Origin of the sequence: Bdellovibrio sp. ZAP7, assembly GCF_006874645.1 — a bacterium.
Taxonomy (GTDB): domain Bacteria; phylum Bdellovibrionota; class Bdellovibrionia; order Bdellovibrionales; family Bdellovibrionaceae; genus Bdellovibrio.
Genome location: NZ_CP030082.1, coordinates 3,170,777 through 3,286,119 on the forward strand (window position 1 = coordinate 3,170,777; position 115,343 = coordinate 3,286,119).

Annotated in this window: 98 protein-coding genes, 2 tRNA genes and 3 rRNA genes (2 of these 103 running past the window's edge); 40 read left to right on the top strand and 63 right to left on the bottom strand. The window is 45.3% G+C overall.

Annotated elements, in window-relative coordinates; all coding sequences use genetic code 11:
* From DOM22_RS15260 to DOM22_RS15270, 3 genes are all read right to left on the bottom strand, one after another.
* Positions 1-949, bottom strand: the 5' portion of a protein-coding gene (locus DOM22_RS15260; RefSeq protein ID WP_142701206.1) for a hypothetical protein. Its footprint begins 134 nt before the window's first position; only the first 949 of its 1,083 coding nucleotides appear in the window; its start codon is at positions 947-949; its stop codon lies beyond the left edge, outside the window.
* Positions 950-960: 11 nt separating this feature from the next.
* A complete protein-coding gene (locus DOM22_RS15265) occupies positions 961-2,409 on the bottom strand; it encodes a hypothetical protein (RefSeq protein WP_142701207.1) in 1,449 nt (482 codons plus the stop codon).
* Positions 2,410-2,501: 92 nt separating this feature from the next.
* The gene (locus DOM22_RS15270; protein ID WP_142701208.1) at positions 2,502-3,344 is read right to left on the bottom strand and encodes a TIGR02147 family protein; all 843 of its coding nucleotides are present in this window, start codon (positions 3,342-3,344) and stop codon (positions 2,502-2,504) included.
* Positions 3,345-3,556: 212 nt separating this feature from the next.
* On the opposite strand from DOM22_RS15270, the gene DOM22_RS15275 reads away from it, so the two are divergent.
* Entirely contained in the window at positions 3,557-3,916 is a 360-nt protein-coding gene (locus DOM22_RS15275) for a hypothetical protein (protein WP_142701209.1), read from the top strand.
* A 143-nt stretch (positions 3,917-4,059) separates the two neighbouring features.
* Positions 4,060-5,250 (top strand): hypothetical protein, encoded by a 1,191-nt coding sequence (locus DOM22_RS15280; RefSeq protein WP_142701210.1) that lies wholly within the window; start codon positions 4,060-4,062, stop codon positions 5,248-5,250.
* A 61-nt stretch (positions 5,251-5,311) separates the two neighbouring features.
* On the opposite strand, the gene DOM22_RS15285 is transcribed toward DOM22_RS15280, so the two are convergent.
* The 7 genes from DOM22_RS15285 to topA all read right to left on the bottom strand — a co-directional run bounded on the left by DOM22_RS15285 (position 5,312) and on the right by topA (position 13,990).
* On the bottom strand, positions 5,312-7,333 hold the full coding sequence (locus DOM22_RS15285; RefSeq protein ID WP_142701211.1) for a S41 family peptidase: 2,022 nt from the start codon (positions 7,331-7,333) through the stop codon (positions 5,312-5,314).
* 116 nt (positions 7,334-7,449) lie between these two features.
* A complete protein-coding gene (locus DOM22_RS15290; protein WP_142701212.1) occupies positions 7,450-8,352 on the bottom strand; it encodes a hypothetical protein in 903 nt (300 codons plus the stop codon).
* A gap of 152 nt (positions 8,353-8,504) precedes the next feature.
* A complete protein-coding gene (locus DOM22_RS15295; protein WP_142701213.1) occupies positions 8,505-8,912 on the bottom strand; it encodes a hypothetical protein in 408 nt (135 codons plus the stop codon).
* A 31-nt stretch (positions 8,913-8,943) separates the two neighbouring features.
* Positions 8,944-9,711 (bottom strand): thioredoxin domain-containing protein, encoded by a 768-nt coding sequence (locus DOM22_RS15300; RefSeq protein WP_246845680.1) that lies wholly within the window; start codon positions 9,709-9,711, stop codon positions 8,944-8,946.
* A gap of 20 nt (positions 9,712-9,731) precedes the next feature.
* The gene (locus DOM22_RS15305) at positions 9,732-10,724 is read right to left on the bottom strand and encodes a M56 family metallopeptidase (RefSeq protein WP_142701214.1); all 993 of its coding nucleotides are present in this window, start codon (positions 10,722-10,724) and stop codon (positions 9,732-9,734) included.
* Positions 10,721-11,116, bottom strand: coding sequence for a BlaI/MecI/CopY family transcriptional regulator (locus DOM22_RS15310; RefSeq protein WP_142701215.1), 396 nt, complete (start codon positions 11,114-11,116; stop codon positions 10,721-10,723). Before DOM22_RS15310 ends, DOM22_RS15305 begins: the two co-directional genes overlap by 4 nt.
* Positions 11,117-11,245: 129 nt before the next feature.
* On the bottom strand, positions 11,246-13,990 hold the full coding sequence (gene topA, locus DOM22_RS15315) for a type I DNA topoisomerase (protein WP_142701216.1): 2,745 nt from the start codon (positions 13,988-13,990) through the stop codon (positions 11,246-11,248).
* 123 nt (positions 13,991-14,113) lie between these two features.
* Between topA and DOM22_RS15320 the strand changes: the two genes are divergently transcribed.
* Both DOM22_RS15320 and DOM22_RS15325 read left to right on the top strand, forming a co-directional pair.
* Positions 14,114-14,890, top strand: a complete 777-nt coding sequence (locus tag DOM22_RS15320) for an HAD family hydrolase (protein ID WP_142701217.1) — start codon at positions 14,114-14,116, stop codon at positions 14,888-14,890.
* 139 nt (positions 14,891-15,029) lie between these two features.
* Entirely contained in the window at positions 15,030-15,389 is a 360-nt protein-coding gene (locus DOM22_RS15325; RefSeq protein WP_142701218.1) for a hypothetical protein, read from the top strand.
* A gap of 19 nt (positions 15,390-15,408) precedes the next feature.
* On the opposite strand, the gene DOM22_RS15330 is transcribed toward DOM22_RS15325, so the two are convergent.
* Entirely contained in the window at positions 15,409-16,752 is a 1,344-nt protein-coding gene (locus DOM22_RS15330) for a TldD/PmbA family protein (protein WP_142701219.1), read from the bottom strand.
* A complete protein-coding gene (locus DOM22_RS15335) occupies positions 16,752-18,140 on the bottom strand; it encodes a TldD/PmbA family protein (protein ID WP_142701220.1) in 1,389 nt (462 codons plus the stop codon). The genes DOM22_RS15330 and DOM22_RS15335 overlap by 1 nt, the downstream gene beginning before the upstream one ends.
* Before the next feature lie 296 nt (positions 18,141-18,436).
* Between DOM22_RS15335 and DOM22_RS15340 the strand changes: the two genes are divergently transcribed.
* From DOM22_RS15340 to DOM22_RS15355, 4 genes are all read left to right on the top strand, one after another.
* Positions 18,437-19,309 (top strand): hypothetical protein, encoded by an 873-nt coding sequence (locus DOM22_RS15340; protein ID WP_142701221.1) that lies wholly within the window; start codon positions 18,437-18,439, stop codon positions 19,307-19,309.
* 42 nt (positions 19,310-19,351) lie between these two features.
* Positions 19,352-22,783, top strand: coding sequence for a zinc-dependent metalloprotease (locus tag DOM22_RS15345; RefSeq protein WP_142701222.1), 3,432 nt, complete (start codon positions 19,352-19,354; stop codon positions 22,781-22,783).
* 25 nt (positions 22,784-22,808) lie between these two features.
* Positions 22,809-24,149, top strand: a complete 1,341-nt coding sequence (locus DOM22_RS15350) for a hypothetical protein (RefSeq protein WP_142701223.1) — start codon at positions 22,809-22,811, stop codon at positions 24,147-24,149.
* Between the two features lie 93 nt (positions 24,150-24,242).
* A complete protein-coding gene (locus DOM22_RS15355; RefSeq protein ID WP_142701224.1) occupies positions 24,243-24,848 on the top strand; it encodes a type 1 glutamine amidotransferase domain-containing protein in 606 nt (201 codons plus the stop codon).
* Between the two features lie 94 nt (positions 24,849-24,942).
* Here the strand turns inward: DOM22_RS15355 and DOM22_RS15360 are convergent, their stop codons facing one another.
* Together DOM22_RS15360 and DOM22_RS15365 are read right to left on the bottom strand one after the other, a co-directional pair.
* Entirely contained in the window at positions 24,943-26,028 is a 1,086-nt protein-coding gene (locus tag DOM22_RS15360; protein WP_142701225.1) for a DUF748 domain-containing protein, read from the bottom strand.
* The gene (locus DOM22_RS15365; RefSeq protein WP_142701226.1) at positions 26,000-26,872 is read right to left on the bottom strand and encodes a YihY/virulence factor BrkB family protein; all 873 of its coding nucleotides are present in this window, start codon (positions 26,870-26,872) and stop codon (positions 26,000-26,002) included. The genes DOM22_RS15360 and DOM22_RS15365 overlap by 29 nt, the downstream gene beginning before the upstream one ends.
* A 236-nt stretch (positions 26,873-27,108) precedes the next feature.
* Between DOM22_RS15365 and DOM22_RS15370 the strand changes: the two genes are divergently transcribed.
* A complete protein-coding gene (locus DOM22_RS15370) occupies positions 27,109-29,079 on the top strand; it encodes a hypothetical protein (protein ID WP_142701227.1) in 1,971 nt (656 codons plus the stop codon).
* 178 nt (positions 29,080-29,257) lie between these two features.
* Here the strand turns inward: DOM22_RS15370 and DOM22_RS15375 are convergent, their stop codons facing one another.
* The 3 genes from DOM22_RS15375 to DOM22_RS15385 form a co-directional block, all read right to left on the bottom strand.
* Positions 29,258-31,615 (bottom strand): helix-hairpin-helix domain-containing protein, encoded by a 2,358-nt coding sequence (locus DOM22_RS15375; protein ID WP_142701228.1) that lies wholly within the window; start codon positions 31,613-31,615, stop codon positions 29,258-29,260.
* A 44-nt stretch (positions 31,616-31,659) separates the two neighbouring features.
* Entirely contained in the window at positions 31,660-31,878 is a 219-nt protein-coding gene (gene infA, locus DOM22_RS15380) for a translation initiation factor IF-1 (protein WP_142701229.1), read from the bottom strand.
* 109 nt (positions 31,879-31,987) lie between these two features.
* Complete coding sequence (locus DOM22_RS15385; protein ID WP_142701230.1) at positions 31,988-32,560, bottom strand: hypothetical protein; 573 nt, start codon at positions 32,558-32,560, stop codon at positions 31,988-31,990.
* A 126-nt stretch (positions 32,561-32,686) separates the two neighbouring features.
* Between DOM22_RS15385 and lpxD the strand changes: the two genes are divergently transcribed.
* Both lpxD and DOM22_RS15395 read left to right on the top strand, forming a co-directional pair.
* A complete protein-coding gene (gene lpxD / locus DOM22_RS15390; protein ID WP_142701231.1) occupies positions 32,687-33,733 on the top strand; it encodes a UDP-3-O-(3-hydroxymyristoyl)glucosamine N-acyltransferase in 1,047 nt (348 codons plus the stop codon).
* Positions 33,734-33,735: 2 nt separating this feature from the next.
* A complete protein-coding gene (locus DOM22_RS15395) occupies positions 33,736-34,101 on the top strand; it encodes a hypothetical protein (RefSeq protein ID WP_142701232.1) in 366 nt (121 codons plus the stop codon).
* A 26-nt stretch (positions 34,102-34,127) separates the two neighbouring features.
* On the opposite strand, the gene DOM22_RS15400 is transcribed toward DOM22_RS15395, so the two are convergent.
* Positions 34,128-35,903, bottom strand: a complete 1,776-nt coding sequence (locus tag DOM22_RS15400) for a methyl-accepting chemotaxis protein (protein ID WP_168196676.1) — start codon at positions 35,901-35,903, stop codon at positions 34,128-34,130.
* Positions 35,904-36,061: 158 nt separating this feature from the next.
* Here DOM22_RS15400 and DOM22_RS15405 point away from each other — a divergent pair, with 158 nt between their 5' ends.
* Entirely contained in the window at positions 36,062-36,733 is a 672-nt protein-coding gene (locus DOM22_RS15405; protein ID WP_142701233.1) for a Crp/Fnr family transcriptional regulator, read from the top strand.
* 64 nt (positions 36,734-36,797) lie between these two features.
* On the opposite strand, the gene DOM22_RS15410 is transcribed toward DOM22_RS15405, so the two are convergent.
* From DOM22_RS15410 to rpmB, 9 genes are all read right to left on the bottom strand, one after another.
* Complete coding sequence (locus DOM22_RS15410) at positions 36,798-39,365, bottom strand: PAS domain S-box protein (RefSeq protein ID WP_142701234.1); 2,568 nt, start codon at positions 39,363-39,365, stop codon at positions 36,798-36,800.
* A 227-nt stretch (positions 39,366-39,592) separates the two neighbouring features.
* Positions 39,593-39,976, bottom strand: coding sequence for a hypothetical protein (locus tag DOM22_RS15415; protein ID WP_142701235.1), 384 nt, complete (start codon positions 39,974-39,976; stop codon positions 39,593-39,595).
* 82 nt (positions 39,977-40,058) lie between these two features.
* Entirely contained in the window at positions 40,059-41,183 is a 1,125-nt protein-coding gene (locus DOM22_RS15420) for a class I SAM-dependent RNA methyltransferase (RefSeq protein ID WP_142701236.1), read from the bottom strand.
* 85 nt (positions 41,184-41,268) lie between these two features.
* Positions 41,269-43,002: an electron transfer flavoprotein-ubiquinone oxidoreductase gene (locus tag DOM22_RS15425; RefSeq protein WP_142701237.1), complete on the bottom strand. Its 1,734-nt coding sequence runs from the start codon at positions 43,000-43,002 to the stop codon at positions 41,269-41,271.
* Between the two features lie 35 nt (positions 43,003-43,037).
* Positions 43,038-43,289, bottom strand: a complete 252-nt coding sequence (locus tag DOM22_RS15430) for a hypothetical protein (RefSeq protein WP_142701238.1) — start codon at positions 43,287-43,289, stop codon at positions 43,038-43,040.
* 90 nt (positions 43,290-43,379) lie between these two features.
* Positions 43,380-44,210 (bottom strand): carbon-nitrogen hydrolase family protein, encoded by an 831-nt coding sequence (locus DOM22_RS15435; protein WP_142701239.1) that lies wholly within the window; start codon positions 44,208-44,210, stop codon positions 43,380-43,382.
* Positions 44,211-44,250: 40 nt separating this feature from the next.
* Entirely contained in the window at positions 44,251-44,598 is a 348-nt protein-coding gene (locus tag DOM22_RS15440) for a hypothetical protein (RefSeq protein WP_246845681.1), read from the bottom strand.
* Positions 44,599-44,739: 141 nt separating this feature from the next.
* The gene (locus DOM22_RS15445; RefSeq protein ID WP_142701240.1) at positions 44,740-44,997 is read right to left on the bottom strand and encodes a KOW motif domain-containing protein; all 258 of its coding nucleotides are present in this window, start codon (positions 44,995-44,997) and stop codon (positions 44,740-44,742) included.
* A 13-nt stretch (positions 44,998-45,010) separates the two neighbouring features.
* Positions 45,011-45,298, bottom strand: a complete 288-nt coding sequence (rpmB, locus tag DOM22_RS15450) for a 50S ribosomal protein L28 (protein WP_142701241.1) — start codon at positions 45,296-45,298, stop codon at positions 45,011-45,013.
* Between the two features lie 186 nt (positions 45,299-45,484).
* Between rpmB and rpsR the strand changes: the two genes are divergently transcribed.
* Positions 45,485-45,754 carry a 30S ribosomal protein S18 gene (gene rpsR, locus DOM22_RS15455; RefSeq protein ID WP_142701242.1) on the top strand — a complete coding sequence of 90 codons (270 nt, stop codon included), beginning with the start codon at positions 45,485-45,487 and terminating at the stop codon, positions 45,752-45,754.
* Positions 45,755-45,882: 128 nt separating this feature from the next.
* On the opposite strand, the gene DOM22_RS15460 is transcribed toward rpsR, so the two are convergent.
* Positions 45,883-46,248: a hypothetical protein gene (locus tag DOM22_RS15460; protein ID WP_246845682.1), complete on the bottom strand. Its 366-nt coding sequence runs from the start codon at positions 46,246-46,248 to the stop codon at positions 45,883-45,885.
* Positions 46,249-46,432: 184 nt separating this feature from the next.
* Between DOM22_RS15460 and DOM22_RS15465 the strand changes: the two genes are divergently transcribed.
* On the top strand, positions 46,433-46,639 hold the full coding sequence (locus DOM22_RS15465; protein ID WP_142701244.1) for a hypothetical protein: 207 nt from the start codon (positions 46,433-46,435) through the stop codon (positions 46,637-46,639).
* On the opposite strand, the gene DOM22_RS15470 is transcribed toward DOM22_RS15465, so the two are convergent.
* Complete coding sequence (locus tag DOM22_RS15470) at positions 46,636-47,301, bottom strand: hypothetical protein (RefSeq protein ID WP_142701245.1); 666 nt, start codon at positions 47,299-47,301, stop codon at positions 46,636-46,638. The two genes, DOM22_RS15465 and DOM22_RS15470, sit on opposite strands and share 4 nt — an antisense overlap.
* Positions 47,302-47,383: 82 nt before the next feature.
* Here DOM22_RS15470 and DOM22_RS15475 point away from each other — a divergent pair.
* The 3 genes from DOM22_RS15475 to DOM22_RS15485 all read left to right on the top strand — a co-directional run bounded on the left by DOM22_RS15475 (position 47,384) and on the right by DOM22_RS15485 (position 48,514).
* A tRNA-Pro gene (locus tag DOM22_RS15475) sits at positions 47,384-47,460 on the top strand.
* A gap of 174 nt (positions 47,461-47,634) precedes the next feature.
* On the top strand, positions 47,635-47,829 hold the full coding sequence (locus DOM22_RS15480; RefSeq protein WP_142701246.1) for a hypothetical protein: 195 nt from the start codon (positions 47,635-47,637) through the stop codon (positions 47,827-47,829).
* A 124-nt stretch (positions 47,830-47,953) separates the two neighbouring features.
* Positions 47,954-48,514 (top strand): GbsR/MarR family transcriptional regulator, encoded by a 561-nt coding sequence (locus DOM22_RS15485; RefSeq protein WP_142701247.1) that lies wholly within the window; start codon positions 47,954-47,956, stop codon positions 48,512-48,514.
* A 65-nt stretch (positions 48,515-48,579) separates the two neighbouring features.
* On the opposite strand, the gene DOM22_RS15490 is transcribed toward DOM22_RS15485, so the two are convergent.
* The 4 genes from DOM22_RS15490 to DOM22_RS15505 all read right to left on the bottom strand — a co-directional run bounded on the left by DOM22_RS15490 (position 48,580) and on the right by DOM22_RS15505 (position 50,540).
* Complete coding sequence (locus tag DOM22_RS15490; RefSeq protein WP_210415640.1) at positions 48,580-49,182, bottom strand: 2-oxo acid dehydrogenase subunit E2; 603 nt, start codon at positions 49,180-49,182, stop codon at positions 48,580-48,582.
* Between the two features lie 175 nt (positions 49,183-49,357).
* Positions 49,358-49,789, bottom strand: coding sequence for a hypothetical protein (locus DOM22_RS15495; protein ID WP_142701249.1), 432 nt, complete (start codon positions 49,787-49,789; stop codon positions 49,358-49,360).
* Between the two features lie 11 nt (positions 49,790-49,800).
* Entirely contained in the window at positions 49,801-50,106 is a 306-nt protein-coding gene (locus DOM22_RS15500; RefSeq protein WP_142701250.1) for a TIGR03643 family protein, read from the bottom strand.
* An 11-nt stretch (positions 50,107-50,117) separates the two neighbouring features.
* The gene (locus DOM22_RS15505; protein WP_142701251.1) at positions 50,118-50,540 is read right to left on the bottom strand and encodes a thiol-disulfide oxidoreductase DCC family protein; all 423 of its coding nucleotides are present in this window, start codon (positions 50,538-50,540) and stop codon (positions 50,118-50,120) included.
* Between the two features lie 133 nt (positions 50,541-50,673).
* On the opposite strand from DOM22_RS15505, the gene DOM22_RS15510 reads away from it, so the two are divergent.
* From DOM22_RS15510 to DOM22_RS15520, 3 genes are read left to right on the top strand one after another with little or no spacing between them, the layout of a single operon-like run.
* Positions 50,674-51,918 (top strand): AarF/ABC1/UbiB kinase family protein, encoded by a 1,245-nt coding sequence (locus tag DOM22_RS15510; RefSeq protein ID WP_168196677.1) that lies wholly within the window; start codon positions 50,674-50,676, stop codon positions 51,916-51,918.
* On the top strand, positions 51,915-53,267 hold the full coding sequence (locus tag DOM22_RS15515; RefSeq protein WP_142701253.1) for a TIGR01777 family oxidoreductase: 1,353 nt from the start codon (positions 51,915-51,917) through the stop codon (positions 53,265-53,267). Before DOM22_RS15510 ends, DOM22_RS15515 begins: the two co-directional genes overlap by 4 nt.
* Before the next feature lie 45 nt (positions 53,268-53,312).
* Positions 53,313-54,359, top strand: a complete 1,047-nt coding sequence (locus tag DOM22_RS15520) for a cytochrome-c peroxidase (RefSeq protein WP_142701254.1) — start codon at positions 53,313-53,315, stop codon at positions 54,357-54,359.
* A gap of 11 nt (positions 54,360-54,370) precedes the next feature.
* Here DOM22_RS15520 and DOM22_RS15525 read toward each other — a convergent pair whose 3' ends face one another.
* Together DOM22_RS15525 and DOM22_RS15530 are read right to left on the bottom strand one after the other, a co-directional pair.
* Positions 54,371-55,099, bottom strand: coding sequence for a hypothetical protein (locus DOM22_RS15525; RefSeq protein ID WP_142701255.1), 729 nt, complete (start codon positions 55,097-55,099; stop codon positions 54,371-54,373).
* A 157-nt stretch (positions 55,100-55,256) separates the two neighbouring features.
* Complete coding sequence (locus DOM22_RS15530; protein ID WP_142701256.1) at positions 55,257-56,039, bottom strand: trypsin-like serine protease; 783 nt, start codon at positions 56,037-56,039, stop codon at positions 55,257-55,259.
* 702 nt (positions 56,040-56,741) lie between these two features.
* Between DOM22_RS15530 and aspT the strand changes: the two genes are divergently transcribed.
* From aspT to DOM22_RS15555, 5 genes are read left to right on the top strand one after another with little or no spacing between them, the layout of a single operon-like run.
* The gene (gene aspT / locus DOM22_RS15535; RefSeq protein WP_142701257.1) at positions 56,742-58,439 is read left to right on the top strand and encodes an aspartate-alanine antiporter; all 1,698 of its coding nucleotides are present in this window, start codon (positions 56,742-56,744) and stop codon (positions 58,437-58,439) included.
* Positions 58,440-58,466: 27 nt separating this feature from the next.
* Positions 58,467-60,140 carry a bifunctional aspartate transaminase/aspartate 4-decarboxylase gene (locus tag DOM22_RS15540; RefSeq protein ID WP_142701258.1) on the top strand — a complete coding sequence of 558 codons (1,674 nt, stop codon included), beginning with the start codon at positions 58,467-58,469 and terminating at the stop codon, positions 60,138-60,140.
* A 21-nt stretch (positions 60,141-60,161) separates the two neighbouring features.
* The gene (locus tag DOM22_RS15545) at positions 60,162-61,298 is read left to right on the top strand and encodes an efflux RND transporter periplasmic adaptor subunit (protein ID WP_142701259.1); all 1,137 of its coding nucleotides are present in this window, start codon (positions 60,162-60,164) and stop codon (positions 61,296-61,298) included.
* Between the two features lie 12 nt (positions 61,299-61,310).
* Positions 61,311-64,475: an efflux RND transporter permease subunit gene (locus DOM22_RS15550; RefSeq protein WP_142701260.1), complete on the top strand. Its 3,165-nt coding sequence runs from the start codon at positions 61,311-61,313 to the stop codon at positions 64,473-64,475.
* The gene (locus tag DOM22_RS15555; RefSeq protein ID WP_142701261.1) at positions 64,472-65,899 is read left to right on the top strand and encodes an efflux transporter outer membrane subunit; all 1,428 of its coding nucleotides are present in this window, start codon (positions 64,472-64,474) and stop codon (positions 65,897-65,899) included. The genes DOM22_RS15550 and DOM22_RS15555 overlap by 4 nt, the downstream gene beginning before the upstream one ends.
* 24 nt (positions 65,900-65,923) lie before the next feature.
* Here DOM22_RS15555 and DOM22_RS15560 read toward each other — a convergent pair whose 3' ends face one another.
* The 3 genes from DOM22_RS15560 to DOM22_RS15570 all read right to left on the bottom strand — a co-directional run bounded on the left by DOM22_RS15560 (position 65,924) and on the right by DOM22_RS15570 (position 70,473).
* Positions 65,924-66,982, bottom strand: a complete 1,059-nt coding sequence (locus DOM22_RS15560) for a type II asparaginase (RefSeq protein ID WP_142701262.1) — start codon at positions 66,980-66,982, stop codon at positions 65,924-65,926.
* 25 nt (positions 66,983-67,007) lie between these two features.
* Positions 67,008-68,186 (bottom strand): DcaP family trimeric outer membrane transporter, encoded by a 1,179-nt coding sequence (locus DOM22_RS15565; RefSeq protein ID WP_210415641.1) that lies wholly within the window; start codon positions 68,184-68,186, stop codon positions 67,008-67,010.
* Positions 68,187-68,298: 112 nt separating this feature from the next.
* Positions 68,299-70,473, bottom strand: a complete 2,175-nt coding sequence (locus DOM22_RS15570; RefSeq protein WP_142701263.1) for a patatin-like phospholipase family protein — start codon at positions 70,471-70,473, stop codon at positions 68,299-68,301.
* A gap of 89 nt (positions 70,474-70,562) precedes the next feature.
* On the opposite strand from DOM22_RS15570, the gene DOM22_RS15575 reads away from it, so the two are divergent.
* The 3 genes from DOM22_RS15575 (at position 70,563) to DOM22_RS15585 (ending at position 73,468) form a co-directional block, all read left to right on the top strand.
* Positions 70,563-72,029: a YiiX/YebB-like N1pC/P60 family cysteine hydrolase gene (locus tag DOM22_RS15575; RefSeq protein ID WP_142701264.1), complete on the top strand. Its 1,467-nt coding sequence runs from the start codon at positions 70,563-70,565 to the stop codon at positions 72,027-72,029.
* Positions 72,030-72,132: 103 nt separating this feature from the next.
* Positions 72,133-72,558: a DUF2141 domain-containing protein gene (locus tag DOM22_RS15580; RefSeq protein WP_142701265.1), complete on the top strand. Its 426-nt coding sequence runs from the start codon at positions 72,133-72,135 to the stop codon at positions 72,556-72,558.
* Positions 72,559-72,670: 112 nt separating this feature from the next.
* Positions 72,671-73,468, top strand: coding sequence for an alpha/beta fold hydrolase (locus DOM22_RS15585; protein ID WP_142701266.1), 798 nt, complete (start codon positions 72,671-72,673; stop codon positions 73,466-73,468).
* 54 nt (positions 73,469-73,522) lie between these two features.
* On the opposite strand, the gene DOM22_RS15590 is transcribed toward DOM22_RS15585, so the two are convergent.
* Together DOM22_RS15590 and DOM22_RS15595 are read right to left on the bottom strand one after the other, a co-directional pair.
* Positions 73,523-74,596, bottom strand: coding sequence for a hypothetical protein (locus tag DOM22_RS15590; protein ID WP_142701267.1), 1,074 nt, complete (start codon positions 74,594-74,596; stop codon positions 73,523-73,525).
* A gap of 45 nt (positions 74,597-74,641) precedes the next feature.
* The gene (locus DOM22_RS15595; RefSeq protein ID WP_142701268.1) at positions 74,642-75,634 is read right to left on the bottom strand and encodes a hypothetical protein; all 993 of its coding nucleotides are present in this window, start codon (positions 75,632-75,634) and stop codon (positions 74,642-74,644) included.
* A gap of 203 nt (positions 75,635-75,837) precedes the next feature.
* Between DOM22_RS15595 and DOM22_RS15600 the strand changes: the two genes are divergently transcribed.
* Positions 75,838-77,910 (top strand): peroxidase family protein, encoded by a 2,073-nt coding sequence (locus DOM22_RS15600; RefSeq protein ID WP_142701269.1) that lies wholly within the window; start codon positions 75,838-75,840, stop codon positions 77,908-77,910.
* Between the two features lie 75 nt (positions 77,911-77,985).
* Here the strand turns inward: DOM22_RS15600 and DOM22_RS15605 are convergent, their stop codons facing one another.
* Together DOM22_RS15605 and DOM22_RS15610 are read right to left on the bottom strand one after the other, a co-directional pair.
* Positions 77,986-78,756, bottom strand: a complete 771-nt coding sequence (locus DOM22_RS15605; RefSeq protein ID WP_142701270.1) for an MBL fold metallo-hydrolase — start codon at positions 78,754-78,756, stop codon at positions 77,986-77,988.
* Between the two features lie 119 nt (positions 78,757-78,875).
* Positions 78,876-79,796, bottom strand: coding sequence for an alpha/beta fold hydrolase (locus DOM22_RS15610; RefSeq protein ID WP_142701271.1), 921 nt, complete (start codon positions 79,794-79,796; stop codon positions 78,876-78,878).
* Positions 79,797-79,920: 124 nt separating this feature from the next.
* Between DOM22_RS15610 and DOM22_RS15615 the strand changes: the two genes are divergently transcribed.
* Positions 79,921-80,823: a LysR family transcriptional regulator gene (locus tag DOM22_RS15615; RefSeq protein ID WP_142701272.1), complete on the top strand. Its 903-nt coding sequence runs from the start codon at positions 79,921-79,923 to the stop codon at positions 80,821-80,823.
* A gap of 2 nt (positions 80,824-80,825) precedes the next feature.
* Here the strand turns inward: DOM22_RS15615 and DOM22_RS15620 are convergent, their stop codons facing one another.
* Positions 80,826-81,503 carry a YkgJ family cysteine cluster protein gene (locus DOM22_RS15620; RefSeq protein ID WP_142701273.1) on the bottom strand — a complete coding sequence of 226 codons (678 nt, stop codon included), beginning with the start codon at positions 81,501-81,503 and terminating at the stop codon, positions 80,826-80,828.
* A gap of 450 nt (positions 81,504-81,953) precedes the next feature.
* On the opposite strand from DOM22_RS15620, the gene DOM22_RS15625 reads away from it, so the two are divergent.
* Positions 81,954-83,669 carry an ABC transporter ATP-binding protein gene (locus DOM22_RS15625; protein ID WP_142701274.1) on the top strand — a complete coding sequence of 572 codons (1,716 nt, stop codon included), beginning with the start codon at positions 81,954-81,956 and terminating at the stop codon, positions 83,667-83,669.
* Positions 83,670-83,714: 45 nt separating this feature from the next.
* On the opposite strand, the gene DOM22_RS15630 is transcribed toward DOM22_RS15625, so the two are convergent.
* The 3 genes from DOM22_RS15630 to DOM22_RS15640 all read right to left on the bottom strand — a co-directional run bounded on the left by DOM22_RS15630 (position 83,715) and on the right by DOM22_RS15640 (position 86,897).
* Complete coding sequence (locus tag DOM22_RS15630; RefSeq protein WP_246845683.1) at positions 83,715-84,782, bottom strand: linear amide C-N hydrolase; 1,068 nt, start codon at positions 84,780-84,782, stop codon at positions 83,715-83,717.
* A 286-nt stretch (positions 84,783-85,068) separates the two neighbouring features.
* Entirely contained in the window at positions 85,069-85,545 is a 477-nt protein-coding gene (locus tag DOM22_RS15635; RefSeq protein WP_142701275.1) for a hypothetical protein, read from the bottom strand.
* Positions 85,546-85,736: 191 nt separating this feature from the next.
* Positions 85,737-86,897: a hypothetical protein gene (locus DOM22_RS15640; protein ID WP_142701276.1), complete on the bottom strand. Its 1,161-nt coding sequence runs from the start codon at positions 86,895-86,897 to the stop codon at positions 85,737-85,739.
* Positions 86,898-87,248: 351 nt separating this feature from the next.
* On the opposite strand from DOM22_RS15640, the gene DOM22_RS15645 reads away from it, so the two are divergent.
* Positions 87,249-87,770: an outer membrane protein gene (locus DOM22_RS15645; protein ID WP_142701277.1), complete on the top strand. Its 522-nt coding sequence runs from the start codon at positions 87,249-87,251 to the stop codon at positions 87,768-87,770.
* 76 nt (positions 87,771-87,846) lie between these two features.
* Here DOM22_RS15645 and DOM22_RS15650 read toward each other — a convergent pair whose 3' ends face one another.
* On the bottom strand, positions 87,847-88,578 hold the full coding sequence (locus DOM22_RS15650) for a response regulator transcription factor (protein WP_142701278.1): 732 nt from the start codon (positions 88,576-88,578) through the stop codon (positions 87,847-87,849).
* 319 nt (positions 88,579-88,897) lie between these two features.
* On the opposite strand from DOM22_RS15650, the gene DOM22_RS15655 reads away from it, so the two are divergent.
* On the top strand, positions 88,898-90,889 hold the full coding sequence (locus tag DOM22_RS15655) for an ATP-binding protein (protein WP_246845684.1): 1,992 nt from the start codon (positions 88,898-88,900) through the stop codon (positions 90,887-90,889).
* Between the two features lie 11 nt (positions 90,890-90,900).
* Here the strand turns inward: DOM22_RS15655 and DOM22_RS15660 are convergent, their stop codons facing one another.
* Positions 90,901-91,791: a 2-oxo acid dehydrogenase subunit E2 gene (locus DOM22_RS15660; RefSeq protein WP_142701280.1), complete on the bottom strand. Its 891-nt coding sequence runs from the start codon at positions 91,789-91,791 to the stop codon at positions 90,901-90,903.
* Between the two features lie 86 nt (positions 91,792-91,877).
* Positions 91,878-92,348, bottom strand: coding sequence for a hypothetical protein (locus DOM22_RS15665; RefSeq protein ID WP_142701281.1), 471 nt, complete (start codon positions 92,346-92,348; stop codon positions 91,878-91,880).
* Between the two features lie 219 nt (positions 92,349-92,567).
* On the opposite strand from DOM22_RS15665, the gene DOM22_RS15670 reads away from it, so the two are divergent.
* A complete protein-coding gene (locus tag DOM22_RS15670; protein ID WP_142701282.1) occupies positions 92,568-94,142 on the top strand; it encodes an FAD-dependent oxidoreductase in 1,575 nt (524 codons plus the stop codon).
* Here the strand turns inward: DOM22_RS15670 and DOM22_RS19955 are convergent.
* Positions 94,139-94,312, bottom strand: coding sequence for a hypothetical protein (locus DOM22_RS19955; protein ID WP_168196679.1), 174 nt, complete (start codon positions 94,310-94,312; stop codon positions 94,139-94,141). The genes DOM22_RS15670 and DOM22_RS19955 overlap by 4 nt on opposite strands.
* Before the next feature lie 55 nt (positions 94,313-94,367).
* Here DOM22_RS19955 and DOM22_RS15675 point away from each other — a divergent pair, with 55 nt between their 5' ends.
* Positions 94,368-95,261 carry a DUF72 domain-containing protein gene (locus DOM22_RS15675; protein WP_142701283.1) on the top strand — a complete coding sequence of 298 codons (894 nt, stop codon included), beginning with the start codon at positions 94,368-94,370 and terminating at the stop codon, positions 95,259-95,261.
* A 4-nt stretch (positions 95,262-95,265) separates the two neighbouring features.
* Here DOM22_RS15675 and DOM22_RS15680 read toward each other — a convergent pair whose 3' ends face one another.
* Entirely contained in the window at positions 95,266-95,616 is a 351-nt protein-coding gene (locus DOM22_RS15680) for a 4a-hydroxytetrahydrobiopterin dehydratase (protein ID WP_142701284.1), read from the bottom strand.
* A gap of 128 nt (positions 95,617-95,744) precedes the next feature.
* Between DOM22_RS15680 and DOM22_RS15685 the strand changes: the two genes are divergently transcribed.
* Positions 95,745-96,179: an MAPEG family protein gene (locus DOM22_RS15685; RefSeq protein WP_142701285.1), complete on the top strand. Its 435-nt coding sequence runs from the start codon at positions 95,745-95,747 to the stop codon at positions 96,177-96,179.
* On the opposite strand, the gene DOM22_RS15690 is transcribed toward DOM22_RS15685, so the two are convergent.
* From DOM22_RS15690 to DOM22_RS15710, 5 genes are all read right to left on the bottom strand, one after another.
* Positions 96,176-97,009, bottom strand: coding sequence for a flagellin (locus DOM22_RS15690; protein ID WP_142701286.1), 834 nt, complete (start codon positions 97,007-97,009; stop codon positions 96,176-96,178). The two genes, DOM22_RS15685 and DOM22_RS15690, sit on opposite strands and share 4 nt — an antisense overlap.
* Before the next feature lie 121 nt (positions 97,010-97,130).
* A complete protein-coding gene (locus DOM22_RS15695; protein ID WP_142701287.1) occupies positions 97,131-97,859 on the bottom strand; it encodes an ABC transporter ATP-binding protein in 729 nt (242 codons plus the stop codon).
* Positions 97,852-99,684, bottom strand: coding sequence for an ATP-binding cassette domain-containing protein (locus DOM22_RS15700; RefSeq protein WP_168196680.1), 1,833 nt, complete (start codon positions 99,682-99,684; stop codon positions 97,852-97,854). The genes DOM22_RS15695 and DOM22_RS15700 overlap by 8 nt, the downstream gene beginning before the upstream one ends.
* Before the next feature lie 9 nt (positions 99,685-99,693).
* On the bottom strand, positions 99,694-100,578 hold the full coding sequence (locus DOM22_RS15705; protein ID WP_142702261.1) for a branched-chain amino acid ABC transporter permease: 885 nt from the start codon (positions 100,576-100,578) through the stop codon (positions 99,694-99,696).
* A gap of 18 nt (positions 100,579-100,596) precedes the next feature.
* Positions 100,597-101,760 (bottom strand): ABC transporter substrate-binding protein, encoded by a 1,164-nt coding sequence (locus DOM22_RS15710; RefSeq protein ID WP_142701289.1) that lies wholly within the window; start codon positions 101,758-101,760, stop codon positions 100,597-100,599.
* Between the two features lie 253 nt (positions 101,761-102,013).
* On the opposite strand from DOM22_RS15710, the gene DOM22_RS15715 reads away from it, so the two are divergent.
* From DOM22_RS15715 to DOM22_RS15725, 3 genes are all read left to right on the top strand, one after another.
* The gene (locus tag DOM22_RS15715) at positions 102,014-102,646 is read left to right on the top strand and encodes a YceI family protein (protein ID WP_142701290.1); all 633 of its coding nucleotides are present in this window, start codon (positions 102,014-102,016) and stop codon (positions 102,644-102,646) included.
* Positions 102,647-102,758: 112 nt separating this feature from the next.
* The gene (locus DOM22_RS15720) at positions 102,759-103,679 is read left to right on the top strand and encodes a hypothetical protein (RefSeq protein WP_142701291.1); all 921 of its coding nucleotides are present in this window, start codon (positions 102,759-102,761) and stop codon (positions 103,677-103,679) included.
* Positions 103,680-103,817: 138 nt separating this feature from the next.
* Positions 103,818-104,918, top strand: coding sequence for an OmpA family protein (locus tag DOM22_RS15725; protein ID WP_142701292.1), 1,101 nt, complete (start codon positions 103,818-103,820; stop codon positions 104,916-104,918).
* A gap of 58 nt (positions 104,919-104,976) precedes the next feature.
* Here the strand turns inward: DOM22_RS15725 and DOM22_RS15730 are convergent, their stop codons facing one another.
* The 3 genes from DOM22_RS15730 to DOM22_RS15740 all read right to left on the bottom strand — a co-directional run bounded on the left by DOM22_RS15730 (position 104,977) and on the right by DOM22_RS15740 (position 109,314).
* The gene (locus tag DOM22_RS15730; protein WP_142701293.1) at positions 104,977-106,701 is read right to left on the bottom strand and encodes a S9 family peptidase; all 1,725 of its coding nucleotides are present in this window, start codon (positions 106,699-106,701) and stop codon (positions 104,977-104,979) included.
* A gap of 141 nt (positions 106,702-106,842) precedes the next feature.
* Positions 106,843-107,538, bottom strand: coding sequence for a FliG C-terminal domain-containing protein (locus tag DOM22_RS15735; RefSeq protein WP_246845685.1), 696 nt, complete (start codon positions 107,536-107,538; stop codon positions 106,843-106,845).
* Positions 107,539-108,168: 630 nt separating this feature from the next.
* Positions 108,169-109,314, bottom strand: coding sequence for a hypothetical protein (locus DOM22_RS15740; protein ID WP_246845686.1), 1,146 nt, complete (start codon positions 109,312-109,314; stop codon positions 108,169-108,171).
* Positions 109,315-109,626: 312 nt separating this feature from the next.
* Here DOM22_RS15740 and DOM22_RS15745 point away from each other — a divergent pair, with 312 nt between their 5' ends.
* A complete protein-coding gene (locus tag DOM22_RS15745) occupies positions 109,627-110,214 on the top strand; it encodes a hypothetical protein (protein WP_142701296.1) in 588 nt (195 codons plus the stop codon).
* A 139-nt stretch (positions 110,215-110,353) separates the two neighbouring features.
* Here the strand turns inward: DOM22_RS15745 and rrf are convergent.
* The 4 genes from rrf to DOM22_RS15765 all read right to left on the bottom strand — a co-directional run.
* Positions 110,354-110,470: ribosomal RNA gene (rrf, locus tag DOM22_RS15750) — 5S ribosomal RNA — on the bottom strand.
* Between the two features lie 252 nt (positions 110,471-110,722).
* Positions 110,723-113,663 (bottom strand): 23S ribosomal RNA (locus DOM22_RS15755).
* 123 nt (positions 113,664-113,786) lie between these two features.
* A tRNA-Ile gene (locus DOM22_RS15760) sits at positions 113,787-113,863 on the bottom strand.
* A gap of 152 nt (positions 113,864-114,015) precedes the next feature.
* Positions 114,016-115,343: ribosomal RNA gene (locus DOM22_RS15765) — 16S ribosomal RNA — on the bottom strand; it runs 186 nt beyond the window's last position.
* Together the 16S, 23S and 5S rRNA genes with 1 tRNA gene alongside form the textbook arrangement of a ribosomal RNA operon.

Sequence of the window (115,343 nt, forward strand, 5' to 3'; positions counted from 1 at the left end):
CCGCCGCAAACACCGCTTCCATCATGACCGTGGCTTTTTCTTTACGATACGTCGGACTTGCCAGATAAGAATCCCAGATGTCATCACGAGAGATTGAAAAGAAATTATGACCTTCCATATCCACGTCGTGATCGCGGTGATTTTCAAAGTCACGTTGCTGTGCAGATTGTTTCATGAATTTCTTATTCCGTGTATTTTGCAGATCGGTGGCGAAGGCCACAGCCTTGGATACGGAATCAGATTTACCTGTATACATAACAGCAACGACATCTGCGAAGAATTCATTATAAGCGGTATTATTATCCCAAACCTGATAGAACTTGGTCATTAGTTCCTGGTCTTTTTGCTGCAACTCCTGAATTTCGCGAGCGACCGCAACCATACGATCTGTGATTTCGGCTGGCACTGGTTCATTCTTAATTTTGAACGAGTTGGCTTTATCTGAAAGCTGGTTATTCTCATTTTGCAAGCTAGCACGTTTCGCACGCAGGATCTTCACCTCTTGATAACTCTCAATAGCTTCCGTCCAACGAGGTTCCACCCGCCCATAGTTTTCCATGAAAATTAAATGGCCATATTCGTGGGCAAGAATAGGAACAGAAAAATTCGGAGTCTTCAAATACTCCTTATTGTTATGTGTGCGCTTATAGTGAACGCCGGCCACTACCGTCTTCTGAAACGGATTAGCCGCAGGACTTGAGTGCTTCTTATAAACTAATATTTCTGCGTTTTGTGGGGTAATCAGGCTCCCCAGGTGGGAATTTAAATCATCGACAACTTTCCGAAAGACATCAACTTCTTTAGCAGTAACTCCGTCTTCTTTGATAGTAAAGCGCACTTGCGAAGAAAAGATCTGACTGCATTGTGGCCCTTCAGCCCAGGCTGATAAGGACGTCAATAGAATCAGTGTACTTCCTAAAATCTTAACAGTTTTTCTCGCATGCTTCATACGGATATTCCTTAGTTAAAAACTTTCGAACACATCAAAATATTATTTTTAGTTTCCAATTGGCGCTTGAAGGCCTCGCCACCAGCTTTTTGGAATCGGTCCTCTGCCATGCTGCCGCTCTGCTCAGTCAGAGTGATTCCGGTTTTCGCTTTCACTTCTTCGACAACAGCTTCAATAACTGCCGCACTGTCTTGATAGCTAACGACCTCTTTATAAGAGACCACTTCATCTGGGAAAATAATCAACGGCGCCAGATATTCTATCTCCCCAGCCAGCCCCGAGCTCATATTCGGGAACAAGCGACGACTGTCCATGCGAACAGCAAGTATTCCGCCACCCGCTTCGATTTTATTTTTACGATATTTAGGCGCACCCACAAAGCCAGCAACAACCTGAGGATCCAAGCTAAATGAAATAAAGCTGGAAGCGCGTGGATCTGCCGAATGATTCCAATACTGATTCGTCAGCAATTTCGTCGGAGCCGCATCATCAGCGTCAGCCTGTTGACGATTCGTCGTCAAAGAACGAAGACGACGAGTATAGCTACCTTGATTCTTGGTTAAGACGGTAGAAAAGAATCCCAATCTCTCTGAACCATTAGGCAAAGTCAGGCGTTGAACCTTGTCGGTCTCGTAATCAACACCACGAACGGCGACAACGGTGTTTGTCAGATCCGGTGAACGTATGGCTTGAAGCCAGGACTTCCAAACGTTAGCCTCAAAGGGTTCCATCACACTCCAAGGCAGGTAAGCCTCAAGCATGTTTGCAACTCCCGCACGATCATTCTTAAGAACCAAGTCATTTAATTTCAATTCCTGGGCTTCCAGGGTATCCAGAATTCGCGACTCGGCACGATCCTTCAAAAGCTTGCGATCCTTAGCCCGCACTTCTTTAAATGCCTGATCGACAAGTTTCTTAGTAAATTCTTTCTCAGCTTCATAGTTCCCCATGACAGCTTCAACCTTGGCATCAAGATTATCCGTTGCATCCGCAAGGAATGACTTCGCATATTTCACAGAATTCACAGAAAAAGAAAAACGAACTTCCTGATACTGCTTATCCGCCAGCGCCGCCCGACTGCCATGTTCCGCATTATAAAAAAGCTCCATGCGCCCATAGCTAGCAGAAAGATTCATATAAACTGTCTGAATAAAAGCCATCGAGCGAACCAAATGCTCAGGCTGAGCCAACGCCACGTCATCATAGCGAAGCACATAAGTAGGCCGAGAATTCTCCATAGCCATGACAACGTCAGAGTGTTTCCCCCCAGAAAGCGAAGAAACCTTCTCAAGCCTCATAACCTTGGAATACTTATTAATATGCCCAACAAACTTCTCCAGCCCCGCCAAAGCCTCAGAAGGCCCCGCATTCGCCACAGCCCCCACAAATAGCAAGCACCCCATGACAACAACTGTCACGACCCTGCCAAAAGCTTTTGCAGAGATCCCAAGCCAATTCATTCCTGGAGCCTTTCGATCATAGTTCCAATTCAAAGAACTACAAAAGCAAAGGCCGTACCGAAAAGTGTCTCAAAGTAAGACACTTTCTTTAGCTAATCTAATTTTCCGATTCTAAAGAAATCCACAGCAAAACAAACCAATTCTTCTGCGGGCTCGGATTCGCGAATTTTCAATCGGGCATCACGAATCATATGGCTAATCGTATCGCGTATATTTTGATAGTCCTCATTCGCCAACGATACGACCGAAGAATAATGGAGATCTTCCAACTTAATTCCCTTATCAACACTGTTCATAGTCAGCATGCGATAATTAGAATGATTACGAACCTGCAGCGGCGAGTTCCAATCAAGATGCAAGCGACTGTTGCCGAAAGTCAGATGGCCATCTTTGTCTTTTCTAACCAGATCTTTCGCCAATAAAAACTCCAAAACATTTTCCACCAAAGAAACTGAAAGCCCCAACTTGTGCGCGATCGCCTTTGCATTTCTCAATGACGGCAGCGTCGCGGCAATGTGAATCACAGAGTAATACCAGGCACTGTAATAGATCTGTTGATCTTGCTCAGATAGCACATAGGTGATGTCGGATTTTACTCGCTCTTTCATTCCCAATTCTTTAGCTGTCTCAACTTGCTTCTTAAGTCGTGCGCGAAGACTTGCCGAGCCTGCGCGAGCATAGGCGACCATCAATAATAGATAGTCTGTTTCTGATTCCGAAAGTTTTAAATAGGCAGCCAGATCCAGCGCCTGCTCACTACTAAAATTCAACTCTCCGGAAATCACCTGCGATAAAAACGAAGTTTGTGTGCGCAAGGATTTTGCCATCGCTGACAAAATCCCCCTCCCTTTCATAGGATGGACCTCAATCCACTTTTGCAGATATTTTTTGTAGTCTTTAAATGAGTAGATACTGGGTAAGGATGTTTCGGTCATACCCTGTTTTCGGCAGAAATCTGGCGAAAATGAAGCCCCGGACTCAATTTCCCTGGACCAAATTTACCTTTAATTATCAATAACTTAAACATCAACTGGCGAGTAGCTTAAACATTCACCGACAACTTTCAAAAACTCCACCTGGATGCATCGCGTTGAATTGAACTAAAACCTGCTCAACGAAAACACAAACAAACCTTAAGGAGGTTTCTATGAAAAAGGCTCTATTGATCGCAGCAACTCTTCTAACTACCCACATGGCTCAAGCTAGCAATTCAGCGCCACTCTATAAGTGCAATCTTATGGTACGCGGAGAAAAATACAAACTTACGTACACGGCTGATCTTGCTGATAAATCTATTCCTGGCGGGACATTCTATAATATCACTCCAAATACTCCCCTTGATCTGGGCGAAATCATGATCTCTGAAATTGGATCTAGCTGGGGTGTCGACATTCAAAGACTAGATGGAAAAAAAGGCCCTGGTTCAATGACTAACGGTTCAGAATTACTATTGTCTGCTGGTGGGTCGGACATGGTTCTTGTTTCTTGCAAAAAACTATCTAAATAACCCGCAACTGACTTGTGAAACCGGCGATCTACCCAAGTTTGACTGCCGGTTTCTGTCTTCGTCCCATTTTGAGACGGCCTACTGACTCCAGATTTGAACCAAGCGGGCATTAGATTTGCTCATATTATTTCTTAGGAGTGCCGATGCAAATATTAAAATCTCTAGCAGCGATTCTAGTGGTTTCACTCATCACCTTCAATGCGTGGGCGGCAAGCCTTGTCTCTCCAACCAAAAATCCCCCGAAGGTCACCTTCTCCAAAAATGATAAAAATTCGATCGAATCACAGGTGACCAATAAAGATCCTTCAGAAAAAGAATACGAGGAAATGGTTCGCAAAGAAGCCGTTAAGCCTTCGGCATCTCTGGTTCAGGGAGGAGACTCTGGAGGTGGTGGAGGGATGGTTGTCGTCTCCGATGGCATGGTAAAACTTGTAGATCTGATCAATCCCAAGGAAAGATTCTTAGATCGACTTAAAAGAATGTCTCCGGTGGAATACAATGAATTCATCAACAACATCGTTTATCGAGATCCAGCCCCTTTGCGGTCTTTAGGACACATTGGACTCTTCAGTGAAGCGTTTAAAGATTCCTTGGTTGCTTTGGAAGAAAGCTACCAAGATTTTCCGTTATTCGCTTCGTTGGCCTATAATCGCTGCTGGTCCTTAACTACGACGACATTCTTCATTGAACCAAGAATTAAACTTGGCGCCAAAGCCACTGAAAAAAATTTCTATTCCCCAAGGCTTCCGCGCCATATTCAGGAGCCGGCTGCCTATTTCCTTGGAAATACAATTATACTTTCCGCTCGCCTTTTAGACCTTATGGATGCACGCAATTTGAAGGCACTGGGTATTCATGAATGCCTCAGAAACCTGAACGGACAGGCACTTGATATCGGACTTAATACATCCGAGATCGAAGCCGTTACTCGACACTATATGAAGGTCACTCTGCCGGGAGACGAGGCATTAGTTGCCGCGGCAAAAGCCAAAACTCAAAAACCTAAAAATGTTCCTTGGATTCGAAATGCCCTGCTTATGGGAGCCGCGAGATATGAATTTGCTTCGCTGATGAAACGTCTCCAAGGAGGCGATGCCAACGTAACTGATAGCGAGATCGAGCAGTTTGGCTCCCGGTACAAACTGGCAAAAAAATTGGTACAAGCTGATATGATTCACCAAATAACCGTCGAACAAGACTGCTATTTCAGACTCTTTGCTTCCATGGAAGACAATCGTTTGCGATGGAACAAGAACCTACGGGAACTCAATCTCATGTCCATCAACGACATTATCCAAGCGCACACGGTGCTTTTGCCGAAGTTCTGCAAATAAAAAAAGCCCGGCTTGAGACCGGGCTTTCAACAACAACTAACATGTCAAATCTAGCAACAAACTATTTAGCGTTCGCTTGTTTCGGCGCCGGCGGTAAAGCCTTGCCATCTTCAAGCTGAATCAGATCTAGAAGTACATTCGTCGCCTCTTGGATATCTGCGCGCTTCAAGTACTCTTCGTTCTTTTTCGCTTTGCTTGCTACTTTTTTGGCTTTCTCTTTTTTCTCTTTTTCGTTTTTATCTTTTAGCACTTCGCTCACACGGATCACTTTGCCGCGGGCTTTTGCTTTGTTCAATTCATCCACGATCTTTTTGAAATCATCGGATTTCGCCACACGTTCAGAAGATCTTTCAGACAATGATTTCAACCAGTCTGCTTTCACTTCTTTCCATGCGCCAGGGCCTTCTTTTACGTATGCATCTGGAGAAATGAAGGATTCAATCGTTTTTGGTGGCAAAGAGTAATCCATGTACTTCTCGCCGATATCATCAGTCGAGAAAGGACCTGGAAGTACGATGTCGGCATCAACACCACGATGCTGAGTCGATTTGCCAGATGGAACAAAGAACATACCCACTGTTACTTTGATTGCGCCCAAATTGTTCGGGATCGGCAATACGGATTGAACAGAACCTTTACCGTAAGTGTGGTCACCACCAACGATCACGGCCCGTTTATAGTCCTGCAAAGTACCAGAGACGATCTCTGAAGCAGATGCAGAGATACGGCTGGTTAGAACAACCAATGGGCCATTCCAGTCAACAGTCGCATCTGTATCACGAAGAGCGGCTTCCGCACGGCCTTCATTTTTAGAGGATTGTTTTACTACGTTACCTGTTTGGAAGAACAAACCAGCAATTTTAACGGCGTCTTCAAGAGAACCACCACCGTTGTTAGAAAGATCCAGCACTAGGCCGTCCGCTTTCTTTTCAACCGCTTCTTTGATCAATTTCTTCATATCAGCTGCAGAGGATCTGCCACCGCGACGAGAATCAGCATAGAAGCTTGGGAAGTTCAGGATACCGATTTTTTTCTTTTTACCCTCAACTTCTTTTTCGATGAAGGTCAAAGAAGCTGCTTCGTCCTCAAGATTTACTTTTTCACGAGTCAAAGTAACATCGAAGCGTTTTTTACCCTCACCTGCTTTACGCAAGATCGTCAAACGAACTTTAGTTCCTTTGTCACCGCGGATTTTCTTAACAACATCCTTCAAATCTTGATCGATGACGTTTTCCATTTGGCCTTTTTCCTGACCAACCGCGATGATTTTATCTTGCGGTTCGATCAAGCCAGATTTCGCTGCTGCACCACCTGGAACCAGGGCTTCAACTACTGTGAAACCGTCTTGGGAAGAAAGCGTCGCTCCGATACCTTCCAAGGAAAGACGCATTTGGATTTCGAAATCCTCAAGAACGTCTTTAGAGAAGAAGCTAGAGTGTGGATCCAAACCTCTGGCGAAAGAATCCAAGTAACCTGACAAAAGGTCATCTTGAGAAGTTTCTTGCGTACGTTTTACCGCGCGCTCGTAGTTTTTCTCTACGTTCTTTTTCGCTTCTTCTAACTTCATGTCCGTTGCAAGGTAGTTTCCAATTTGGAATTGGATGTACTTTTTCAAATACTCATTGGCTTCATCGGAATTTTTAGGCCATGGCTTTTTATCTGGATCGAAAGCGAACTCAGTCTTTTCATCGAATTTAAAATCTTTGCCCAAGTATTTCTTAGCAAAGTTTGCGCGGTCTTGAACTCTTTCAAGAACCAACTTTTGAGCTTTGTCCAAGAATGTACAATCTCTGTTTTTGGTTTTTTCAAAAACATTAGACATGTCTTTTTTGATGCTATCAACATCAGCTTGAGTTAGATAAATTTTGGAAGGATCCAAGCGCTTCAAGTATTGCTCAGTCACTCGTGTTGCAAGATCTGCATTGCGATCCGAATATTTCACGTGATTTGCCAGGAAACCCTGCTCGATGACGGAGATATAACGACATTCCAAACCGTCTTTTAATTGTGCAGTGGCAACTGACGTTATTGCGAGTGAACCGGCAATAACTAAACCCTTTAATCCCTTAGAGATTGAACTCATGATGGTCCTTCCTTGGCTCTCGGGCGAGAGCGTCCTAATCACTTAAGATTAGCAGGATTTTTTTCTAGAGCATTCAATTTGTGTGGGAGTTCAAAAATTTAGGACTGTAAGATTGTTTAAGACTTACGTCGGTCTTCTTCAAAAAAGGACAGTTGGGAGAGATCCTCCACTTTTTGACCTTGGAGTCCGCCGACTTTGACTTCATGTTTGATGAAGTTGCCATGCTGAGTTTCGATCATAAAGAACGACATCTCCGGGAACCTCGCCTTAAGTCGAGTCATCTCCTCGACGATTAATTCGATGTTCTTAGGATCGTCATCAGACATCCCGAAACGATGATGAGCGTTATACCCATAGATCTCGATGGCTTTTTCAACACTTGCTCTGATCGCACGCTGTTTCAACTCAGCTGTGCCTTCGGTGAAGTTAATGTCACCCAACAACGTCCGAGTCGGTTTATGACTAACCGGATACAGGCTTAGATAGTTTGGCTCAAGCGGCAAAAGCTTATTTTTTACGAACACCTTAATACCCTCTTTCAAGGTATCAGGGTGATGGCCGCGAGCCGTGATCACGGACAGCGGACGTTGATTGAAAGTCGCGTGATAAAAACATTCCCAGGAAGGCCCCTTCCACTGGAAGTCGGGGTACCCCAAAGCCGCTGCCACGTCTTGAACAAAGACCTGGCTTTTACCCGCAAGTTTCTCCACATCAGAAATATTATGATCACGGAAATTGCGGAAGGTACCTGTCACGTCACAGAAGTCGATTTCAAATTCACCATAAACACCGCTTTTACCAATCGTCGCATTGTGCTGGGCAAAATCTCCACTGGAGATATGCTGTTCAGCGCGGGTGTCTTTATGGAACAAAATCAGTGGAGTGGTTAAGAAGGCAATGTTGTCGTCAAAGTCGAAGAAATAAAAACTGCGGCCGCCCAGATGAAAGTTTCTATCTTTCTCTGGCGTACGATTTATTCCTAAATCGAGTTGGCCTTTTCGTTTTTGATCTTCACTCATGGAACACATTCCTCTTACGGGCTTCAAAATTTACCAAATAAATCGATGCCACGAAAGAGCCCTGCACAAATTTCTTTTTTACCAGGACTGTGACTACTTGTTAGACAGAGCAAAGGGCCCTTGTCCAGTCAGAGTTTGGTTACGGGAGGGACTTAAAGCTCTTCAAAGGCCCCATCAGCTTTTTTAGGGTCTTTTGGGGACGGATCTTGGGATTTCTCAGCTCCCGGGGCCATCTGATCGACAGGGACACTCGCAGGTTCTTTGGTCGCAGCGGCCGTCGGCTTTACGGGCTCCTTAGGAGTGACATCCTTACCGGTTGTCCCCCACTCACCACGGCACTTTTTCAAGGCATCGTCCATCGACGACAACGACGTCTGCTTTGCCGTGACCGCGCAGTTCACCACTTCAGGATAATCCCCGGAACAAAGCTTTTCAGCATCCGCCGATGAAATCGAAAGGGAGCGGGCCCGAATCGTCGTCACGCATTGCTGCTGCGACTGCACCTGAGCCCAAGAAAATTCTGCCGCCGTCATAACCAGGAACAAAACCAGTATTTTCATATTTCCCTCTACAGATACTTTATCACGGGCCTTATTTAGGTTCCACTGTCGTTAGCGCAATGATCTTGTCGATTTCTTCTTTAGGCTGAGCTCCGTGCAAAGCGACGCCATTTACCAGAATAACCGGTGTTCCAGTAAACCCCATCTTCTCAAATTCAGACATGTCGTTTTTAACGATCATTTGAACTTCCGTAGATGTGATGTCTTTCGCCACTTTAGCCATATCAGCACCTGATTTTTTAGCCATCTGACGGATGAAATCTACGTTTTTAAGACTTTTTTGATTTTCAAAAAGCAGATCATAGAATTTCAACGCTTTCGCACGGTCTTGCTTAAAGATCGCTTCAAAATAATAAGCCGCTGGTTCAGCCATGGGATGGAAACTTAAAGGCATGTGTTTATAGTACAGCTGAACATTGCCTGCATTTTCCTTCATCACTTCTTTAATAACGGGATGAGACATGGCACAAGCAGGACATTGGAAGTCGGCGTATTCAACAATCGTGATTTTCGCTTTCGCCGTTCCTGACAGGCGACGAGCATTTGACAACGCCGGCTTCAACGGATTGATGATCTGTTGTTCCTGTTGCTTTTTCATTTCCGACATTTGCTTTTGCTGTTGGTTTTGTTGGGCTTTGCGAGCCGCTTTATTCACAACTTCAATGAACTGCTCTGGATTGTCTTCAATCACGTCAAAAACAGCCTTAGGATTTTTCTTAAGATAGTCAGCAATCTGCTTATCGCTCGTTGCACAGGCACCCAATACCGATACCATTCCCAAAAGGATCACTTTTTTCATACCGTAACTCCCCTACTTATTTATTCGCACTTATTTGATTCAGGTTGAACTTGTAATAACTTTTCAATAACCAACTCGTGTTGGATTTGCATGCACACCATTTCAGATGGATCCAAAGGCTTTTGAATCTGTAGCGAGGCCCAGGATTGATTCACTCCCAAAAGCCACAAAAGTAGCATCGAAAGGCTTAAGACCCATTTTCTTTTGGCCGGAGGGGTGCTGACAGTTTCGCCGATATTTTTTAAGCGCGCCTGCATTTGCAAATACTCTGCAGAGGCACCGGAAACAAATCCTGGCAGAACTACCGAAGGTTGTTGCATCAAGGCCAGCAAACACTCCGCATAGTTCTTGGGATTCAAATTATATCTTTCAATGGCGAGCTCATCCGTCGCCATTTCCGTATACAGCTGATACTGACGATGAAAAACCTGCATTAAAGGATTGAACCAACACAAACGCAGGCAAATAGTCTCAAGCAAGTTCCAAAATCCATCGCGACTTTGCACATGAGTGAATTCGTGGGCAAGGACGTGCTTCAAATGCTCTGGGTTCTGGGCAACATTCACGGGAATGGAGACCCGACCCACCGTTACACCATAACTTAACGGCACCACTTGGTTCGACGTCAGAGTGAATTCACCACATTCTTCTAAAGTTTCATTTTTTAAAGCGTCCATAAACTGACGGTGGCGATAAAGATCAAGTCCAAACCACGCAACAAAGCCCACACTCCAAAGCAGTCCCAACATTCTGGTCACACCCATCGAGCCCTGGGACTTTACAAACTGACTAAAACAGCCCAGCTCCAACCCCTGATCGAAAGACATTAAAATCAATGCGAACGAAACCATCGCCAGCAAAAATGCGGCAATTGTGATTTGCGACCACTGTCTTAGAAACTTTCCGCGCAGCCCCTTAAAGGCCATCGCACAGAAGGAAAAAGAACCAAAAAAGAAAATGGAGCTAAGACTTAGAACCACCAAAAGCTTCCACAAAAAATCCAACGTACTCATGATCTACCGCCTTTGTTGGATTTATCAAAATCTGCGACGATCGCACGCAGCTTATCAATTTCCTCGGCACTGAGTTTTTTCTGACCGGCAAAGTAATTAATCAAAGGAGAAACCGACCCACCCAGGGTGCGCTCAACGAATTCGGTCACTTTGCCCTTCATGACCGTTTGTGCTTCGATTTTCTCTGAATATTTAAAGATTCCATCGACTTTACTGCGAGTCAGGAACCCCTTAGTGCGCAGACGCTCCATCACAGTCAGGATAGTCGTTCGCGCCAAGCCCTTTTGCTTTTCAAAATGGTCGGCCACCTCACGCACCGAGAGTTCCCCGTGAGTGGATATGTACCGAAGAATTTCGATTTCTTGCTCACCTAAACTTGGCAGTTTCTTCATCGAGACCTCGCTGACTACAACCGTAGTCTATCGAAACTACAGCTGTAGTCAACTAGCTCGATAGTCCAGTTTCATCTTGATACAAAAGACATAAAAAAAGCCGCTGTTTCGCAGCGGCTTTTAAATTAATTACTTTTTAGCTTTTCTGGTAACGACCTTTTTAACTCCCAGAGCTTGAGCTTTGTCTTTCGCAGACTCAGCACTCTTCAGGGATTTCTTAGGTGCGGCTGGAGCTTCCTTAGCGGCTTTCGTCGCAGCCTTAGCAGCCTTCGCTGCTTTCGGAGCAGACTTGGCCTTGCCTTTACCTTTAGAACCCTTCGCAGGCCCCTTCTCGTTGATCAAGCCTACTGCTTGTTCCAAAGTGACTGTTTCAACAGTCGTACCCTCTGGCAACGACGCGTTGACCTTACCACTTTTAATGTAAGGACCATAAGGACCGTTGAAAACTTGAATCGCATCACCCGTCTCGGGATGAGCACCCAAATCACGAAGCGCCGCTGCTTTACCGCGGCCTTTCTTAGGTTGCGCCAACATTTCCATCGCGCGTTCGAAAGTAATCGTCAAAACACTTTCGCCCTTAGGGATCGAACGATAGTCACCATCATGAACGATGAAAGGACCGAAACGACCCAAACCTGCCTTGATGTCCTTACCCGTACCCGGGTGATCGCCCAGGCTGCGAGGCAAGGACAACAGATCAAGAGCCGTTTGCAGATCCACTTGCTCTGGCTGCATGTTCGGTGGAAGTGACGCACGTTTTGGTTTGTCGTTTTCAGGCGATACATCACCCAATTGAACGTAGGGACCATAACGACCACTCAATACGTAAATCGGCTCGCCTGTTTTTGGATCTTTACCCAAAGCATCGGCACCATTGATTTTTTGATCAATCAGTTTTTCCGCGATCTCTGGAGTAATATCCGCTGGCGATTCGTTGTCTGGAACCGAAGCACTGACGTCTTCACCATCACGTTGAGTTGTCAGGTACGCACCATAGCGGCCGACATGGAATTTATATTTATCCATGCCTTCCAAGGACATTGTACGAGCTTCATCGGGATTGATTTTTTCTTCTTGATTATCAACCATGGCACGCAAACCTTTAGGGCCTTTGTACACGGAGGCAAGATAGCTTTCCCAATCCAATTCACCGTCTGCAATATTATCCAGGCTTTGTTCCATTTCAGAAGTAAAGCCCAAGTCCACATACTGAGTCAGATAGCTGCTTAGTAGTTTGGAAACGATCATCGCCGTGAATGTCGGAATCAATGCTGTACCACCCTTACGAACATATCCGCGATCGATGATAGTACCGATAACAGATGCGTACGTTGACGGACGACCGATGCCTTCTTTCTCCATCGTTTGCACGAGGCTTGCCTCGGTATAACGAGCTGGAGGTTTTGTTTCATGAGAAGTTGGATCAAGTTTAGTGCACTTTACAGAGTCTTTGACCTTAAGCGCCGGCAATCGCACTTCGCGTTCCGCCAAATCGGCTTCAGGATCGTCAGAGCCCTCAACATACGCACGCAAGAAACCTGGGAACTCGATCGTCATACCAGAGGCACCAAAGATCGCATCACCCACAGTGATTTTTGCACTGACTTGTTTTTGACGGGCATCAACCATTTGCGATGCAATCGTACGTTTCCAAATCAAATCGTAAAGTTTGAACTGATGACCTGTCAGACCCGTTTCGTCTGGGTCTTGGAATTGAGTACCCGCGGGACGAATCGCCTCATGGGCTTCCTGCGCACCTTTAACTTTTTTAGCAGCGTAAGTACGCGGCTGTGGAGTTAAGTACTCTTTGCCATATTTTGAAGTGATGCAATCACGAGACGCGCTGACTGCTTCATTAGACAAGAATGTCGAGTCCGTACGCATATAGGTGATGAAACCTTGCTCGTACAGTTTTTGTGCAACCTGCATCGTCTCACGAGCAGATAAGCCCAGCTTACGATTCGATTCCTGTTGTAAACTTGAAGTGATGAATGGTGCTGCCGGTTTTCTAAATGTTGGTTTTTCCTCAACATCAGAAACTGTCCATGGACCTGATTTCAAATCAGCAGACAACTTCGCAGCGTCTTTCTCGCCCAGAACCAAAACATCTTTACCCGCTGTCAACTGACCTGTCAGACCATCAAAGTCTTTACCGGTTGCCACACGTTGCTGTTTGAATTGCTGCAAACGAGATTCGAAGTTCACGCCATCTTTTGATAGCTCAGCCAATACACCCCAGTAAGCAGACTTTTTAAAGCGGATGCGTTCTTGCTCACGCTCAACGATCAAACGTACCGCCACAGACTGCACGCGACCCGCCGACAAACCGTACGCCACTTTCTTCCAAAGAAGCGGAGAGATTGTGTAACCCACCAGTCGGTCGAGCACACGGCGCGCCTCTTGAGCACGGACCAGGTTGAAGTCGATCTCACGCGTGTCTTTCAACGCTTTTTGGATCGCATCTTTAGTGATCTCGTGGAACACCATTCGTTTGGTCGGAACTTTTGGTTTTAGAACTTCAAGCAAATGCCAGCTGATAGACTCCCCTTCGCGGTCTTCATCGGTCGCGAGATAGAGCTCTGAGGCTTCGTCGAGTTTATCTTTAAGGTTCTTTACAACTTTAGTTTTGTCTTTGGGGATGCAGTAAAGAGGTTCAAAGTTTTTATCAACGTTGACCCCGAGCTGCGCCCATTTTTCTTTTTTCACTTTTTCAGGGATGTCTTTTGCGGATTGTGGCAAATCGCGGATATGTCCCATGCATGACTCAACAACGTAGTCTCTTCCCAGAAACTTACGAATTGTTTTTGCCTTTGTCGGGGACTCCACGATGACGAGTTTGATTCCGTCGGATGCCGCGTCAGTTTTTTTGGCCATGTACCCAGCCCTTCATCCGGCTTGTAACCGGGATATAATATATAGACAAAACATGAATGCTGAACCCCCATTAGGCAAGTCTGAATTTTGACAACCAGTACCAAAAGCAGATACCTTGTGAGGATGAAACCAATTTCAGCATTCTCCTCATCCCTCAAATATCTGCTTACCGATATCGATGACACTCTGACTGATGAAGGTCTTTTGGGAGCCGAAGCCTATGAGGCGATGTGGGCATTGCACGATGCTGGAATAAAAGTCATCCCTGTCACGGGTCGCCCCGCCGGCTGGTGCGAAATGATCGCCCGCGTGTGGCCTGTCAGTGGCATCATCGGTGAAAACGGCGGATTCTATTTCCGTTATCATGGTAAAAAAATGCATCGCCATTTTTTCTTTGATGAGGAAACACAGAAAAACAACCGCGCAAAATTGGATTTGCTTGAAAAAGAAATCCTGCAAAAAGTGCCGGGTAGCGATTTGGCGAGCGATCAATTCTGTCGTTTGATGGATCTAGCCATTGATTTTTGTGAAGACGTTCCGGCACTCCCTAAAAACGAAGTACAAAAAATCGTGGAGATTTTTAAGTCCCACGGTGCACAGGCGAAAGTCAGCTCCATCCACGTCAATGGGTGGTTTGGTTCTTACGACAAGCTTTCTATGTCGCTTAAATTTCTACAGCAAGAGTTCGGTGTCTCTGCCGAAGATTCTAAAAAAGTCTGCGGCTTTAGCGGCGACTCCCCAAATGACGAACCCATGTTTCAATATTTCCCAAACAGTTTTGCCGTCGCAAACATTCAAAACTTTGTTGATCAAATCAAATTTCATCCCACATATGTGGCTCAGAAACGTGGTGGTTTGGGGTTCACAGAAATCGCCCGTGCCATTCTGAAATATAAATAATTATTGCGCCTAACTAAGCGCCGTTGGGTGTGCACCCTCGTGCACACTTAAATCTGAAAATCTATCAAGTACTGGCCTTTCGTCTAAAGCTCCGGAATTCTTGAACCGATAAGACTTCCATTGGAGAAAGGAGTTTTCCATGGTCAGCACACAGGCACGTCAGTACATCGCTAACAAATTGGAAGAACAAGCCAAACAGAATTGGCTCTTTAATCATCTTAAATTCGAAGGTGAAGTTTCAAAACAAGGACCGAACCGTGTTTACGGATTCGCCGATGTTCATATCACACTGAACTCAAAGGGTGAGTTGTGGGTGGAAAGTCCGAAATATCGCAACTTTATTTCAGCTGACAGCTACAACACCGCCAAAGAGGCTGTGGATCTGCTGTACAATCAGCTGCGATACATCGATGACAATTATGATCGCTTGCAAAGCAGTCCTGAAATTTGGGTCAAGAAAGGCTTCTTTTCCCGTATCAAGAATCGCTTTGTTTCGTAAGCCTTTGCTGGCACGACACTTAGCCGCCAGCAAAGCTCATTGATTTGATCAATACATCCGGAGCGATCAAACTGCGACCCGGGCGATCATAACTGTCTCCTAGCTCCACAATGTCACGCAAAACATCCAGCACATTTCCCGAGACCACAAACTGATCGACAGGTCCCATGCATTTGCCATTCTCATATAAGAAGCCTTCCGCCGGCATCGACAGATCCCCTGTGGAATCCTTAAAGCCCGCGTGCAAGCCACCCGTGAATTTCGTGATGTGAACTGTTTGACCAGGATTCAATGAAAGCAGTTGATCTAAAGTCTTAGTGCCTTTTGCCACCACCAGGTTCGTAGGCCCAATATCCATGGGTGAACTCGGTCCCCGAGATGCATTTGCCGTGTGAGGCAAATTCATACGTTTTGAATACTCTAAGTTCGTCAGATAGTTTTTTAAAACACCGTTTTCAAAAAGAACCGTTTTCTGAGAAGGCGCTCCTTCAGAGTCAAAAGGTCTTACCGAGGTCCCATTCATCTCAAACGGATCATCCACCAGATTAAATTTATCGCTGGCCACTTTTTGACCCATACGACCTTTCAATAAGGATTTGTTCTCGTAAACTTCTTTAGCAGACAAATAGGACAGAAGCATTGCCAGCACCGTTGGGAAAACCTTGCGATCCAAGACCACAGGGTAATTTCCCGTTTTAAGTTTGGTAGCGCCCAAATACTTAACAGCATTATTCACACTGGTGCGAGCCACTTCATCCGTGTTGATTTTATCAAATGAACGAACAAAGAATCCATCACCACCCATTTTTGACATCTCGCCCTCTTTCGCCAAGGGAGCAGTTCTGCCAACGTAATAGTTCTGTTTGAATTCTTGATCCACACCTTCGGTATTCAGAATGCGCATAAAGCTGGAACCCTGAGAAAATCCCGAATAAGGAACGGCTTGCACACGAGAATCCAAAGCCAGACACTTTTGTTCTAAATCTTTCGCCACTTCCATCTTCTTTTCCATCTCGATTTCTTCGGGATTAAAAAGGTTCAGGGCTTGATAAGCCGCAGGCCTCATCATCGGAATTTCGAACGTGTCTTCGCTTTGCACGGTCTTAGCATTGTTTAACGCTTCTTTATAAGTGCGCAACAAAGCATCTGCCGACAGGTTTTCAGTGTAGGCATATCCTTGACTGGCACCCATCAAAACACGAAGACCCGCCGTCTGCGTTTGTGTGGATTCAAACGTGTTCAATTTCTTTTTCTGAAAACCCAAATCAAGACTTTCACCACCGGAAATAAGCATTTCAACTTTGACACCGTCTTGTTTGGCTTGAGCCGCAATTGCCTGGAAGCTTTGTTTAATAGTGTCCATTAGCCTGCTCTCCCACCAACCATAAGACTTGAAACCAGGATCTGCGGCTGACCCACCGCTGCCGGGATAGAACCGCTCACAGAGCCGCACATGCCCGTCGCCAATTTCAATTCATTGGAAACTTTTGTGATTTTACCCAATGTATCGATACCACGTCCGATCAGACAGGCACCTTTCACCATTTCTTCGATGCGGCCTTTTCTGATAATATAGGCTTCACGAACTTGGAAATTGTAGTCGCCGGTTCCTGGATTCACGGAACCTCCGCCCATGTTTTTCGCGTAAAGACCGTAATCCACGTCGCGGATCATTTCTTCAAAAGAATCCTTACCCGCATCAATAAACGTGTTTCTCATTCGAGAAGCCGGCGCGTATTTGTAAGACTGGCGACGACCGCTGCCCGTCACCTCATAACCTGTTTGACGCGAACCCATTTCATCCACGATGTAAGATTTCAAAACGCCGTTTTCAATCAAGGTCGTGCGCTTCGTTTTGTTACCTTCGTCATCGATATTCAGCGAACCCCAACCATTTTTGATCGTTCCATCATCGATAGCTGTGACACATTCATTGGCAATCTTCTGCCCCATCTTACCGCAGAACACCGAAGAATCTTTTGCGACCGACGTTGTTTCAAGACCGTGTCCACAAGCTTCGTGGAATAAAACTCCACCAAAAGAATTATCAATCACAACAGGCATCTCGCCCGCGGGTGCAAACTTCGCTGTCGTCAGCCCCATGGCACGGTCGACGTTATCATGGGCAAAGCTTTGAATATTCCAACCGTCATACAGTTCAGACGTTCCCATGTGCCCATAACGTTCGCTGGAACTTTCCTTCACTCCCATGTGCTCAACGAAAACTTCCATATTCAAACGACTGTATGCCCGTTCATCATAAGCCATCAAACCGCGAGAATTAGCGATTTGGACTTTCTGGAATTTTTCATTCAAAGCAGCCTCAACTTGAGTGACAGCAGAATTGCGATTGCGCGCGTGTTGATCCACAGAATTCAACCATGCGAATTTGCGATCACGATTCATCTCCCAAGGCTTTTCACCAAAAGTATGAACCGTATCAAACGGCACCTGCATCAACGGCATTGATTTCTTACCTTTGCCAGTGCCACGGCTTTTCGCTGCATTCAGCGCCGCCTTTACCAATCCCTGCTCCGTCAGATCATTCGTTGTTACGTACACGATTTCATGACCAAAGAACAAACGAATGCCGGCACCGTAAAGCTGACCCACGATGGCTTGGTCTGCTTTCGAACTCAAAATAGAAAGGTTAGAAGAGTAAGTATCTTCGACAAAGATATCTGCGAAATCCGCTCCTGTGGAAAGTGCGGCGTCCAGTGCTTTGGTCAGAATTTGAGGTTGAACGATCATGAAATCCCCCTATGAGCAGAAAGCATATCCCAGAGGGAAAACAGCCCCAACTGAAAAACCTGCGGCACTCTGCAATAGGTCCGAAGGTACTGCATCACGGTGCTTGTCTCTTTTTGAGACACCGGAAGTGACCTGACCAGATTATCAACAGCTCGCTGCGTGGAATGTCACGAAAGGCACGGCCACCCCTGTAATCCAATTAAACGGTTCCTCAACTCATTTTTAATGGCCCACCCCTTGCTCATATAGAACTTAGAGATGGGTTCTAATTTCAGAAACCCGTCGTGGAGACTATTGTGAGCAGCATTAAAGGCTTTAAATATATGAGAAACGCAATCCAAGGGTTAACAATCCTGGCGGCGCTTTCTTTTACTGCTCCGACGCTTGCCGCTCAATCTCCAACGACTTCCAATACGATCAAGGCGAAGCGTCCGCTAACGACTCCAGAAGAAAAATCCTGGTCCGTGGACTTAGGCTTAGAAACATATAGCAATCTAATGAAAGAAGAAGCTTACGAACGCGATTCCGCAACTTCTATGGAAGTTTCCGCGGGATATCGCTTTAATAAGATCACTTCTATGCGCCTGACTGGAACCCTGGTTAAAGAAAACTCGGGTGCTCAGAATACATATTTCGATAATACAATCGCTTCGTTGAGCTTTAAAACTCCGCTTACGACGGACACAGCTTGGATTAATACACTTGCCGGCGTTCTGCCAACAAACCGTCAATTGCAAGATGAAACGTCTTATCAGGGCGCAGTTCGTATCGGGACTAAGCTAGCCTTTAACAACCTATTCTGGGGCAGCTCTGCAACAACGGCTTTGCAAGCAACTCGCAATTTTCACGAATACAATGTGACGGCAGATGGGGGCTTTAACATCCGCAACAACCTTCAAGGCGTACTTACTTATAATCTTCCTTTGTTCTCCAAACTGTCTTTGCAAACTCTTTTCGTTTACACGACAGGCTGGACTTACCTGGAAGACACTCGCCAAAAATTCAGTGTCGGCGCGGACCTGGCTTGGGAATTTACTCCAGCATTTTCTGCTTACATCGGGACTTCCAACGAAGGAAATGCCCTTAAAGCAAACGGAATTGATTCAAACATCGAGTTTTTTAACGACACAAGTTCGATCGTTAAAGCGGGTTTGAGCTACAGCATTTAATTTTAAGTTTTTGTTTTTTGAGTTTTTTCAAGAGGAGAGAGTATGAACAGCAACATTAAACGCAAAATTCCCCTAACAGGTGCTTTGCTGCTGGCCATTTCAACAGTCATGATTTCTTGTACGAAAGAAGTTCCGTACAAGCAGGTCTTTAAAGAAAACGTTGAAACGAAATCAACTCTGTCACCAGATGACGAATACCTTTTCGTAGCGTCATCGGATTTGTCGAACAACGACGACGCTGGGGTTTCTTCCGCCCTGCCTTTCTGGCAGGGAACTGAAAAAATCGTAAAATTCCGCTTTACTGAAAACACTCTGCAAGTTGTGGAAGCTGGCGATGATGCCCGCGTCACTAAGGACAACACATTGAACAACCGTGTTTTGTTGGAAATCCCAATCAAACACGTTCAATACCGCTGCGCTGAAGACCGTTACGGCAAATGTACAAACAAAGAAGAAGAAAACAGCGAAATCAACTGGACTAAAAAAGCCAACTTCATCCCTGACTTTAACGGCATGAAAACGACGGGTATGTCAGTACTACCAGTTGAGATGCAACAGCTTTACGGATTCTCTTGCTTTAACGAGACATCTTCGCGCTTTTTGAACTATGAACTCAAAGATGGTTCGTTGAATATTCAAATTGAAAAAGTATTCCGTGGAACGCCAGCGTGCCTGGGTACACAAATGTACTCAATCAGCAGCGTTGATGAATTGCAAAGCCAAATCATCTATCACTATTCATTTAATAAATTGAGCAAAGTGACGTCTCCGAACTATAAAAAAATCGACTACCCAAGAGCTGACAAAGACACTTTCGGATTCTTTACCAGCGAAAACCGCAAGTACGATGTTGATTTGAGCCGCACTCAAGCAAATCAAAAAGAGTGGATGAACCGTTGGAATCCAGACAGAAAAGAAATCGTTTATTACATGTCTGACAATTTCAATAAACCTCAATATCAGTCTATCAAAGAGGCGACTCGCACAGCTTTTGACCGCGTAAACGCAGGTCTTAAAGCGGCAGGCCTTGAAATGCGCCTGGTTCTTAAAGATCCAGACCATAAGCAACCAGGTGACACACGTAACAGTATGATCGTTATGGTGGAAGACCCAGTTTCTGGTGGCCCATTGGGTTACGGCCCGACTGTAGCGAATCCTCGCACGGGTGAAATCATCAGCGGTCGCGTAGCGATGTACTATGGTAACTTCGTACAAGGTGTTCGTTACACTTACGATGAAGTTGTTAAAGAGCTTCAAAATTCTGGTGATATCGAATTGACTAAATCTTATGCGAAAGCAAAACCTGGTGCCGCTACTGAAGCAGCCCAAGCAGCTATCTCTGATGCGATGAAAGCTAAGTTGACTGCCGACACTTACGCTAAATATGTACACGCAGATACAGTTGGCTACAAAGTTGGAAATTCGTATACGGCTTTAAAAAAAGGTGCCGCAGACACGATTCAAACAGGTTCTTTGGTCTCTAAAGCCAACCTTAAACAAAACTCTGCGGCTCTACGCCAGCAGGTTCACGCTCAACTTAAAAACATGACGAAAGTATCTGCACGCTACAATGCGCGCACAAGCTTGAAAGCCGCTGCTGATGCTGATGAAGGCATCCAGCAAAACGCTGCAGTACAGACAATCGACACGCTGTCGGCTCAATCTAAATACTGTAACTACCCGTCTGAACTTTTCCCATTCAGCGAATACATCAAGAAAGCTTTGATCGGCAAACTTGGTAAAAACATGAAATTGTGGAACGACTTGAGTGATTCTGAAAAAGAACAAGTAATCGCGATCATCATGCCTGAAGTTTGGGTACCAACTTTGGTTCATGAACTGGGTCATAACTTGGGCCTACGTCATAACTTCCAAGGCTCTGAAGACAGAATGAACTTCTACACAGAGGGCGAGCTTGCGAAAATGGGCGTGAAACACGAAATTCCATACAGCTCTGTGATGGACTATGGTTACAGCGAATTGAACCTGCTTCCAACTTTGGGTAAATACGACATCGCAGCATTGCGCTTCGGTTACAGCCGTAAGGTCATGACTGAAACAGGCGCAACGGTTGATGTTCCAGAAACTTTGACGAAACTCCAAGCTGAAAAGAAAGACTTGGTACTTCGTGACTTTAAATATTGCTCTGATGAAAGTGTTGAACTGTCTGCGAATTGCAAACGCTTTGACAAAGGGACGACATTTGTTGAAATCGTAAATCACCTGATTGAAAGCTATCAGCAACGTTACTTGGTAAGAAACTTCCGTAATGGTCGTGAAAGCTTTTCTAAGGTTCAAGAAGGCGGATACTATAGCGGTCGTTTGGATAACTTCCAATACATCCGTAACTTCATGGAAATCTACTCTTCCATCAAGAACCAATTCGCCCTTGACGATGACTCTATTGATTGGACTTTTGATCCCGATATGAAGGATTTAAAACAAGCGGCATTGATCTCCGGCCGTTTCTTCTTGGATGTGATGAAAACCCCAGAAGTGCTGTGCGCGGTTGCCAAGAAAGATAATTTGCACCTGGTAACAGATATCGGCGCCCTTAAGTCAATCGATCCAAGCGCAAACAGCTGCTGGGAGCTTGAATTGGCGGATCCGAATCTAGTGATCGTAGCTCAAGGTGGTAAAAACTTTAACGACGTTCGCTTCCGTTCGAATCCTTCGTCCTATGCTGACCAGATCGATATCCGTGGTATCGGTCCGGACAAATTGGCGGCGGCTGAAGCCTTGTTCGTACGCATGACAAGTGAAGTTCGCCAACATGAAGACAATTACATGGATATCAAAGATTTGGCTCCAGAGATCTCAGCCACTGTAGCGTCCTTGTTGTTTGACCAGGTCAATACCAACGTAGAATTCCGCGACCAAGCTGGAAATCTCTACCTGAATACAAAATGGAAGTTCGATGTGTTCTCTGCTCCAGGAAGCGTGAACAAAGGCAAAGACACTCACTGGTTCGATGTTCCGATGGTTGAATCGGCTCAACGTCGCATGGGTCTGCCTAATCACAAAGTCAGCTTCCAGGAAAAACTATTGAATGTAATTTCAAAACGCATGGGCAGCTCTCAATCCCACTATGCGGAAGACAAAGCTTTCTTGGATCAGTTCCGTGTGAACCGCATCGCGAAAACATCTGTGATGAACTCGGAAAGTGCCGTCAGCTCCCGTGACGTGGGCTCGTTCAAAGCGGTGGCTTTGGCGAACAACGCGATCGCCTTGGATGCAATGTCTTCGATCACTAAAACGGACTTGTTAACGAGCATGAAAGATAAAGAACTGGAAGACCTGCGTATCGCAAGAACAGCCGTGCGCCGCGCTTCGACTCCAGCTCCGGCGACGGATGCGAAATACAAAGATGTCACTGTAAACGACATCAATATGTTCAAAGCTGGAGCTTTGCCCGCGAAAGACAAGCTTGAGTATCTTTTAACAATCCTGCCTGGTGCAGAAGAAGCTAAGTAATTTTCTGAAGAGAGAGGAAATGATTATGAAAAAACTGATTCTAGCGAGCGCTCTTCTGATGATCACTGCGGGTTGTACTCAAGGTACTAAGTCCCGCAATTCCTCGCAAGCGCAGGGAGCTCAGGAACAAACTCAAACAGGTCCTACGCAAGATATGAGTGCAGCGGATGCGGCTAAGCAGGCGCAGGCCTCTGTTGACGATGGCCTCATCGACTCGACTTCCCGTCAAGACGCTTTAAAAAACCTAACATTGAAGCTTTACGAATCCACGTTCCGTTTGCAAATGGATGTGATGTCTGAAAAGCTTCAAGATGACAATTCAAAATTGTTACGCGAGTTCATCACGAAAAAATTCTCTCCTAAAGGGGAATCTCTTTTGCAAGCGTTGAGCTCTGGCGACATCAAATCCACGATCACTTTGAAAGACCTGCAAATCGCAGCATCTGATAAAGACATGCAGTTCCAAGCGTTACTTATGGGCTTTAAAAAGATCGCGGCCGATGGGGGCTTCACTAAGGAACAACAGACTGGCATTGAGAAAGCATTAATCGAACGTCAAAGCTTGATCACGCCATCTGCACAAGAGCAAAACAGAATTATCGCAGTTTCTGAGCATATTTCTAAGAAGGCGAAAACCTTGATCCAAGTTATGCATGATGGTGCTCAAGACGAGACAGTTTGCCAAGGTTACGGTTATTTCTTGGCGAACTTCAATGCTCTTCTAACGGACAGCAAAACGTTCCGCTTGCCTCAGACGATCGCAGATCTTTCTGAACCATTGCAGCCTCTTTTGCCAACGTTAGATGCCTGCCCGGCGGATATTCCAGGCACTCGCAAGCTTCTGGGTAAGGAATTGCTGGGTTTGATTGCAAGAATGGATAAAATGCAGGCACAAATCGCAACTTTCTTGAATCCATCGATCAAAGACACAGATCCTTTGTTCTTGGATATCGCAGACAGATGGGCTCTTGTGGAAACCAAAGAGATTTTGGAAAACTACAAATTGCCAACAACTGGTGATGTCGATGCGGACGCAGTGGTTTGTAATGTTGACGGCACTGATTACGATGCTGTTGTTACTTCACAAACTAATACTGAAACAGCAGCTCAAATTAAATACGAAAGAGATGGCGAAAAACCATTCACAATTCGTAAAGTGACTGGTCAACGTGGCGTAACGATCGCTTACATTTCTTCCAAGCATTCAATCGCATCCAGCGAGAACTCTAACTCGGTGAATGCGGGTGACGGATTCGTAGGCGCGGTCTTCAGTATCGTTCCTGGCGATTCCGAGGCCATGAAACTGAAAATCCGTAAAGATGAAGGCAAAGACGAGACCATCACTGTCACTTGCCATGCTAAATAAGAGATTCACTGTTATTAGACACGATCATCTTCTGTAAATTGCTTCCTCCTTGGTCAGGCTTAATCATTAAAGCTCACTCAAGGAGGAAGAATCATGAGTAAAGAGCTAGAAGGCAAGAACGTTGCTATCCTCGCTGCTGACGGTTTCGAACAATCCGAACTACTACTACCTAAAAAGGCCCTGGAAGATGCTGGCGCCAAAGTCGAAATCGTTTCTATCAATTCTGGTGAAATCAAAGGCTGGGAGAAAGGAAACTGGGCCAAACCATTAAAAGTGGACACGGCCATCAATGTCGCAGGCGCTGATGACTATGACGCTTTGATGCTTCCAGGCGGAGTGATAAACCCCGATAAACTTCGTGAAGAAGAGGGCGTGGTTCAATTCGTTCAAGGGTTTGTCGACACCGGAAAACCCATCGCAGCCATCTGTCACGGCCCACAAACTCTGATTGAAACAGGAATTTTAAGAGGCAAAAAAGTGACCAGCTACCCTTCGATTCGCACCGATATTATCAATGCCGGTGGCGAGTGGGAAGACAATGAAGTCGTCGTGGATAATGGCCTGGTTACAAGCCGCAAACCCGCTGACATCCCGGCTTTCTGCCGCAAAATGATCGAAGAATTTGCGAAAGGCCCACAAGACATGTCCGTTTTAGGATTAGGTGAACAACGCCGCGAGCATCCAAAGCACGCTCACTAAACGGTACGGCCTTACTTGAAAATGTACTTACTTACCTAAAAATAAAAAAGGCAGGAGATGATCCTGCCTTTTTTATTTTCACTAAATCCAATCCTTAATCTTTTTTGGGAACGTCTTTGATAGAAATGGTGTTGTCCAATTTTTTAGCCAAGGCCTCGATAAATCCGTTACGCAGGGAACCCCAGAATGCATCCCAGGTTTTAACATCCGGCCCCTTGGCAGCACCTTCAAAGTCCACTCGGGTTGCCACAGTCTTGGTCTCTGAATTTCTAAGGATCAAGTTACTCATGGCGATTCCCACTTCAAAAAAGAACCGCTTAGGAGAATCAAACTTTTCTTGTGAGCTGATCACATCCAGATTTTCAAAGAACGGCTTCACGTAACCCTTGATGCGCCCGTCGCGCGTGCTTACCTCTCCGTAAAGGCTAAAGCTCCCCGACGTAAATGTGAAAGGCCCATAACCTTTAAAAAAGTCATTCAGCTTTGTCACATCAAGCTTATCAATTGCCATCTTAGATTCAAATGCCGGGACCTTTGACAACAAATTTACTTTCGCTCCCGCTGTGACGTGCCCACTTTTTTGCAATCGCGCCGAAGCCTCCACCGTACTTGGCAGCAGTTCTTTGGATTTGTCGGTGTTCTTAATATTTGTGGCCGAAATCATAATTCGATCCAAGACCACATCGACTGGAACTTTGAAATCATTGTTGTACAAATGAACTTCACTGTTCGTCAGACGGAAAGATTCCAGCTCTATGGGAATCAATTTCCCCACGACCGTTTTCCAATCTTGATCGGCCCCCATCTGCTTTTTCTTTTTATCGGCACTATCGACCAAATCTAATTTCATCCCGTCGACTTTAAGATCTCCCAGTAGTTTCCCAGCGAAAATACCTCGCCACGCCAGGGACAGATCAATTTCGTGGATGCTCACTAAAGGATGCTTGGGACTTTTCACCTTTTCCCAAATTTTCAGATCCTGAATCTGATAGGCGCCACGATACAAAGCCAAATCAAAGTCTTCAATGTGGCCCTTATAGTTTTCCATTTTATTGCCCATGTACCAATTGATCCCATACTTGATACCGGCAGGCAAAAATATGCGTACGACTACCAAGAATACGACAATGGCGATCAGGGTTATTTGAACTTTACTGAGGGACCTGAACAGTTTCTTCATACTTTTCCTCCTTATTAATTTCATTGGCAACTTCCGCACTGAGAAAAATCACGGCGGAGGAATAATAAACCCATAACAACAAAACAATAAACGATCCGGCAGCTCCATACAGGGAGGCGACAGCACTTTGTCCCATGTACAAACCAATCAAGCCCTTACCGATTGAAAACATAAACGCAGTGATAAAACCCGATGTAAAGGCAACTTTGGGGCGCACCTGCACCTGGGGCAGAAAATAGTAAATCGCACTGAACAGCAGTCCAAAAATCAAAAGAGAAATAACAAAGTTGATGACTTGCCCTAACAACGCTTCTGCACCTTTTAAATACATCGACAAAATCGATGATACCACCAATGAAACGATCGAAATAAATACAAAGGTTAAAACCATCCCCATATTGAAAAGTTTGGTTTTCATGAAGGTCCAAATTGATTGAAAAAATGTTTCTGATTCCAGTTTTTTATAATCTATCTTCACTTCAAAAATTTTATTTAAAGACATGCGCATTTCGCCAAAGATCGCACCGGCGGAAAAAATCAATGTGATCAAACCCAGAATCCCCGCCATATCCCGGACCTCGGGCTGCTTTTCCACATTCTTTGCGATCTCTCGTAAAATATCGGACGACTGTGTTCCGAACAGGTATTGAATCTGTTTTAGTATTTCTTCGCGCAAACTATCGTTGATTAAAGCAACGAAGGTCAGCATCAACACCAACAACGGTGCCAGCGACAGAGCTGTGTAAAACGACAAGGACGCTGACATCTCAAAAATATCGTCACGTCCCATCTTGTTGAAGAAATTTTTCCCAGTGATTTGTTTTAACGCCTTTATCAACTTCATCGAAAAAAGATAACATGCTTAGCCGCTCTCGCCTTCGCCTCACCTTATGGTCTTTGACAAGAAACATATCGAAAAGACTCCAATAGGGCCCATGGGTCGATGCATTTTAGGTCCACGCCCAAGGCTTAAACATCGCCATGCTGAAAATGTCACATACGCAATATTCGGGGCTTAAAACGAATTAAACAGGGTCTTAGGTCACAAATCTGGGCCGCGGTATTGCAGATTCTGAAGGGATGCTAAAGATCGGTATTTTGTTGACCTTACTATCAACACTGTTGGGACACCTGGCTCTTGCTGGCTCCTCTGATATTCAATATCAGAGCGCTTTTCTTTCCCCGGCGACGGCGCTTTCAAGCCCCTATAGAAAGATCGATTTAATTAAGCTCATCGACAAGGCCTCTTCACTGCCCACCGATCCCGAACTGCGCATTCAAACAGTTTTGGTCGCACAGGCGCGCTTTCAAGTTCCACGCAACATTAATGAACTTAAATCGAGCGCTCTTAACAACATCCGCACTCTGCCAAATATTTCTAATTCGCTGAAGCTTTGGGCCTGTATTGAAAATACCTGCCAAGGCGAAATGAATATGGCCTTGGCCTCGGTGCAATTCGTGATGAGTTACTCCATGCTGGATCTGCAACAATCACAAAAGGTCGCATGGGCAACGGCAAAACTTCCTGCGGAGTTGTTGCAGGGGACTCAGTTGATCACAATTCAAGAAGTCAGGGACTGGTCTCACCTATTTACGGATTCATTCAGTATTAATATTTTCCAAGCCGTTGATGCTACTAGCACAGTGATCACCAACTTCCAGATTCACTTAGTGAAAGCCTCGGCTTATCAAAAAGCCAAGTATATTCCCTTTTTTAATCTAGAAAAAAACCTGAACTCCCATATTCAACAACAGCTGCGGGAAATTCAGCAAGCGTTGAGCGCGGGTAAGCGCGCCCCCTCTTCGGCAAACAACGAACCGAATCTTTACCGACAAAGCAGCTATAAGTTAATTGATCCCGAAGGTGACAGAGCCTTGATCGAACGCGCGAACAGCGTTCCGAAACATATTCTTGAAAGCCTCCTCAATAAAGAAGGCCCGCAAGATAAAAACTGGCTTCCGGATCCACGTGATTGGGAAGATCCCTTGGCTGATCTGATCCCTCTGCCACAACCCACGCAAGGCGTCTCCATTCAGGGCCGAGAAAATCCGCTTTATCTGGAGAGTTTCAAAAAAACTCTGACCCAAGTCATTCAAGAGGAATCCCGCAGAGGCCTTCCACCCCTGTTCGGTATTGCTCACGAATGGAGTGCCGCTTACAAAAACAAACACGTGATGTCTCAGGGATCTAAATTGCTCGTGGCCCTAGCGTTGGGTTTCACGGATCGCTTCATGATCACGGGCAAAGAAGAAAATCTTCGCCAATGGATCTTAAGTGAAAACTATGAATCCATCACTTTGCCGGAATTGTTTCGCGCCAGTTATCGCATAAATCACGGTGACGTCTATCTGACGTTACTGACTATTGAAAATGTTCTTGCGAACAATTGGCGCTTTGTTGGTCGCGAATCACTTCCCATCACCAAACGCCTAAGACCGATTTCAAGTGGCCACAATTACAAGGGCGATCGCTATGGTACTTGGTACCATTTCTTTGGAATGATTTTATATGGATATGTTCACGGTGGCACTCAAGCTCAAGCCATCGGTAAGATAGAAGCCCTGGGCAGCAACATGCTCTCTCCGAATTTGGATCAAACGCAAAAGCAGTGGTTCAATATTTTGGGTGGCTACGTGGGAGCTCACTTAAAGGACGTCATCCGCAAAAAAAGCTATAAAACCTTCGTGGGCAGCAAAACGTTTTTGCAAGAAAGCTATTACCTGAATCGCCGCGAAGATTTCCGTGATCGTCTGCCGCAGGAACTTTCGACCGATATTCAAGCGGGCCTATTCAGACCCCGTGACAACAGCGGCCTATTGACTTCGATTCAGATTGTAAATCACACCCCACGTTCTTGTCAGGTGGATTTGATTTTTGATAAGGGCAAGGGCTTTGACAGCCGTTACAAAGCTATTCAAATGGAAGTAGACTTTTCAAGTCTGCGTCCCACATTTATCGGAGCTTCCGCGCCATTCGCGCGCGCAGTTCGTGGCTTCATCCACAATTGCGAGAACACCACTCAAGAGTGGATTTTTGAAGCGGCTCTTTAAACCACACACGCCAGAAAATAAAAAACCCCGAGAGTTCCCGGGGTTTTAGTTATTAGAACTTGGTCCGATTACTTACGGATCTTTGCTCTGTACATACGCTTTTTAGTCAAAATGCGTTTTTTTCTGTGACGGATACCTTTTTTAGATTTGCCTTTAGCTGCCATTGTAATCCCCTTTGTTATTTCTTAGTTGGAGTGTTCATCAAAGCCGCGAACGGATTGTTGAACGGGTTGCCTGGTTTTGCCGGAGTGCTGTTCATAGGACGAGAAACACCCTGACCCACTTGTGACTTACCAGAACCCTTTGTCGCCGAAGCGCCACGTTGTTGTGGTGGAGCTCTTTCACCACGAGGAGCTGAAGATGCTTCCACAGCATCGTCCATTTTCATCGTCAATGAAATCTGGTTTTTCACAGTGTCGACTTTCAAAACTTTCACAGACACATGGTCACCTGGATTTACCACTTTACGAGGGTCATCCACGAACTTGTGAGAAAGTGCGGAAATATGAACCAAACCGTCTTGGTGAACACCGATATCTACGAAAGCACCGAAATTCGTTACGTTCGTTACGATACCTGGGCAGATCATACCTTCTTTAAGGTCTTTCACTTCCATGATGTCATCGCGGTATTGGAAAACTTTGAACGGATCACGAGGGTCACGTCCTGGTTTTTCCAACTCTTTTACGATGTCATCGAAAGTGAACTCGCCCACTAGCTGCGCCCATTTAGTTCTTTGAGAAAGCAGTTTCTTAGCGCCTTCACCGATAACTTCAGTCAATGAAACACCCATGTCTTTCGCCATGTCCGTCACTGCTTGGTAACGCTCTGGATGGATCCCTGTAGAATCCAAGACTTGCTTACCACCTGGGATACGCAAGAAACCAGCCGCTTGCTCGTATACTTTTGCCGAGAACTTAGGAACTTTTAAAAGCTCACTACGATCCGAGAACAAAGTTTTCTTACGAGCTTCAACGATACCTTTCGCAAGTGCAGGACCGATACCAGCAACATGAGAAAGTAACGCTGCAGAAGCTGTATTAACGTCAACCCCTACGTTATTCACGCAAGACTCAACTACGGCTTCCAATGATTTTTTCAATTGAGATTGATTCACGTCGTGTTGGTATTGACCAACGCCGATAGATTTTGGATCTACCTTCACAAGCTCTGCCAAAGGATCTTGCAAACGACGCGCGATAGAGATCGCACCTTTTACAGTAAGATCCAGATCTGGGAACTCTTCACGAGCGATATCGGAAGCTGAGTACACAGAGGCACCCGATTCAGAAACCATCACGACTGGAATGTTCTTACCAAGATCTTTCAAAACTTTGCGCAAGAAAGATTCAGTCTCACGACCGGCAGTACCATTACCTACAGCAATCGCTTCGATTTGAACTTGCTTCATCACTTCGCCGAACAAAGTTTTAGCTTTGCGTTCAGCATCGTCGCCCAAAGTGTAAAGAACAGTGTGAGAAATGAAAGCACCTGATTTATCAATCAAAGCCACTTTACAACCTGTACGCAAACCAGGGTCGACACCCAATACGCATTTTGAACCGTATGGAGAAGCGAGCAATAGTTTACGAACGTTTTCAGCAAATACCGTGATCGCGTCTTGATCCGCTTTTTCTTTCAACAGACGGTGAACCTCGTTCACGACGGAAGGAAGAACGTAAACGTTCAATGCCAAACGAGCCGACTGCTTCAAGTACTCACCGATCGCATTGTCAGGAGTCGATGTCGCGAAGTTCTCGTAAGACTTCAAGATCGCTTCGTCATCACCTTTAACGTCAAGAGTAAGCTCTTCTTCCTGCCAGCCACGTCTCATCGCCAAGTAGCGGTGATTGTTTTTGGCATCCATCAAAGGCTTAACTGGCTCTTCAAACTCTTTGTACATTTCGTATTTAGAGTTCGCTTTGTAGCCTTTAGCCGCTTTAGAAACGATGCGACCATTTTCGTTATAGTTTTTAGAAACCATCGCACGAAGTTCCGCATCATTGGCGATTTTGTCGACGATGATGTCTTGAGCACCCTTAAGCGCTTCTTCGTAAGTCACGATTTTGGCAGTTGGGTTCAAGAAAGCTTTCGCTTTCATTTCCATAGTCTCGGAGTCTTTCAACTTGCCGTGACCCATGTCCCAAATCCAATTCGCTAAAGGCTCCAAGCCAGCTTCGCGAGCGATAGTAGCTTTGGTTTTCTTTTTCTTTTTGAATGGTTTGTAGATTTCTTCCAACTCACCAAGGTCCCAAGAAAGCTCGATACGCTTTTGGACTTCGGCCGTGAGATTGTTCTGCTCCCCGATCTCTTTGATCAAGAACGCTTTACGCTTCACGATTTCGTTGTAAGTTTCGTGACCTTCGATAACACCGCGAATTTGAACTTCGTCCAAATTGCCGGTTTTCTCTTTACGGTAACGCGCGATGAATGGGACTGTAGCCCCTTCCGCAGCAAGTTCAATCACGGCTTGTGCTGATTTTGCTGGGACAGTTGGGACAATACGAGCCAAATAACTCTGAAGAGCCTGATCCATAGAACCTCTAGATTTATTGGAATGAGTTTGAGCTTAAATCTATATTATTTATGACGGAATTGGATCAGACCGTGGCTAGGATCGTATGGAGATACGCCTACGCTCACGCGGTCACCAACAACCACACGAATATTAAAGCGTCTCATCTTTCCGCAAAGCTTTGCGTTGATGATAACTTTATTTTCAAGTTCGATCTTGTAAAGACCACCCGCAAGGGCGTCGATCACTTTTCCGTCAATTTGTACTAAATCGTCTTTTGCCATGTAGGTAAATTTCTAGGTCAGAATGCGGGGCCTTGCAATAGATTTCTGCCCAATTATATCAATATGCAACACGCAAAAGGCCCCATTGAGGGGCCTTTTTAGGGTTTCGTTAAGATAACTTTCTGTTGCTGATTAGCATTCGCTTTCCATCCTCAAAAAGAACCTCAAGACGGTCATATTCGTTGGACATGATATAACCCCATCCGAAAATCTTGTGCTCAATAGGAGTTTTAGCCTCGTATTGATTGCCGATATTATAGGACTGAGCTTTCGTGCCTTTGTACTTCTCGTGAAGCTCATGCCACTTGACCTGATCTTCGCTCATACCGGTTTTATCGATTTTGATTTTCTTTTCTTTTTTTGGAGTCTCAACGACTTCCGCCTCTGGAGCTACGGCTGCCTTAGCAGGCTTTTTCTCAGGTTTAGCAACCGGAGGGGCCTTTGCTGCTTTTGCAGGGGCTGGAGCCGGCGCCGGAGCAGCCTTGACTGCTTTTACCGGAGCGGCTTTAGCAGCTGCTGGCTTGGCAGCTTTCGCTGGTGCCGGTTTCGCTGCTGGTTTAGCCGCAGGTTTTGCGGCCTTCGGAGCTGGCTTTGCCGCTTTAGCGGCAGGCTTTGCTGCAGGCTTAACTGGCTTCTTTGCCTTTGCTGCAGGAGCTTCCTTTTTAACTGCCTTTTTGGCCATCTCAATTCCTCTCTAAATTTTAAAGGTGAGAAATGATCGAAACGTGTTTATATGAGACTTATACTATCACCCAGTGACTTGACATCAAAAATATATTGGGAAAATGTTAGCGCGAGGCATCACTATATGATTACAGCAGACGTTATTAATACTCTTCAGTCTCCGGATGTAGTTTACGTATCCGGCCCCAAAGACTCCATCGCTAAAAAAGTCCTTCCTCCAGATCAGGCTGACTCCGAAAGCTTAATTTTCGTGTCCAAGCCCGATTTCCTCGAGAAAGCTTTAAAGGCGCAGTCTCCCATTATCGTAGCGCACAAGTCCCTGACTTTGCCGACCGATAGCAAGACGACTTTCTTTACGACTCATAACATTCAACTGGCAATGGCGGCGATTCTTCCGTTGTTTGACGGAAAAATGAACCGCTTCAACCAGGAAACGAAAATCCATCCAAGCGCATGGATTCACCCCCAGGCTCACCTGGGTCAGAATGTTTCCGTAGGGCCCTTTGCGGTCATTGGTGAACATGTCCGCATCGGTGACGGCGCCACGATCGGTGCCCATGTGGTGATCGAATCCTATGCCCAAATCGGTGCACTGACGATCCTTCATCCCCAGGTTTTCATCGGAGCTTACAGCGAAATCGGAGCGCACTGCGAATTCCATCCGCACACCACGATCGGCGCTGATGGCTTTTCTTTTGCGATGGCTAAAGACGGTACCCACAAAAAAATCCCGCAAATCGGCAAGGTGGTCATCGAAGATCATGTTGAACTGGGAGCCAATTGTGCTGTTGACCGCGCCGCTTTAACGGAAACACGAATCGGTCGCGGAACTAAAATGGATAACTTCTGCCACGTGGCTCACAACGTGATTATTGGCGAAAACAACGTCATGGCTGCCGGATTTAAAATCGCTGGTTCCTCCCGCATAGGTAGCAACTGCATGTTCGGTGGAGACGCCGCGGTTTCAGATCACATTACCATTTGTGACAAAGTGATTATCGCAGGTAAGTCCGGAGTGACAAGCAACGTGCAACAAAGTGGTGCATATGGTGGATATCCTCTTGAACCTTTACGTGAATCGTTGAAAACTCTGGCCAATCTGTCGCAGCTAACTCGCATCAGAAAAGAACTTTCCCGCGTGGTTAAACACCTGGGTCTTAAAGAGGAATAGAAATGACTTACGAATTTTACAAAATCTTGCACATGTTGGGCTTAATCACATTGTTTTTTGGCTTTGGTGGTCTCTTAGTGACTTCCTATGCTGGCATCACCCTGAATGCAAAAGCCCGCATGATGAGTTTCGCAACTCACGGCATGGGTCTTTTGTTCCTATTGATCGGCGGCTTCGGAATGCTAGCAAAAATGGGAATCATGAAACAGCTTCCGGGGTGGGCTTTGGCTAAACTGGGTATCTGGGTCCTTATGGGAGCAGCGATCTCCATCGTAAAACGCAAAGGTCATATCGGCTGGCCCATCGCAATCCTACTTTTCGGCCTAGGGACAACAGCCGCAATGCTAGCGATCACAAAACCGTTCTAAGACATTTTAATACGAGGAGGAAGTATTTAGACTACCTCCTCCGTTTCCGTTCTTCCACTGACTTCGACTTCGAGTACTCCGATAATTGAATTTAACAAACCTGCCTGTTCCAAGATTGAAGAAGATGCCTCAGCGACGGCATCAATGTTTTTCTGATTTGTCAAAGACGTCGTTTCAAATTCCCCCATCGCTTTTGAAATTTGAGTTAAGCCCTGCGCCTGCTCTTCGGTTGCATGAGCAATTTCATTGTTAAGCACAGAAACATTTTTTATCGATTCCACGATATCTTTAAGAATCTGGGAGGCTTCATCCGCACGGGCCTGACTAGAAACAACCAATTCGACATTCGCACCGAGTTGCGTGTTAATTTCCTTGGCCGCGTTCGCACTTTTTTGTGCCAGCGCCCGCACGGCATCTGCAACCACAGCGAAGCCCCTTCCCTGCTCTCCGGCACGTGCCGCCTCTACGGAGGCATTTAAGGCCAACAAATTTGTCTGGAAAGCAATGTCATCAATAACTGAAATTGCCTCCACCATTTTTTGTGTACCGCTCGCGATGTCACGCATCGAATTCAATACCAACATTATCTGTTGCTCACCAACACCAGCTGAATGGTTAGCCTGACTCGCGAGTTGAGAGGCTTGTTTTGAATTTTCTGCACTCATCTTCAACATGCTGTTCATTTCCTCGAGCGACGCTGCCGTTTCTTCAACCGAAGCAGTTTGCACTGTTATTCCTTGATGAACCTCGGTGGTAACTTTATTTAAGTGACCACTTATGTCGGAAGCGACCGAGGCACTCTCTTTTAGATGGAAGACGGATTTTAAGATAGACTTGATGCTGTGGTGAATACTTAAGCCAATGACAATTGATAGTATGATAGCCAGGCAAAGTGCCAGACTAGAGTACATTAAATCTTGGGTGCGCTGATGAACAAGTGAAGCGATACGCTTATCTATTAAAGAATCAAGCTCTTGATTCAGAATGTTCCAAGTAAGAAAACTTTCATCGTATGCTTTCTTAGCGTCAGCACTGAATACTTCTCCAGCGATAGCATTTCCCTCAGCGATTTTCTGAAGATTGGCAATGACCTTAAGCGTGGAGGTCCTTAACCGCACAGCTACGTCGGGCAAATTCTTTTGCAGTGATTCCGATTCTCCATAGAAATTTTTATCTTCATTCAACGCCGTTTGAATATCGTTCAATATACGATCGACATCCGATTCTTTTAACATAGTGGAATAAAGGGCCGCTTTTATCCTGATTGACTCGCTATCGTGGGGCCCTTGAGACAGAGTTCTGAAATTCCCCAGTATCTGCTTCAGTCGATCTTGCAGTTGTGGCAGCGCCAGTAAAGTTATATCCATTAAATAATAGCTATCAAGATCAGGATCAAGAATCAGATTGGACGTGTCTCCTAAGTGAGTCACTGAACTTTTAATTGACCCAATGGCTTCGGTCCAATTTTTTTTATCCACCTGTTCTTGAAGGTAAGAAAAAGCCGCTGTCTCGCGTGTTCTTTGTGCTAATTGATATTGATCGAATTGAAGGAGCTCCCGAGATTCATCATAAACTACCTGCAAAGCCTTCATTTCCGCTGAAAGATCAGAATGATCTCCGATCGAAATCTTTTTCAATAATTCCTGATACTTTTGCTGAAGTCGAATTCCAACTTTTTCCTTTTCCGCAAAATGAATGTTTGCTGATTCAGAATTGTACATCAGGTAAGTCAGCACAATGATCGGGATAGCGAAGATAACTATGTTTAATAAAAGTTTAAACTGCAGTGGGATCTTTCTCATTTTGAGCCCCTCTTAAACGTCCTACAAATGCACTTGTTAAAGTTCGGTTAAAATTACTGACTTTTTAAGGAAATCTTCTAAAATTGACTAATATCAATTTTGAGTTTGGACTTAAGTCAGGTGAGGAATAGTTGAAACTAAAGTCGTTCGCGAAACGTATGAATATCGAATCCGATTTTTACTCATTTAATCCTCTATACTCTTCATTTCTTCAAAGCGGGGTCGATAGTAACGATTATGAGACCTTGTGTTTAAAAAAAGGCGAGGTACTTTATTTTCAAAGGTTTAATAGGCAAGGGTTCTATTTTATAATTGAGGGTCTCGCCAAAATGGAGCTCTCTCATCCAACCCCCCGAGTGATTCGTCTTTGCAAACGCGGCGACATGGTAGGATATGGAAGTTGGTTAGTTCCTAAAACAGAAAATTACAAATTGATGGCCCTTCAGGATACAACGGTTCAGTTTTGGACGAAGGATGCCAGCGAATCTCTCCAAAGAAAATCAACTCTGGTCAATCAACTTCTTATAGAACACCTTGCTCAAGTCATACTTCATAAAGACGAACGGATTGCATCTCTGCAGGGTGAGACTGTGGAAAACAGGGTGGCCCACTTGCTGTTATGGTTAGCAAAAAATTTTGGCCGACAGACGGCACAAGGTTTATTGATAGACATATCGTTAGATCGAGATTGCATGGCCCAACTGGCGGGAACCATACCCGTAACTTTGGCGCGAGTTTTAACCTATTTCGAACAAGAAAAAATTATTCTTCGAGAAAAAAGAAAGGTGCTCGTTCTCAACATCCAGGAGTTGGAAAAGAAAACCTTTTGAATTCACTGGAAATTTAGAACTTCGTTGAGCGCCCCCCGCCTCATTTACACCCGGTACTGAAGACTTAGTAGCGAAAATCAGTATTCAAAACTTCATTCAAGGCCTCTTTACGAAGAGGCTTTTGAAGATAGCCATCGAACCCTGCCTCGAGGCATTTTTCGCGATCGCCCTTCATGGCATGAGCTGTCAGGGCGATGACGGGACATTCATATCCCTGGCCTCTTAATTTTTTCAAAGCTTGAAAGCCATCCATGTGGGGCATCTGAATGTCCATTAAGATCATCCGATAATTTTTAGAGCTCGCTTTACGAACGGCCTCTTCACCATTCGATGCCATTTCTATTTGCGTATCATCCAACCCAGCTTTTTTAAGGTAATGGCGCAAAAGATCCCGATTGTCAGCAGAATCATCCACCACCAATATGACCCCAGCCTGAAGGTAAGTTCCAGCAGCATTTACCACATGTTCTTTTTTCGGCGGCTCTTCCGGAGCTTTAACGGATGGAGCATGGGCCACAACAGAGATTAAAAAACGACTTCCTTTGCCGACAACACTGGTAAAAGTGATATCTCCCCCCAGAAGGCGCGCAAGCTTACGAGACAAAAACAAGCCCAGCCCGGTCCCACCAAATCGCCGCGTCGTAGAACTGTCAGCTTGAGAGAAGGGTTGAAACAGATGCGCCCGTTGCTCTTGAGAAATTCCGATACCAGTATCGGTGACGACGAATTGCAGAATATAACGATCCGGAATTCTGGTCGGGATTGCTTCGGCCCGCAATTCGACATAACCCCGTTCAGTGAATTTAATGGCGTTCCCTACCATATTAATCAGAATTTGACGAATACGGCCGGGATCAGAAATAAGGTTATCTCGTACCGTCCCCATCCTTAAACGCAGCTCGACACCTTTTTCTTCGGCCTTCACTCGTAAAAGATAAGTAACATCCTCTAAAAGCTCGCGCACACCGAACACGATATTTTCAACCTGGATTTTCTCCGATTCGATTTTTGAAATATCCAGGATTTCATTTACGATTCTTAAAAGCTGCTGCCCGTTTCGCAGCACAGTCTCCACCGCGTGCATCTGCTCCCGAGTTAAAGTTTTGTCGTCACTCAAAATTTCCGCAAACCCCAGCATCGCCCCTAGCGGTGTGCGGATTTCATGACTCACGTTTGCCAGAAAGTCTGATTTCGCGCGGCTAGCTTCCTGGGCCCTGTCGTATAAACGAGTGTTTTCAATCAACACCGCCAAACGAGAACAGACTTCTTCTGCAAGAGATTGATCACGTTCGTTAAACATTCTCTTTGATTTGGTTGAAACCAGACTGACCAATCCCAGAGGAGCTTTATCACGCGCCATTAAAGGTATGAACATCAATGACTCGGAAAATAATTTTGCGTCTTGGTTCGGGTTCTTAACTTGAATTTCTATATCGTAGTGATCCCGAATATGGGGACCGATCTGCTCCAGACCTCTTAACAAGATCGTCTTACCGGAACGTATGATCGTCGGCCCACCAAACTCTGGATCCCATTTGGGAGGATTCTCCGCTCGCCATCTCCGGACAAACTCCTCCTCTTCGGAATTCGTGGCATAAATTTCGGTGGCGATATAGTCCATTCCCTCTTCATCAATAATTTCAACGATGCAAATATCTGCAAGAGCTGGCACAACCTTCACGCAAAAAGCACGCAACATGTGACCGAGCTCCACCGAACTGGAAAGTTCAAACGTCAACCCAGACACAAAGCGTTCTTGTCGCGCTCGAGCCTCTGCAGCCTCTTTTTCTGCTTGAGCACGAACCAAGTCTTCGCGCTGGCGGGCGGCTTCAATTCGATCCGTAATGTCTTCGCTGACGCCCAATATGAAACGTGGGTGCCCGTCTTTATCCCGAACTGGAATTTTAATCGTATGTATCTGCCGAGTCCCGTTACGGGTGGGAATTTCATCTTCTGTAATGGCGTGCGGAATTTCTCCATTAAGGACTTTTCGGTCCATACTGCGAAAACGCTCTGCCAACTCCTTCGAAAAAAAGTCGTAATCCGTTTTACCAATGAACTCCTCACGGGAGATTCCTAACATTTTCTCACCAGCACGGTTCAGTCGCACGAAGGCCAGATTTTGGGCCTCTTTAACAAACACCATTGAAGGCATGGTTTCGATAATCCCTAACAAAAAAGCTTCGGATTCTGCCAACTGCCCCGTTCGCATTTCCACACGGCTTTCCAACAACTCGTTAGCGTTAGCAAGCTCCTTTTCAATTTTCTTTTGTCGCGAAATATCCTGAACCAAAGTGATATCAGTACCGTCTTCAAAGGTCGTAACACCAATTCGCACGGGAATGCGATGACCGTCTTTATGAAAGTATTCCTTTTCCAAGGATACAGAAATTCCAGGCGCTGCCAAAAGGCGTTCTTGCAGCTTAAGACTTTCACCGATCAGATCCGGAGGTGTTAAAATCTTCCAGTTTAATTTTCCAGCTTTTAAATCCGCGTGGGAGTACCCCAATAGTTCCAGGAAATAGTCATTTGCATCTAAAATTTGGCCATGAGAGTTCGTAGAGATTATGCCGATAATCTTTGAATTAAATATCGTAAGATATCGCCGCTGCAGTTCTCGATTATCATTCATCTCCCGATTTTAACAATGCGAGTTTAGAGGGTCTTGTGAACACTATAATCACTGTGAACAATCAAGCTGCGTCCTTCAATGTTGAAATGTCCCAATGCTTCCCAGGAAAGTTTATTTGGAATTTTCAATTATACTGAACAAGAGACTATCGAATAGCATTCACGAAGACCTAGACCGTGAATGACGTCGTATAGAAATAAAAAAGGCGCCCCAAAAGCGCCTTTTAACTATTTTGAAATCACACAAGTAGCTTTGTACTCGCCGTTGTCAGTGGTTGTCTTAGCCACAGCCTTTACCACTTTTTCGACCGATGTTTCCTCTCCATCGACCTTTAGGTTCTGCAACAAAATCACAGAGCCATCAGCCTTTCTGGTTTCCTCGATCAAAATTTGAAATTGAACTTCAGACCCATCAAGCTCAAAGCGCTCCTGGAAAAACTGACCAATATGATCGTCGATAGCGATCGTCATAAAGTGCCCTTTTACAAAGTGAGCGACGCCCACTGCACCCGTAATTTGACAGTCATAAGTTTGAAATTCTCTGACGTCTTGTACGGCCGCTGATGCAATACCAGAAAACGCGATCACCAAGATCATTACAAAAGTCTTCACCAGAACCCCCTTAAAAAAGAAATGGCGGCATACTGAATGCCGCCATTTCCGTTAATATTCAAACTAAAAGCTAAACCAAGACCTAGAACATGCTGTATTTCAGGAAACGACACTCGATGTTACCGTTAAATACAAAGTGCTTGCGCGTCGATTTCAATTTTAGGTCCGCGATCAAATCTTTGTTCCCTGAAAGAATCCAAGCATCCCAACCTTTGAAACGGTGTTTTAACGTGAAGCTAAGATCACGATAAACGTCACGAAGATTGTCTTCATCACCGATACGCGCACCGTACGGTGGGTTCACGATGATCAAACCTTTTTCAACCGGTGGCTCAACAGTCGCAACGGATTCTTTTTTGAATTCAATCACGTCGTCAACGCCTGCGGCTTTCGCGTTTTCTTTGGCAGATTTCAAAACTTTATTATCGATATCGTAAGCATAGAACTTAGTTTCGATTTCTTCTTTTTCAGCCGCGATTGCTTCATCAACGACTTTATCCCAAACTTCGCTTTCGAAGTTCAAAAGATTCATGAAACCAAAACGTTTACGGTTGATGCCCGGCGCGATATTTTTCGCCATCATCGCAGCTTCAATCATGAATGTTCCAGATCCACACATAAAGTCCACAAGGGCTGTTTTACCATCCCAATCAGAAAGCTTGATCAGACCCGCTGCCAAGTTTTCTTTCAGTGGAGCTTCGCCCACGTCTTTGCGGTAACCACGTTTGAATAGTGAATCACCAGATGTATCGATAGAAACGTTGAATTGATTTTTAACGGAACGAACAACCACGCGCAAAGCGGGGTTATAGTTATCAACGTCAGGACGAATACCAAATTTATCGCGGAACTGATCCACGATAGCGTCCTTGATTTTCATCGCGATGAAACGTTGATCGCGCATCATGGAATCACCAACGGAAACGTCGATGCACAAAGTTTGGTTAGGTTTGATGTATTTCGTATAGTCGTGGCGCATGATTTGCGCGTACAACTCTTCAGGTTGGTAAGCGAAGAAATCTTGAGTTGGTTTCAAGATACGGCTCGCCATGCGAGAATGAAGGTTCGCTTTGTAACAACCTTCCCAGTTGCTTTCAAAGTAAACGCCACCAGCAGTTTTGCCGGTGATTTTAAGATCTAAATCTTTAAGTTCTTGTTCTAGAGGATCTACGAGACCCTTTGCTGTAGACGCGAAAAATTCTGCCATGGGGATGGTCCTTTCAGTTGGTTAAGAAAATAAGGTCCCTCGCCCTATTTCCTATACCGCTCAGGTCCCACCCCTATTTTGCTGGTTAGACCTCGCGATATTGTGGTCCGCCGCCACCTTCTGGCACCGTCCACTCAATGTTTTCGAATGGGCACTTAATATCACAAGTCTTGCAGTGAATACAGTTTGTATAATTGATTTGTAGGTCTTTCTTGCCTGCTTCTTTTGTAGACGGAACCATCTCGTATACTGAGGCTGGGCAGAAATGATTACATGGTGATTTGTACTGAGGCTCACATACAGAGCGGCAGATATCCCCATCCTTCAAAATAAGGTGGTTTGGAGAGTCCTCATCATGCATCGTCCCCGTCAAATAGACGCTGGAAAGCTTATCAAAGAACAGCTGACCATCTGGTTTTGGTAGCTCGCCCAATTGCTCCTCAAAGCCATTAGGACCCCATACCTCAACCACTTTATTAGTCGTCGTCGCATCCACGTGATCCAAAGGCATTGGATCCTGAAGCCCCCGGCCCCCTGTGATCTCTTGCAAAGCGATCAAAGGCATACCCTCAAGCATCCCCTTAGAAAGCGCCTGATGGAAGTTTCTGACAGCATAAAGGTCTTTTTTAACGAAGCTGTTTTCGATACGGCCTTCGTAAGCTTTCGTCACAGATTCGTTGAACTCAGCCCCTGCTACCAAACCATCAACGATAGTTTCCGCAGCTGACATACCCGCTTTCATAGCCAAATGAAGGCCTTTAAGCTTCTTCACATCGACCATGCTCGCAGAGTCCCCGATAACCATCCAGCCATCACCGTAAAGTTTCGGCATAGAGTACCAGCCACCCGCTGGAAGCGTTTTACCGCCGTAAGCGATAACTTTACCGCCCTTCAGCATGTTTTGCATGAACGGGTGAGTTTTCAATTTTTGAAGTTCACGGTGTGGATCAAGCAATGGATCGTTTGTATCCAGGTACGCCACCAATCCCACGATGATTTTATCTTCAGGCAAAGTGTAGATGAATGTACCACCGATAGATTTGCTCAAAGGGAAACCCATGGTGTGGATCACTTGACCGGCTTCCACAGTTCCTTTCGGCATTTGGATGATTTCTTTTACGCCTTCTTCAAAGACTTCCGGATGTTTGCCTTCGCGAAGATTTAATTTCTCAGTTACTTTTTTAAACAAAGAACCGCGCGTGCCTTCAGCAAACACTGTTACTTTGGATTTCAAGATCAAGCCCGGCTCAAAATTCCCTTTCGGGTTGCCGTTTTTATCACGACCTTTATCGCCCGTGCGCACACCAACGATTTTGTTACCGTCGTACAAAGCTTCAACTGCTGCGAAGCCTGGGAAGATGTTGATACCTTTTTCTTCACACTTCGTTGCCAACCAGCGATTCAATTTGCTGGCAGAAACGATGTAGTTACCTTCGTTATGAAATGGCGGAGGCGTGATTGGCATTTTGAAAGAATAGTCAGTACCCAAATAGTAAACGGCGTCTTTTTTGACTTCCGAATCAAGTGGGCAGCCTTCTTCTTTGAAGTTTGGAACAAGTTGACGAAGAGCGATCGGATTAAGAACTGCACCCGAGAAACTGTGGGCACCGATCTCGGAAGCCTTTTCGATCACCACGATCATTTGATCTGGAATCGGCTGACCTTGTTTGGCACCAGAGGCCACATCTTCATTATGTTTGTTGATTGAGTTTTGTAAATGAAGTGCGCAAGACAAGCCTGCAGAACCACCACCCACGATCAGAACATCACAGTCCATCGTTTCGCGAGTTACACCTTCCGGCAAATGATCATACACCATAAAATCTCCTCGTAGCGAATCGCCACAAGGGCGATTTATTCTTCGGCAGGTTCTTCGTTTTGAATTTCTGCTTGAGGAGCCAGCTTGCGTGGAGGATTTGTTACTTGAGCTTGAACCTTCAAGTCACCTTCATCGCGGCCGCCTGGGTAAAGGCGTTTTTTAGCTTTTTGCGCGAGTTCAGCTTCTTTGCTTTCATCGCGTACAGCACCGGCTAAAACTTCCTGAGCAAAGACGGTATGTCCCAACAAGGAAGTCATCAAAACAGAAACCAAGAAAAGACGGATCATAACTATCCCGTTTCCTGCGCTTGTGTTCACCGCGCATTTAAAAACTAATTGAGAAAGATGTCACCACAAATGATGCAGAATTTTATCGCTTTAGGCAACTGGAAGACGTCTATGAAACTTCATTGGGATCTGACGACGAACTCCGTCAATTCTTTCCTTAGAAAGAGTCACCACCGAAAAGCCAATCGCACGCTTTTCCACCTGCCCAATAACCGCTCCCCAAGGGTCGATCATCAAACTGTGGCCGTAAGTTTCGCGAACGCCGCCATTAACACCCATGTGAGTGCCACCTTGAGCGCTCGCCATTAAATAAGACTGACTCTCAATCGCACGAGCTCTTAACAAAATCTCCCAGTGCGCTTCTCCGGTTTTCACCAGAAAGGCCGCAGGGACCATAATCAAATCCACTTCCTTGCGGGCGTATTGAGAAAAGAGTTCGGCAAAGCGGATGTCATAACAAATCGTCTCACCAATTCTCCAACCATCGACTTCGATAATACTGGGGCGTTGTCCATGACGGAAAACGTCTGATTCCTTGATGGGCTTTTGCCCTTCCAGGTGAATATCGAATAGGTGAAGTTTTTGATAAGTCGGTTTCACTTCCCCTTTCGGAGAAATCAAAACTGAAGAGTTGTAGAGGTGCCCATCGAGCTGCAAGGGAACAGATCCCAAATGCAGATAGGTATCATATTTTTTTGCAAGTTCTGCGACTCTTTGAAAAGCGGGATCGGAGACAGCAAAGCCTACGATCTTTTCGCCCTCTTTGGTTCGCATATACAGACAGTTTTCAGGGAATCCCACCAAGCGAGGTTTGTGGGATTTAAAGATATCTTCCAAGAGAGCTTCGATTTGCATCAGGTTCGCGTCAACATCATCGATAGAGGTCATTTGCGCGACCGCGACTATCAATTCGGAACTCATACCTTCTCCTTAAGCTCTCTGAAAATTCAAAAAGAGCTGACTATTCTACTGAAATCACCGTCGAGGAACGCGCTTCTTTTACGTCGCGGCAATTCCATTTGGCTTCTTCCAAAGTTTTTCTGACGCCTGCAATAATCTCTGAGCAGGAATTTTCATCGCCAGATGAACCAATAGTCTGATCGACTCCTTGTTTCGTGTAAATAGCTTTACACTTTTGGTCGGAGCCCATCTCAACACGAAGAGTACGAACTGTTTTGTTGTGCTTGCAGAGAACCATAGCGTCGCCGATATCAGCGTATGCTAGGGACGAAAAAAAAAGCACTGGCATCGCCATCGCGACCAGTGCTTTCTTGTATTTTTCCACTGTTTTTTGGTCTCGTTTAATCAAGCTGCTCTCCTGTCTTACAAGTTGGGATCCAGTAACTAGTGTTTCCTGAATCCAACTTAATTTTACGCAGCTATATAGGAGACTAAAACGAAGAGATCACCTTTGAGACCAAAATTAGGCTTTATCCCGGGAAGGAATTGCCTATGTGGACTTTTGTTTAGCTGATTTCTTAGCTGGCTTTTTAGCCGCAGCTGCTTCAACCAATTTAACGTTAGAGTAATCGATAAAGCCTTCTTTTTTCAAAAGACCATCTTTTTTATCGTAGTGTGTTTGTACTTTCACACCTTGAACGCTGATTTTCATTGCATTAGCGTCTACAGCCAAAACTGTGCCCTTCTTACCTTTGTCAGAGCCAGAGATAACTTGTACAGTCGCGCCTTTTTTGATTTTCAATTTCATTTGTCAGCCTCAATTATTTCTTAGAAGAGATTTTCTTTTTGATTCTCATCTTAACAGCCATCGCTCTTTTAGAAAGAGTCGCGTCGTTTGTGCCCAAGATGTATGCGTCAAAACCGCCAACGTGTTCCATGTCACGAAGTGCAGAAGTCGCGATGTTCAAACGAACCATTGCGTTCAAAGAACGGCTAAAGATGCGTTTTTTCTGAACATTTGGTTGCGCAGTTGTTTTAGTTTTGATGTTGGAGTGAGATACCAAGTTTTTTACAACTGGGCCTTTTCCAGTGATTTCACATTTGCTCATTACGTGCTCCTACTAGCTACAAGTCGAGGTCAGCGCCGCCCGACCCCAGGATTCTTTCCTGAAATTCAATAGGGACGCCGCAAACAAGAAACAAGGATATAAAGTAAAAAGACACTTGATGGCAACTCTTTTTTCTTGTACACCCATTAACTCGCAAACCAAAAGGAACTCAAAAAGAGGGTACTCATGAAAAAGACAACTCGTAGCAAATATAGACAAGAATTCTCTGGCGACCACGTATTCGATTACAAAGATCCAGCATCTTTGACTCGTTTTATCGGCGATGGTGGCAAAATCACTCCTTCTCGCATCTCTAAATTGTCCGTAGCTCAACAAAAACGTGTAGCTGCAGCAGTTAAAAAAGCTCGTAACTTGGCTTTGTTGCCTTCAGGCACTGACGCTTACGACACTTTCCACAGAGCTGAAGCAATCTCTCCAGTTCCTTTCGAGATCTAATTAGATCTTAAAATTGAATAGAGCTTCCTTTTGGAAACAAAAAAGCCGGCCCCAAGCCGGCTTTTTTATTTGGAATTGATGAAAAAGGCTCATCCGACTGCGTTGTCGGATGAGCCGTTTTCATCAATTCAGCTATGCGCTTTTTTATTAAGCTTGAACCATCTAATGGCGGTGATGATGACCATTACGATGTAAGATTTACTCGACCAGCTGTGTAATAACGGGCCTGGGATTCCCCAGAAGGCCAATTGATCGAAGGGCACTCCCCAATTCATTAAGCGAATCCCCAAAATAGGGACCGCAAAGATCACCCAAAACTGCAAAACGCCGGCAAACCAGGTTTTTTCTGTGAACTGAGCGCGTTGATACTCCCACGCCATCAGCCCCAAAGGCATTGCGACGAACAATATTCCCGCAAATGTCGCTGCAATTTGCTTATCCGAGAAAATCGCAAAGATCGCGATCACGGCAACGATCACCAACACCTGAATCACTATATATTCTAAAAATCTGTTTCGTCTCATATCCAAGAAGTTAGTCCACCCACCAAGACAACTCAAGGCTTTGCACCGGCGAGCTGTGTTTTAATTTGATTTGAAATACGGCCAAGCTGGCAGCTCGGTTGCAATAGTGCCTCTTCGTTAAACTAATCATTCATTTAAGCGAAGGAAATGAACCATGACTCACCAACAAAATACTCTTTTGAAGCTGCAAACAGATCTTAGCAAATTTGGCTTAAATCCGACGGAATGGACTCTCGAAAAAGTCCAAAACGTCACTTACTTGATTAGAAATAAAATCGACAAGAGCTTTGCCCTTTACGGCAAGCTTGAGTTGAAAAAGGACGCTCCCACCTGGAAGAGCATTGACCTAGTGGCTCTTTAAAAAACTTCGCAGCGAACTGAGAACAAGCTGCGATTCCAGATATCCACCTCAGTTAGGACCGCGGAAGCTTTACGAGGCGTGACAGTTGCGATTGTGCCCTCGGGAGTCTGCGGGACCTCCTCCCCCGGAAGCTTGGCAGAAACAGCATTACGCAACTCTGTCCAGGCTTCTTCTCCGTTAGCTCTGATGAAAGTACTTTTCAAACGGCAGAACGTCGCGATCTCGGCATCCGTCAACCAACCGAATCTCTCCATACTGCCCGGCTCTGGAGGCTTCACTCCCCACGCCAAACGCGCCATCAATTCGATTCCATTGTTAAGGGCTACGGTCACTTCCTTGACGTCGTAAAGCTGCTTTGCGCACTTACTGGAACTCTTTGACACGGCATCGGCGATGGCCTTTAAAGTCGAAAAGTATTCATAGCAGGAACCAGCACTGTTTCCGAGCTGACATGCCTCTTTTTCGCGCAGAATGGACGGTGGAGTGGTGATTTTCTTAACTTGGGTTGCGAACAGCTTCCCTTTTAGAACGTCGTGCAAAGCTTCTTCCTCGGTATCACAAACGGTATGGGGAGGTTGAAACCCAATAACGACTGCGATGCCAATAATGAGGGCACCCAGGACCAGGACAGGCTTTGGTAACGAGTTCAGAAACTTTTCCATGGAAAAAATGATACTTATATTACGCGTTAGAATCTAGCAGTTTGACAAGTGGGACTGTTTTTAGTTAGTTTCCTGTCTCTGTCGGGGAGTAGCGCAGTCTGGTAGCGCATCTGGTTTGGGACCAGAGGGTCGTAGGTTCGAATCCTATCTCCCCGACCATTTTTCTTATCCAGCCTTTGGCTGGGAAAAATGGCTGTCTACACTTCTGCTCCGCAGAAGTACTTACTGAAGTTTTTTATAAAGCCTTTTGAGTGATCAAAAGGCTTTTTTCGTTTTGGCGCTGGGGCCCCAAAATTTTCGCATTCGCTTAAATTTGTTTTTTTCGGAGGTATTATGTCTCAGACTTTGGATCCTAAAAATGTTGCCCTGGTGGATGACACTACTGAACAGCTTACTGCTGAGGCGGAGTTGCTTGAAGAACATTTTGAGTCTGCTGATACTCTCGAGGATTTCACGAAGATTCTGATCGACAGCATGACTTCGAAGTTACATGCGAACATTGACGATATTTTTAAGCAGATTAAATAGCTGCCCCTTTAAGTATCCTCCTGAAGTATAAACTTTAGGCGGATACCTTCCTAACTTCCACGCGCGTCCCATCTCATTATAATAATTCATGTTAAAATCACTGGTTCATGGTAGTATGAACTAAATGAAAAATAAAATTCTCAAAAACGCGACCGCACAAACAACTACAGCTGAGATCCATAAACTCCGGGCCCTTTCAGAGTCTGTGGGTGATTTTATCCGTTACTGGGGATTCCGAAGAATTCACGGGCAAATTTGGACTCAAGTATTTTTGTCAAAAACAAGTCTTAGCGGCGCCGAGCTCACTCAACGGCTTGGCGTATCTAAGGCTCTTGTTAGCCCTGCTCTTTCCGAGCTGGAATCATATGGTCTTATTTTAATGAGCGAGGATGGAAAAAAAACCAAGCGCTACTCCGCCGCCCCCAATGTCATCCCCGTCATTAAAGAAATTCTTAAAGAGCGAGAGGCAAAAATCATCGCCAATGCAAAAGAGCAATTCAATGCACTCAGTAAGGTTCACCAAAAAAGAGGCGATCAAGATTCAATTCTTGAAAAAGAGCGCCTCGAAGAGCTGGGGCAAATGATCTCCCTCGCTCAATTTGCTCTCAACTTCATCATTGGCCAAAGCGACGAAGAATCTGTCGCTTGCTGGACCGAGGAAGCATTGAAAGCGCTTGTCGAATAATAACAAGTGCACCTTGCTTGCCCTTTACGATGTCCATGATGACATCTGCCCGACGACAGACCGACTTACTTTTCCTCTGGTTTTAGAAAGGCCTCAAAATCACGAATCATTTTTGCGGCCTGAGCACCATCAAAGAAGCGGTGATCGAAGGTGACACCAAGGTGCATAATTTCCCGAATTTCGATTTTATCTTTCACCACGATGGGCTCTTTGCAGACTTGCCCAATTGAAACCAAAAGACCTGCCCGAGTCAAAGGAACCAACGGAACCAAAGCTTTCTTAATTCCCAAAGACCCCACATTAGTTACGATCACGGAACCAAAAGGGTCCTGCGGCAACCGAGCAAAAGATAAATCCAAATTAAGGTCATGAACTAAAAAGCCGAAGACACGCAAAAAGATTTTCGTAAAAAAATGTGGCAGCTTATGAATCAGCCGTAACGCAAAACCCAAATGAGGATCTTCTCTGCGACGAATTTGCCCAGCATTCTTCGATAGTTGCTCCTCGATCTCTGTTACACTCATCCGATCAACATCCCGAAGAGTCGCGAAAGAAAGATCATGTCTTCCCTCCTCGGAAATATTCACCATGACAGAAATATTTATACTCTTGCGACGATAAAGCCTTCCGAATCGCATCACAAAATTAAGTTCTTTGTGTTTTTTCATAACCTCACTCAAACCCTTAATCACCAATGAGGTGGGAGAGGACAAGAGTTTGAGATGCGTGACATCTATTTCCAGAAAACCATACACAGAAGGATCGCCGCCACCTCCCCAAAGAGAAAGTGCTACTTTCCTAAAAATCGAGATGTCGTTGACCTTAATAAATTTCATGTATTTCCTATAAGAATATTTTCGTCTTCAAAATCAACAACAGGAATAAAGCTGATCGTGCAGTCCAAATCACGGTTCGAAGCCAGTTGCCTCGAACTAATTTTTTAATTTCGGCCAGGTCTTGTCCCCGCGAAAGCCTAGCATGAGAAGGCACACTCCACAGAAATGTACTGAGCCAAATAATCACAACTCCCGCCAAATTAAACAGCCAGTTCAAGCTGTAGGAGTGGCACAAGATAAGAGCAGTTAAAAGCTCTAAGATCATCACGGGTCCGACAATTCCTCCCATCACAGCAGTATGCCTTGCATGAAACTTTGCGAAGTCCTTTTCAGCAATGAAAGAAAATGCCGGATAGTGAGTTAAATGTATGACCAGAATGACACCCGTCAAATAAAAGCAGCAAGCGAAATGCAAACTTACCCAATCAAAAGAATTCAATATGACCTCGATCACTTCCAGCCCTTAGTGATTCCATCAATGGATTGTCGTGAACACTTAAAACGAGTGACTTTGAAGCCTCTGGTTTTTTCGTTTTTAAGATGCCCCTGCTGAGATACTCTTCGTCGCCAACGATTAAAAACATCTTCCGCCAAGACTGATCTCATGAATTGAACAAATTCATTGGGAGACAGACCGAACTGAGCTTCAATCACATCAAAAGTTGTTCGATCTTCCCAACCCATTCTTACAAGTCTGGAGCGATCGTCTTCAGAGAAACCAGAAAATTTTTCTTTGAGTGCTTTTGATATTCCCATCTCCCAAGCCTTTATCTTTTTTGATCAAACTGAACTTCACAGTAAGGACTGTCGGAACATTTTTTACGCGGAAGCAAAGGACGAACTTTTGCAAACAAGAAATACCCGGCCTCTAGCGTCTTTTTAACTGGTCCAAAGGAAGCTAAAGGAACAATTTTTTTCAGCATATTTAACTGAGACCAAATCATTATAAAGGCTTCAACACCTATATAGATCTGCCCGTTGGTATCCCTCACATGAAGACTCTGGTGAATTTTATGGGGATCCAGGCCTTCTGCCGTGGCATCAAATCCTGGGGAGGTGATGTCGACAAACGAGATGTTGCTAGCCCCGTCCATCTTTTTGTAGTGCTCAATTTCCCGTGAACACAACTGACAGAGACCATCGTAATAGACCGTGATTTCAGAATGAGACATATTTTTTGTCTTTTGCATCTTGATCTCCAATTTGGTTCATAGTAGTATGAACCAAATTGAATGTCAATGTTTACTAGCCTTAACCTGACGGGAGCTTACAATGGGATCCATCTTTAGCAGCCGTATTAAACGGACGCTTGAGCTTACCAAAATGGCAACGAAGATTGGCTTTAAGGAGCTCACTTCAGGTGACATTCAATCCAGAATAGAACAAGCCAAGATTCTTACCGAAAGCCTGGGAAATCTACGTGGAGCCGCGATGAAGGCGGGGCAGCTACTAAGCCTCGACCTTGATGACTATTTTCCACCGGAAGCAATCCAAATTCTGTCGCAACTTCAACATCAAGTGTGGGAAAGCCCCGAACTCGACTTAGCGCAAACACTCAAGGAAGAACTCACAGAGTCGGAACTTTTGGAGCTGCGTGAAATTCAGCACAAACCATTTGCAGCAGCCAGCATGGGGCAGGTTTACAAAGCGAAAGTTGCCAACAATCCGATCGTTATTAAAGCTCAATATCCTTATTTAGAACAATCCATCGAAAACGACATTAGAACTTTGAAGAAAATAATTTCTGCTCTTTGCTTGATGACAGGCAGAAATATGAATCTCGAGTATTTGTTTACAGAAATCGAAGAGGTGCTGCTTCAAGAAGTAAACTATCTTAATGAAGCTCAAGCACTTGCCAATTTCAATAAACTCTTTGCGTCGCATGATTGGAAGTACGCCAAAATTAATGCTCCGACACCACTGACTCATCTCAGTACTAAAAAAATTCTATGTCTCACTTACGAGTCAGGCCTGACGCTGAAAGAATGGATTGATACGGCTCCGTCCAAGGAAAAACGCGAGCTGATCGCCAAGTCGATGCTCGAACTTTATATCATGGAATTCTTTGTATGGGGCTTTGTGCAAACCGATCCTAATCCTGGAAACTTTCTAATCCGCGAAAATCCAGAACTTGAAATTGTTGCTCTGGATTTCGGAGCCTCCAAAGAATATCCGCCTGAATTTAGAAAAAGCTATATTGAACTTCTAAAGTCGATTCAAAATTCACCGGCAGAGACAATCGTTCAAAAGGCCATTGATTTTGAACTATTAGATCCTCGAGAAACACAAGAAGCAAAGCTCGTGTTTGTTGAACTGATGAAGCTTGGCATGAGTCCATTCTTTCAAAACCAAAAAGGTGGCAAATTTAGCTTTAAAGATGATGACTTCTTAAAAAACAACTCTCGGCTTTCGCGACAACTGATGCAAACTCTCAAATTTTCCCCACCGCCTCATAAACTAATATTTTTGCACAGAAAGCTAGGTGGAATATTTGCTGCTTTAAGAAAGCTCGAAGTTGAGCTGGACCTGCATGAGTACTGGGAACAAATCATAATGAGGCGCGTATGAATATCTTAATAACCGGAGCAACAGGACTTATTGGCAAAGAAGTCGGAAAAACTCTGGCCGAAAAGGGTCACAAGATATTTGCTATCAGCCGCGACGCCAACAAAGCTCGCAGCATACTGCCTTTTCCCTGTGAAGTTATCGAAGGAGACCTGGTCAAGGGGCCGCTCGAAGACATGTCACTTCAAAATATTGAAGCCGTGATAAATCTGATGGGAGAATCCGTCATTGGATCGCGGTGGAACTCGCAGGCAAAGAAAAAAATCTACGATTCTCGTGTCGTGGGAACCCGCAACTTGATCGCGAGCCTGCCGGCAACCATAAAAGTTTTTGTTGGAGGATCGGCGATTGGTTTTTATGGAGACCGTCACGATCAAATCTGTCACGAAGATCACTCCCCTGGGCAAGACTTTCTTTCAAAGGTAACAGCGGATTGGGAAGCTGAATCAGCAAAAGCACCGGGAAGAGTTTCAATCATCCGCACTGGCATTGTTTTATCCCCACATGGTGGAGCCATGGAGCAAATGCTTTTTCCTTTCAAAGCAGGCCTTGGGGGATTTTTAGGCAATGGCCGCCAATGGATGAGCTGGATCACGATTCAAGATATCGCCCGACTCTTTATTTTTGCATTGGAAAATGAACATGTCCAAGGACCTTTTAACGGAGTAGCCCCACATCCAGTGACTAATAAATACTTCTCAACGATATTGGCAAAAAGTTTGAACAGGCCTCTGGCACTGCCTGTTCCAAAGGTTGCTATCAAAGCACTTTACGGTGAGGCCGCAGAAACCATTACCAGTTCTGTTCGTTGCAGCTCTGATCGAGCACAGGCCTTGGGATTCCGATTTCTACACACTGACCTCCAACAAACTTTACATGAGCTTTGCGAACCCTTCCGATCTAGAGAAGAAATATTTTATTCAGAACAGTTTATTCCCGTTACTCCTGAAAAGATTTTCGAGTTTTTCAAAGACCCCCACAATCTAGAAGAAATCACACCACCCACTTTGTCGTTCCAAATTAAAAAGGTCTCGACACAGCAAATTCAACAAGGAACTTTGATCGACTATGTTTTAAAAATTCGAGGAATTCCTGCAAAATGGAAAACAGAAATAGACGAATGGCATCCACCTCATAAATTTGTGGACAATCAAATGCGAGGACCTTATCAACTTTGGCATCACACTCATGAGTTTCGGTCATTTTGTGGTGGCACCTTGATGACTGATCGAGTTCGATATAAACTACCCCTTGGGTATTTTGGATGGTTGATCGCTAACTATTTTGTTAGAAAAGAAGTCATGCAGATTTTCAAATACCGCCGGGAATACATCGCTAAGTTTAATGTTTGAAAATAGCTTCTTAAAAGTTTTTTCTCAAAAACTGAAGGGTATTAGATGAAAGTATCATCGGTTATTTTTTCGAGTTTTTTGATTTTTTGTTTTAACGCAAAGGCCAGTTCATCTTCCACCGACAAGGAACTATCGAAAACCGCAAAAGCCCTTTTTGGCATCATTCCTGCCAAAACGGCGGCGCCAGATAAGATTTCGGATGAGCAAATTGAGCTCGGCAGAAAAATCTTTTTTGACTATCGCCTGTCTAAAGATGGCAGCACGACTTGTGTGCGCTGTCACCAGCCTCAGTACTACAGCACGGACCGACTCCCTCAATCTGCGGGCTTCAATAACAACAAAGGAGCACGCAACGCTCAATCTATATTAAATCTCAAGTATCAGGAAATTGTTCATTGGCGCAATGATCGCACAAGCATTGAAGATCAAGCTTTGCGCTCTTTCACCACTCCGTTGAGCTTCGGCAATTCCTCTAGTGCTGAGGCTTTAAAAAGATTTGAACTGGCTGGCTACTTACCTCTTTTTAAAAAAGCGTTTCCTAATTCAGAAAATCCCCTGACCCTCGAGAATGCGGCTGCGGCGCTGGGAAGCTATCAAAGGTCACTGACCACAAGAGCCCCCTTTGATCAATTTTTGGAAGGCGACATTAAGGCCATCTCTACACAAGCTCGAAAAGGTTTGAAAGAATTTATCACTGTCGGTTGCGCCTCCTGCCACAATGGAACAGCTGTGGGAGGCCGAAGTATGCAAAAGTTTGGTGTTTACCAAGACTACTGGAACCTTACTAAGTCTAAGAATCCCGACAAGGGACGCCAAGATGTGAGCAAGAAAGATGAAGATCTTTATGTTTTCAAAGTACCTTCGCTTCGCAATATCACTGAATCAGCGCCCTACTTCCACGACGCTTCGGCAAAAGACTTAGAGACCGCGATTCGCTGGATGGGAAAGTTGCAACTGAACAAAGATCTTACGGATGATCAGGTACGCTCGATAAAGGCATTCTTGGAAAGTCTTAAGGGAGAACTTCCAAAAAACTTCCGCGAAGCTCCGACTTTGTCATCGGAGCCCTATGCGGGACCTGAGCCACTTTAAGTCACTCTGGCCTAAGGGAAGTTTGAATCTTGGGCTTTTCCGTTGATGAAAATTGAGCGGAGCATTTTGCATCGAAAAGGATCTTCGGAGTCTTTGCAGTAAGCAGTTTGCAATTGCATTTTTAGAGCGGTTTGGCGTCCCACAGTGCTGGGTCGAAGAATACTTGAAGCATAGGCGTCGCCTGCGAAACCTGAAACACTTCTCTCTCCGGTGTGACAATCACGGCAGCTTGTTCCGAAAGCCGCGCGGATGCCCTTGTAGGGTGCTTCCACGTCAAGTTCGGATACCACTGGGAAACTGATTTCACCTTTCACCGATTCGGTTGAGGAAATCCGCTGACTGAACTCGACGACCTGACTGCCCAGTCCTTGGGGCGTCACACTCACGATGACGTTATTAATGAAAATAAAAATTCTCGGGTTATTCGAATCAACCGAAGGTTGTGCACTCCCCGTGCTTTCCACAGAATAAATCTTAAGGGGCGCGGGAAGGTTTTCGATAAGGCATGGAATCGATACTGGCTTTGGCAGAGCATTAATCAGAGTTGTTACTTCGTCGATGGTTTTAGGCGAGCGGTATTGAGCAGGAGCCAACAGACAGCCGTCGCTTGAATTCAGACTCGAACCTGATTCGAGCTCGCCACTGATATTTTCGGCTATCTCGAAACCATCGCAATTAACGAACAGAGTTACGAGCGGAAAAGCTATTGCAAATAATTTGATCAAAACTGATTTCCGCAAACTAGATCTCCCCTCGGTGATCCTTAGTGTAGCAAGAGATCATTTCGGCTGACCAGAATACGAAGAGAATGTGTGATTATTCCAGACTATTCGTTTCAGTTTGGAACAAGATCATAAGACGCTAAAAGATTTTTCGGAGTCACCCTGGGTGGAGAACTTAATTAAAAAGTGGGAGACCAATGGAGTTGATCCATTGCAGATTTTCTTCGGTGATTGGGACGAAGTAGGTTGCTCCCACTCCACAGACGAAACCGGAGATCGAATTTTCAACCCCGATGAATTTTAAAATGCCATCTTCATCGCGCATATATGCACTGCCTCCGGAATCACCGTGACAAGCCCCCGGCCCGCGATTTTTGAACTCGCCCACTTCCATTCCGTTGTAGGGATTGAAACCTCGCATCGGCAAAGAGAAGAATGACTTGGTTCCTTTAGGCCCATTGTTTTCAATCATGCCATAACCGACATGAATCAGATCTCGGCCGATCATTGATGGCTTCACCACCGCTATAGGTGCCGGAGTGATTTGAAACTTTTGAAGATCCACGTCTTCGTTTAACACCAGCATCACAACATCACTGTAAATGGAATCGCTCGGCGGATAGAAGATGGCAGATGCCACACGGAACTGAGCTTTTAGGAATGGGATCTCTGAAGTTGCGGGAGAATCCCCCACATAGATCCAAGTTTTATAAATAAACTGCTCAGGCGCAATATTGAAACCTTTCGCGCCTAAAGAGATGCAGTGTGCGGCTGTTATCACCACACGAGGACCAATCAACGTTCCACTGCAATAGCTTTTGGAAACGGCATCACCGTCCTGGGCCTTATACGCCAAAGCGACAGTTTGACGGTAAGAACCGTCATTAATCACTGTGCCACCGATAATAGCCAAAGCCATCGCGGGAATTTGAAATATAAGCACCAATAAAAGCTTCATGAAGCTCTTCTAGCACCCGCTCTTTTACGATTCAACATTCTTTATGAAGAAAAACGAGATCTTACAATTCAATCAACTTTTGTGAACGATGGAACTACCACTTTTGTTTGCATCCCTTGTTGCGAAACATTCTAAGTCTAATCAAAGTGTCGACGATGGTGTCCTTCATAAAAGGCTTCAAAATAGTTGAGACCCAAGGTTAAAATAAACTGTGGCAATTCAAAAGCAATTCTATCCATTCGGAGAATTGTATCGGCTGGAGTAAAAGGAAGGAACAATCGGTCTGCCTGCTCTCGAGTCATCCCAATGCCAGTGTCTTCAATTCGGAAAGTTGCACTGCATGGGTCAGAACGTCATCGCATTAACCGCACACGCGATGAAAGAAGACCGCGAACGCACCAAAGCTGCAGGTTTCGCAGACCACCTCACAAAACCTATTAACTCGAAGATACCACTCGAAACTATTGAATCAAACCTAGCCTACCCGGGAAATTGAAAGTTCCGGCCGTGTGCTGCAACAACAGAAGCTGCACGGACCTTCGTTTGGAATAATTGGCGCACACCAATCCAGTTATCTCTGGGTACCGCCGGTGCTAACCAACAGCGTGTTTGTTTGCAATCACTATTCCCGACAATAAACAGCCGAAAATTTCTGCATTAACCTTACATTCATTCAAGACATTACTAAATACTGGGGGCCTCATGAATTGGTTATTCACTCAGCTCAAAGTGCATCCTGAGTTGGCGTTCTTCCTCACTTTGGGATTGGGATATCTGTTTGGGAAACTTAAAATCGGTTATTTTCAGTTGGGTTCTGTGACCGGAACTTTGATCGCCGGAGTCATTATCGGTCAACTTGGTATCCACATAGGCCCGGACACCAAAGCCATCTTTTTCATGTTATTCCTATTTGCTGTCGGATATAAAGTCGGTCCTCAGTTTGTTCAAGGTCTAAAAACAGATGGTCTGCCGCAAGCTATCTTTGCATCCATAGTCTGCGTGGGCGGATTATTGATAGCTTTTGGTGTCGCAAAATTTATGGGCTTCGATCTGGGATATTCTGCTGGTCTACTGGCCGGCGCTCTAACTCAATCAGCGGTCATCGGTGTCGCACAAGATACGATCAATAGTCTTCCCAATCTCGCCGCCGATGCGAAAGCTCAATATAACAACTCCATTCCTATCGCCTACGCTGTCAGCTATATCTTCGGTACAATCGGGTTTGCCTGGGTCTATTCAAGTCTCGGTCCGAAACTTTTGAAAGTGGACCTGGTAAAAGTCTGCAAAGACTATGAACAAAAGATGGGCCAGAAAGTCGACGAGCCTGGTGTATTGTCGGCCCGACTCAACAATGTCGTGCGCACTTATAAAGTCACTGGTAAAGCATTTGCGAATAAAAAGGTCTCTGACCTTGAAGCGTCCTTTGGGGGGCAGCAAACTCCGGTTTTTGTGACCCGCATTCGTCATGAAGGGACCATCCTGGATCCCAACGGCAATGTAATTATCGTGCCTGGAGACGTGGTCGCCGTTTCGGGAAACCGCAAACATTTGGTTGAGCATGAAAATGAAATCGGTGAAGAAATCGATGACCAGGAACTTTTGGACTTCAAACTTGAAATGCTAGATGTTGTCGTCACGAACAAAGCCTATTTTGGTAAAACTGCCGCCGACATCATTCGCGAAAAAGGCCAGGAATTTAGAAAAAATGTTTTCGTCAGAAAAATTACTCGTATCGAACACGAACTCCCTTTGCACGAAAATCTGACACTGAATGCCGGGGACGTTGTGACTCTGGTCGGAAAACTTGAAGACGTCGAAAGAGTGGCTAAAGAGATCGGCTCCCCCCAACATCCTACCATCATGTCAGATATGGTTTTCATCGGGCTGGGGGTTTTACTCGGGGGATTAATCGGTCTGCTATCCTTTAATGTCGGAAAAATTCCAATCAGCCTTAGCACCAGTGGTGGGGCTTTGATTGCCGGTCTTCTGATGTCGTACTGGCGCGCCACGCGTCCTACGTTTGGACAAATTCCTGCTGCGGGACTCTGGGTTTTTGACTCCGTTGGTTTAGGAGCATTTGTTGCAATCGTGGGATTGGTATCAGGGCCCGGCTTTATTGCGGGAATCAAGGCCGTGGGTATCAGCCTTTTCCTGGCGGGTATCGCCGTCACAGTTCTTACCGCCTTGTTCTCCGTTTATCTCGGCAAATATGTTTTCAAATTCGATCCGGCGATTCTTTTCGGTGCCTGCGCTGGAAGTATGACTACTACTGCCGCGATTGGTGCAATTCAAGAAGCCGGAAAAAGCAAAGTTCCAATTCTTGGATACACGGTCACTTATGCCGTCGCCAACACCCTGAAAACCATCTGGGGTGCGGTCATTGTTTTCATGTTGCTTTAATTAAAAATAACTGAAGGAGAGTCCCACATGTCCGTAAAGTCCGTTAAAATGAAGGTATCCCGAGCAATGCAAAAAAAGCTACAACAACTCAGTCCTTTTGAGTTGAAAGATGCTTTGATCGAACTTGCTTCAGAAAATTCGAAAACCAGCACAATTGCGATGTTAAACGCCGGACGCGGAAATCCAAATTGGATTGCGACCGATCCACGCGAGGCCTTCTTCTTGTTAGGCCAGTTTGCTCTAACAGAAAGTAAACGTGTCTGGAATGAACCGGGTCTGGGTGGCATGCCCCACAAAGTCGGAATCGCAAAACGACTCGAAACGTTTCTCGCTCGCAACGGCAAAGCTTTGGGAGCAGAGTTCTTAAGCAATGCTGTGGATTTTGTGGTCGACAACTATAAATTCAATGCTGATGCCTTTGTCCATGAACTGGTCGATGGGATCATCGGCGATAACTACCCGGTTCCGGATCGGATTCTTAAGCACAATGAAAGAATCGTTCAGGCCTATTTAGATCAAGAAATGTGTGGCAATCATCCTCCCCGCGGCAGCTTTGACATTTTTGCCGTCGAAGGTGGTACCGCAGCGATGTGCTATATCTTTGATTCACTGGTCACTAACGGTCTTTTAAAAAAAGGTGATCACATTGCATTAGGTACACCAACCTTCACTCCCTATATCGAAATGCCAACATTGGATCGTTATAAATTCAAAGTCACCCGCATCGAAGCCGACGAAATGGACAAGGCTTCAGGAATGCACACTTGGCAATACAGTGAGAAACAGATAGAAAAACTGTTGGATCCTAAAATCAAAGCGTTCTTTTTGGTAAATCCAAGCAATCCACCTTCCACGGCGGTTTCTTCCAAAATCATGAAGATGATCGTAAAGATCGTAAAAACGAAACGACCTGATCTGATCATCATCACCGATGACGTTTATGGAACCTTCGTTCCTGGATTTCGCTCTATCATGGCGGACCTTCCCCAAAATACGATCGGAGTTTACTCTTATTCGAAATACTTTGGTTGCACGGGATGGCGTCTGGGCGTGATTGCGATTCATGAAAACAACATTTTCGATACCATGATCAGCAAATTGCCAGCAGCGCAAAGAAAAGAACTGAATCACCGCTATAGCACAATCACTTTGAAACCTGACAGTTTGAAATTCATTGATCGCATGGTGGCTGATAGCCGACAAGTGGCTTTAAATCATACTGCCGGTTTGTCATTGCCCCAGCAAATCCAAATGACGCTATTTTCACTATCATCTCTGATGGATACTGAAAATAAATATAAGACTCTGACCCAAGACATTGTCCAACGCCGAATCCATGCTCTATTTGAAGGTTTGGGAATTCCACTTCCAGAAAATCCAATGCGCTCTGGATATTACTGTGAATTGGATCTGATGGTCTGGGCCGATCTGAAATATGGAAAAGAATTTACCAAGTTCTTAGTGCAAAACTATGAGCCCGTGGACATTCTTTTCCGACTAGCACAACAGACTTCCATTGTTCTTATGCCTGGTGGCGGATTCGGGGGGCCAGAATGGTCGTTGCGTGTGTCACTTGCTAATCTGGATGATTCCGCTTACGGCCGTATCGGCAAACAACTTGCGGAAGCGGCAGAGGCTTACGTGGACGAATGGCAACATACAAAACACCTTCGTCCCGCGAGAAAAAAGAAAAGTACTTAGAAATGTTATAAAGGGGTAGTTATGCGATTAAAAGTAATGACAGGATGTTTATTGCTTTCGATAGCAGCGTGTTCCAAAAAAGAGGCACCAAAAGCTCAACAGCTAGTGCCTGAAGTAACGGCTGTTAAAACCTCAGTAAGAGATATTCCTATCACCAAAGAGTTCGTTGGACAAATTTCTGGTATCAGAGACATTCAAGTGCGAGCCAGAGTCGGCGGAATTTTGCTGAAACGGTATTATACCGAGGGCGATAAAGTAAAAGCCGGAAGTTTGCTTTTCAAAATTGATCCTGCCCCTTACACAGCGGCTCTAAATCAGGCTAAAGGTGAAGTTGCCATTCAGAGGGCCCGCTTGACCAACGCCCGTCAGAGCATGAATCGAATTGTTCCTTTGTATAAAGAAAATGCTGTCAGTCAAAAAGACCGTGACGACGCGGTAGCGGTTTACAATGCCGCAAAATCTGCTTTGGATGCTGCCACAGCCAAAATGGAAGAAGCCCAGATCAATCTGGGCTATACCACTGTCACGGCACCCATCGACGGATACACCAGTAAAGAAACCGTGGCCGAGGGAAGTTTGATCGTCGCCAACTCTGAAAACTCGTTGCTAACAACTATTTCCCAAACCGATCCGGCTTATGTGAATTTCAGTTACACTGATAACGAACTTTTAGAACTGCGCCGACTTGCTGCCAAGGGCAAACTTATCAGACCGGACAGTCTGGATAAAATCGAAGTCCAAGTCCGCATGGGTGATGGCGAACTTTATCCACAAGTCGGTTTTATGAATTTCAACGATCAAATCGTAGATACCTCAACCGGCACGGTGAAAGCCCGCGCCAGCATAGCCAACAAAGACGCCGTTCTTCGGCCTGGACAATTTGTCAGCGTTTACGTCAAAGGCTTTATGCTTCGTAAGGTGATCACCGTCCCCTTGAAATCGGTTGTCCAAACTCAAAATGGTCCGATCATCTTTTCCGTCACCGAAAACAGTGTGGCACGCCAAATTTCCGTGGAACTTGGAGAAGAAATCGTCAATGACGTAGTCGTGAACCGAGGCTTGCGTGGCGGCGAACTGATTGTTGTCGAAGGCGCTTCCAAAATTCGCAACGGTCAAACTGTTAAGGTCGTCAGTGGCACTTCTATCGCTAAAAAATAAAAGGATGAAATCATGTTTTCGAAGTTTTTCATCAATAGACCGGTATTCTCCTGTGTTATTTCTTTGATCATTATGATTGCCGGGTATGCGTCCATCAAGGCGCTTCCCATATCGCAGTATCCAGATATCGTGCCGCCACAAGTCTCAGTGACGACCAAATATCCAGGCGCCTCCGCCGAAACGATTTCCTCGACCGTCGCGGCTCCCATTGAACAACAAGTCAATGGGGTCGAAAACATGCTTTACATGCAGTCAACAAACTCATCGAATGGCGACATGATTTTGACTGTAACGTTTGCGATTGGAACAGATCCCGATCAAAATACCATCAACGTTAACAACAAAGTGCAAACCGCACTGCCTACACTGCCCGAAGAAGTTCGTCGTCAAGGTGTCACAGTTAAAAAGAAATCTTCGGCAATTTTACAGATGATTGGTTTACGTGCGCCCGATCAACGCTATGATTCCGTTTATATCAGTAACTATGCACTGATCAATGTCCTGGACGAAATCAAACGTATCCCTGGTGTGGGAGACGCCAGTATTTTCGGCGCCCAAGACTATTCTATACGCCTCTGGCTGCAACCCGATCGCATGGCTCAAATGAAAGTCACGGCTACAGACGTGATCAATGCCGTAAAAGAACAGAACGCACAGTTCGCTGCAGGTAAAGTCGGAGCTGAACCTTTAAACAATCAAGTGGATTTTACTTTTACCGTCACCACTCAAGGGCGCATGGAAAATCCAAAACAGTTTGAGGACATTATTGTTCGCTCCAACGCTGATGGTTCCAAACTTCGCGTGCGCGACATAGCCCGAGTGGAATTGGGCGCCCTGAGTTACGACGTACAAACAAAGTGGAATGGTAAAACAGCGATCGGTATAGGTGTTTATCTGGCACCGGGTGCGAATCAAGTTCAAACCGCTGACATGGTTAAAGAAACCATGCATAACCTTTCTCAAAAATTTCCACCGGGCCTGGCATACGACATCCCATTCGACACCACAAAATTTATCGAAGTTTCTATCGAAGAGGTCATTAACACACTGATGGAAGCAATGATCCTGGTTTTTATCGTGGTGTACTTATTCTTGCAAAGCTGGCGCGCGACTCTTATCCCTTGTCTGGCAGTTCCAGTTTCCATCATTGGTACATTTGCCGGAATGTATGCCCTTGGATTTTCGATCAATACACTCACACTTTTTGGTCTGGTCTTAGCGATCGGTCTGGTGGTCGATGATGCGATCGTCGTTCTGGAAAACGTCGAAAGGATTATGCGAACCGAAAAACTCCCCGTGAAAGAAGCAACGATCAAAGCCATGGAAGAGGTTACCAGTCCCGTTATTGCCATCGTACTCGTTCTGTCAGCGGTATTTATTCCAGTCGCCTTTGTCGGCGGTCTCGCCGGTCAAATGTACAAACAGTTCGCGATTACCATTGCCGTTTCAGTCGCAATTTCCGGTTTAGTCGCCTTGACCCTGACGCCAGCCCTTTGTGCGATGCTTTTAAAAGAAGAACATCACGAACCAAACCGTTTCTTTCGCGGTTTCAATAATACATTCGACAAAATCACTAATGGCTATGTCGCTGGTGTAAAGTTTTTTAATAAACGCCTCTTCATCAGTGCCGTCTTATTTCTCGCTTGCGTTGGCGGAATTATTGGTATGTTTAAATTAGTGCCGGGAGGTCTCGTACCTGATGAAGACCAGGGTTATGTCTTTGGCATTCCTAATCTCCAAGACGGTGCTTCACTTTCCCGAACTGCGGCAGTTTCCGATCAAATGGACAACTACCTAACGAATAATCCCAATATAAAAGACGTGGTTTCATTATCGGGATTTGATCTGATATCAGGTTCAAATCGAACCAACACAGGCACCAGCTTTATCACTCTTAAAGACTGGAAAGAACGTAAGAATGAAGATCAATCAGCGACCGCCATCGTAAGAAATATTATGGGACTAAATCAAGTCATCCGCGATGGCGCCATAATGGCGTTAAGCCCACCTGCCATCGTAGGTATGAGTACCACTGGTGGTCTTGAATTCTATCTTCAAAATCGAGGCGGTTCCGATAGCAAAACTCTGGCGACAAAAACCAAGCAGTTTATGGATTCACTGCGAAACAATCCTGCCATCGGTAATGTGGGTTCCAACTTCAGTGCCAATATCCCACAAATTTACCTGAATCTGGATCGCGAAAAAGCCAAAGCCTATCAGGTACCAATCAATACTGTCTTTGATGCTATGTCGGCTACTTTCGGTAGCTATTATATTAACGACTTCAATAAATTTGGACGTACGTTTAAGGTGCAATTGCAGTCAGAAGGTGAATATCGTTCTCGCCCCGACGATATCCGTAACATCTATGTTCGGTCAGATAATGGCAATATGATCCCCATCACAGCTTTGGTAAATGTTAAAAAGGTGACGGGGCCTGAGATTGTGGAGCGCTTAAATATCTTTCCTGCGGCTCGTATTCTTGCCAACCCGGCTCCAGGATACAGCTCGGGTCAGGTCATAAAAGTGGTTGAAGATACTCTTGCGACCTCAAGTCTTGCGGGCGATTACAGCGTTGCATGGACTGGTACGGCCTATCAGGAAAAACTCACAGGCGGTGCTTCAGCCCAGGTATTCATCTATGCTTTGATCTTCGTGTTTTTAATCTTGGCTGCTCAGTATGAAAAATGGGGTTTACCTTTTTCAGTTTTGTTATCCGTACCCTATTCGATTCTAGGTGCCTTGGTGGCCAATTACTTGCGTGGTCTGGCGAATGACGTTTACTTCCAAATCGCTCTTGTAACGCTGATTGGTCTTTCTGCCAAGAATGCCATTTTGATTGTCGAGTTTGCAGTAGAGAAAATGCACGAAGGACTTAGCATTGCCGATGCTGCGTACGAAGCCGCCAAACTGCGCTTCCGTCCGATCGTAATGACCTCCCTTGCATTTATCCTGGGCGCAGTGCCACTGGCGATCTCCAGCGGTGCGGGCTCTGCCAGCCGTCACTCGATCGGAACAGGGATTATTGGGGGAATGCTCGTCAGTACTTTCGTTGCGACCTTCTTTATCCCGATGTTCTTCGTTGTTATCACCGGATTCAAAATTAAAAAATCGGCTAAGAAAGAAAAAACAACTCCGCAAACTCCACCACCGATGCCAGCAGGAGGACCTTTATGAAGAAACGATGGCTCATCGCAGGTCTTAGCACATATGGATTCTTATGTGCCTGTGCCGTGGGACCGGATTATAAACGCCCCACGGAAAATCTTCCGTCTGCCCTGTTCGCTAATTCTACAGAGCAAAACATTGAACTGGGATGGTGGCGGCAGTTTGGTGACGGAACATTAGATAAAATGATTCAATTAGCTTTCGAGCACAATTTGGATCTTGAATTGGCTTTAGCCAGAGTCGATGAAGCCCGGGCGCGCCTGGGAATTTCCAAATCCCAATACTTTCCTAGCTTAGATTTACGGGGTTCTGCCATCAGGGAAAAGGTCACTGAAACGGGCATGACGCCGATTCCGCAGGGAACTGACAGCGTCGGGAACAGCTTCCTTTTAGGATTGAGTCTAAGTTATGAAATCGATTTGTGGGGCAAAATCCGTCGCAGTAACGAATCTGCCAAGGCTCAGTTACTAAGTGCAGACTACAACCGCGCCAATGTGCAGTTGACCCTTCTTAGCCAAGTAGTCAGCGGATACTTTGCTTTGCGCTCTTTGGATCTGCAGCACGCGATTGCCCAGGACACCTTAAAATCGCGCATTGCTTCTTATGAATTGATGTTTAGACGTTTCAAGGGCGGAATTGGTTCAGAACTAGATGCCCGACAGTCGGAATCAGAAATGCGTTCGGCTGAGGCCACTGTTTCGAAACTGGATGATCAGATTTCCAGAGCAGAAAGTTTTCTATCAGTCCTAATTGGCAAAAATCCCAAGGAGATTATAGAAACCCCTTTAGCTCGTGGCCGTAAACTGGATGAGATCGTGATGCCGCCACAGTTGCCCTCTTCGCTTCCGTCTTCGCTAATGGAGCGACGACCTGATATTTTAGCAGCAGAGCAGAATCTGGTCTCGGCCAACGCTTTGATTGGTGTTGCGAAGGCATATTACTTTCCGAGCATTTCTCTAGGGGGAATATTCGGTTATGAAAGTTCTGAACTGAAAAATCTTTTCAATAACAGCTCTCAAACCTGGGGTTACGGAGCCAGCATCTCAATGCCTATCTTCAATGGTGGCAGAACAGGGTATTTGGTTGAAGCGGCAACGGCTCAACAGAAAGCCGCCGAGGTTCAATATCGCCAGGCGATTCAAAATGCCTTTGTCGAAGTCAGAAATGCTTTAAAAACGTATCAATCTTACGGTGATGTGGTGGAAGCCCAAAGAAAACAAGTCGTCGCCCTTGAAAGAAATCTTTATCTTGCTCAATTACGTTATAAGAACGGTCAATCACCTTATCTGGAAGTTCTAGATGCTGAAAGGAATTTGTTTGCCGTGCAATTGGATTTGGTAAAATCCCAACAATCTCGACTGGTGTCCGTCGTAGACTTGTATAAATCTTTAGGTGGAGGCTGGAAGGCTGACATGAAGACGTCCTCTCAATAGGGACGTCTTCTTTAAGTTTCTCTTTTAATACTTCTCGAACATTTCTTGAACTTTCTTTGGATCGCTTGTTTTCGTCAAAGCTAACTGAGCCAACACACGAGACTTAGCCGGATTGAACTCTCCTGAAGCCACAAACCCCGCTTTGTCATCATCAACTTCGTTATTGCGAAGAACTAAGCCAGTTGGTAACCGAGTGCTTCGAACTACCAGCAAACCATTTTTCTTTTGCAGTCTTTCCAAAATCGTCAATGAAGCCTGGTTCATATTGCCATCACCAACCCCAGCCACGACGATACCTTTGGCTCCTGACTTTACTGCAGATTCAATCAAGTCCGGAGACATATTGGAATGAGCATAGATGATGTCCACTCTTGGAAGATTCTTGAGTGAAACACCTGCGAATTCAGATCCTGAAGTGTGCTTTTTGTTGGAAGATTCAAACCAAGAAATTTTGCCGGTGTTGATGTACCCCTCGGGGCCGCGCTCAGGACTGTGGAATGTTTCCACGTTCGTCGTATTCATTTTTTCCACGGCCCGTGCCTGGTGAATTTCGTCATTCATCACAACCAGAACACCACGTTTTTTTGCTCCAGGACTCGCCGCCACCGCGACTGCATTATACAAATTGCCGGGACCATCTGCACTGATCGCTGTTGCCGGTCTCATCGAACCGACCAACACAACTGGCTTATCGCTTTTAACCACAAGATTTAAAAAGAATGCCGTTTCTTCCATCGTGTCTGTACCATGAGTGATGACTACACCGTCAGCATCCGATTTCAAAACTTCGTTCACACGTTTCGCAAGCTTCAACCAAACTTCGTCACTCATATCCTGGCTTCCGATATTAGCCACTTGCTCTCCTGTAAGAGTTGCAAGGTCGCCCATATTCGGAACTGCCGCGATCAGGTCTTCGACCTTGAAAGTACCTGACTTATACCCGTACTCGCCGGCTTTCATTTGCGCACCGGCAATCGTTCCACCCGTCGCCAGAATGTGGATCTTCATTTTCTTATCAGCAGCAAAGCTGCTGCTGGTGAAAATAAGGATCGACATAAAAACATATCCTATTGTTAGTTTCATATCCTCTCCTTGGATTTATCTGTTCTTATTTAAAATCTAAGCTTGAAAAGCTATACTTCATGGTAATTTGAATACGTTGATCATGAGTTGTCGTATCATCCTTACTCATGCGACTTCCCCACAGAAATTCTCCACCGTACATGAAGTTTTTAACTGGAGTTGAAACCAAATTGATCGAAGCATATTGACCACGTTTGAAGGCATCGTCGTTTTGCAAATCTGTGTTCTTAACTTCACTTTGTGAAAAACCAATCGTCGACATCAACTTTTCATTCCAATTGTGATCGTAATAAACAAGGAATGCTGTCAATGGAACGACCTTTACCGAAAGATTTCCTAATGATCCTTCGGGCCCCATATCCGTCCCACCGTCATTCATATAACTTGCGATACCTTCACCTGTAACCACTCCGGCCATAATTTTCCCAGAGCCCGTCTTAACACTTCCGGTAACATCTACGCCCCAACCCGTTTTACTGTCACTTGGTTCATGATTACCAGTTTTAGTCTCAAATCCCACTTGTCTGACGATGCCAGCAATTTGAAAATGCCCCCAATCGCCAGCTGACTTCCACTGCGCGGTGAGGTCTGGCAACTTTTCATCTTTTTGAGCGTTGGTGACAACATCCGGGTCAATAGTTCTAACTTGTCCTGGATCAATATCGTCGCCTGGTCTTTCAATGGCTATCGACAAGGATTGATTCCCACGCATCGGAGTCCAACGAATTTGTGGATTACGGTAAAAGGCCATACCAATCGGCCCCCAATAATCGAGCATGTTCGGAAAGATGTCTCCGTCCATGAACAGTGAATTCGTTTGACCGGCAAGCCAACTACCCCACTGACCATAAGCATGACGCAAACGAGGTGTCGTCTGACCTTCATCAGATCCCACTCCGAAAAAGTCGAATTCTAATCTCGTGAAAAGATCTTCACCGCTTAATGGAAGCCAGGTTTGTATACCCAAGCGGCTTTGTTTGGCACTGAGTGAAGCTTGTCCATCACTACCATAGGCACCGTCGGTAGGCGCGATTTTGGATGGGCGTAAAGTGTCCTGCCACTTCGGATCAACGCGGTTAAAATCTTGAATATAATCAAGTTGCGTAAAACCATAGATTTCAAGTTTTGCTTCGGCCTGCGCATAGGATGCAAATCCCATCGCAATCAGACCTATTCCCAATGCCCTTCTTATAAACGCATTCATGCTCAGCTCCTAAAAGGTGAGGTTGTTATGATTCTGAATTTTTGCCGTAAAATATTTCTAGCACTTAAACTTTCCACCAGCATGGCAATCCGTAGCGCCTGCACAAAAACATCTAAAACTGTTTGCCCAACATGAAATAACAGCTCCACGTTTTATTATCCCCATAGGCTGCCGCCAGATACATCGGCCCCAGAATACTGTCGTACGCTAGATATCCCGTTCCCGACACATGCCACTCGTCCGCAATTTTTTTGTCAAAATAGTTGAAGACCCGCCCTGTTTCCAGAGCAGCTCCCCAATAGCTTCCCGATAAAAAAGGCATGCGCCGATAGTATTGAACGGATCCATAAGCGAACTGATCCCCTATCAACTCTTGATAACGATAACTCGAAAGATTCAAAAAACCTCCCAGCCAACTGACATCCGCGAGCACTCCATTATCACCAGTGGAAGTTTGTCCTTTCAGTGTGAATTGAAATACCCCTTTGCCCGCGGTCATAGCGCCACGGAAGGTCAAGCCATACAATCCATAATTATCGATGTCCTCCGAGGCGCCGATTGAATAGTATCCATAAAGATCCAAATAGGCCCCGGTTGAAGGAAAGAAATAATTATCAAGCTGATCATAAAAGAAGTTGAAGCGAAGACCGTAATCATCGGTGCGCGAATTGGGAAGAATAGATGAACCAATATTCCTTGAAGCACTGTACTCATTAAAAGCTGGACCAAATCGGAACTCTCCAATTTCGGATCCGACTCCCACGTCAGCCCCAAATGACAATTTCGAATACTTGTACTTTGCGACTTCATCGCCTTCTTGCCACAAAGCCAAAGGGATTCGGTAATATCGGAAATATGGAGCGACAAAGCCATTCCCACCCGCCGTTGTGGGTTGATAGAACTCAGTATAGAACATCGAGGAATTACCCATTTGCAGAATGCTCTTCCATTCGGCCCCTAAGCTATTTATCCAAGTTCTGCGATACATTGCCGTTAAATTCCAAGGATAGGAACTCTCAAAATCAGTTCCCAGACTTAAACCAAAATTCAAGTAATTGGGTCCCCAGTTTTTTTGCACCGGCAAAACCAACAGATCCTGGCCCGCGCCGCTGTCATAAAGCTCGTAATCAAGCTGACTGAAATCCCCGGTCGCATAAAGCTGAGTCAGCTGATCATGAAATTTGTCAATGTTCAGATTTACACCCGTGGGAACTTTAAGCTCGTCCTTAAGAGTCGCAGCATTCACCCAACCACTATCGGCAACAGTGACTTTTTGAATAGGTTTGGGTTTCAACTTTTTGCTGATGCGATTTGTGGCCCAAGCAGCATATTCTTTCTCTGATACCGAGTATCGACGCAAAGAGGGCAATGCTTTCATTGCAGCCACTCTTCCAACCTCGATCAATTTGTCACTTTGATCAAAGTCCATGGATCCCAAAGCATCAAACTGAGGAGCGATAAAAACGTCTTTATCTTTCAATCCCGCCACTTGAGGTCTTACGTTTTGGATCATCATCAAACGCGTGTATTGATCCATCACCGAGAAAATTCCGGTGATTTCTCCTTGAGATAAGGGGGCAGCTCCAACATCAATTGCGATGACCACGTCAGCGCACATGTTTCTTACGACATCCACAGGAAGATTTCGAACCAATCCTCCGTCGGCCAAAATATGTCCTTTAGATGGCACAGACGGAAATATTCCTGGTACCGCCATACTCGCGCGCAGGGCGGTGACCAAATCTCCATCCTTCATGATCACCATGTCCCCCGTCGCCAGATCCGTTGCAATGGCGCGATAGGGAATAGGCAGACTATCAAAGTTCGCGACAGTTCCGCCGTAGGTAAGATTGCGAAGGAAGTACTCAATCTCTTGCGTACTGATGGCAGCGAGAGGAAGTTTTAATTGACCACCATCAGCAAGTCCGACTTCAACACCCAACATTGAAAGTTTATCATCTTGTTTACGACGGAATGGATAAGCTTGCCTTGGCGCTTTTGCCAAAAACATATTTCCCCAATTGGCGTCACTGATTTGTTTACGCATTTCCTCGGGGGTTGCGCCCACAGCATAGGAAGCACCAACGAGGGAACCAATGCTGGTCCCGGCGATGCAATCAACGGGAATTCTGTTTTCCTCAAGAACTTTGATAATACCGACGTGTGCAATGCCTCGAGCCCCGCCACCACCGAGGACTAAGCCAATCTTAGGTCTTCGATTTTCAGCAGCCCATGAATTGACGGTAAAGATCAAAGTCATCAGGCCTAGCACATAGAATTTTCTCATGTTACAAAGGGTGACACCAGAAAACGGTTTTCTCTTCAGAATTCTAATTCGTCTGCGAACATACAGACGCCATTGAATTGAGAGGTCTCATGTTTCTCCGTCTTAATTTTTGGTTCGGTATCGTCTTGATTTTCTGCCTGTCACAAAAAGTTTTGGCAGCTCCTACACCAGACAAAGCCAATGAGAAAACAACATTCTCAATGGTGATATCCGGCATAGATCAAGTGCTCAAAGATTTGGGTAACGACAATGTCTTTAATTCACAGACTTGTCCCACCTATATTAACAAAATAACGGACTGGCTTTTCTATCTGCCGGCAGACCAACTAGTCCCCCACAATCCACAAGAGATTGCATTTTTGAAAAGTAACGGTGATTCCATCATTCAAAAGATATTTCTTTTGCGCCTGAAACTGCATGAGCGCCTAAAAGATTTCGACAAAGCGAACAACCTTACTGACGCTTGCGTTTTAAAAATTCGCGAAGGCCTGCAGTACGCCCGCTTCACAAACGAATACATTATCGAGTGGATGGTGCATAACAAAGTCATCACCTTTGAAGAAACCCCGATCCTTGCGGGATCATTTCCCTTCGTCCTGAAAGATCCCTCACTTGATAAAATCGAACTTACTCCCGGAGATGTCCTTTTAATTCGCGGGAAAAGCTTTGTTTCTGCGATGATCGCGCGAATCGGCGATGAAGAAGGAAACTTCTCGCATCTGGCAATTGTCGGACAAGATGACAAGGGCGAGCTACAAATCGTGGAATCCCTGATTCAAGAGGGTGTCGTCGTAACACCTCTCGATAAATGGCGAAAAGCACAAGATTCCCGCGTTGCCCTGTTTAGATTGCCGGATAAAATTTTGGCCAAGAAAGCCGCCCGTCTGGTTTATCAATGGGGTCTGACTCACGCTGAATATGATTTTGCAATGGATGACAGTCACTATGATCGAGCCTTTTGCTCTGAAGTCGTGCGCTATGCATTTGATAAAGCTTCTGACGGTAAATTGATCGTTCCAAAATACCGAAGCCACGTCAGTAAATTTAAAGACGGACCCTATCCAAAATCCTTGGGAGTCACTCAGGCAACGTTGTTTGCTCCCTATGACATCGAAGTCGATCCCCGCTTTCAATATTTGGCCGAGGGAACTTTCTATCCGCTGTTGCGACAAGTAAGAATTCAAGACTCAATCTTGCAATGCATTTATGAATGGATGATCAAAAAGGACTACACCTTCTATGAACCCTGGTGGTTAGGCACGGAAGCGACCTTGGGAAAAGGGCTCCGCTTTCTAGGTTTTATGAAGGACCAGATGCCAACCTATATGCCCAAGGAAACCATAAAAACAATTCTCCTCTTTGAAGGCGTTTCTGACTCTTTGGAAAAGAACCTCTTTGAAAAAGAGAAGGCTTTTTACCAGAAACGGGGCTATCCCCCGTCCTTTCAAGACATGATGCTCGCGAATGAACAAAAAAGAAAAGAAGACTGCGCCCTCTATGAAAAGGGCAAAAAGTCAGAATTTCATTCTTTTTTTAGAGGCAAGGGCTGTAATTAATGTCAGCAGAGTTTACGCCCCATGCTAAATGGATTCATTTTAATTCAAGACCATTTGACCCTAGGCCCCCTATTTGAAAGAACTCTGCCTATAAGGAGCACCCATGAAATTCTTCGCTTTTCTAACTGCATTCTTTTCTTTAATGGCAGTATCCCATGCCGCAACCGTTACTATTGAAGGTTTCAGAAATACCAAAGGCTTTGCCGCCGTCAGCGTTTTTCATGAAAGAGAACAGCGTGCTTTTCCAGGTGATGCCGACAAGGCAATCAAAACTCTTTATGTTCCTGTTCCGAAAAATTCAAAATTGGAATTCACACTGGACAACATGCCTGTCGGGAAATACGCCATCGCAGTTCTTCATGATGAAGATGGAAATAAAAAGTTGAACACAGTACTGGGCTACCCGCGCGAAGGTTTTGGGTTTTCGAACAATCCAACTATTTTAGTTGGCGCTCCGGCATTTTCAAAATGCGCCGTTGAGTTGACAGAAGATACCGTTGTTAAAATCAAAATGAAGTATTTCTACTAATTCTTGCCGCACGTTCTCTGGGGATCAAATTTTCCATGCGATCCCCTGCGACCTAGTCCTGCTGTCGTAAATTTCCATTGTCCAATCTTAAGAATAAAGTTTCAATCTACTGATGTCGTACGAAACAAAGATCATCAGTTTAAAAGGCCATCGCACACTTCTGGCATGTTATTCCCTCGCCTCGCGTACTTCCCACAAATGGGTGGTTTTTTTGCCGGAGTCAGGATCTGAATTTCGGCACGGCGATCGCCAAGAACTTGTCGGTCTTATCGGCGCTCACATGTCCAAAAAGTATAATTTCTTAGTGATCAATAAACCCGGTGTTGAAGCTGATCATGTCGATAAGAAGGTCTTCGAAAAATCCTTTCGTCACGAAAAACGCATTCAGGACGCCCTTCAAACACTCAAGGAAGTTATTCCACCTAAAGATAAAATTCACTTAATAGGATACTCCGAAGGAGCCTACAACACTCCCGTCGTTGCCAGTAAAGACAAACGAATCGTTTCCATCGCAATGATTGGCGGCGGAACCCGAGGCTGGCTTAAAGAGGAACTCAGCAATGCGAGTCCTAAAGAAAAGCTTTCTTATGAGCGCGCCATTAAAAATATTTATAAAAAGCCCAAATCCAAAACGAGGTGGAATGGCTTTTCCTATGCGACTTGGTATTCATATCGCAGCGACAATACTTTAAGAGCCCTTAAAGGTTTAAATATTCCTGCCGTCGCCATTCTTGGAGCCCGCGATAAAGTCATCGATTTGAAAGCTGCCATCGTGGACTTAGTTTTAGTCAGCGAACGAAAACCCATCCAAGTGCATATCTTTGGAGATTGTGGACATCACTTCACCAAACATTGGAAACCTGTCAGTCGCGTTCTTAGTCGCTTTCTCTCTGAACAAGAAAGAAAATAAAAAACCCACATCCTTTCGGATTGTGGGTTTCGATTTATCTATCTTAAATCAAGATTACTTCTTCGGCTCGACTCCGACATTTCTAAGATGCTGAGGATGTTCGTAATACATCATGAAATCTTCCGCATCACGTGGAGCTGTGAATGCAAGTTCCGTAACCAGATGACTTCCCGCCTCTGGAGCCGAACCATCAAACACATCCAGGAACAATCCAATACGGTTTGTCATTTCTGCATCACTCGCCGTTGGAGCTCTGCCATTTGCTGGAACCAACACGTACATTTTTGGAACCGGTTCTACGACAACGTAATCACCTTCGATATTTCCAGATTTAGGATTCGTAAAGTACTTAGCTTTTGTCGTATTCGTCTTAATGAATTTAGCTTTCTTTTGACCCTTTTGAGTCGAAAGCTCTAACACGCCATCTTTGAAACGGCCGTACTCTGACAGATAAGAACCTTCAAGGTCATTCCAGTTACCGCGCCAGCTGGAAGCCAAATGCCCTTTTTGGTAAACCAATGTGGCCAGTTCTAACTGCGTGAAACTTAAAGCATCGTTAATACTTGAAAGAACGCCGCCTTTGCCTGTGTCCACTACATCAGGAAATACGATCTGCCCATCCGGATCTCCAGCGATATTAGCACCCGCCAACGGATTGCTGATGCCATTTTTCAAATGAAGCATCAATGCCACTTTCGGATCCACTACAAGGTTACCATTGCGCGCTTCCACGTTGTGCATTTCATAAGTGCCGGCGTTCACACCAGGGACGAATTTATAAACTGAAATTCTTGTTGCGATCTTATCCAGATAACCCACCACTTTATTCAAGATCGGAGCTTTTTGGCTGGCCATATAAGGAAGCCCCATATTCATCAATTGGTCGTATTCCAAAAGAACGCCATAATAAGTATCGCCTTCAGTTTGAGAGCGCTCCATATAAAGGCGCATTGCGGGACGCTTAATTCCCGTCGTACGTTTGGAAAATAGTCCCTCACCAAGATAAGTTCCAGTCAGGTCAGCCGCAGAAGGCGTGCGAGCTGCTGTCACCTCCGATTGAGGTTCTCGTGGCGTGCTTGCACACGACGCCATAACAACTGTCAAAGCGAGTAGTAAAATCCTTTTCAATCGAAACTCCTCTCCGTAGAGCAAATATAAAAATCGTTTTAAATCTTATCTATGTTTCAGCTGATGCCTAAAAAAGATTCCATCATCCCCAAAGGATGACGAAACAAATTCAGACGTAGTTACAACATCCGCTACCAATTCAGAATCCTGCAGCAGTCTTTTCACATTTTCAGGGGCATAGTCTGCATAGTTAAAGTCTTTATACTTTTCTGGCACAGCACGAATCTGGTAAATCACGGTGTTTACCGGAATCGTCACAAAATCATTTCTGACGTCATGAGGGTCAGACGAAAACGTCAATTTTTCTGATGGAACAAAGAAAACCTGGCGAGGGGATCTTACATCAGTAACCAGATGTCCTTTCTGGTCCAGCTCAGCGAATCCCCGAATCGCCAACTCTTCTGGATATGGAGAAGCGTTCAGGAAGATTTTATGAACCAGTTTTTGGCCAATGGAAGTCCCGATAGGCACAATATTAGACATCGGATATTTAAAAAAGTTATAGTCCTGGTCCTGGCCATCTAAAGAAACCAATGCAGATACATTTGTACTAAAAGTTCCATCACGTAATAACTTAAGAGCCAGACCTGGCGCCACCGGTCTTCCCGATTTCACCGCCGAAGTCAGCGACAACCTCAGAAGACCACAATCCGCTCCTTGAAAAAGACCTGAATACTTATTTTGATGAGGTACGATTTTAACTTTTGTGATGCTCGCCCGGGCGTGCAGAAATTTCGTCCAGCCTTTTGGAGCAAAATCATCAAAGCGAGATCCCTTGATCGCAACTTCTTGTCGTCCCATTCCAATGATCTGAGTCAATCCGAGGGCTTTATAATCCGGAAGTTGCTTATAGGCGCTCTCCTGAATCTGCTTCCACAAAACCTCCTGCTTTTCGCAGGCACTAAGAGCTTTATAATTCTCTGGTGTCGAGGCTGGGAATCGCGGATTAGAATCCGACTGAAAATCATCGATGAGGTAGGCGATTGAAGCGAAAACAGCAAGGGTACAGACCGCTCCATAGATAACCTTTTTCTTCATCACGCCTCCAGCTGATACTGTAGCAGACATCAATTTCTGTTTGCACAGACTATCTGAAACTCACGGACCCTTTTTTTGAGCACTCATAGTAACCGCTGATCCTACGTCTGGACCTCGCAGAATCTTGTGCAGCATGAATATTTTCGCTTATCCTTAAACGGTCTGCGTTTCAAACAAAGTTAAAAGCTAATGAAGGAGTCTGCGTGAATCAAAAAGGTATTCTGTCCGTTCTGATCAGTTCAAGTATGGTTTTATCGTCTTGCACACATGGTCCCGTTAATCCAAGTGCAAAATATATTCACGACACTTCCGTTCCAACAATGACCGATGAAGAGCGTCGCGCACCCAGTTCATCCTTGGCCGACACCCCTTGGACAACGTGGTCCGAGAAAAATGAAATCTCTGGTTTGCTCGTCCTAAAGAAAGTCCGTGATAGCCTCTTGGCTGGCAACCTTCATGACCCGCATGTCGGTTACTTTGGTTACGCTCCCATAGATTGTTCTAAAACGAACACGAACTTCAGATCTGCTGATGGTTCATGTACGGATCTTAAAGATGGTCACATCGGTGCCGCCGGCGTCGCTTTCGGTCGCAACGTTTCTCCAGACTTTATCGACAAAGATGCTCCCAATAAAATCATGGTTCCAAATCCCGCCTTGGTTTCTAAAGAGTTCTTCACACGTGATGAATTCAAACCTGTTCCTTTCTTGAACATGATCGCTGGCGTATGGATTCAATTCATGAATCATGACTGGCTGACTCACGGTCCGAACAAGGTGGAAAATCCTTATCGCGTGAAAGGTCCAGATGGCGTTGAGCACGTTGTCGACAGAACGAAAGACAATTCAAGCACTCACGCTCAATACAAAGATGGCTTTGATAAAGTTTCTGCCAATGACGTCTCTCACTGGTGGGATGCTTCTCAGATTTATGGCAGCAACAAAGAAGACCAACTTAAATTGCGCACGGGATATTTCGGTAAAATGAGAACGGAAACGGTTAACGGCCGCGAACTTTTACCAAGAGACAACTCTTTGAATCCTGCAAACAACCGCCAAAACAATGGTTACGAAGCAACAGGCTTCCGTGACAACTGGTGGGTTGGTTTGAGCATGCTTCACACTCTTTTCGTTAAAGAGCACAATGCTATCGCAAACAAATTGATGGCAAAGCATGTGACTTACGATGCAAAAACAAAAATGTACACGTGGAAAAACGGTTCAGATATCCGTCAAATGAACCAACAACAAGTGGACGAGCAAGTTTTCCAAACGGCACGTTTGATCAACTCCGCAATCCTCGCAAAAATTCATACAGTAGAGTGGACTCCAGCGATCCTGCCCAATCCGGTTTTGCGCAGAGCCATGTACTCGAACTGGTACGGGCTTGCAAATCCGGAGACTTGGTCCCGCGTTGTTAAACTTATTCCGGGCATGAACAAAGCAGATATCTTTAAAGGCGTAAAAGAAAGCTATGTTATCGGCGGTATCGTTGGTGGTAAAGCGAATAACTATGGCGTTCCTTTCAGTATCACTGAAGAGTTCACATCAGTTTATCGTCTGCACTCTTTATTGCCAGAAAACTTGGAATTCAGAACTTTAGCTCAACCTAAAAAAGTTGAAGCCGTTCCATTCCCGAACACTCGTAACCATAACAGCTATGGCATCATGGCCTCTCATGACCTAAAAGACTTGTATTACTCATTCGGCGTACAACACCCAGGTCAATTGGTTCTGAACAACTTCCCAAAATTTATGCAAGAACTAGAAATTCCAGGCCACCAAAAAATGGACTTGGCACTGGTCGATGTGATGCGTGATCGCGAGCGCGGTGTCCCTCGTTACAATCAGTTCAGAAGAGGCATTGGTTTGAAACCAATCAAAAAGTACACAGACTTCTTCCCTGCTGGCAAACCCTTGGACGCAAGACAACTTGCGATTCGCGACAAATTCTATAGCGTTTACGGTCGCGATGCGAACGGTAACGACAACGTCGAGTTGATCGACCTTCTTGTCGGAACTTGCGCTGAGGAAGTTCGCCCGGCCCAATTTGGTTTCGGCGAGACGATGTTCCAAATCTTTATCTTGATGGCTTCCCGTCGTTTGATGGCAGACAGATTCTTTACGGATGATTACAATGCCGCTCACTACACGAAGACTGGTATGGAATGGATTGATGACGAAGGCACTCTTGCAAAAGTCATCGGTCGCCACATCCCAGAGCTAAAAGGCAAAATGAAAGGTCTGACATCAGCTTTCGAACCTTGGCACAACTAAAAGACTGACGGCTTAAAATTAAAAAGGAGAAGATGAAAGTCTTCTCCTTTTTATATGAAAATTTTGAATCTAATCTTAAAGCTGCGCGCTGCTAAAAAGAGGCATTTCCAGCACCTCGCCTTTAAATTCAACATGCTTTAACTTTTCGCGGAAAATTTCCACCGACACATTCTGAGTTAACGGCGGATAAAAATCATCCCAGTGATGAGGAATAACAACCTTTGGGCGAATAATTGCCGTCTGCTTGGCAGCGATTTCCTGAATGCGGCTGTGGCCTTGCAAGGGCGCCAGCAAGTAATCAATTTCCAATCCTCGGTACATTTCCAGTTCACGCTGATCCGCACCCGCAGAGCTCATGAACAAGAACTTCTTACCACCACTTTCAAAGTAATAGGTCTGCACCAAACCTTTAGGATACCCCAAGCCCAAACCACAAATATGCATGCAATCTTTTACACTGCATTGCTTGATGGTCGATAACACCAGTGGAATATCAAATTTCACATGCGCGCTTTTAAAAGCTCTCATGTTAAAGGATTTAAACAGCGTTTCTTTGTTATCAGCACTGGTCAGACGACCACCTGGAACTCCCCGCATTTTCAAAATCTGCCCTGTCAATCCCGGGGCATAAACTTGGGCGTCGGAGTTCTGAACTATATCAGGAATATCAAAAGTGTGATCAAAGTGACCGTGACCCACAAAAATGGCCTGCGTATTGGCGAAGGATTTAGCTGCTGTGAAGGGAGCGGGCGCCCCTTTTCCACGGGAAAGGAAGGGATCGAAAGCAATCTCACCCTGTTTGTCTTTCACAATAAAACCTGCAGTACCCAGCCAAGTAAATTCCATGAAGCGACCTTAACAAACTAACCCTCGAAGCACAAGAACGACCAAGCTTGAGCCTTAACGTAAACAAAAAGATCCCCGCTTACGGCAGGGATCTTCTTAAGAGTAAAAACTCAAGCAATTTAGTTCGCACTTACGCGATTTGGTTCTTTCAAGAAGTTATCCAAAGCTTCGATAGTCGCTTTTGGACTTTCTTCCATCAACCAGTGACCCACATTTTTCAAAGTCACTGTTTGCGCATTCGGAGAAACGATTTTCATTGTGGCAGCTAAAGGGCCGCCCATGGCTTTCTCGCCACCGATAGAAAGAACTGGCATCGTTAGTTGATTTTTGGAAAGTTCTTTATTGTCTTTAGCATCTTGCGGAAACGCTTTGAACCACTCCATCGCAGCTCTCATGTGTCCTGGTGCTGCATATTGTTTTGTGAAATAATTCTTTTTTGCATCCGGAAACGTTTTTGGATCTGCAGAAAAAGTTGTCCAAAGATGATCCAGATAAGCTTTCTCACGGCCTTTCACCAATGCTTCAGCATCTTTGCCATAAAAACGGAAGTGCCAGATGTCAGGACTGTTATAGATATCATCGCCGGGACCTATACCGGGCAAGAACGCATCCATAACCACCAATTTAGTCGTCATTTGCGGGTACTTTGCCGCGAAGGCATAGGCGACCATCAACCCAATATCATGACCTACGATATCTGCCTTCGCGATACCATAGTGATCCAATAGAACCTTCACATCATCTGCCATCGCAGCTTTGGTGTAACCAGATTCTGGTGCTTCACTTAAACCGCCCCCGCGAAGATCCGGAACGATGAATGTATATTTCGAAGAAAGAGATTTCATCACCGGCTCCCACATCAAAGCCGATTCGCCCATTCCATGCAGCAAGACAACTGGAGAGCCCGTACCGCCTTTATAAACATTCATTTTAAAGCCGTTGATTTCGACTTTCTCTTGCTTGAATCCCTTCGGGATATCGATGGCATGAGCTGCCACACCAGAAATAAGAAGAGCTGTGATCAATAATAACTTTGTCATTTGAGATTCCTTTTTTGTATCTGAAGACGTTTGTACGCTTCAGAAGTTAGTTGCTTCGTTGAATGTAAATCTACCAACTATTTTCCATTTGAGTATCCCACAAGATTGGTACAGACTGTCCGCTATGACGGACAATAAGGATATCATTGACCTGACAAACGAGGGGCTTGTTTTTTACCATGTGGCGCTTCTGCATGGCTTTCGAGCGGCAGCAACGCACCTGGGGCTTTCCAAATCGGTAGTCAGCAGCAAGGTGTCTTCATTGGAAAAGCGCGTGGGACGTAAACTTCTGTTCCGCTCAACCCGTGACGTCAGCCTGACTCCTGAGGGAGAAGTCTATTTTGAATCCTGCCAGGCTCTTTTTGAGGCTTCACAAAAACTTCAGCTTAAAGAAACCTCCCTTAAGGACGCCTTGACCGGATCCTTTACTATTTCTGCGCCGTCAGACTTTATGCAAATCTGCCTGATTCCCGCACTTCAACGTCTGCAGGCCTTGCACCCCAAGCTGCGCTTAAATCTGATTTCTTCTGATCAATTGATGAACCTGGAAAAGGAACGCATTAATCTTGCGATCCGCGTGGGCGCAGATGGAGCTGGCCATTTATATCGCAGTCCCTTTTTCAATGCAGAATTCGGTTTCTATTGCAAAAGCAACTTAGCTCCCACCAGAAAATCCGAAAAAGAAATCCTAGAGTGGCTGCAACACGAGGGCGTCTTTGTCTTTAGACCTTCCCGAGAAAAATCGTTTCAGCTGAACAAGCAAAGCTTCGAAGTCCGGGTTCAAAACAAATTTCAGGTTCATGACGTGCTCTCCCTGAAAAGCCTGGTTGCAGCCGGCGTGGGAGTGGGAATTCTTCCTCATTTTGCCGTCAAAGCCGAACTTGCCAGTGGTGAACTTGTGCAACTGCTACCTTCGGCGCAATTTAAAGCGGTCAGTTTTACATTTCTATCCGGAGCCAAGCGACAGGAAGACAATCGCCTCAACACGATTATCGAATTCCTCCAAAAGGAAGCACGGCAGTTTTAAAATTATAGAATTTCTTCTGGAAGGCGCGTCGGCAGTGGCAACACGGGTTCTTCAATTTGGCGGCGATCCAGCTCACGTTGAAGCATTTTAGGCAGTGAAGCAAAGTCATTGTCCGCCTGGTTTGCTGCCGCGCTCATAATGATTTCTGCCATGGGCATTACTTTTGGAACGGGCTTCCCACCCAATTTCTGACATTCAATGACCGGCGACACGACAGAATGTTTGCGACAGACCGAGGGACGATTTGCATAATTTCGACAGGCATTATCGGGACCCAAGAACACACAGCGATTGCTTACGACCCATCCCTGCGCCCAAGCGGAATCCAAACGTTCGCGCAAAGAAAGTTCTCGCAGGCGAACGAAATCCAGATCCAATCCATCATTTAAAGAATTCGCTAAAATAATAGCGTCATCCCGAGTGATCTCCACTTCCAAATGGCAGCAGGCGCCACAACCTTTTTGGCAGGTCGTTTTAATGTGGGAGCTTTGCTGTTCTTGTTCGTTGATCAACGCATGTACTTTGCGACCGCGCTCCTCACCTGGCGAGAGCTGTGCGAGCATGTCCCCGTAGTACGCCAGCAAACGCTCCACTTCCTTTTCGAAACTAGCGAACTCATCGGTTGCTAAAAGGTCTTTATAATTGGCAAGAAGGGAGCGGAGTTGGGCCGTTTTGATCATGATTTAGGATATCATGCCCTCCCAGAATCGAAATTAACAATTGTTAATTCGGACTAAAGTGAGGTCTTCCACCCACCCACTGCACTCGCCAGCGCTTGGCGCTGCGCGTTATTTAAATGAATTCCAACTGGAGACCCATTGAAAACCAATTCACATTCGGAAAGCCCATTCGTTGACTGGCCCCGAAGGCCCAGCGCAGATTTAAATTTCACGGGAGGGCGCCATGGATTTTCCAGAAAAACGCACATATTTCGACCATTAATTTCGGTCCCATCCGCATACCGTTAAGTAATTACGCGGCTCACGATCTTGCTTACAGATTGTCCGCTTATCTGTTATACCTGGACGGCGGCGCCGGGGACCTCCCCGTACCGAAGGACAGCGAGTCGTTGGCTCGCCCCGATATTGTTTTACCAGATAACGTATTGATGTACCCGGGAAGAAAGAAAAATGAACAATAACAATGTCATTGAAGTTAAAAACCTTGCTGTCGAATTCAAAACTGACGACGGTATCGTTCAAGCTGTAAAAACCATCTCCTTCAATATTCCAAAAGGCAAAACTGTAGGCCTGGTTGGGGAATCTGGTTCTGGTAAAAGTATCACGTCTTTGGCGATCATGCGTTTGATCGGTCACCCTGGTAAAGTCACTAACGGCGAAATTTTCTATAATGGCGAAGATCTTCTGAAACTTTCTGAAGAAAAAATGCGCGAGATCCGTGGCGCGAAAATCTCCATGATCTTCCAAGAGCCGATGACTTCTTTGAATCCGGTTCTGACAGTTGCAGACCAAATCACTGAAACTTTGATGCTTCACCAAGGATTGACGAAAGAGCAAGCTTTGGTGCGTGGTTTGGAATTGTTGAAACTAGTGGGCATCCCTTCTCCTGAAGAGCGCCTGCATTTCTACCCTCACAAATTCTCCGGCGGTCAACGTCAACGTATCATGATCGCTATGGCGATCGCTTGTAACCCAGACGTTTTGATCTGTGACGAGCCGACAACGGCGTTGGACGTAACAATCCAAAAACAAATCTTGGATCTATTGGCAGACATTCAACAACGCACTCACATGAGCATGCTTTTCATTACGCATGACTTGGGTGTGGTTGCTGATATCGCTGACGAAGTGATCGTTATGAACAAGGGTGAAGTTGTTGAAACGAACAACTCTAAAAAGATCTTCACTCACCCTCAACATCCTTACACGAAAGGTTTGTTGGCTTGCCGTCCTTCATTGTCCAGTCACTTGGCGCGTTTGCCAGTCCTGAGCGATTTCATGGGACCAAACGGTGAAGAGCTTCCAGGACCAAATCTTGAAACTTTGCCTCAGGCGAAAGAAACTCCCGCTGATGCAAACTCCCCAATCATCCTGCAAGTAAATGACTTGCAAACACACTTTGCCCACACAGGGGGCCTATTGGGTCGTGTGCAAGGTTATACAAAAGCCGTTGATGGTGTGAGCTTCGCCGTTAAAAAAGGTCGCACACTGGGCCTTGTGGGTGAATCAGGATGCGGCAAAACAACTTTGGGTCGTACATTGATGCGTCTGGTGGACTCCACTGCAGGACAAATCTTGTTCGAAGGACAAGACATCACGAAATTGACTGCAAGACAGATGCTTCCGATCCGCAAAAGAATGCAGATCGTATTCCAAGATCCATTTGCTTCCTTGAATCCTCGTATGACGATTGGCTCGATCTTGATGGAACCAATGCAGATCCATCAGTTGGGTGATAACGACAACCAACGCAAAGAGATGGCTGCTGTCATGATGAAAAAAGTAGGTTTGACTCCTGGAGTGATGAACCGCTACCCGCATGAGTTCTCTGGTGGTCAAAGACAACGTATCAGCATTGCGCGTGCGTTGATGGTTAAACCTGAATTCATCGTATGTGACGAATCCGTTTCCGCTTTGGACGTATCTATTCAAGCTCAAATCTTGAACTTGCTTTTGGATCTTCAAGACGAAATGAATTTGACGTACATCTTTATCTCCCATGACTTGTCAGTTGTGAAATTCATCTCTGACGACGTGGCAGTTATGTACGGTGGTAAGATCGTAGAGATGAACACCGCTGAAAACATCTACTCGAATCCACAACACGCCTACACTCAAAAACTTTTGAGTGCGATTCCCAAAGGCGTACCTAAAGAACTTATGTAATCAAATAAAAAAAGGGGACTTCAAAGTCCCCTTTTTTATGCTTTTTTATCTCTGACTCACGGGCTTCTCAGGCGTCATCTTCTGAAATTCAAATGCCTTCACCGGCTTAAAATATCCCGAGATATCACCTACTAAATCATAGTTCTTAACCAGCGTGATTTTCTGTACCGGCGAATTTTTTTTAAACTCCAGGCGATCGATTTGAACCCAAACCAGGTTCGGACTTAGGGTGTTTTCGTAAAAATAAACTCCACGGGTCATATCTGCGACCGTTCTCCAGCGAGTTGTCGAAACATATGGGCGAGCCGGATCTGCCGTTCCAAAGGGCTGCGAGACATTTCTTAAGACACTTAATACTCCCGCCACGGATTCCCGGTATTCAGTGGGCTGAGGCAGCTGTTGAGCGTAATAGGCGGCTCTGACAAAGCGATCCGCTGCGGCTGTAGTTCCCGGCAGGTCTTTGTGGCCTCCGAAACCTTTATACTGCTTCAGCGCCGTCAGCTGCTCCTCATATGGTGGAGAATTGGTCATGACCTTAAAGGTTTTATCATGATAAATTTTAGGCTTCCCATTAATGTATTCAATAACCGCAGAATCTCCCGTTTTATCAGAGATCGCGAGATGCACGGATCCTGATTTTTCCCCAGATGAAGTCTTTATTGAAAAGGACTGCACTTGATAGGGATCCGCCTTGAACGCGGCCATGGCGTCCGCGACTGTTTCGAAGTTATCCAAATAGTATTGCGCCCACAAAGTGAATGACAGACCCGGAAGCTTTTCATCACGCTCACCGAAATCACTTTCAGTTAAATATAATAGATTTGCGGTCAGGCCTTTTTCATTCAAACCATCGGCCGTCCCGATGTCATAGGCAGTCATAATGACGCTGCCGTATTTGGATGTCCACTTTAGTGAATTGTCGTCAGTTCCGCCGTCACGGACGATGCCACGAGGTAAAAGCCACATATTGGAGCCAATATCCTCAAACCAATCCATATTTCTACCCACAATGACATCTTGCTTTTTAGTGTCCCACAGAAAGCGCGTGCAGGGATAAGCTGTTTGCCAAAACAAAAGGGAGCTTAACAAGCACAGCATTGAACGCCTATTCATCAATCACCCCCCATTTTTTCTTTCCTGATCAGTTTAAAAAAACGAAATCCTATATGCAACCCGACCCGGTGAATTCACATAGGCCTTTCACAAATAGGGCGCTTTAGAAAAGCTTGGACTAGATTATAGGTCCAAAGAGAACGAGTTTTTCCATTATTCTTTTTGATCTTTGCCAGTGTTGCGGTCGGAGCGGCATCCACTGACAAGAATGTGAAGTCGAGGGACTATGCTGAAATAAAAAAAGGGCTCGTTCTGAGCCCTTTCTTAGTTCTGGATGTTATCTGAACTACTGAACGCTCACGTTGTCACAGTTAGGAACTGTGTAAGACTTTGTGAAAAGGTGAGTCTCGCGCCCCTTGTTCAATTTGCGACCCACTTTGATTTCCACAGTCATTGGGTATGTACCTGTGTATTCAACAGGGTAGCAAAGAGTTCTGGATTCATTTGTATCGCAGAAATCTTCTTTTTGAACAAAGTTAATTGGTGTGGAAAGAACTTCTGAACGAACAGTTTCAAAAGTCGCTTTGCGGTTACCATCCATATGAGTAACTACGATATCAACTGGCGCTTTAGTGCGCAAAGTATCCCCATCACGGCATACGAACGTGTAAGCAATAGCACGGCCCATGTAAACTGCTGGTGCGTGAACTACATAGGGGGCTTTCGCAGCAAGGATCTCTTCCCAAGAAGAGTTTTGAGTGATAGCTGCGGAAGCTGTTTGGCCCACCAAAAGGGCCACGATAGACAATACGATCTTTTTCATTAGAATCTCCATTTGATTAATCTGAATGCGGGCAAAATGCCCAACTTCAGGGAAATTCTCAATGCAATGTTTTATAAATCAGATTTGTAATATCCCGAGTGAAAAAGATACCGACAAGGCCTGAATTTTCGACAGCACAAAAGTTAAAAAGCCTGATTTACATCAGGCTTTTCAATGATTCTATTTGTAAACTACCACAGGATTGGGTTCGCAGCGGCTCCGATAAAGACCAGTCCGGTCGCCTTCACCAGGGTCGTTTTTCCTGTATTTACGTCCACTCGGACCAGGTTCCCCTGCTCACTGAATCCATAAAGAGCTTTTGAGGCAAAGCCCAAGCCAAAAATATTTTTCTTGTCCATACAAGCCACTTCTTTAGTCGCTTTGGAAACAGGGTCAATTCTTAGAATCCCTTGGTTGCCACCCGCTCCCGCATTCTTACACAACGTGGATGTGGCATTTGTGATTGTCCAATACAGGTATCCATCTGGAAGGAGTTTTACGTCACCGCCATACATCGTATAGCCTGCGCTGGCCGGAATCACCGTTGTCTTGACACCATCGGCGGCGATAGCGATCAGACTGTTGGTTTGGGATGAGGTGCCGGGATTGTGCTCTTCAGAGGTAATCAGTTTGCCGTCAGCTAAAAGAGTCAAACCTACGGCGCGATCGCCACGGGTCACTAGGTTTCGTTGATACAATGTCGCGATACCAGTCGTAGCATCTACTTTATAAGCGTTGCTACCGACGGATTCTTCATTGTCTTTGGCATACAACTCACCCGAACTACTGATAACCATGTCAGTACATTCAAGCTTAGCTCCGTTGTAAGTCATCTTAACTGTCTTTAAAACTGTGCCGGTTTGTGGATCTAAACTATACAGAAATCCATCCGTGTTACAGCCATAGAAAGGAGCTGTCGCAATGGAGCTATCAACAACCTTGATAATGATCTTAGCGCTGGCCACATTATTCTGACCGTCCACGATCGTATAAGACATGGTTGCCGTACCCGTCACACTTGAAACGTAGTCATAGCTGGTGGCCTTTGCAGTCAGCGCACCCAAGTTTGGTGAGCCTACACTTTGTACCTTTAAAGAGCTACCCGAATTAGCAGCCAGAATGCTCGCTGTGGAGATATTCAGTGTCACCCCCACATTGGTTGCTAGTGTGATATCGTTAGCCTTTAAGCCATCATACGTCGCACTGTCAGGGGTGTTTGAACCGTCGGTAGTCGATGAGGCAGCATTCACGGGAGCCTGAGAGAAGTTTGCCTGTGAACAGTTCTGAAATGAGACAACTGAGACCGCAGATACAACGATGATTCCGAACAATTGATATTTAGGCATTTTCACCCCATCCCCCTTATCTTAACAGCAACACATGGGCCAACTACTCCTCGGTTTATTTTGAAGTCACCGTAGAGAAAACTGACTCTGTACAAAAGTTATTTGACGTTTCCCATTCCAGAAAGTTCCCTAAGCAACTCGACTTTCCAAAGTTGAGACGCCAACTCTGTGTGCTCCCACAAAGAGGTCTGCATCCGTATCTATGAAACATTTTTCCCCACTCGTGGGGCAATACTCCACGGTGGCGCCTCAAAGGACGTGTCATCTTCAAAATAACCACTGCTCGCTATTGGATTCGATTTTGCTCCGCCCAAAAGCCTGAGGATTTTTCTGCTATATCAACAAAGGAGCCACAACATGAAAACACTCATCGCCATTTTTGCGACTCTGACTTTTTGCACACTTGCAAATGCTCAAAGCAAACAAGATCTTAAAGAAGGATCCAACACAATCCGCCTTCTAGGAGGATCTGCCCAAGCAGCTGCTTCATTTGGTTTAGATTATGAACGTCGCACTGGCACATTCGGTCTCGGCGCCAAAATTTTGCACTCGACAAAGAATGAAGATGTCGGCAAATCCGAAAGCACAACCTTCGACATCCATGCAGTCTCTCATCTTTTTGATCACAACGACATGGATATCTATGTGGCAGGTGGTATTGGTGTGACGAATATGGATGATGTTGCCAACCCTGCAGATCCAACAGCTAACACAAGTGATGAAACTCTGATTGGTCCGACTCTTGGAATTGGCTTGGCTTACACTTTGAACCCACAATGGTCCGTAGGTTTTGAGTACTATACTTTGTATAACTGGTTCAGTGACAAAGTAGCAGATAACTACAACTACGCGAACGTTGCAATCGGCTTTAACTTTTAATTGAAAATCGACTACAGCGGGAAAAGGGTGAGATGGATTTTACCCTTTTCCGATGCGCCGATGGCTTCGTCCTAACTTAGGGAGACGCGTTCTGATGCCGTTCGCGATTTTCTTCCGGCGCAGAGAAAGTGTAACCTTGTTTAAATATCGATCTTAAATTCGCGCCTGGCGGTCCCAGCTTTTTACGCAAAGAAGATATATGGGTGTCTACTGTATGCCTTGATACATAAAGGCTATCACTCCAAAACAAATCTAAAAGCTTTTGCCGCGAAAAAATTTTTCCTTCATTCTTCATGAAATGACTCAATAATTTAAATTCAATAGGCGTTAGAGGCAGTGGTGTTTCAGTGCCGTCGGCGTTCATCACAAAGATTTTTTGCAAAGATAAATCCACTCTGAATCCCGCCATGATAAAAGAAGCACCTGAACTTTTGTTTCGGCGAAGCTTGCCCCTAACCCGAGCCTTAAGTTCTTCTGGCTCAAAGGGCTTCGTGACATAGTCGTCGGCACCGACCTCGAAACCTTGAACTTTACTGGTGAGCTCCGTCTTCCCCGTCAGGAAAATTACTGGCAAGTCAGCGAATCTTCTTTCCGCCCGCAAGTTCTTGCAGAATTCAAAACCATCCTCGTCGGGCAAGTGCACGTCCAAAAGCAAGAGAGAGTAAATTCCCTTTTCAAGCTCGCGACGGCCGTCCTCTGCTGATGCCACACTCTGAAGATTGCAAATTTCCGCGACGGCATGACGGACGATCGCTTGCATTTCCCGAGAGTCTTCTATTAATAAAACGCGTTTTTTTTGTGTTTCCATACAATGATTTTCCGAAGTGACAAGCAGGATGGCCAGAAGAAATAGTGTGTATTTTGTTTATTCCTGGGTGCACGGACTTGGATACAGTCACCATTTACAGTTTAATTTTATTATGAATACGACATCCATGCGAAATCATCATACTAAAATTCCCAGGATTCTCGCTGTCAGTGGGCTTATTACGTTAGCGGCCTTAGCGCTAATTATTTTCTATAGTACACAAAATCTTTTGGAGTCCTCAGCCTGGCGTAGGCACACATATGTTGTAATAAGTGAGATTCGCGGATTGAAAGCCTCGGTGGAGGAGGCGAAGGTCTCCTTGACGGCTGTCTATATAAATCCTTACATGTCCTTCGATGCCTCTACGAAAGCCGAACAAAATTTGCAAAGAAATCTTGTTACTGTGTCAGAGCTCGTTGCAGATAATAAGTATCAAAGCCGACGTATTCAAAAAATCTCGACTTTATTAAATGCCAAACTAGGAACTTGGCGGAACTTCGCAACAAATCTGCACAACCACAGCAAGACCATATCCACAGACGAGTTCCGCTCAATGTTGTCTTCAACAAATACGGATGAGGTCAACCGTACTCTCGCAGAAATGGAATCCGATGAACAAAATCTCCTGATGCGCAGAGATGCACGCTTAGAAAAAGACTTTCAGAAAACTTCCGCTATCATAGTTTTGGGCGTGGCCTTGGCATTTCTGCTGTTCTTTCTTTCAACCAGCCTTTTACAGCGTCAGATTCTTCTTCGCAAAAAAATAGAACTGGCTCTTGAAGAAGAGCGCATCAAAGCGCAGGAAGCTTCAACTCTGAAATCCAGCTTCCTAGCGAACATGAGTCACGAAATTCGCACTCCTTTAAACGGCATTATTGGCATGACCAAGTTGATGGAACAAACGCCAATGAATGCCCGGCAAGCTGATTACCTGGACACGATCAAGATTTCCTCCACTTCTCTTCTGGCACTGATTAATGAAATCCTGGATCTTTCCAAAATAGAATCTGGCAAATTTCAATTGGAAGAAACCAACTTTGAACTTTCATCTTTGATTAAAAGCGCGGTATCCATCGTCAACTACTCAGCCAAACTTAAAAATCTGGAGATTAAGACAGAAATCGATCCCACCGTGCCGGAGTTCCTGACGGGAGATCCACTGCGCTTGCGCCAAGTGCTATTAAATCTGATTAACAACGCAATCAAATTTTCCGAACACGGCTTGATCAAGGTGCGCGTAACTCACAAGGGTCCTGATATACACGGCTCCCCTCATTTGCTTTTCGAAATTATTGATCAAGGCGTTGGATTTGACCCCGAGACCCGCTCAAAACTGTTTCAGAACTTTTCCCAAGGCGATAGTTCCATGACGCGAAAATATGGAGGGACGGGACTGGGGTTAGCCATTTCCAAGCAAATTGTAGAGATGATGAAAGGGTCGATAGACGTTGACAGTGTTAAAGGCATTGGATCGCGCTTTTACTTCGACGTGAACTTGGGGATTCCTCAAACGGATGCCGCCATTCAAAAGATTTCAAATTTAAAACCGGTCACTCCTCTTCAGGGTCATATTCTGATTGCCGAAGATAACTTGGTAAATCAAAAAGTTGTCTCTGAAATGCTTTCAACCATGGGCTGCACCAGCCAAGTAGTTGAAAATGGTAACGCCGCGATCGCAGCGCTACTTACCGAAAAATTCGATTTGGTTTTGATGGACGCGCAAATGCCGATCATGGATGGGTACGAAGCCACTCGCCAGATCCGCAAGGGACAGGCTGGTGAAGATAACAAAACAATACCTATTCTTGCGACGACCGCCAATGCCATCAAAGGTGACATTGAACTATGCCTAGAAGCCGGCATGAACGATTATATTAGCAAACCCATTTCCTATAACGACCTTGCATTCAAGATTAGCAAATGGATCGGACGAGGATTTAACGTCATCAATCCCGCCAACATGGACTCCCTTCAAAGAGACGAATCCAAAAATGGTCATTCTCTTTTAAAAGAGGTTGTCGACATTTTTAACGAGGACAGTCCCAAATTGGTGGCAAAAATGCGCGAAGCCATTCGTGATAAGCAATATCAAAAAGTGTCCGCCCTTGCCCACAACCTGAAATCCTCGGCGGCGGTACTGGGGGCGATTCGATTAAAAGACTTGGCAGAAAGAATAGAGACTCTGGATTTAAACTCCACCAACGAACAACAAATCACTCTGTTGGTGGACTCCTTAGAAAAGGAACTCCAGCTGGTTCAGGAATATCTGGGCAAAAACATTCGCCACCAATATCCCCCACCAACTCTTTAAGATTAACGGCCTCACGCCATTTTTAAGGGAAAAGACGAAAGCTTCGGATAAGATAATTCAGATACTTCACCAAAGTACTTTTCTGGTTCCGCAAAACACTTTTCAAAGATCTTTTGCAAAGCCGCCGCGTGCGTCCCATCCATAAATCGATGATCAAAGGTCACACCGATACGCGCCACTGGACGGGCTTCTACCACTCCTGTTTCCGTAACCCAAGCACGTTGCTTAATTTGACCGACAGTCAAAAGAATTGGAACTTTGGAATAAGAAACCAGTGGTGCCCACGCCGTGTCAGCGCCCATACCGCCGATGTTTGTGATCATGATGGAACCAAACGCGTCCCTTGGCATACCTGCCCATGTCAGATTGATACCCAAGTCATAGTTCAAGAATGATGTCAGGTTCAAAAGTGTGCGCATGAAACCCCACGGAACCCATTTCATAGCATCAAGTGATTTCGTCAACTCACTTTGCTCGCCACCTTTAATGGCTTTAGACTTACCCGCGAGTTCCTGTGCAATCTGTGAAACAGAGAGCTTTTCTGCCTCTCGCACCACCACTCCTGTCAAAGTTGCTTTTCCCACTGGGTCTTCCGGATTACCTGGAATATTCACTTGATAAAAAATGTCGACGGTTTCGCGCAGATAAATGCGATTATTGCGAATCATCCCGTTAATTTCAGGACGCTCTTTCATCGCCGTGGCCGCTGCTTTGCCTACCAAATGAGAAATAGAAAGTTTCAAGCCAGTCGCCGCTTCCTGAGCTTTCATATACTCAAGAGCTTTGGTCATATCAATCTCCAACAATCCGTAAACCGTAGGGTCCCCAGCTTTATGCCAGGAGCCCATAGCAATTTTTCGGAACGCGGATCCACCTTTAGAGAGCGTCATTTTTGTTTTCATATCTTCATGCTATGTTTGCGGGACGACACAAGTAAAATATGAAAGGGACTATTAATTGCTAATTGCGACCATTGAAGAGTCGAGGTCTAGCGTTTTCCCAGATAGCAAGTCTCTTTTACCAAGGTATTGAATCCTAGATAGCCTTCTTCTTCTACTAATAGTTGGACTGCCTTCAATTGACCTTTCTCTTTATAGAGTTTCAGAGTGGCCTTCTGATCTTTCTCCTCTTCGTTAACATGCGGATGAAGGCTTTGAAAGTTCAGTATACCTGCTGATGTGCTTTCGCCAATAAAGTCGTAGCCCTCGCCCAATTGGAAACGAGCCGTGCGAATCGGATCGGGTTGTCCTATCCCATAGTAAACCGTCACAACGGCACTAAAGCGTTTTTTGGCAGAAAAGACATCCAAGGAACAATCTTTTCTGTCGAATGTCGTTCCCCGAAAACTGACTTCATCTCGCCCCACCGGAAGCAGGTTTTTAAGGTTTACAGGAATCTCCGCCGCCACAGCCGCAGATGTTACACTGATTAAAGACACTAATACGATCCAAGATTTCATACTGAACTCCAATTCGTCGGCGATAATACGCCTTTGCCAGACCGTTTTCCATGCACAAATTAATCAGAGTAAAGACTCAAGATGCATTCCAATTAACCGCTACCAAATTTGTCACCAGTGAGTGAATTCTTCAGGGAGTCTGACGGAGATGACAAATAACAACTATGCCGCCCTTATGACGAGTGGAAATATAAGAGGGACACTCAATAAGGGAGCCGCATGGACTATGTACAACAAAGAACTCAGTCATTATGGCAAAAGGAATTTTCTCTGCCCGATCTTGCTCCGCTAAAGAGCTCCATTGAAACAGATGTCTGCGTCGTCGGTGCTGGTATCGCGGGCCTTTTGTGCGCCTACGAACTTTTACGACAAGGTCTTCGTGTCGTCGTCTTGGAGCGTGGTCCTCTGGAAAAAAATCAAACCGGATACACCACGTCGCATTTGGCTGATGCTTTGGATGATGGATTTGACCACCTGCTAAGAATCCATGGCGAAGAAACCACGCGGATGTTCTACCAAAGCCACCGCGCAGCCATTAGCTTGATTGAAAAAATCGCCCGTGACGAAAATATCGAATGCGATTTTCATCGTGTAAATGGTTATTTATTTCTTTCTCCAGAACACCAGCCTTCGTACCTGGCCAAAGAATTCGAGGCTGCCATTCTTGCGGGAGCGGAAGCCGTGAAGCTAAGCAGTGATTTCCCTGAAGCCTTTTTTAAGACGGGTCCTGCTATTCGTTTTGAGAATCAAGGACAGATCCATCCTCTAAAATTCACACGTGGCCTGATCGGGGCAATTGAAAAAAAAGGTGGTAAGATTTTTGAGCACACTCAAGCTGATGATTATCACGAAGGCGAGGAGACTTACGTAATGACCGAAGGCGGTCACCGCGTGAAATGCAAATCTATTGTACTGGCGACAAATGCACCAACATCAACTTTAAAAATTTATTTAAAACAGGCGGCATATCGCACTTATTGTATCGCCGTGAAAATTCCCAAAGGCAGCATCCTCCCTGCTTTGTATTGGGACACTCAGGAAAACTACCACTATGTTCGTATGGTCCCTCTAGAAAACAGAAGTTACGATGCTCTCCTTATTGGAGGCGAAGACCACCGCGTGGGTGAAGGTCATCCTGAAAAGGCTTTTGAACAACTTTATGAATGGACTCAGCGTCGTCTTGGCCTTACCTCCAATGAAGTTCTCGCTTCGTGGTCAGGACAAATAATGGAGCCGGTTGACAGCATCGCCTTTATTGGGCGCTCCCCGGGCAAAAAAAATACGTATCTCATCACGGGTGACTCCGGTCACGGCTTCACCCACTCAGCGATCGCTTCAAAACTCATCACGGGTCTGATTAAGGGTGAACATCAGGAGCTGGAAAAAATCTATGACCCAAACCGTCTGACTTTAAAGGCGGCGAAGGATTATGTATCCGAAAATGCGAATACCTTTCAACAGTATGCCGATTGGGTCTTACCTCACGACAGCATCGATACTTTGGCTCTCGATGAAGGATGTATCGTTAATCATGGCTCGCACAAAATGGCCGTCTATAAAGATGAAGACGGGCGCATTTATAAGATGTCTGGAATGTGTCCCCACCTGGGAGGTTTGGTAAAATGGAATTCAGTTGAAAAAACCTGGGACTGTCCTTGTCATGGTTCGCGATTTGACAAATTTGGTGCATGTTTACATCCCCCTGCAACTTCGGGATTGAAATCTCTCGAGGATGTACAGCTTCCAGCTCCCGAAAACCCATTGAATTTTCGGGAACTGAAATCTAAACCTTAAACGCGGCGGTTGGAGCTTTTTTTGTCGTTCATATGTTCAATTTTATCGCCCAGATCATGAATGGCTTTCCCAGTTTTCGGAGCTTTTTCCGAAACCTTTGCACCAACATCCTCTATTTTGTCTCCCATTTTGCGGGAGAAGCTTTCTTTGGAATTATTAACTGAAGCCATAATTGCCTCCTTGCTGACGACATTATAACGCGGGAAAGATGGCAACGGAGCATGTATGAACACAAGAATAGGGATCTCTGGCTGGGTTTATCCTCCATGGCGCGGCGTTTTTTACCCCAAAGGCCTGCCGATTAAAAAAGAACTCGCCTATGCGAGCCGACAAGTTTCGACGATTGAAATAAATGGTTCGTTTTATGCCAATCAAAGGCCCGAGACCTACCTTCGTTGGTATAAGGAAACTCCCTCAGACTTTTGCTTTTCAGTGAAAGGTTCGCGTTTTATCACGCACATACTGCGCTTAAAGAACTGCGAAAAGGCTTTATTTAACTTCTTTGGCTCTGGAGTACTTAACCTTAATGAAAAGCTGGGCGCATTTCTGTGGCAACTTCCGCCCAATTTTGTATTTGAGCCAGAGCGTCTCGAAGCCTTCTTTAAATTACTTCCAACTAATTTTTCTGAAGGAGCAACTCTCGCCGATCGATCAGACAGATTTCCATCCCACTATTCAGACGCTATTAGAAAAAGCAAACGCCGACTGCAGCACAGTCTGGAAGTTCGCCATCACAGTTTTGAAAACCCGGAATTTATAGAGCTGCTTAGGAAGTACAACATCGCGCTGGTCTTTGCGGACACGGCAGGAAAATGGCCTTACATGGAAGATGTGACTGCTGACTTCGTCTATGTGCGATTGCATGGTGACGAAGAATTCTATGTCAGTGGCTATTCACCAGACTCTCTTCAGTGGTGGAGTGAACGAATCAAACAATGGCAAATTGGCCGGGAACCCGCAGATGCTTTGACGATTACCGACGATCACATGCCCGTGAAAGACCGTGATGTTTACATCTATTTTGATAACGACTTAAAAGTAAAAGCTCCCCAAGATGCGCGAAGCCTGATTAAAATTATTCAGCCCCGCAGCAATCGTTTATTGGAAACAGAACTATGAATCGCTAGTGAGCGACCGGTGCGTAATTGTGAGATGCCATTGCATCAATCTTTGCGGCGCAGATAAAATCGTTTTCCGAAACACCACCGACGGAATGAGTATTGAACATCACCACACAGCGATTGAATGAAACCAAAAGATCCGGATGATGGTTCTCAGCATTCACCACAAAAGCTAATGCGTTCACAAACGCTAAAGTCTCGTGATAGTTTTTGAAAGAGTAGGCTTTAACGATATGATTATCCTCATAAGACCAACCCTTCATCGCTGCCAGGTATTCGTCAATTTCAGTTCCCGAAAGACCTTTTTTCACGTTACGAGATTTCTTTTTTAGAAGCTCCGCTGAATCAATCATCACTTACCCCCTACAACTTATATTAGATTAAGAAAGAGTAATAAATAAAGAATTCCCTGGGTACTTTGTCTTGACACATACTTTTTGCGTACTAAATTTTTAATTCAACATTTTTGAAGGAAAAAGCCATGCCAACGAACGTACAAATTATCTTTCCTATGTGTGCAATGTTCCTATTGGTCCTACTTGTTCTGGGAAAAATGTTTTTGGGAAGAAGGACGGCAGTTCGCACCGGCTCCGTAAAACTCAGCTTCTATCGCACACTTCAAGGACAGGAACCTGAACAATCCATTCAAGCTGTACGCCACTTCGCGAACCTTTTCGAAGCACCCGTTTTATTTTACGTCGCATGCATTCTGGGGTTGATTCTACCCGTGCAAAACATCGCGTTTGTGATTTTGGCGTGGTTGTATGTCTTGGCACGTACTTTACATGCATTTATTCATTTAGGAAAAAATGACGTTATCAAACGCATGCGTTCTTATGCCTTCGGATGGTTGGTACTTATCGCTATGTGGCTCATGATCACCGCAAAGGCGATCCATATTGCCACTGTGACTTAGCCAATCAGTTTCAAGGCCAATTGAGCTGACTGATTGGCCTGACTTAAAACAGAAGTCCCCGCTTGAAGTAAAATACTATTTCTAGTCATTTCACTGGAGGCAGCGGCAATATCTGTATCACGGATACGACTGTTCGCTGCAGAGAGATTCTCCTGCATCACGCCCAAGTTATCCGCTGTCGAGGTTAATCTATTTTGAAGGGCACCCATGTAGGCACGAGTTCCGTTCACAGCAAGCTGAGCATCATCCAAACGGCTGAGCGCATTTTGAGCGCCTTCTTTAGTATCATAGGAAAGGCCATCCAATCCCAAGGCATCCAAAGTTGCAACACCGCGGCCCGCTTCAAATGTGATGCGATCGTTTTTAGGATCATTATTAATACCTACTTGAAAATCAAAGGCTGGCGCAGATCCATCTAAAAGTTTCGTCGAACCCCAAGTCGTCGTTTTCGCAATTCGCTGAATCTCTTCACGAAGCTGCACGACTTCCTTATTCAACATCCCCCGCTCTTTTTCACCAATGGTGTCAGAACCGGCTTGGATACCAAGTTCACGCAAACGGATAATGATATTGCTGATTTCATTCAAACCACCTTCAGCGGTCTGAATCATGGAAATACCATCATTCGCATTTCTTTGAGCCATCGCTGCGGAGCGAATTTGACCTTTCATGGTTTCAGAAATAGCCAAACCTGCTGCATCATCCGCTGCTTTGTTAATACGACTGCCCGAAGCAAGTTTTGCCATCGAATCATTCATGATTCTTTGTGAACCAACCAGATTACGTTGTGCATTGATTGCAGCGATGTTTGTTTGAATTCTCATACCCATATCATGTCTCCGCTGGCAAATTTATCGGGAAACATTGATGAGACTTCACGAGACCATCGTTATAGTTTTTTTGTTCTATGAAGTTCTAATCAGAAGGCCTGTAACAGCATGAAACGAACGCTTATTTTTCCTGTGTCACTCCGAGATAAGCGGCTTTAACCTGAGGATTTTTTAGTAATTCCTTCGCATTACCCTCGACACGCACCACACCTTGTTCAAGAACGTACCCGCGATCCGCAACTTGCAAAGCACGAAAAGCTAATTGCTCCACCAAAAGAATGCTGGTTGTTCCTGTCGCTTTAATTTTGTTAATCACCGAAAACATTTCGTCGATGATTACCGGTGCAAGTCCCATCGAGGGCTCATCCAACATAAGGATTTTGGGTTTCAACATCAGCGCTCTGCCGATGGCAAGCATTTGCTGCTCTCCCCCAGAAAGGGTTCCGGCCAGCTGAGCATTACGCTCTTTCAAGCGGGGAAAAATCCCATAGACCTCATCGATGGTTTTCTCGATCTCTGCTTTCTTTTCATTCTTTGTTCTTAGAAATGCACCCAAAAGCAAATTATCATGGACACTTTGCTGCGCAAAAATGCGACGGGCTTCTGGACAATGAGCCAGACCAAAGGCCACACGCTTGTGAGCGGGGATTTTATTAGCAAGCTTACCATCGATGTAGACCTCTCCGGCAGCAGGCTGCACCAGTCCCGAGATGGTACGAAGCAAGGACGTTTTACCCGCACCATTTGCTCCAATCATTGCAACCAACTCTCCGGGTTGAACTTGGATACTGACGCCCTTCAAAGCTTGGATGCCGCCATAGTGGACAGCAAGATTCTTTACCTCAAGCATGCTGTGCCCCTTCCGCGCCCAGATAGGCTTCAATAACTTGGGGATTGCTTTGCACTTCTTTAGGAGAACCCTCGGCAATTTTTTTGCCGAAATCCAAAACAGTGATTTCATCCGAAATTTGCATCATCATTTCCATATGATGTTCGATCAAAAGAATCGCAAGGCCGGCTTCTTTGACTTTGCGTATGATTTTGTTGAATTCCTGAATCTCTCCGGAAGTCAGACCGGCCGCGGGTTCATCCAGTAATAATATCTTTGGCTGCAAAGCCAGAGCCCGTGCAATTTCCAATCGCCTTGCCTGCCCGTAGGCTAAGTTCTTGGCTTTCTCCAATGCCAAATGTTCAAGTCCTACAAACTCCAACCACTTATAAGCTTCCACCACAAACTTATCTTCTTCCCGTCTTACGTGCGGCATCCCCAGCAGCACCGCTGGCAAAGACGAGCGATAATGTTTGTGTAAACCCACCAAAACATTTTCCAATACCGTAAGATCAGAAAAAAGTTGCAGATTTTGAAAGGTACGTGCCACCCCCAGATACGCCCGACGATGCGGCTTAACGCTGTTTGAGGGTTTGTCAAAGATGTATACTTGACCAGCGGTCGGCTGATAAAGCCCTGTGATCAAATTTACGGTCGTAGATTTCCCCGAACCGTTTGGGCCCATTAAACCGCGAATCGTACCCGGTGCAATCTTCATTTCTAATCGGTTTACCGCAATCAGACCGCCGAAACGCATTTCCAATCCTTCAAGTCGCAATGGAATCGGACCGCCAGCGGAACCAGTATGAAACTGAAGATTTTGGGCCGCAGCATTCTCTTTGATTTTCTCCAGATCATAATCGTTTCGCAAAGCCGGAAACCATTTTTCAAAGTACCCACGAATCCAACCGGCCAACCCATTTGGCAGATAAAACAAAGCCAGCAAAAGCAGAATACCAAAAACCATCAGTCGCCAGTCTTTGAACCAAGTAAAGACATCCGGCAGAATCACCACCAAAGCCATCCCTATAAAGTTCCCCAAAACAGATCGAACACCACCAAAAATTAAAGCCATCAGCGCCAAGATAGAAAAATCCAAAGTAAATGTATTCGGCGCCACATAATTATCCAGATGAGTAAATAAAGCGCCCGCCAACCCCGCAATGGCTGCTGACAAAACGAAAGCTGAAATTTTAAAGCGTGAACGAGAAATCCCACAACTTTCGGCGGCGATACTGGAATACTTAATCGCTTCAAAAGCCCTGCCCCAGAAACTTCTCGCCAAGTTTCTTTTCAAGAACATCACCAGAAGCAAACAGGGATAAATCAGATAAATAAAATTATTTCCAGATAGTGAAAAGCCCGCAAGTTTTAATGGCACCATCTGAATTCCTTTAGTTCCGTTAGTCAGGGCCTCTTGTTCATTTATAATAGTATAGATGATGCTTCCGTAGGCGATGGTCGTAACAGCCAAATAGGGACCCGATGCCTTTAATGAGGGAAAGCCCAAGGCAAACCCAAAGGCCGCAGTCACCACAATAGCTGTCGCTAAGGACAACCAATAAGGCCATTCATAAAAACCTTGAATCGTACTTCCCTGATTTGCGGCGGCCGTAGAGTTCAAAATGGCCATGGTATAAGCCCCCACGGCAAAAAGACCCGCATGCCCAATGGAGATATCTCCGATATAACCCGTGACCAGATCCAAAGCGGCCACCAGAATAGTATAAACGATAATACGTCCTAAAATTCCATGAACGTAGTATTCGTTTTCCACCAACGAAGGTATCAACAAGGGAAGCAAACACAAAATGTATGTGGCCCATTTCCACGATTGCTTCTTCACCACTCCCCCTTAAACCTTCTTGATCGATTTTTTCCCAAACAGACCGCTGGGCTTTATCAGGATGACTAAAATCAAAATTATAAAACCAGGAAGTTCCTTATATCCCGAGGAGATGTAACGAGCTGTGAAGAACTCCGAGATTCCCAAGATCAATCCTCCCCAAATTAAACCGAAGCCTGATTCCAATCCTGCGATAATGGCCACGACATAGGCTTTTGTACCAAGCGATGATCCCATCGTGGCAGAAACAAATGTCCAGGGTGCGACCATCAGCCCCCCGATCGTGGCGATACAAGCGCTCATCATAAAGGAAACCTTCACCACTTGTTCTTGAGGTATCCCCATCAAACTGGCGGTATCTTTGTCTTCACTAACAGCTTGAATGGCTTTTCCATAAATAGTTTTTCTGCGGAAAAGTTCGATAGAAAAAACTATGACGGTGGCAACAATAACTGCCATGATCTCTTGCGGGTAAACACCCGCTCCCAAAATACGGATGGGATCATCTCCCAAGGGAGACGGAAAACGATAGTCTCCCGTAGACCAAATTTGTTCGACTGCATTTTTAAAGATGATACCCATCGCCAATGTTGCCAGCACCCAGGTATACTCAGATTTCATTTTTAAGGCTGGCGCCACCGCAAAGCGATGCACCATCCACCCGGCAATGACACCTGTGACCAAAACTCCGATAATAGGAAATAGATAGGGATACCCCAACAGTTGTCCCGTGGCTCTATCGACATAAAGCGAAAACCCCACCACTCCACCGAGCATAATGACATTCCCAAGGGAGAAGTTGATGGTTTTCGATGTTGAGAACGTCAGATTATAACCATAGGCAATCAGCGCATAAATCACGCCTTGAATAATACCCGAAATCAGAATCTGCATGATCTCTGACACGGGGACCTACTTTTTCTGAGTTGTTGAATCCACCACGATGCCGTCTTTTACCATGCCGAGCATAACATTCGCTTCTTTCACAGCTTCGTGATCTGAGCTCGAAAAAGGCTTGGTATAAGATCCGGTGATTCCTTCATAAGGAACAGCCAGGTCTTCCAATGCCATGCGGATTTTTGATCCGTCAAGTGACTGCGCCTGTTCAATTGCAAGTTTCAGCAAGTACATCGAATCATACCCTTGTGCTGCAGATACAGCAGAAGCAATTGGTGACTCTTTGAATTTGGCATTGTAATCCGCGATAAATTTCTTTTGCTTATCAGATTTTGCCGAAGCTTCGATAAATGTTTGCGGCATCTTTGTGCCGTTTCCGTTTTTACCCGCATTGGTAATATAGTTCGACATTGAAAGAGTCCAACTGCCGATCATGTCCACTTTCCATCCTAGACGAGCCATCGAGTTTGAAACGGCAGCCAGCTCCGGACCAATACCATAAACCAATAGGACGTCGGCTTTCGCTGCCCGCGCCTCTTGCAGTTGCGCACTCATATCACTGTCTTTAATTTTAAATTTCCCAATGTAAACTGGCCTCACGCCTTTCTCTTTTAGGACCGCTTCCATCTTTTCGCGGCCATTTTGGCCATAGTTGGTATCGTCACACAGAAGTGCAGGTTTTTTGAATCCAAGCTTTAAAGCCTCATTCACGATGACCCGAGATTGGATGTCATCATTTGCGGCAATTCGGAATACAAAATTTTCAGGACTGCCTTTAAAGAGTTCATTCACTTTAGCGCCAGCACTAACATTAATAATTAACGGAACTTTTTTTGTATTTGCATACTGTGTACTAGCATCGGCAACGCCAGTATTAATTGGCCCTAATACCGCCACGACTTTTTCTTTGTCCAACAGCTCCAACATGATTTGTCCACCACGTTCGTTCTTGGCTTCGTCGTCACGATCTACCATTGATATCTTTTTCCCAAGAACGCCGCCTGCGGCATTGATTTCATCAATAGCCACCTGAACTCCGTTACGCATGGAAACACCCATCGGAGCACTCCCACCAGTGAAAGGACCATAAACACCGACCTTGATTGTGTCCTCCGACTTTTTTGTACAGCTGGCTAATGCAACCGCCAGAATCATCAACGCAAGCTTTGGAAATCTCATAAGTATCCTCCCACAATTACGAAAAATTCTTTGGTCACCATACTTTAAAGTCAAGACACCCTCGAATTTGTGAAAGATTGTGTGTGTCTCTACATCTCGATGTCTCAATTCACAACTGTGATTTGGAGGCCCATGAATCCCGGTCAAAGTCGAGTCTGTCGATGAAGGTATGATGCTCGGTAATATTCATTGCGATTCAACAAAGTTTATACAAAAATTTGTAAAGTCTAAAAGCACATCAAGGAGTTCAATAATGATGAAGACATTTGTAACGGCAATGGTTTTGGTTTTTGCAGTATCTGGCGCTCAAGCGAAATCTAAAGGTAAGGCTGCAAAAGCAGACGCAACTAAAACGGAAGCTTACAAAATCGATACTAAAGAGAGCACAGTTGCATGGAAAGGCACTAAAAAAGCTGGTTCTTCTCACAACGGTCATATCTCTGTAAAAGATGGTGAAGTTCAAGTTGATAGCAAAGGTCAAATCACAACTGGTCAAGTGAACATCGACATGACGACAATCACAAATGAAGATTTGAAAGATGCTGAATACAACAAGAAGCTTGTTGGTCACTTGGCAAGCAACGACTTCTTTGACACAGCAAAATTCCCGGTGACTACATTCAAAGTTCTTAGCGTAACACCTGTTTCCAAGGACGAAGTGACTGTTAAAGGTGAATTGACGATGATTGGTAAAACAAACCCGATCGAATTCCCTGCAAAAGTCACTGTTGATAAAGGAGTTGTAACTGGCGAAGCGACTGTTAAAGTTGACCGCACTAAATGGGGTCTTAAATATGGATCTGGCAACTTCTTCAAAGAATTGACTGCAGACAAAATCATCAGTGACGAGTTCGAAATGAATTTGAAACTTGTCGCTAAAAAATAGTTTGATTCTTACAAACTGTAAATCAAAGGCTCGGGAAACCGGGCCTTTTTTATATCCAACTCTTAATACTTCTAAGATCGCACTCTCCAAAATACTTTGCTAGGTTCGTGCGATGAAAAAAATCAGTCTATTTACCCTCTTTGCCGTTGTTGCGATGAACTTACCCGCCTTTGCTGAAAAGACCGTATCGGACTCTTTGGTCAAGGATCTTTCCTGCAGCAAACTCACCGTGAATGAAATCTATCGTCGCATGTCTCAACAACAGTTCTCCAGCGATTTCCACATACCAATTACAAACTGGGGTGTTGAGGCACGTGGTGGACTTTATGAATTGGGTGTTTGTTGGTCTTTATCACGCGCTCAACGACTTTTCTTTTATCTGAATCGCTGGAACTCTCCATCCACAGTTCAAGGCCCTCAGACTCTGCAAGTTCTCAACATGCTTCGCGGCGATTCAACATATCCTATGTTGCTAAATCAAGAATCCTACTTGCGCACTGATCTGGGCTTACTGGGAAACCTGATGGACGGAATTAGAATCCATAAAGGTGATGCCAACACTCATCGCAACTTTAGATCCGAAATCGAAAAGTATGAATTGGAGCGTTTTCATAAACTTGGAAAAAACCTCAAGTATCTCATTGGCAGCGGCAGCCGCAGCAAAAAGAACAACCGCGAAACCAAGAATCAACTGCTCGGCAATCTTCAGATGAATAAACTGACCATGCTGATCGTTCGTGCCAATCGTATGGCTCAACACGTGGTCTTGGTAAAACGATTTCAGCGACTCAGCAATGGCGATATCAATTTCATCGTCTATGATTCGAATCATCCTTCTCAAGACAATATTCTGACATTCCGGGAAAGTGACTCCAAGTTCTACTCCCCTGGAATTGTGTATGGTGTTGTGCCCACCAAAGATATCAACGATCCCCTTGGTGTCTATGTTGTCGATGAAAAAGAGCGTGATCCTATCGAGACAACTTTGATTCGTTACTACAGCACTTTGTGCAGTTCTTTAAACAAGCGGTAATGAGACGTCCAGAGTCCTGTGTACGGGTGCAAATAAAAAATTGATTCATCACAAAGTTCATATAATTTGCCCTGCAAGAATTTGACGATCTTCTTTGAAAGTTCATACTGGAACTGCCATAAAAAAGGAGACTTCGTCATGAAAAAAATTATCATCGCAGCTATTCTGTTAGCAGGAGCCTGGGCCCAAGCTCAGGATCAATCAGCAACTTCAAGCACTCTTCAATTCGGAAAAGAAGCAACGGAAGCGCCACCACGCGGACTCTTACCATTTATCGGTCTTGGTGGTGGTTACACAGGTTATGATCAAAGTGCCCTTCAAGACGTTGAAGGTACACCAACAACTATCAAACTGTTGGGTTCTTGGTATCTAGAAAGCCCATGGGTCATGGACCTAGGTTATGGTTACAACAATCAACAATTCACTCATTCTACAGCGTTAGATACAGCAAGTACTGACGGCGCTGCCGAGTTCGCGTTCCGTTATCGTACTGACAACCGTTGGCAAATGGGTGTAGTCGGAAATCAATTCTTCAGTCAAGGTGCTAACTATGCTTCTTCCCAAGGAGATGCGATCTTTGCCGGTCTGCAAGTCCTAAAAGAGTTCAATATGTCGCAAGCATGGCTTGCTCGTCTGGGTGCCCGTGCGATGAGCTTAACCAGTAATCAAGGTGATCTTGTGATGATGTATCTAGTGGACTTCCAATTTGGTTGGAACCCAAATGCATACAAAACATCGGTAAGATCTACTGCGGCTGATGAAACAATGGTTCAAGAAGAAGAATTCGTAGCTGAAACAGCAGAGCCAGCACGTCCAGTGGCCGCTGCTCAACCAGAACCCATCTTGAACGACGTCGCAATGTCGAGCCTGATCGCGGGCAATTCAACGATCAAATTCAATACTTCTCAGGTCGCGATGTCCAATGCAGATCAAAGAAAAGTCGAACGCTTGGCAAAAGCTTTGGATGAACATTCGGACTTGTATGAACGCGTAGAAGTCCGTGGCTTCACAGACTCCACAGGTTCTGCACAAATCAACGAAAAGATCTCTCAACGTCGCGCTGAAACTGTAGCAAATGCTCTTGAAAAATACGGCTTGGACTCCTCTAAAGTTTCTGCAGTGGGCAGAGGCTCAGAAGAATCTTTGGGTAGCCGTTCTGCAGACCGCAGAGCCGAACTGGTATTCATCGGCGTTAAAGATGAAGCAGCTCTTCGAGAAGCACTTTCGACAGTAAAATAAGTTTGATGATATAGTAAAATTCAAAAATGCAGCTTTCTCTCAAGGAAAGCTGCATTTTTTATTCAAAAAGAGGACGCCAGCTCAAAACGAAGTTAGAGCTGCTGGTACCATTCAAAGGTTTTCCATCGGTCAAAAACTCAACCTTGGAATTAAATTCACGAGTCAGCGCCTGGGCTTCGACTTCATTTGCCGGAACTCGGGCACCCATGGCCTTGATCTCTGAAATAGGAATATCCATTTCACGCGTCGTCACACAGCCTGCGACTTCATCACCGAACGGATTCTTAAAATAACAATTCTTATTGGCGACGAAATTGAACATTCTAAAAGTCACTGTCGCCGTATTGGATTTTTCTTCAAACTTCCAGGACTGACCCACGTGCTGATAGACACTAGAAATTTTTTTGAAACCAAACTTCCAAGGCATTTCACTGCGTTTATAGTGATCAACAAATTCCGGGCTATGTGCCATCACAAAGCTACGCAGAACTAACGCAGCTGTCTGATATCCATAAGCCGCCGAAAAGGCACAATGGCTGCCATAGTTGACGTTAACCACTCCGGTATTAGGAGCTGACTCATAGTAGTCGTCATGCTCAAAGACCTGAGCATTCAATTTATTGCTCACGACATTGTCATCTTTGGAAGCCCATACCATCAGAGGTGTTTGAACTTTATTCGGAAGATTCCAAAAATTATTGCTCTTAAAAAAGTCTGGGGACGTACTCGCAACGCCACGTCTTTGTAAGGACGTCGAGGCCATGTCACCCAAATATCCCGGCATTTGCTTTCTGGGTGGCAACTGATCCGCTGCAACCATCTCTGGAATATCCGTCAAATAGCTACGGGCTTTCGCAAATTGACTACGAGTCATGATATTAAATACAGGACCAATCACATCGTCACTATAAAGATGCTCTAAAGTGGGGCGCAGTGAAATCACCGGACAAATCGCTACCGCCGAGCTATAAACTTTCTGCCCATTCGGCATCGGATACATATCATTAAAAGCTGCTCCGAACACTGCTGCATTTCCACCCAGGCTCATACCCATCAAGTGCATGCTAGAAATACGATCACGGTATTCCCATTTTTCGCGAAGCCATTTACCAACCATCAAAGATTCAAATCCTTCACTCCAACCGCCCAACGAAAAATGAGAGTTGGCGATCAGATAATCCAATCCTGTCTGATTAGCGAGTAAGACCACATTATAAGGAGTCAAATCAAAGAGCTGAATCAGGAACGTCTTCATGAAAGCATTTTGATCGGCTCCACAGAAAACTCCACACTTCATCACAACCAGAGGACGTGGACGACTGTCTTGCTTCAATCCCACAATTGCCGGCACTAGTACTCCATTGGATAAAGGAATCACAATGCTCTTAACCTGGGGATGCTTAAAAAATTTGTAGTCATCAAGCGCCATCTTCGCGAGGCTTAAGATGCCTCGTGGAGAGTTGTGCGCCAGTTCAGATTGGCAGTTCGCCATAAATTGTTTGACGACTTTAAAGTATTCTTCTGTAGTTCTTTTTTTAGATAAGAGCTGGTCTTCGAAAAATTTAGGGTCACACTCGGGTGCGACGTCCTTATTGTTTTCCGCTCTTGGAATCTGATTGAAAATTCCAAGGACCGAGGTCGCGGTGGGATCCACAGCCTTTGTCAGTTCCAACAAGAAATCAGATTCATTCTGTTCCTGGTTGATTATCGAGACTTGCGCCAGGGCATCAGTGCCCAACACGACGAAAGATAATGCGATAATTGCGGTTCTAAAGAAAACCATTTGTTACACCTCACGTGCTTCAAATGGCTTATCGGACCTAAGTTTCTGGTATTAACGACAGTTCCCCGTTTGTCAAAATCGTTGACGAAAACAGGAAACCTCTGGAGTTAAAACTCAATTTGATACCCGACGATCGTCGGGCTAAGCGATCTTTTTGATCTGCGCGAGTTTGTCCTTTAAGACGGTGTTTTCATGCTTGAGTGCATTCACTTCCGAAGAAAGCTGATTTACTTTTCTTCTTAGGAAGTCTGCTTCCTGACTTGCAGGAGTTGCCGGAGCCGCATCGGAGTCACCTACGATGTTGGGCTTCACATCTTTCTTCGCCACGTTCGCATCCGTTAATGGTGCGTGGTTCACGTTGAAAGCTGTCGTGTTCAGAATCTCTTCAATGTTTTCAGGAATATGTAATTCTGGATCCACCTTTTCCAGACGGATAATGCCTTGGCCCACAAAGCCACGCACTTCAGTTAGCATTTTAGAAATGCTTGTTCCTTTTTCCGCTGGAGTCGGACTAGCTTCTGCCATAAGGTCCGTGATTTTTCTTTTAGAAATGGGCGGTAAGCAACTTAATAGATTATCAATCTGCTCTTGCGGATTACCATGAAGGGCATAAGCCAATGTCATCGGCTGCACACGCGAAAAAATCTCGACCAAGTACTGGCCTTCCCAACTATACACTCGTGTGATCGTCAGAATTCTTTTGCGAAGCGCTTCTTCCCAAACCGGATTCTCGCCTGCAATAAGTGTTAGAAATTGCTCTCTCTTAGTTGTTGGTGATGTTTCCAACAATTGAAGCAATTGAAAAAAGCCGCCCTTTTTTTTGTATCTATCTAGCATTCCCATGTTTGTTATATCGGAAGCCAATTTCAAGACTAAAGGATTAAGACCAGGTAATTCCGTCTCATCCTGAGAATTCGCCCACAGAAAGCTTCCTCACCTTCCTTGACCGATCTATTGTCCAAAACATCTCCGATAATTTAAAGATTAATCATAGAAAGTCTCATCTCCATCCACCACTCGCCCCATCTCGAACCATCTCTGTCAAAATTTCTCAACAACATTTCCAACATTTATCACAACCAACACCCCTTTTCTCCTCTCGTCTTATTATCTCACTTCCTCTTCCTCTTCCCCTTCCCCTTCCCCTTCCCCTTCCCCTTCCCCTTCCCCTTCCCCTTCCCCTTCCCCTTCCTCTTCCTCTTCTCTCTTCCCGCCGTTTTTGTTTTCTCTTTTCTTTCTCCTCTTTTGTCTTCTTTTTTTAATCTTTAGTGCATCAAAACTTGGGTTATCTCTGAATTGAAAATAAAAAGGCGAAGCTATCAGCTTCGCCTTCGTGTAATAAAATTTAATTCCTTAGCTTTTAGAAAAGATGCAATCGCTGCAAGATGTACTTAATCACTCGAACAAAAACTCCCGACTTACGAGAGTTTCGCCCGCTGTATTCAGCACCTTCAGAGAAGGCGCTCATTAAAGACCACACTTATATGACAAGTTTACTGTCGTTCCTGGAGAAAGCGTCTGAGAGAATGTCAGAACATTTCCAGAAACAGAGTGAGCGATGTTTGTGCCTGATACAGAAACTTGCAAATCAGTTGGAGATGAACAGTTCAACAAGATGTCTTTGATCTTAGCTTGAATCGAAGTTTGGATCGTGCCCAATTGGCCTGTGTAATCCGAAGAACAGATATCCGCAGATACACCCCATGCAGGGCTGACGTTTGTGAAAGACAAGTAAACTGAGCCAATCGAGCCCGTAACCAAACCTTTTGTGTCTTGATTTGGATTATCTCCCAGTACCTGGCTGTTTTGTTGCGCCAGACAGCTCGTGTCGCGCACCACGATCGCATGGATAGACAAAGAAGCATATTTAGCTTCACCTAATGAAGACTTCACAGATCTAGGCAAAGAAGCCGGTTGATCCAAAGCGGCCAATGTATAGTTACCCGAAGAATACAAACCACTTCTCTCGTCTTCATCTGACAAGAAGATAATAGATAAGTGTGCATCGGCACGGATGAAACTGCCCGGATTGTTTTGAACAACCAAGTTAGCGGAATAAACACCGCGCTCATCACCAGAAGGACAATTGGAAGCATAACCACTCTGATAACCAGCAGAATTGATCGAGCTCGCACCATTCGCTCTTAGATAGTTAGCGATAAAGTTTTCACAAGTTGTCGTTTCAGGACGTTGAATAGCTGCATTGAAAAGAGCCAGTCTATTTGCTTGAGATGGAGTGATATATTTTGAGCCATCGCCCATTGTGATCAATTGACCACCTTGAGGAAATTTACCGCCGCTGATATCCGTCGTTGTGATCGCGATACGATAATCTACTTTGGAAGCATCAAGATTTTGAATGAAGTTAGCAAAGCGAGGCGCCAGACGTTTTTGTTCAAACGACATGGATGCTGAGTTGTCATTCACAATAAGAATGTCGACCTTACCTGAGCCGGCAGTCACAGAGTATGAGTAGCTCTTTTTATTGTTCTGAACCACACAGTTCGTGCTGGCATTACAGTCCTTGCTGCTGACGCCAAAGTTCACCGGGGAACAACCCACGTAAAATCCGACGGCAAAAGCCAATGCTGTTAATCTAGTAAGTGTATTCATAGACACCTCTCTCACCCGGATATATCCAATCTCAGTGCCAGAATCCTATAGAACAGCTAAATACCTATAATTACGTACGGTTTTCAGTTTCATCAGTTTCCACCACCAGTACCCGCACCGTCGAAATCTTGGACACTGGCCCCTAAAGGGCGTCCTTTCCTGTGCAATTTCAGTATTTTAGACACCCAAAGGGCCCTAGCCCGAAGGAGCGATTTTGGTCCCCCATTCGAAAGCCTTTGAGGTGCCCCCAAATATTCCCAATAATAAAGACGTTAGGTTGTGACAGCAGGCTTTCGACAAGAGGACACCGGAATGGTTTACAAGATTATTGGTTCATTAGTTATTCTGGCAGCAGGTGTCCTGGCATTCCTCATCGTACAAGATGGCCCAACGGGTAGCTTCATCAGCAAAAAATCAGAATCCTGCGTGCAACTAACTCCAGCCCAGCAACTAGTTAAAATGATAAACGACGATATCGATGAGCTCCACCAGCAAGGCAGTCTCCCAAAGGAATGGAACGGCATCGCCACAATTGAATATAAAGTAAGATCTGAATTAGCACGCACACTTCTGGGCAGTGAAAAACTAGGTCTACAAAGAGTAAAAGAAGGAAACTTCTATTTAGAAGTAGAAGTACTTGATATGCCCGATGAGCAAGATCCCGGAATTATCCTTCAAATGAGTTTGAAAGAAATCAAAAGCAAAAACAAAATCTTCGAAATCGGGAGAACTTATCTGATGAGCACACTCAACAGGCAAACTCCACCATCTCAACCAAAACCCGCTGCTACTCCCACAGCGCAACAACCAAGTTCACCGACTCAAAAACCCGCTGCTGTACAACACGCTCAACCCACGTCTCAGCAAGCTACACCAGTTCAAAAAGCACCAACAAAGTAGCCGATACTTTGTTACGAATATTCTGGTTGAAGCGAAGCACTCATCCGCCAACAGCAGACGACTTATATAAACTAATTATTGTTTTTAAAAAGACATAAAAAAACCCGATCTGTTTCCAGACCGGGTTCGAGTAAAAAAGAGCTGGCGTCGTGCTACTCTCCCACATGGTCGCCCATGCAATACCATCGCCGCAAGAGGACTTAACTTCTGAGTTCGGAATGGGATCAGGTGTGGCCCCTCTGCTATAAACACCAGCAAAGCGTTTATTAAAACAAAGATGAAGTACGTTTATACTTCGTCGTTCTTCTTTGCAACTTACTTCCAATACAAATGGAGAAGTTACTTTCTATTTCAGACAACTGAATGATTGATTTAATTGATTTTTAGCGAGTCGTTGTTAGTTCCAAGTTTTAACTCTCTTACTTATTCAGAGAGCTAGTCTCTCGTTCCCAATAAAGGGAAGTCACTGAGACGAAATCTTCGTAACTTAAAGTTAGAAGAATATTTTTTAAAAAAGCCTCACGACCTATTAGTACGGATCAGCTGAATACATTACTGTACTTACACCTTCCGCCTATCAACCTCGTAGTCTCCGAGGAGTCTTTAGGGGGCCGAAGCCCCAGTGAAATCTAATCTTGTAGTCTGCTTCCCGCTTAGATGCTTTCAGCGGTTATCAGTTCCGAACATAGCTACCCTGCATTGCTCTTGGCAGAACAACAGGAACACCAGAGGTTCGTCCATCCCGGTCCTCTCGTACTAAGGACAGGTCTACTCAAATTTCATGCGCCCACAGAAGATAAGGACCAAACTGTCTCACGACGTTCTGAACCCAGCTCGCGTACCACTTTAATTAGCGAACAGCTAAACCCTTGGGACCTGCTCCAGCCCCAGGATGTGATGAGCCGACATCGAGGTGCCAAACTCCATCGTCGATATGGACTCTTGGATGGAATAAGCCTGTTATCCCCGGAGTACCTTTTATCCGTTGAGCGATGGCCCTTCCACGCGGGACCACCGGATCACTTTGGCCTGCTTTCGCACCTGCTCGACTTGTAGGTCTCGCAGTCAAGCCCCCTTATGCCAATGCACTCGACGCCTGGTTTCCAATCAGGCTGAGGGGACCATCGCGCGCCTCCGTTACTTTTTGGGAGGCGACCGCCCCAGTCAAACTGCCCACCAGACAGTGTCCCTCTGCTCGTAAAGAGCAGCAGGTTAGATTTCAAAGGTGCCAAGGGTGGTATTTCAAGGTTGACTCCACAAGGGCTAGCGCCCCTGCTTCAAAGTCTCCCACCTATCCTACACATGCCAACTCTAAAATCACTGCCAAGCTACAGTAAAGGTTCACGGGGTCTTTCCGTCTTTCTGCGGGTACTCGGCATTTTCACCGAGAATTCAATTTCGCGAGGCATTTGGTCGAGACACCGGAGAAGTCGTTACGCCATTCGTGCAGGTCGGAACTTACCCGACAAGGAATTTCGCTACCTTAGGACCGTTATAGTTACGGCCGCCGTTTACTGGGGCTTCGATTCTCAGCTTCGCTTACGCTAACTAATCCTCTTAACCTTCCAGCACCGGGCAGGCGTCAGTATGTATACTTCGTCTTGAGACTTTGCACATACCTGTGTTTTTGATAAACAGTCGCTACTCCCATTTCTCTGCGACCCGAAAAAGCTTGGGGAGTAAATCCTTACACTCTCGCGGGCACACCTTTTCCCGAAGTTACGGTGTTAAGTTGCCGAGTTCCTTGACCAAAATTCACCCCATCGCCTTAGGATATTCACCCCACTCACCTGAGTCGGTTTACGGTACGAGCTAACAAATCTAAATTTACGAAACTTTTCTTGGATACATGGCTTTTCTCACTTCCGGATCAAAGATCCTCGCATTCACGCCTCAGTGTTATGTGCCGCGGATTTGCCTACGACACCACCTACACGCTTACACCTCAATCCAATAAGAGGCTGAGATAGCCTATACCGTCATTCCTTAAACACAATTTGCTAGGTAACGGAATATTAACCGTTTTGCCATCGATTACGCCACTTGGCCTCATCTTAGGACTCGACTAACCCTGGGAAGATTATCTTTACCCAGGAATCCTTGAGTTTTCGGCGCCCGGGTTTTTCACCCGAGTTCAACGCTACTTATGTCAGCATGATCACTTCTAGTTCGTCCAGCTGTCCTACCGGTCAACCTTCATCCTACGCTAGAACGCTCCCCTACCACTAAAATATAAAATATCTTAATCCAAAGCTTCGGTAACACGCTTAGCCCCGTTGTATCTTCCGCGCAGAGTCACTAGACTAGTGAGCTATTACGCTTTCTTTAAAGGATTGCTGCTTCTAAGCCAACCTCCTAGTTGTCAAAGTAACTCCACAACGTTCTCCACTGAGCGTGCATTTAGGGACCTTAGCTGTTGGTCTGGGCTCTTTCCCTCTCGACGCATGACCTTATCACCCTGCGTCTGCCTGCTGAGGAACATATCTGTGGCATTCGGAGTTTATTTGGGTTTGGTAATCCGGTAAAGACCCCTAGCCCATTCAGTGCTCTACCTCCACGATACTTTTTACTCAACGCTATACCTAAATATATTTCGGGGAGAACCAGCTATCACCCAGTTTGATTGGCCTTTCACCCCTAATCACAGATCATCAAAAGAGTTTTCAACCTCAACTTGTTCGGTCCTCCACGAGGTGTTACCCTCGCTTCAACCTGTCCATGATTAGATCACCGGGTTTCGGGTCTATGCCTGCAAACTAAACGCCCTATTCAGACTCGCTTTCGCTACGACTACACCTTCAACGGCTTAATCTCGCTTGCAAACATAACTCGCTGACTCATTATGCAAAAGGTACGCTATCACCCACGTAAGGGGCTCTAACTGCTTGTAAGCTTACGGTTTCAGTTTCTATTTCACTCCCCTCTCGGGGTTCTTTTCACCTTTCCCTCACGGTACTTGTTCACTATCGGTCACTAAGGAATATTTAGCCTTATGAGGTGGTCCTCACAGATTCCCACAAAATTTCACGTGTTTTGTGGTACTCGGGATGCCGCTAGAGCCTTCGAGCATTTCGAACACGGGGCTATCACCCTATCTTGCCAGACTTTCCAGACTGTTGTTCTATACTCTCCGGTCCCATATCGCGGTCCCACGACCCCTCAATCAAATAAATGATTAAGGTTTAGGCTGTTACCCGTTCGCTCGCCACTACTAGGGTAATCTCGGAATTGATTTCTTTTCCTGAGGGTACTGAGATGTTTCACTTCCCCTCGTTCGCTTCAGACACCTATGTATTCAGTGAATGATATCATAAAATGATGAGTTTCCTCATTCGGAGATCTCCGGGTCAAAGTGTGTGTGCCACTACCCGAAGCTTATCGCAGCTTACCACGTCCTTCATCGCTTCTTAGTGCCAAGGCATCCACCGTAAGCCCTTTGTAGCTTTAAAAAATGGAACTAACCTCGCTAAAAATCAACTAAATCAATCTATTCAATTGTCAAAGAACGAAAACCTTCAAGCGCAAAAAATCTCTTATTCACCTCTAACAGACCAACTCAATTTGTTGAAAGTTGGTGGGCCAGGGAAGACTCGAACTTCCGACCCCACGCTTATCAAGCGTGTGCTCTAACCAACTGAGCTACTGGCCCATGTTAGATGCGTATAAGAGTTTTCACTCTTTCAAAACTAAACAGCTAGAATAGATTTTTGGGACTCACCCACTCGGGAAGAGTGAGTTGACCTAAGATTGTGATTGCTTTTTTCAAGTTAAACTTGAAACGCCTATCACCATAATCCTTAGAAAGGAGGTGATCCAGCCGCAGGTTCCCCTACGGCTACCTTGTTACGACTTCACCCCAATCATCGACCATACCTTGGGCGCCTGCCTCCTTGCGGTTAGCGCAGCGACTTCTGGTACAACCAACTTTCATGGTGTGACGGGCGGTGTGTACAAGGCCCGGGAACGTATTCACCGCGGCATTCTGATCCGCGATTACTAGCGATTCCAACTTCATGGTCTCGAGTTGCAGAGACCAATCTGAACTTAGATAGCTTTTCTCCGATTAGCTCCATCTCGCGACTTCGCTTCAGTTTGTGACTACCATTGTAGCACGTGTGTAGCCCTAGGCATAAGGGCCATGAGGACTTGACGTCATCCCCACCTTCCTCCGGTTTAACACCGGCAGTCCATCTAGAGTGCCCAACTGAATGCTGGCAACTAAATGTAGGGGTTGCGCTCGTTGCGGGACTTAACCCAACATCTCACGACACGAGCTGACGACAGCCATGCAGCACCTGTGTACCGACTCTTGCGAGCTACGGCGTTTCCGCCAATATTCCAGTACATGTCAAGCCTAGGTAAGGTTCTTCGCGTTGCATCGAATTAAACCACATGCTCCACCGCTTGTGCGGGCCCCCGTCAATTTCTTTGAGTTTTAATCTTGCGACCGTACTCCCCAGGCGGGATACTTAACGCGTTAGCTTCGTCACTGAAGGGGTCAATACCTCCAACAACAAGTATCCATCGTTTATGGCGTGGACTACCAGGGTATCTAATCCTGTTTGATCCCCACGCTTTCGGGTCTGAGTGTCAGTGTGTAGCCAGATAGCCGCCTTCGCCACCGGTATTCCTCTTGATATCTACGTATTTCACCACTACACCAAGAATTCTACTATCCTCTCTACCACTCAAGCTACGCAGTATCAGATGCACTTCTAGGGTTGAGCCCTAGGCTTTCACACCTGACTTACATAGCCACCTACACCCGCTTTACGCCCAATAATTCCGAACAACGCTAGGATCCCTCGTCTTACCGCGGCTGCTGGCACGAAGTTAGCCGATCCTTTCTTACAGGGTACATTCATTGTGTTATTCCCCTGCGACAGAGCTTTACGACCCGAAGGCCTTCATCACTCACGCGGCGTCGCTGCATCAGAGTTTCCTCCATTGTGCAATATTCCCTACTGCTGCCTCCCGTAGGAGTCTGGACCGTGTCTCAGTTCCAGTGTGACTGATCATCCTCTCAGACCAGTTAAAGATCGTTGCCTTGGTGAGCCATTACCTCACCAACTAGCTAATCTTACGCGGACTCATCTTAGAGCGAAAAACCTTTGACCCCTTGAACCGCA

What these genes read in the sequence shown, in the direction of transcription:
- DOM22_RS15265 (WP_142701207.1), bottom strand. Translation starts at nt 2,409, where the DNA reads ATGAATTGGCTTGGGATCTCTGCAAAAGCTTTTGGCAGGGTCGTGACA.
- DOM22_RS15270 (WP_142701208.1), bottom strand. Translation starts at nt 3,344, where the DNA reads ATGACCGAAACATCCTTACCCAGTATCTACTCATTTAAAGACTACAAA.
- DOM22_RS15275 (WP_142701209.1), top strand. Translation starts at nt 3,557, where the DNA reads ATGAAAAAGGCTCTATTGATCGCAGCAACTCTTCTAACTACCCACATG.
- DOM22_RS15280 (WP_142701210.1), top strand. Translation starts at nt 4,060, where the DNA reads ATGCAAATATTAAAATCTCTAGCAGCGATTCTAGTGGTTTCACTCATC.
- DOM22_RS15285 (WP_142701211.1), bottom strand. Translation starts at nt 7,333, where the DNA reads ATGAGTTCAATCTCTAAGGGATTAAAGGGTTTAGTTATTGCCGGTTCA.
- DOM22_RS15290 (WP_142701212.1), bottom strand. Translation starts at nt 8,352, where the DNA reads ATGAGTGAAGATCAAAAACGAAAAGGCCAACTCGATTTAGGAATAAAT.
- DOM22_RS15295 (WP_142701213.1), bottom strand. Translation starts at nt 8,912, where the DNA reads ATGAAAATACTGGTTTTGTTCCTGGTTATGACGGCGGCAGAATTTTCT.
- DOM22_RS15300 (WP_246845680.1), bottom strand. Translation starts at nt 9,711, where the DNA reads ATGAAAAAAGTGATCCTTTTGGGAATGGTATCGGTATTGGGTGCCTGT.
- DOM22_RS15305 (WP_142701214.1), bottom strand. Translation starts at nt 10,724, where the DNA reads ATGAGTACGTTGGATTTTTTGTGGAAGCTTTTGGTGGTTCTAAGTCTT.
- DOM22_RS15310 (WP_142701215.1), bottom strand. Translation starts at nt 11,116, where the DNA reads ATGAAGAAACTGCCAAGTTTAGGTGAGCAAGAAATCGAAATTCTTCGG.
- topA (WP_142701216.1), bottom strand. Translation starts at nt 13,990, where the DNA reads ATGGCCAAAAAAACTGACGCGGCATCCGACGGAATCAAACTCGTCATC.
- DOM22_RS15320 (WP_142701217.1), top strand. Translation starts at nt 14,114, where the DNA reads ATGAAACCAATTTCAGCATTCTCCTCATCCCTCAAATATCTGCTTACC.
- DOM22_RS15325 (WP_142701218.1), top strand. Translation starts at nt 15,030, where the DNA reads ATGGTCAGCACACAGGCACGTCAGTACATCGCTAACAAATTGGAAGAA.
- DOM22_RS15330 (WP_142701219.1), bottom strand. Translation starts at nt 16,752, where the DNA reads ATGGACACTATTAAACAAAGCTTCCAGGCAATTGCGGCTCAAGCCAAA.
- DOM22_RS15335 (WP_142701220.1), bottom strand. Translation starts at nt 18,140, where the DNA reads ATGATCGTTCAACCTCAAATTCTGACCAAAGCACTGGACGCCGCACTT.
- DOM22_RS15345 (WP_142701222.1), top strand. Translation starts at nt 19,352, where the DNA reads ATGAACAGCAACATTAAACGCAAAATTCCCCTAACAGGTGCTTTGCTG.
- DOM22_RS15350 (WP_142701223.1), top strand. Translation starts at nt 22,809, where the DNA reads ATGAAAAAACTGATTCTAGCGAGCGCTCTTCTGATGATCACTGCGGGT.
- DOM22_RS15355 (WP_142701224.1), top strand. Translation starts at nt 24,243, where the DNA reads ATGAGTAAAGAGCTAGAAGGCAAGAACGTTGCTATCCTCGCTGCTGAC.
- DOM22_RS15360 (WP_142701225.1), bottom strand. Translation starts at nt 26,028, where the DNA reads ATGAAGAAACTGTTCAGGTCCCTCAGTAAAGTTCAAATAACCCTGATC.
- DOM22_RS15365 (WP_142701226.1), bottom strand. Translation starts at nt 26,872, where the DNA reads ATGAAGTTGATAAAGGCGTTAAAACAAATCACTGGGAAAAATTTCTTC.
- DOM22_RS15370 (WP_142701227.1), top strand. Translation starts at nt 27,109, where the DNA reads ATGCTAAAGATCGGTATTTTGTTGACCTTACTATCAACACTGTTGGGA.
- DOM22_RS15375 (WP_142701228.1), bottom strand. Translation starts at nt 31,615, where the DNA reads ATGGATCAGGCTCTTCAGAGTTATTTGGCTCGTATTGTCCCAACTGTC.
- infA (WP_142701229.1), bottom strand. Translation starts at nt 31,878, where the DNA reads ATGGCAAAAGACGATTTAGTACAAATTGACGGAAAAGTGATCGACGCC.
- DOM22_RS15385 (WP_142701230.1), bottom strand. Translation starts at nt 32,560, where the DNA reads ATGGCCAAAAAGGCAGTTAAAAAGGAAGCTCCTGCAGCAAAGGCAAAG.
- lpxD (WP_142701231.1), top strand. Translation starts at nt 32,687, where the DNA reads ATGATTACAGCAGACGTTATTAATACTCTTCAGTCTCCGGATGTAGTT.
- DOM22_RS15395 (WP_142701232.1), top strand. Translation starts at nt 33,736, where the DNA reads ATGACTTACGAATTTTACAAAATCTTGCACATGTTGGGCTTAATCACA.
- DOM22_RS15400 (WP_168196676.1), bottom strand. Translation starts at nt 35,903, where the DNA reads ATGAGAAAGATCCCACTGCAGTTTAAACTTTTATTAAACATAGTTATC.
- DOM22_RS15405 (WP_142701233.1), top strand. Translation starts at nt 36,062, where the DNA reads ATGAATATCGAATCCGATTTTTACTCATTTAATCCTCTATACTCTTCA.
- DOM22_RS15410 (WP_142701234.1), bottom strand. Translation starts at nt 39,365, where the DNA reads ATGAATGATAATCGAGAACTGCAGCGGCGATATCTTACGATATTTAAT.
- DOM22_RS15420 (WP_142701236.1), bottom strand. Translation starts at nt 41,183, where the DNA reads ATGGCAGAATTTTTCGCGTCTACAGCAAAGGGTCTCGTAGATCCTCTA.
- DOM22_RS15425 (WP_142701237.1), bottom strand. Translation starts at nt 43,002, where the DNA reads ATGGTGTATGATCATTTGCCGGAAGGTGTAACTCGCGAAACGATGGAC.
- DOM22_RS15430 (WP_142701238.1), bottom strand. Translation starts at nt 43,289, where the DNA reads ATGATCCGTCTTTTCTTGGTTTCTGTTTTGATGACTTCCTTGTTGGGA.
- DOM22_RS15435 (WP_142701239.1), bottom strand. Translation starts at nt 44,210, where the DNA reads ATGAGTTCCGAATTGATAGTCGCGGTCGCGCAAATGACCTCTATCGAT.
- DOM22_RS15445 (WP_142701240.1), bottom strand. Translation starts at nt 44,997, where the DNA reads ATGAAATTGAAAATCAAAAAAGGCGCGACTGTACAAGTTATCTCTGGC.
- rpmB (WP_142701241.1), bottom strand. Translation starts at nt 45,298, where the DNA reads ATGAGCAAATGTGAAATCACTGGAAAAGGCCCAGTTGTAAAAAACTTG.
- rpsR (WP_142701242.1), top strand. Translation starts at nt 45,485, where the DNA reads ATGAAAAAGACAACTCGTAGCAAATATAGACAAGAATTCTCTGGCGAC.
- DOM22_RS15465 (WP_142701244.1), top strand. Translation starts at nt 46,433, where the DNA reads ATGACTCACCAACAAAATACTCTTTTGAAGCTGCAAACAGATCTTAGC.
- DOM22_RS15470 (WP_142701245.1), bottom strand. Translation starts at nt 47,301, where the DNA reads ATGGAAAAGTTTCTGAACTCGTTACCAAAGCCTGTCCTGGTCCTGGGT.
- DOM22_RS15480 (WP_142701246.1), top strand. Translation starts at nt 47,635, where the DNA reads ATGTCTCAGACTTTGGATCCTAAAAATGTTGCCCTGGTGGATGACACT.
- DOM22_RS15485 (WP_142701247.1), top strand. Translation starts at nt 47,954, where the DNA reads ATGAAAAATAAAATTCTCAAAAACGCGACCGCACAAACAACTACAGCT.
- DOM22_RS15490 (WP_210415640.1), bottom strand. Translation starts at nt 49,182, where the DNA reads ATGAAAAAACACAAAGAACTTAATTTTGTGATGCGATTCGGAAGGCTT.
- DOM22_RS15500 (WP_142701250.1), bottom strand. Translation starts at nt 50,106, where the DNA reads ATGGGAATATCAAAAGCACTCAAAGAAAAATTTTCTGGTTTCTCTGAA.
- DOM22_RS15505 (WP_142701251.1), bottom strand. Translation starts at nt 50,540, where the DNA reads ATGCAAAAGACAAAAAATATGTCTCATTCTGAAATCACGGTCTATTAC.
- DOM22_RS15510 (WP_168196677.1), top strand. Translation starts at nt 50,674, where the DNA reads ATGGCAACGAAGATTGGCTTTAAGGAGCTCACTTCAGGTGACATTCAA.
- DOM22_RS15515 (WP_142701253.1), top strand. Translation starts at nt 51,915, where the DNA reads ATGAATATCTTAATAACCGGAGCAACAGGACTTATTGGCAAAGAAGTC.
- DOM22_RS15520 (WP_142701254.1), top strand. Translation starts at nt 53,313, where the DNA reads ATGAAAGTATCATCGGTTATTTTTTCGAGTTTTTTGATTTTTTGTTTT.
- DOM22_RS15530 (WP_142701256.1), bottom strand. Translation starts at nt 56,039, where the DNA reads ATGAAGCTTTTATTGGTGCTTATATTTCAAATTCCCGCGATGGCTTTG.
- aspT (WP_142701257.1), top strand. Translation starts at nt 56,742, where the DNA reads ATGAATTGGTTATTCACTCAGCTCAAAGTGCATCCTGAGTTGGCGTTC.
- DOM22_RS15540 (WP_142701258.1), top strand. Translation starts at nt 58,467, where the DNA reads ATGTCCGTAAAGTCCGTTAAAATGAAGGTATCCCGAGCAATGCAAAAA.
- DOM22_RS15545 (WP_142701259.1), top strand. Translation starts at nt 60,162, where the DNA reads ATGCGATTAAAAGTAATGACAGGATGTTTATTGCTTTCGATAGCAGCG.
- DOM22_RS15550 (WP_142701260.1), top strand. Translation starts at nt 61,311, where the DNA reads ATGTTTTCGAAGTTTTTCATCAATAGACCGGTATTCTCCTGTGTTATT.
- DOM22_RS15555 (WP_142701261.1), top strand. Translation starts at nt 64,472, where the DNA reads ATGAAGAAACGATGGCTCATCGCAGGTCTTAGCACATATGGATTCTTA.
- DOM22_RS15560 (WP_142701262.1), bottom strand. Translation starts at nt 66,982, where the DNA reads ATGAAACTAACAATAGGATATGTTTTTATGTCGATCCTTATTTTCACC.
- DOM22_RS15565 (WP_210415641.1), bottom strand. Translation starts at nt 68,186, where the DNA reads ATGAATGCGTTTATAAGAAGGGCATTGGGAATAGGTCTGATTGCGATG.
- DOM22_RS15570 (WP_142701263.1), bottom strand. Translation starts at nt 70,473, where the DNA reads ATGAGAAAATTCTATGTGCTAGGCCTGATGACTTTGATCTTTACCGTC.
- DOM22_RS15575 (WP_142701264.1), top strand. Translation starts at nt 70,563, where the DNA reads ATGTTTCTCCGTCTTAATTTTTGGTTCGGTATCGTCTTGATTTTCTGC.
- DOM22_RS15580 (WP_142701265.1), top strand. Translation starts at nt 72,133, where the DNA reads ATGAAATTCTTCGCTTTTCTAACTGCATTCTTTTCTTTAATGGCAGTA.
- DOM22_RS15585 (WP_142701266.1), top strand. Translation starts at nt 72,671, where the DNA reads ATGTCGTACGAAACAAAGATCATCAGTTTAAAAGGCCATCGCACACTT.
- DOM22_RS15595 (WP_142701268.1), bottom strand. Translation starts at nt 75,634, where the DNA reads ATGAAGAAAAAGGTTATCTATGGAGCGGTCTGTACCCTTGCTGTTTTC.
- DOM22_RS15605 (WP_142701270.1), bottom strand. Translation starts at nt 78,756, where the DNA reads ATGGAATTTACTTGGCTGGGTACTGCAGGTTTTATTGTGAAAGACAAA.
- DOM22_RS15610 (WP_142701271.1), bottom strand. Translation starts at nt 79,796, where the DNA reads ATGACAAAGTTATTATTGATCACAGCTCTTCTTATTTCTGGTGTGGCA.
- DOM22_RS15615 (WP_142701272.1), top strand. Translation starts at nt 79,921, where the DNA reads ATGACGGACAATAAGGATATCATTGACCTGACAAACGAGGGGCTTGTT.
- DOM22_RS15620 (WP_142701273.1), bottom strand. Translation starts at nt 81,503, where the DNA reads ATGATCAAAACGGCCCAACTCCGCTCCCTTCTTGCCAATTATAAAGAC.
- DOM22_RS15625 (WP_142701274.1), top strand. Translation starts at nt 81,954, where the DNA reads ATGAACAATAACAATGTCATTGAAGTTAAAAACCTTGCTGTCGAATTC.
- DOM22_RS15630 (WP_246845683.1), bottom strand. Translation starts at nt 84,782, where the DNA reads ATGAATAGGCGTTCAATGCTGTGCTTGTTAAGCTCCCTTTTGTTTTGG.
- DOM22_RS15635 (WP_142701275.1), bottom strand. Translation starts at nt 85,545, where the DNA reads ATGAAAAAGATCGTATTGTCTATCGTGGCCCTTTTGGTGGGCCAAACA.
- DOM22_RS15645 (WP_142701277.1), top strand. Translation starts at nt 87,249, where the DNA reads ATGAAAACACTCATCGCCATTTTTGCGACTCTGACTTTTTGCACACTT.
- DOM22_RS15650 (WP_142701278.1), bottom strand. Translation starts at nt 88,578, where the DNA reads ATGGAAACACAAAAAAAACGCGTTTTATTAATAGAAGACTCTCGGGAA.
- DOM22_RS15660 (WP_142701280.1), bottom strand. Translation starts at nt 91,791, where the DNA reads ATGAAAACAAAAATGACGCTCTCTAAAGGTGGATCCGCGTTCCGAAAA.
- DOM22_RS15665 (WP_142701281.1), bottom strand. Translation starts at nt 92,348, where the DNA reads ATGAAATCTTGGATCGTATTAGTGTCTTTAATCAGTGTAACATCTGCG.
- DOM22_RS15670 (WP_142701282.1), top strand. Translation starts at nt 92,568, where the DNA reads ATGGACTATGTACAACAAAGAACTCAGTCATTATGGCAAAAGGAATTT.
- DOM22_RS19955 (WP_168196679.1), bottom strand. Translation starts at nt 94,312, where the DNA reads ATGGCTTCAGTTAATAATTCCAAAGAAAGCTTCTCCCGCAAAATGGGA.
- DOM22_RS15675 (WP_142701283.1), top strand. Translation starts at nt 94,368, where the DNA reads ATGAACACAAGAATAGGGATCTCTGGCTGGGTTTATCCTCCATGGCGC.
- DOM22_RS15680 (WP_142701284.1), bottom strand. Translation starts at nt 95,616, where the DNA reads ATGATTGATTCAGCGGAGCTTCTAAAAAAGAAATCTCGTAACGTGAAA.
- DOM22_RS15685 (WP_142701285.1), top strand. Translation starts at nt 95,745, where the DNA reads ATGCCAACGAACGTACAAATTATCTTTCCTATGTGTGCAATGTTCCTA.
- DOM22_RS15690 (WP_142701286.1), bottom strand. Translation starts at nt 97,009, where the DNA reads ATGGGTATGAGAATTCAAACAAACATCGCTGCAATCAATGCACAACGT.
- DOM22_RS15695 (WP_142701287.1), bottom strand. Translation starts at nt 97,859, where the DNA reads ATGCTTGAGGTAAAGAATCTTGCTGTCCACTATGGCGGCATCCAAGCT.
- DOM22_RS15705 (WP_142702261.1), bottom strand. Translation starts at nt 100,578, where the DNA reads ATGCAGATTCTGATTTCGGGTATTATTCAAGGCGTGATTTATGCGCTG.
- DOM22_RS15710 (WP_142701289.1), bottom strand. Translation starts at nt 101,760, where the DNA reads ATGAGATTTCCAAAGCTTGCGTTGATGATTCTGGCGGTTGCATTAGCC.
- DOM22_RS15715 (WP_142701290.1), top strand. Translation starts at nt 102,014, where the DNA reads ATGATGAAGACATTTGTAACGGCAATGGTTTTGGTTTTTGCAGTATCT.
- DOM22_RS15720 (WP_142701291.1), top strand. Translation starts at nt 102,759, where the DNA reads ATGAAAAAAATCAGTCTATTTACCCTCTTTGCCGTTGTTGCGATGAAC.
- DOM22_RS15725 (WP_142701292.1), top strand. Translation starts at nt 103,818, where the DNA reads ATGAAAAAAATTATCATCGCAGCTATTCTGTTAGCAGGAGCCTGGGCC.
- DOM22_RS15730 (WP_142701293.1), bottom strand. Translation starts at nt 106,701, where the DNA reads ATGGTTTTCTTTAGAACCGCAATTATCGCATTATCTTTCGTCGTGTTG.
- DOM22_RS15735 (WP_246845685.1), bottom strand. Translation starts at nt 107,538, where the DNA reads ATGCTAGATAGATACAAAAAAAAGGGCGGCTTTTTTCAATTGCTTCAA.
- DOM22_RS15740 (WP_246845686.1), bottom strand. Translation starts at nt 109,314, where the DNA reads ATGAATACACTTACTAGATTAACAGCATTGGCTTTTGCCGTCGGATTT.
- DOM22_RS15745 (WP_142701296.1), top strand. Translation starts at nt 109,627, where the DNA reads ATGGTTTACAAGATTATTGGTTCATTAGTTATTCTGGCAGCAGGTGTC.